Annotated in this window: 109 protein-coding genes and 1 tRNA gene (1 of these 110 running past the window's edge); 38 read left to right on the forward strand and 72 right to left on the reverse strand. The window is 37.3% G+C overall.

The genetic code is table 11. From position 1 onward, the window contains the following. Nucleotides 1-451 precede the first annotated feature (451 nt). Entirely contained in the window at nucleotides 452-1,477 is a 1,026-nt protein-coding gene (yiaK, locus tag U0R11_RS07750) for a 3-dehydro-L-gulonate 2-dehydrogenase (RefSeq protein WP_406751103.1), read from the forward strand. 9 nt (nucleotides 1,478-1,486) lie between these two features. On the opposite strand, the gene U0R11_RS07755 is transcribed toward yiaK, so the two are convergent. The 12 genes from U0R11_RS07755 to U0R11_RS07810 all read right to left on the reverse strand — a co-directional run bounded on the left by U0R11_RS07755 (nucleotide 1,487) and on the right by U0R11_RS07810 (nucleotide 13,698). Continuing rightward, on the reverse strand, nucleotides 1,487-2,602 hold the full coding sequence (locus U0R11_RS07755; RefSeq protein WP_406751105.1) for an AEC family transporter: 1,116 nt from the start codon (nucleotides 2,600-2,602) through the stop codon (nucleotides 1,487-1,489). Nucleotides 2,603-2,612: 10 nt separating this feature from the next. Further along, on the reverse strand, nucleotides 2,613-3,800 hold the full coding sequence (locus U0R11_RS07760) for a pyridoxal phosphate-dependent aminotransferase (protein WP_454892290.1): 1,188 nt from the start codon (nucleotides 3,798-3,800) through the stop codon (nucleotides 2,613-2,615). 641 nt (nucleotides 3,801-4,441) lie between these two features. Then, on the reverse strand, nucleotides 4,442-6,013 hold the full coding sequence (locus tag U0R11_RS07765; protein ID WP_406751107.1) for a TonB family protein: 1,572 nt from the start codon (nucleotides 6,011-6,013) through the stop codon (nucleotides 4,442-4,444). Next, nucleotides 6,003-6,374, reverse strand: coding sequence for a BlaI/MecI/CopY family transcriptional regulator (locus U0R11_RS07770; RefSeq protein ID WP_406751109.1), 372 nt, complete (start codon nucleotides 6,372-6,374; stop codon nucleotides 6,003-6,005). The genes U0R11_RS07765 and U0R11_RS07770 overlap by 11 nt, the downstream gene beginning before the upstream one ends. 174 nt (nucleotides 6,375-6,548) lie before the next feature. Further along, a complete protein-coding gene (locus U0R11_RS07775) occupies nucleotides 6,549-7,925 on the reverse strand; it encodes a Gfo/Idh/MocA family protein (protein WP_406751111.1) in 1,377 nt (458 codons plus the stop codon). After that, nucleotides 7,925-9,082: a Gfo/Idh/MocA family protein gene (locus tag U0R11_RS07780; protein WP_406751112.1), complete on the reverse strand. Its 1,158-nt coding sequence runs from the start codon at nucleotides 9,080-9,082 to the stop codon at nucleotides 7,925-7,927. Before U0R11_RS07780 ends, U0R11_RS07775 begins: the two co-directional genes overlap by 1 nt. 140 nt (nucleotides 9,083-9,222) lie before the next feature. Further along, nucleotides 9,223-9,636, reverse strand: a complete 414-nt coding sequence (locus U0R11_RS07785; protein WP_406751114.1) for an OsmC family protein — start codon at nucleotides 9,634-9,636, stop codon at nucleotides 9,223-9,225. 138 nt (nucleotides 9,637-9,774) lie between these two features. Further along, the gene (locus U0R11_RS07790; RefSeq protein WP_166373629.1) at nucleotides 9,775-10,083 is read right to left on the reverse strand and encodes a rhodanese-like domain-containing protein; all 309 of its coding nucleotides are present in this window, start codon (nucleotides 10,081-10,083) and stop codon (nucleotides 9,775-9,777) included. A 57-nt stretch (nucleotides 10,084-10,140) separates the two neighbouring features. Next, a complete protein-coding gene (locus U0R11_RS07795; RefSeq protein ID WP_406751116.1) occupies nucleotides 10,141-11,826 on the reverse strand; it encodes a PQQ-dependent sugar dehydrogenase in 1,686 nt (561 codons plus the stop codon). A 55-nt stretch (nucleotides 11,827-11,881) separates the two neighbouring features. Continuing rightward, entirely contained in the window at nucleotides 11,882-12,337 is a 456-nt protein-coding gene (locus tag U0R11_RS07800) for a hypothetical protein (protein ID WP_406751118.1), read from the reverse strand. Between the two features lie 2 nt (nucleotides 12,338-12,339). Next, complete coding sequence (locus U0R11_RS07805) at nucleotides 12,340-12,900, reverse strand: pyridoxamine 5'-phosphate oxidase family protein (RefSeq protein WP_406751120.1); 561 nt, start codon at nucleotides 12,898-12,900, stop codon at nucleotides 12,340-12,342. Between the two features lie 78 nt (nucleotides 12,901-12,978). Next, nucleotides 12,979-13,698 carry an NUDIX hydrolase gene (locus U0R11_RS07810; RefSeq protein ID WP_406751122.1) on the reverse strand — a complete coding sequence of 240 codons (720 nt, stop codon included), beginning with the start codon at nucleotides 13,696-13,698 and terminating at the stop codon, nucleotides 12,979-12,981. Nucleotides 13,699-13,893: 195 nt separating this feature from the next. Between U0R11_RS07810 and U0R11_RS07815 the strand changes: the two genes are divergently transcribed. Further along, nucleotides 13,894-15,504: a carboxylesterase/lipase family protein gene (locus tag U0R11_RS07815; RefSeq protein WP_406751124.1), complete on the forward strand. Its 1,611-nt coding sequence runs from the start codon at nucleotides 13,894-13,896 to the stop codon at nucleotides 15,502-15,504. Between the two features lie 123 nt (nucleotides 15,505-15,627). After that, nucleotides 15,628-16,413: a PhzF family phenazine biosynthesis protein gene (locus tag U0R11_RS07820; RefSeq protein ID WP_406751126.1), complete on the forward strand. Its 786-nt coding sequence runs from the start codon at nucleotides 15,628-15,630 to the stop codon at nucleotides 16,411-16,413. 10 nt (nucleotides 16,414-16,423) lie between these two features. Here U0R11_RS07820 and U0R11_RS07825 read toward each other — a convergent pair whose 3' ends face one another. From U0R11_RS07825 to U0R11_RS07845, 5 genes are all read right to left on the reverse strand, one after another. Further along, complete coding sequence (locus U0R11_RS07825) at nucleotides 16,424-17,284, reverse strand: ChaN family lipoprotein (protein WP_406751128.1); 861 nt, start codon at nucleotides 17,282-17,284, stop codon at nucleotides 16,424-16,426. 116 nt (nucleotides 17,285-17,400) lie between these two features. Next, nucleotides 17,401-17,937 (reverse strand): DUF2911 domain-containing protein, encoded by a 537-nt coding sequence (locus U0R11_RS07830; protein ID WP_406751130.1) that lies wholly within the window; start codon nucleotides 17,935-17,937, stop codon nucleotides 17,401-17,403. Nucleotides 17,938-17,944: 7 nt separating this feature from the next. Beyond that, nucleotides 17,945-18,871 carry an MBL fold metallo-hydrolase gene (locus U0R11_RS07835; protein ID WP_406751132.1) on the reverse strand — a complete coding sequence of 309 codons (927 nt, stop codon included), beginning with the start codon at nucleotides 18,869-18,871 and terminating at the stop codon, nucleotides 17,945-17,947. Between the two features lie 112 nt (nucleotides 18,872-18,983). After that, nucleotides 18,984-19,568: a TMEM175 family protein gene (locus U0R11_RS07840; protein ID WP_406751134.1), complete on the reverse strand. Its 585-nt coding sequence runs from the start codon at nucleotides 19,566-19,568 to the stop codon at nucleotides 18,984-18,986. 38 nt (nucleotides 19,569-19,606) lie between these two features. Then, complete coding sequence (locus tag U0R11_RS07845; protein WP_406751136.1) at nucleotides 19,607-20,482, reverse strand: DMT family transporter; 876 nt, start codon at nucleotides 20,480-20,482, stop codon at nucleotides 19,607-19,609. A gap of 188 nt (nucleotides 20,483-20,670) precedes the next feature. On the opposite strand from U0R11_RS07845, the gene U0R11_RS07850 reads away from it, so the two are divergent. Then, complete coding sequence (locus U0R11_RS07850; protein WP_406751138.1) at nucleotides 20,671-21,873, forward strand: multidrug effflux MFS transporter; 1,203 nt, start codon at nucleotides 20,671-20,673, stop codon at nucleotides 21,871-21,873. 25 nt (nucleotides 21,874-21,898) lie between these two features. Here the strand turns inward: U0R11_RS07850 and U0R11_RS07855 are convergent, their stop codons facing one another. Continuing rightward, nucleotides 21,899-22,579 (reverse strand): TetR/AcrR family transcriptional regulator, encoded by a 681-nt coding sequence (locus tag U0R11_RS07855; RefSeq protein ID WP_406751140.1) that lies wholly within the window; start codon nucleotides 22,577-22,579, stop codon nucleotides 21,899-21,901. A gap of 128 nt (nucleotides 22,580-22,707) precedes the next feature. Here U0R11_RS07855 and U0R11_RS07860 point away from each other — a divergent pair, with 128 nt between their 5' ends. Genes U0R11_RS07860 through U0R11_RS07870 form a run of 3 tightly spaced genes read left to right on the forward strand, consistent with a single transcriptional unit; the run spans nucleotide 22,708 to nucleotide 27,026 of the window. Beyond that, nucleotides 22,708-24,336, forward strand: coding sequence for a peptidase domain-containing ABC transporter (locus U0R11_RS07860; protein ID WP_406751142.1), 1,629 nt, complete (start codon nucleotides 22,708-22,710; stop codon nucleotides 24,334-24,336). Nucleotide 24,337: 1 nt separating this feature from the next. Then, nucleotides 24,338-25,651, forward strand: a complete 1,314-nt coding sequence (locus U0R11_RS07865; RefSeq protein ID WP_406751144.1) for an HlyD family secretion protein — start codon at nucleotides 24,338-24,340, stop codon at nucleotides 25,649-25,651. Next, nucleotides 25,641-27,026 (forward strand): TolC family protein, encoded by a 1,386-nt coding sequence (locus U0R11_RS07870; RefSeq protein WP_406751146.1) that lies wholly within the window; start codon nucleotides 25,641-25,643, stop codon nucleotides 27,024-27,026. Before U0R11_RS07865 ends, U0R11_RS07870 begins: the two co-directional genes overlap by 11 nt. A gap of 44 nt (nucleotides 27,027-27,070) precedes the next feature. Here the strand turns inward: U0R11_RS07870 and U0R11_RS07875 are convergent, their stop codons facing one another. The 7 genes from U0R11_RS07875 to U0R11_RS07905 form a co-directional block, all read right to left on the reverse strand. Then, complete coding sequence (locus U0R11_RS07875) at nucleotides 27,071-27,277, reverse strand: helix-turn-helix domain-containing protein (RefSeq protein WP_166229175.1); 207 nt, start codon at nucleotides 27,275-27,277, stop codon at nucleotides 27,071-27,073. A 2-nt stretch (nucleotides 27,278-27,279) separates the two neighbouring features. Continuing rightward, nucleotides 27,280-27,792, reverse strand: a complete 513-nt coding sequence (locus U0R11_RS07880; RefSeq protein WP_406751148.1) for a DUF2975 domain-containing protein — start codon at nucleotides 27,790-27,792, stop codon at nucleotides 27,280-27,282. A gap of 104 nt (nucleotides 27,793-27,896) precedes the next feature. Then, nucleotides 27,897-28,109, reverse strand: a complete 213-nt coding sequence (locus U0R11_RS07885; protein WP_406751150.1) for a toxin-antitoxin system YwqK family antitoxin — start codon at nucleotides 28,107-28,109, stop codon at nucleotides 27,897-27,899. 5 nt (nucleotides 28,110-28,114) lie between these two features. Continuing rightward, the gene (locus U0R11_RS07890) at nucleotides 28,115-29,245 is read right to left on the reverse strand and encodes a DUF1624 domain-containing protein (RefSeq protein ID WP_406751152.1); all 1,131 of its coding nucleotides are present in this window, start codon (nucleotides 29,243-29,245) and stop codon (nucleotides 28,115-28,117) included. Further along, nucleotides 29,242-29,538, reverse strand: a complete 297-nt coding sequence (locus U0R11_RS07895; RefSeq protein ID WP_406751154.1) for an antibiotic biosynthesis monooxygenase family protein — start codon at nucleotides 29,536-29,538, stop codon at nucleotides 29,242-29,244. The genes U0R11_RS07890 and U0R11_RS07895 overlap by 4 nt, the downstream gene beginning before the upstream one ends. A 12-nt stretch (nucleotides 29,539-29,550) precedes the next feature. Beyond that, nucleotides 29,551-30,141, reverse strand: a complete 591-nt coding sequence (locus U0R11_RS07900; RefSeq protein WP_166373610.1) for an O-methyltransferase — start codon at nucleotides 30,139-30,141, stop codon at nucleotides 29,551-29,553. Between the two features lie 23 nt (nucleotides 30,142-30,164). After that, nucleotides 30,165-30,524, reverse strand: coding sequence for a nuclear transport factor 2 family protein (locus U0R11_RS07905; protein WP_166373609.1), 360 nt, complete (start codon nucleotides 30,522-30,524; stop codon nucleotides 30,165-30,167). A 121-nt stretch (nucleotides 30,525-30,645) separates the two neighbouring features. Between U0R11_RS07905 and U0R11_RS07910 the strand changes: the two genes are divergently transcribed. Both U0R11_RS07910 and U0R11_RS07915 read left to right on the forward strand, forming a co-directional pair. Beyond that, the gene (locus U0R11_RS07910; RefSeq protein WP_406751157.1) at nucleotides 30,646-31,053 is read left to right on the forward strand and encodes an Rrf2 family transcriptional regulator; all 408 of its coding nucleotides are present in this window, start codon (nucleotides 30,646-30,648) and stop codon (nucleotides 31,051-31,053) included. A gap of 51 nt (nucleotides 31,054-31,104) precedes the next feature. Continuing rightward, complete coding sequence (locus U0R11_RS07915) at nucleotides 31,105-31,755, forward strand: NAD(P)-dependent oxidoreductase (protein WP_406751159.1); 651 nt, start codon at nucleotides 31,105-31,107, stop codon at nucleotides 31,753-31,755. A gap of 74 nt (nucleotides 31,756-31,829) precedes the next feature. Here the strand turns inward: U0R11_RS07915 and U0R11_RS07920 are convergent, their stop codons facing one another. The 5 genes from U0R11_RS07920 to U0R11_RS07940 form a co-directional block, all read right to left on the reverse strand. Further along, nucleotides 31,830-32,816, reverse strand: a complete 987-nt coding sequence (locus U0R11_RS07920) for an outer membrane beta-barrel protein (RefSeq protein ID WP_406751161.1) — start codon at nucleotides 32,814-32,816, stop codon at nucleotides 31,830-31,832. Further along, nucleotides 32,816-34,762 carry a KUP/HAK/KT family potassium transporter gene (locus tag U0R11_RS07925; RefSeq protein ID WP_406751162.1) on the reverse strand — a complete coding sequence of 649 codons (1,947 nt, stop codon included), beginning with the start codon at nucleotides 34,760-34,762 and terminating at the stop codon, nucleotides 32,816-32,818. Before U0R11_RS07925 ends, U0R11_RS07920 begins: the two co-directional genes overlap by 1 nt. An 88-nt stretch (nucleotides 34,763-34,850) precedes the next feature. Beyond that, on the reverse strand, nucleotides 34,851-35,531 hold the full coding sequence (locus tag U0R11_RS07930) for a response regulator (RefSeq protein ID WP_406751164.1): 681 nt from the start codon (nucleotides 35,529-35,531) through the stop codon (nucleotides 34,851-34,853). Beyond that, the gene (locus U0R11_RS07935) at nucleotides 35,524-36,585 is read right to left on the reverse strand and encodes a sensor histidine kinase (protein WP_406751166.1); all 1,062 of its coding nucleotides are present in this window, start codon (nucleotides 36,583-36,585) and stop codon (nucleotides 35,524-35,526) included. Before U0R11_RS07935 ends, U0R11_RS07930 begins: the two co-directional genes overlap by 8 nt. Nucleotides 36,586-36,693: 108 nt before the next feature. Beyond that, nucleotides 36,694-38,118 carry an adenosine deaminase gene (locus tag U0R11_RS07940; protein ID WP_406751168.1) on the reverse strand — a complete coding sequence of 475 codons (1,425 nt, stop codon included), beginning with the start codon at nucleotides 38,116-38,118 and terminating at the stop codon, nucleotides 36,694-36,696. A 108-nt stretch (nucleotides 38,119-38,226) separates the two neighbouring features. On the opposite strand from U0R11_RS07940, the gene U0R11_RS07945 reads away from it, so the two are divergent. Then, a complete protein-coding gene (locus U0R11_RS07945) occupies nucleotides 38,227-38,631 on the forward strand; it encodes a DUF1801 domain-containing protein (protein WP_406751170.1) in 405 nt (134 codons plus the stop codon). Here the strand turns inward: U0R11_RS07945 and U0R11_RS07950 are convergent. Then, nucleotides 38,628-39,263 carry a peptidoglycan DD-metalloendopeptidase family protein gene (locus U0R11_RS07950; protein ID WP_406751172.1) on the reverse strand — a complete coding sequence of 212 codons (636 nt, stop codon included), beginning with the start codon at nucleotides 39,261-39,263 and terminating at the stop codon, nucleotides 38,628-38,630. The genes U0R11_RS07945 and U0R11_RS07950 overlap by 4 nt on opposite strands. 35 nt (nucleotides 39,264-39,298) lie before the next feature. Continuing rightward, nucleotides 39,299-39,586 (reverse strand): hypothetical protein, encoded by a 288-nt coding sequence (locus tag U0R11_RS07955; protein WP_406751174.1) that lies wholly within the window; start codon nucleotides 39,584-39,586, stop codon nucleotides 39,299-39,301. Between the two features lie 220 nt (nucleotides 39,587-39,806). Between U0R11_RS07955 and U0R11_RS07960 the strand changes: the two genes are divergently transcribed. Further along, complete coding sequence (locus tag U0R11_RS07960) at nucleotides 39,807-40,919, forward strand: MBL fold metallo-hydrolase (RefSeq protein ID WP_406751176.1); 1,113 nt, start codon at nucleotides 39,807-39,809, stop codon at nucleotides 40,917-40,919. A 178-nt stretch (nucleotides 40,920-41,097) separates the two neighbouring features. Continuing rightward, nucleotides 41,098-42,345 (forward strand): hypothetical protein, encoded by a 1,248-nt coding sequence (locus U0R11_RS07965; protein ID WP_406751178.1) that lies wholly within the window; start codon nucleotides 41,098-41,100, stop codon nucleotides 42,343-42,345. A gap of 70 nt (nucleotides 42,346-42,415) precedes the next feature. Here the strand turns inward: U0R11_RS07965 and U0R11_RS07970 are convergent, their stop codons facing one another. Together U0R11_RS07970 and U0R11_RS07975 are read right to left on the reverse strand one after the other, a co-directional pair. Beyond that, the gene (locus U0R11_RS07970; RefSeq protein ID WP_406751180.1) at nucleotides 42,416-43,408 is read right to left on the reverse strand and encodes an amidohydrolase family protein; all 993 of its coding nucleotides are present in this window, start codon (nucleotides 43,406-43,408) and stop codon (nucleotides 42,416-42,418) included. A gap of 4 nt (nucleotides 43,409-43,412) precedes the next feature. Further along, the gene (locus U0R11_RS07975) at nucleotides 43,413-44,561 is read right to left on the reverse strand and encodes an esterase (protein ID WP_406751182.1); all 1,149 of its coding nucleotides are present in this window, start codon (nucleotides 44,559-44,561) and stop codon (nucleotides 43,413-43,415) included. A 195-nt stretch (nucleotides 44,562-44,756) separates the two neighbouring features. Between U0R11_RS07975 and U0R11_RS07980 the strand changes: the two genes are divergently transcribed. Next, entirely contained in the window at nucleotides 44,757-46,787 is a 2,031-nt protein-coding gene (locus U0R11_RS07980) for a glycoside hydrolase family 3 protein (RefSeq protein ID WP_406751183.1), read from the forward strand. Nucleotides 46,788-46,886: 99 nt separating this feature from the next. Beyond that, a complete protein-coding gene (locus U0R11_RS07985; protein ID WP_406751184.1) occupies nucleotides 46,887-47,525 on the forward strand; it encodes a DUF1801 domain-containing protein in 639 nt (212 codons plus the stop codon). 3 nt (nucleotides 47,526-47,528) lie between these two features. On the opposite strand, the gene U0R11_RS07990 is transcribed toward U0R11_RS07985, so the two are convergent. Then, nucleotides 47,529-48,455 carry a helix-turn-helix domain-containing protein gene (locus U0R11_RS07990; RefSeq protein ID WP_406751185.1) on the reverse strand — a complete coding sequence of 309 codons (927 nt, stop codon included), beginning with the start codon at nucleotides 48,453-48,455 and terminating at the stop codon, nucleotides 47,529-47,531. 91 nt (nucleotides 48,456-48,546) lie between these two features. Between U0R11_RS07990 and U0R11_RS07995 the strand changes: the two genes are divergently transcribed. Continuing rightward, nucleotides 48,547-49,314, forward strand: a complete 768-nt coding sequence (locus U0R11_RS07995; protein ID WP_406751186.1) for a hypothetical protein — start codon at nucleotides 48,547-48,549, stop codon at nucleotides 49,312-49,314. Nucleotides 49,315-49,367: 53 nt separating this feature from the next. After that, nucleotides 49,368-50,129 (forward strand): hypothetical protein, encoded by a 762-nt coding sequence (locus tag U0R11_RS08000; RefSeq protein WP_406751187.1) that lies wholly within the window; start codon nucleotides 49,368-49,370, stop codon nucleotides 50,127-50,129. Between the two features lie 63 nt (nucleotides 50,130-50,192). Here U0R11_RS08000 and U0R11_RS08005 read toward each other — a convergent pair whose 3' ends face one another. Genes U0R11_RS08005 through U0R11_RS08020 form a run of 4 tightly spaced genes read right to left on the reverse strand, consistent with a single transcriptional unit; the run spans nucleotide 50,193 to nucleotide 54,711 of the window. Beyond that, nucleotides 50,193-52,427, reverse strand: a complete 2,235-nt coding sequence (locus U0R11_RS08005; RefSeq protein WP_406751188.1) for a xanthine dehydrogenase family protein molybdopterin-binding subunit — start codon at nucleotides 52,425-52,427, stop codon at nucleotides 50,193-50,195. A 1-nt stretch (nucleotide 52,428) separates the two neighbouring features. Then, nucleotides 52,429-52,884, reverse strand: coding sequence for a (2Fe-2S)-binding protein (locus U0R11_RS08010; RefSeq protein WP_406751363.1), 456 nt, complete (start codon nucleotides 52,882-52,884; stop codon nucleotides 52,429-52,431). 51 nt (nucleotides 52,885-52,935) lie between these two features. Next, nucleotides 52,936-53,787, reverse strand: coding sequence for an aldo/keto reductase (locus U0R11_RS08015; protein WP_406751189.1), 852 nt, complete (start codon nucleotides 53,785-53,787; stop codon nucleotides 52,936-52,938). 9 nt (nucleotides 53,788-53,796) lie between these two features. Next, nucleotides 53,797-54,711, reverse strand: coding sequence for a helix-turn-helix domain-containing protein (locus U0R11_RS08020; RefSeq protein ID WP_406751190.1), 915 nt, complete (start codon nucleotides 54,709-54,711; stop codon nucleotides 53,797-53,799). 155 nt (nucleotides 54,712-54,866) lie between these two features. Between U0R11_RS08020 and U0R11_RS08025 the strand changes: the two genes are divergently transcribed. The 6 genes from U0R11_RS08025 (at nucleotide 54,867) to madM (ending at nucleotide 61,139) form a co-directional block, all read left to right on the forward strand. Beyond that, nucleotides 54,867-55,319 (forward strand): nuclear transport factor 2 family protein, encoded by a 453-nt coding sequence (locus U0R11_RS08025; protein ID WP_406751191.1) that lies wholly within the window; start codon nucleotides 54,867-54,869, stop codon nucleotides 55,317-55,319. 33 nt (nucleotides 55,320-55,352) lie between these two features. After that, on the forward strand, nucleotides 55,353-55,793 hold the full coding sequence (locus tag U0R11_RS08030) for a nuclear transport factor 2 family protein (RefSeq protein WP_406751192.1): 441 nt from the start codon (nucleotides 55,353-55,355) through the stop codon (nucleotides 55,791-55,793). A gap of 137 nt (nucleotides 55,794-55,930) precedes the next feature. Beyond that, nucleotides 55,931-58,156, forward strand: coding sequence for a xanthine dehydrogenase family protein molybdopterin-binding subunit (locus U0R11_RS08035; protein WP_406751193.1), 2,226 nt, complete (start codon nucleotides 55,931-55,933; stop codon nucleotides 58,154-58,156). Nucleotides 58,157-58,350: 194 nt separating this feature from the next. Then, nucleotides 58,351-59,925 (forward strand): carboxylesterase/lipase family protein, encoded by a 1,575-nt coding sequence (locus tag U0R11_RS08040; protein WP_406751194.1) that lies wholly within the window; start codon nucleotides 58,351-58,353, stop codon nucleotides 59,923-59,925. Between the two features lie 99 nt (nucleotides 59,926-60,024). Next, on the forward strand, nucleotides 60,025-60,387 hold the full coding sequence (gene madL / locus U0R11_RS08045) for a malonate transporter subunit MadL (RefSeq protein ID WP_406751195.1): 363 nt from the start codon (nucleotides 60,025-60,027) through the stop codon (nucleotides 60,385-60,387). Then, entirely contained in the window at nucleotides 60,384-61,139 is a 756-nt protein-coding gene (gene madM, locus U0R11_RS08050) for a malonate transporter subunit MadM (RefSeq protein ID WP_406751196.1), read from the forward strand. The genes madL and madM overlap by 4 nt, the downstream gene beginning before the upstream one ends. On the opposite strand, the gene U0R11_RS08055 is transcribed toward madM, so the two are convergent. The 3 genes from U0R11_RS08055 to U0R11_RS08065 form a co-directional block, all read right to left on the reverse strand. Then, nucleotides 61,129-62,607, reverse strand: a complete 1,479-nt coding sequence (locus U0R11_RS08055; RefSeq protein ID WP_406751197.1) for an acyl-CoA synthetase — start codon at nucleotides 62,605-62,607, stop codon at nucleotides 61,129-61,131. The genes madM and U0R11_RS08055 overlap by 11 nt on opposite strands. A gap of 138 nt (nucleotides 62,608-62,745) precedes the next feature. Next, nucleotides 62,746-63,501, reverse strand: a complete 756-nt coding sequence (locus U0R11_RS08060; RefSeq protein ID WP_406751198.1) for a DUF3050 domain-containing protein — start codon at nucleotides 63,499-63,501, stop codon at nucleotides 62,746-62,748. A 309-nt stretch (nucleotides 63,502-63,810) separates the two neighbouring features. After that, nucleotides 63,811-64,782 carry a sodium-dependent bicarbonate transport family permease gene (locus tag U0R11_RS08065; RefSeq protein ID WP_329958543.1) on the reverse strand — a complete coding sequence of 324 codons (972 nt, stop codon included), beginning with the start codon at nucleotides 64,780-64,782 and terminating at the stop codon, nucleotides 63,811-63,813. Nucleotides 64,783-65,045: 263 nt separating this feature from the next. On the opposite strand from U0R11_RS08065, the gene U0R11_RS08070 reads away from it, so the two are divergent. After that, on the forward strand, nucleotides 65,046-65,957 hold the full coding sequence (locus tag U0R11_RS08070; RefSeq protein WP_406751199.1) for a LysR family transcriptional regulator: 912 nt from the start codon (nucleotides 65,046-65,048) through the stop codon (nucleotides 65,955-65,957). A 315-nt stretch (nucleotides 65,958-66,272) separates the two neighbouring features. Here the strand turns inward: U0R11_RS08070 and U0R11_RS08075 are convergent, their stop codons facing one another. Together U0R11_RS08075 and U0R11_RS08080 are read right to left on the reverse strand one after the other, a co-directional pair. Beyond that, nucleotides 66,273-66,962, reverse strand: coding sequence for a CPBP family intramembrane glutamic endopeptidase (locus U0R11_RS08075; RefSeq protein WP_406751200.1), 690 nt, complete (start codon nucleotides 66,960-66,962; stop codon nucleotides 66,273-66,275). A gap of 141 nt (nucleotides 66,963-67,103) precedes the next feature. After that, nucleotides 67,104-67,397: a hypothetical protein gene (locus U0R11_RS08080; protein ID WP_406751201.1), complete on the reverse strand. Its 294-nt coding sequence runs from the start codon at nucleotides 67,395-67,397 to the stop codon at nucleotides 67,104-67,106. Between the two features lie 223 nt (nucleotides 67,398-67,620). On the opposite strand from U0R11_RS08080, the gene U0R11_RS08085 reads away from it, so the two are divergent. The 8 genes from U0R11_RS08085 (at nucleotide 67,621) to U0R11_RS08120 (ending at nucleotide 78,953) form a co-directional block, all read left to right on the forward strand. Next, nucleotides 67,621-68,517, forward strand: a complete 897-nt coding sequence (locus U0R11_RS08085; RefSeq protein ID WP_406751202.1) for a sugar phosphate isomerase/epimerase family protein — start codon at nucleotides 67,621-67,623, stop codon at nucleotides 68,515-68,517. Nucleotides 68,518-68,519: 2 nt separating this feature from the next. Next, nucleotides 68,520-70,217: a GMC oxidoreductase gene (locus U0R11_RS08090; protein WP_406751203.1), complete on the forward strand. Its 1,698-nt coding sequence runs from the start codon at nucleotides 68,520-68,522 to the stop codon at nucleotides 70,215-70,217. 475 nt (nucleotides 70,218-70,692) lie between these two features. Next, nucleotides 70,693-72,843: a TonB-dependent siderophore receptor gene (locus U0R11_RS08095; protein WP_406751204.1), complete on the forward strand. Its 2,151-nt coding sequence runs from the start codon at nucleotides 70,693-70,695 to the stop codon at nucleotides 72,841-72,843. 12 nt (nucleotides 72,844-72,855) lie between these two features. Continuing rightward, nucleotides 72,856-73,971, forward strand: a complete 1,116-nt coding sequence (locus U0R11_RS08100) for a PepSY-associated TM helix domain-containing protein (protein ID WP_406751205.1) — start codon at nucleotides 72,856-72,858, stop codon at nucleotides 73,969-73,971. A 359-nt stretch (nucleotides 73,972-74,330) separates the two neighbouring features. Next, a complete protein-coding gene (locus tag U0R11_RS08105; protein ID WP_406751206.1) occupies nucleotides 74,331-74,939 on the forward strand; it encodes a DUF2306 domain-containing protein in 609 nt (202 codons plus the stop codon). Nucleotides 74,940-75,375: 436 nt separating this feature from the next. Then, complete coding sequence (locus U0R11_RS08110) at nucleotides 75,376-76,533, forward strand: alpha/beta hydrolase-fold protein (RefSeq protein WP_406751207.1); 1,158 nt, start codon at nucleotides 75,376-75,378, stop codon at nucleotides 76,531-76,533. Between the two features lie 36 nt (nucleotides 76,534-76,569). After that, nucleotides 76,570-77,718, forward strand: coding sequence for an esterase (locus U0R11_RS08115; RefSeq protein ID WP_406751208.1), 1,149 nt, complete (start codon nucleotides 76,570-76,572; stop codon nucleotides 77,716-77,718). A 233-nt stretch (nucleotides 77,719-77,951) separates the two neighbouring features. Next, nucleotides 77,952-78,953, forward strand: a complete 1,002-nt coding sequence (locus tag U0R11_RS08120) for an NADP-dependent oxidoreductase (RefSeq protein ID WP_406751209.1) — start codon at nucleotides 77,952-77,954, stop codon at nucleotides 78,951-78,953. Between the two features lie 58 nt (nucleotides 78,954-79,011). On the opposite strand, the gene bla is transcribed toward U0R11_RS08120, so the two are convergent. The 3 genes from bla to U0R11_RS08135 form a co-directional block, all read right to left on the reverse strand. Then, on the reverse strand, nucleotides 79,012-79,767 hold the full coding sequence (bla, locus tag U0R11_RS08125) for a subclass B1 metallo-beta-lactamase (RefSeq protein ID WP_406751210.1): 756 nt from the start codon (nucleotides 79,765-79,767) through the stop codon (nucleotides 79,012-79,014). Nucleotides 79,768-79,904: 137 nt separating this feature from the next. Then, complete coding sequence (locus U0R11_RS08130) at nucleotides 79,905-80,645, reverse strand: GLPGLI family protein (RefSeq protein ID WP_406751211.1); 741 nt, start codon at nucleotides 80,643-80,645, stop codon at nucleotides 79,905-79,907. Nucleotides 80,646-80,648: 3 nt separating this feature from the next. Next, on the reverse strand, nucleotides 80,649-83,474 hold the full coding sequence (locus U0R11_RS08135; protein WP_406751212.1) for an outer membrane beta-barrel protein: 2,826 nt from the start codon (nucleotides 83,472-83,474) through the stop codon (nucleotides 80,649-80,651). Between the two features lie 441 nt (nucleotides 83,475-83,915). Between U0R11_RS08135 and U0R11_RS08140 the strand changes: the two genes are divergently transcribed. Then, nucleotides 83,916-84,509: a DUF7010 family protein gene (locus U0R11_RS08140; RefSeq protein ID WP_406751213.1), complete on the forward strand. Its 594-nt coding sequence runs from the start codon at nucleotides 83,916-83,918 to the stop codon at nucleotides 84,507-84,509. A gap of 311 nt (nucleotides 84,510-84,820) precedes the next feature. Then, entirely contained in the window at nucleotides 84,821-85,723 is a 903-nt protein-coding gene (locus U0R11_RS08145) for a cyclase family protein (RefSeq protein ID WP_406751214.1), read from the forward strand. A gap of 277 nt (nucleotides 85,724-86,000) precedes the next feature. On the opposite strand, the gene U0R11_RS08150 is transcribed toward U0R11_RS08145, so the two are convergent. The 6 genes from U0R11_RS08150 to U0R11_RS08175 form a co-directional block, all read right to left on the reverse strand. Next, the gene (locus U0R11_RS08150; RefSeq protein ID WP_406751215.1) at nucleotides 86,001-86,570 is read right to left on the reverse strand and encodes a carboxymuconolactone decarboxylase family protein; all 570 of its coding nucleotides are present in this window, start codon (nucleotides 86,568-86,570) and stop codon (nucleotides 86,001-86,003) included. Between the two features lie 7 nt (nucleotides 86,571-86,577). Then, a complete protein-coding gene (locus tag U0R11_RS08155; RefSeq protein ID WP_406751216.1) occupies nucleotides 86,578-87,123 on the reverse strand; it encodes a carboxymuconolactone decarboxylase family protein in 546 nt (181 codons plus the stop codon). 1 nt (nucleotide 87,124) lies between these two features. After that, nucleotides 87,125-87,670: a carboxymuconolactone decarboxylase family protein gene (locus U0R11_RS08160; protein WP_406751217.1), complete on the reverse strand. Its 546-nt coding sequence runs from the start codon at nucleotides 87,668-87,670 to the stop codon at nucleotides 87,125-87,127. A gap of 3 nt (nucleotides 87,671-87,673) precedes the next feature. Then, nucleotides 87,674-88,915: an MFS transporter gene (locus U0R11_RS08165; RefSeq protein WP_406751218.1), complete on the reverse strand. Its 1,242-nt coding sequence runs from the start codon at nucleotides 88,913-88,915 to the stop codon at nucleotides 87,674-87,676. Between the two features lie 2 nt (nucleotides 88,916-88,917). After that, nucleotides 88,918-91,689 (reverse strand): TonB-dependent receptor, encoded by a 2,772-nt coding sequence (locus U0R11_RS08170; protein WP_406751219.1) that lies wholly within the window; start codon nucleotides 91,687-91,689, stop codon nucleotides 88,918-88,920. A gap of 169 nt (nucleotides 91,690-91,858) precedes the next feature. Beyond that, nucleotides 91,859-92,338 (reverse strand): hypothetical protein, encoded by a 480-nt coding sequence (locus tag U0R11_RS08175; protein WP_406751220.1) that lies wholly within the window; start codon nucleotides 92,336-92,338, stop codon nucleotides 91,859-91,861. 149 nt (nucleotides 92,339-92,487) lie between these two features. On the opposite strand from U0R11_RS08175, the gene U0R11_RS08180 reads away from it, so the two are divergent. Further along, on the forward strand, nucleotides 92,488-93,633 hold the full coding sequence (locus tag U0R11_RS08180) for a DUF3179 domain-containing (seleno)protein (RefSeq protein WP_406751221.1): 1,146 nt from the start codon (nucleotides 92,488-92,490) through the stop codon (nucleotides 93,631-93,633). A 106-nt stretch (nucleotides 93,634-93,739) separates the two neighbouring features. On the opposite strand, the gene U0R11_RS08185 is transcribed toward U0R11_RS08180, so the two are convergent. From U0R11_RS08185 to U0R11_RS08230, 10 genes are all read right to left on the reverse strand, one after another. Next, entirely contained in the window at nucleotides 93,740-94,195 is a 456-nt protein-coding gene (locus tag U0R11_RS08185) for a DinB family protein (protein ID WP_406751222.1), read from the reverse strand. A gap of 175 nt (nucleotides 94,196-94,370) precedes the next feature. Further along, entirely contained in the window at nucleotides 94,371-94,553 is a 183-nt protein-coding gene (locus U0R11_RS08190) for a hypothetical protein (RefSeq protein ID WP_406751223.1), read from the reverse strand. Nucleotides 94,554-94,699: 146 nt separating this feature from the next. Then, nucleotides 94,700-95,326 (reverse strand): DUF3667 domain-containing protein, encoded by a 627-nt coding sequence (locus U0R11_RS08195; RefSeq protein WP_406751224.1) that lies wholly within the window; start codon nucleotides 95,324-95,326, stop codon nucleotides 94,700-94,702. 381 nt (nucleotides 95,327-95,707) lie between these two features. Next, on the reverse strand, nucleotides 95,708-96,166 hold the full coding sequence (locus U0R11_RS08200) for a hypothetical protein (RefSeq protein ID WP_406751225.1): 459 nt from the start codon (nucleotides 96,164-96,166) through the stop codon (nucleotides 95,708-95,710). A gap of 2 nt (nucleotides 96,167-96,168) precedes the next feature. Further along, nucleotides 96,169-96,363, reverse strand: a complete 195-nt coding sequence (locus U0R11_RS08205; protein WP_406751226.1) for a hypothetical protein — start codon at nucleotides 96,361-96,363, stop codon at nucleotides 96,169-96,171. 182 nt (nucleotides 96,364-96,545) lie between these two features. Then, nucleotides 96,546-96,788 carry a hypothetical protein gene (locus tag U0R11_RS08210; RefSeq protein ID WP_406751227.1) on the reverse strand — a complete coding sequence of 81 codons (243 nt, stop codon included), beginning with the start codon at nucleotides 96,786-96,788 and terminating at the stop codon, nucleotides 96,546-96,548. 67 nt (nucleotides 96,789-96,855) lie between these two features. Continuing rightward, a complete protein-coding gene (locus U0R11_RS08215) occupies nucleotides 96,856-97,671 on the reverse strand; it encodes a helix-turn-helix domain-containing protein (RefSeq protein ID WP_406751228.1) in 816 nt (271 codons plus the stop codon). 329 nt (nucleotides 97,672-98,000) lie between these two features. Beyond that, nucleotides 98,001-98,330, reverse strand: coding sequence for a HepT-like ribonuclease domain-containing protein (locus U0R11_RS08220; RefSeq protein ID WP_406751229.1), 330 nt, complete (start codon nucleotides 98,328-98,330; stop codon nucleotides 98,001-98,003). Then, a complete protein-coding gene (locus U0R11_RS08225) occupies nucleotides 98,317-98,631 on the reverse strand; it encodes a nucleotidyltransferase family protein (protein ID WP_406751230.1) in 315 nt (104 codons plus the stop codon). Before U0R11_RS08225 ends, U0R11_RS08220 begins: the two co-directional genes overlap by 14 nt. Before the next feature lie 149 nt (nucleotides 98,632-98,780). Beyond that, complete coding sequence (locus U0R11_RS08230; protein WP_406751231.1) at nucleotides 98,781-99,230, reverse strand: 5-fold beta-flower protein; 450 nt, start codon at nucleotides 99,228-99,230, stop codon at nucleotides 98,781-98,783. A 708-nt stretch (nucleotides 99,231-99,938) separates the two neighbouring features. Here U0R11_RS08230 and U0R11_RS08235 point away from each other — a divergent pair. The 3 genes from U0R11_RS08235 (at nucleotide 99,939) to U0R11_RS08245 (ending at nucleotide 103,722) form a co-directional block, all read left to right on the forward strand. After that, entirely contained in the window at nucleotides 99,939-100,799 is an 861-nt protein-coding gene (locus U0R11_RS08235; protein ID WP_269006890.1) for a DUF3347 domain-containing protein, read from the forward strand. Nucleotides 100,800-100,840: 41 nt separating this feature from the next. Next, nucleotides 100,841-103,096 (forward strand): multicopper oxidase family protein, encoded by a 2,256-nt coding sequence (locus tag U0R11_RS08240; protein ID WP_406751232.1) that lies wholly within the window; start codon nucleotides 100,841-100,843, stop codon nucleotides 103,094-103,096. Nucleotides 103,097-103,161: 65 nt separating this feature from the next. Next, nucleotides 103,162-103,722: a DUF2911 domain-containing protein gene (locus U0R11_RS08245; RefSeq protein WP_130895635.1), complete on the forward strand. Its 561-nt coding sequence runs from the start codon at nucleotides 103,162-103,164 to the stop codon at nucleotides 103,720-103,722. Nucleotides 103,723-104,129: 407 nt separating this feature from the next. Here the strand turns inward: U0R11_RS08245 and U0R11_RS08250 are convergent. The 4 genes from U0R11_RS08250 to U0R11_RS08265 all read right to left on the reverse strand — a co-directional run bounded on the left by U0R11_RS08250 (nucleotide 104,130) and on the right by U0R11_RS08265 (nucleotide 107,951). Next, nucleotides 104,130-104,203 (reverse strand) — tRNA-Asn (locus U0R11_RS08250). 85 nt (nucleotides 104,204-104,288) lie between these two features. Beyond that, complete coding sequence (locus U0R11_RS08255; RefSeq protein WP_406751233.1) at nucleotides 104,289-105,680, reverse strand: efflux RND transporter periplasmic adaptor subunit; 1,392 nt, start codon at nucleotides 105,678-105,680, stop codon at nucleotides 104,289-104,291. 20 nt (nucleotides 105,681-105,700) lie between these two features. Then, nucleotides 105,701-107,167, reverse strand: coding sequence for a TolC family protein (locus tag U0R11_RS08260; protein WP_406751234.1), 1,467 nt, complete (start codon nucleotides 107,165-107,167; stop codon nucleotides 105,701-105,703). 94 nt (nucleotides 107,168-107,261) lie between these two features. Beyond that, entirely contained in the window at nucleotides 107,262-107,951 is a 690-nt protein-coding gene (locus U0R11_RS08265) for a M15 family metallopeptidase (protein ID WP_406751235.1), read from the reverse strand. Nucleotides 107,952-108,023: 72 nt separating this feature from the next. On the opposite strand from U0R11_RS08265, the gene U0R11_RS08270 reads away from it, so the two are divergent. Continuing rightward, the gene (locus U0R11_RS08270) at nucleotides 108,024-109,259 is read left to right on the forward strand and encodes a nucleoside recognition domain-containing protein (RefSeq protein ID WP_406751236.1); all 1,236 of its coding nucleotides are present in this window, start codon (nucleotides 108,024-108,026) and stop codon (nucleotides 109,257-109,259) included. A gap of 1 nt (nucleotide 109,260) precedes the next feature. Here U0R11_RS08270 and U0R11_RS08275 read toward each other — a convergent pair whose 3' ends face one another. The 5 genes from U0R11_RS08275 to U0R11_RS08295 all read right to left on the reverse strand — a co-directional run. Then, a complete protein-coding gene (locus U0R11_RS08275; RefSeq protein WP_406751237.1) occupies nucleotides 109,261-110,670 on the reverse strand; it encodes a capsule assembly Wzi family protein in 1,410 nt (469 codons plus the stop codon). Between the two features lie 103 nt (nucleotides 110,671-110,773). Beyond that, entirely contained in the window at nucleotides 110,774-111,259 is a 486-nt protein-coding gene (locus tag U0R11_RS08280) for a UpxY family transcription antiterminator (protein WP_406751238.1), read from the reverse strand. 9 nt (nucleotides 111,260-111,268) lie between these two features. After that, nucleotides 111,269-112,522 carry a nucleotide sugar dehydrogenase gene (locus tag U0R11_RS08285; protein WP_406751239.1) on the reverse strand — a complete coding sequence of 418 codons (1,254 nt, stop codon included), beginning with the start codon at nucleotides 112,520-112,522 and terminating at the stop codon, nucleotides 111,269-111,271. Nucleotides 112,523-112,525: 3 nt separating this feature from the next. Then, nucleotides 112,526-113,602, reverse strand: a complete 1,077-nt coding sequence (gmd, locus tag U0R11_RS08290) for a GDP-mannose 4,6-dehydratase (RefSeq protein ID WP_406751240.1) — start codon at nucleotides 113,600-113,602, stop codon at nucleotides 112,526-112,528. Nucleotides 113,603-113,732: 130 nt separating this feature from the next. After that, on the reverse strand, nucleotides 113,733-115,343 hold the 3' portion of the coding sequence (locus U0R11_RS08295; RefSeq protein ID WP_406751241.1) for an AMP-dependent synthetase/ligase. 162 nt of this gene lie beyond the right edge of the window; 1,611 of the gene's 1,773 nt are visible here — the last part of the coding sequence; its start codon lies beyond the right edge, outside the window; it ends in the stop codon at nucleotides 113,733-113,735.

A 115,343-nucleotide genomic window follows, 5' to 3' on the forward strand; every position in this document is an offset into this window, starting at 1 on the left:
GGTGGCTGAGGTTCTCGAAGCCACCATAATTTATATTTTAAGCAATGAAATAAAAATACATTTTGACCAATTAGAAAAAAGATACAACAACATTAATTACTGTGCTTCCACAGTGGCTTCGAGAACCAAAGCCACCTTTTCAATCAGTATATTCACTCACCAATTATGTTGGCTTCGAGGCCTCATTATACGGTGGCTTCGAGAACCTCAGCCACCGTGTGTAAAAAAGAAATAAACTGTTTCGGTGGTTGAAGTTCTCTCTCGATGGTGGCTGAGGTTCTCGAAGCCACCATAATTTATATTTTAAGCAATGAAATAAAAATACATTTTGACCAATTAGAAAAAAGATACAACAACATTAATTACTGTGCTTCCACAGTGGCTTCGAGAACCTCAGCCACCTTCACTATTACCACATCTTTCTTTATCTTTAACCTTCAAACTATTTACAATGAAAAGAATTGCCTTTGACGTCATGGTCGAGACCATAAAACAAGCATTTTTATTGGCAGGATTACCGGAAGAAAAAGCCATAATTTGTGCTAAAACACATGCAGAGACTAGTCGGGATGGGGTATATTCCCATGGTTTAAACCGAGTAGAACGATTTTTAGATTTTGTTTCCAAAGGCTGGGTGGATGTACATGCAGAACCTACTTTAGATGTGAATCTTGGCTCCATAGAAATTTACAATGGAAATATGGGTATAGGCATTACCAACTCCATCTTCGCGATGGATAGGGCAATGGATATTGCGCAGCAATATGGATTGGGCCTTGTTGCTTTAAATAATACCACCCACTGGATGCGAGGAGGATCCTATGGCTGGCAAGCTGCTGATAAGGGCTATATGGCCATCTGCTGGACCAATACCGAGTCCTGCATGCCCGCCTGGGGTGCCACTTCAGGTGGGATAGGGAATAATCCCTTCATTATGGCCATTCCGCGACAAGGTGGTCATGTGGTTTTTGACATGGCTATGTCGCAATATTCCTATGGAAAATTAGAAACGACTCGCTTAAAAAATGAAAAACTCCCATTCCCTGGTGGGTTTGATCAGGAAGGAAAACTAACGGATGATCCTGCTCCGATTGAAGCCACACGTAGAATTTTACCTACTGGATATTGGAAGGGTTCCGGATTGGCTATCATGTTGGATCTATTTTCTGCCATTCTTTCCAAAGGTAGAACCACAGCAGATATAGATTTGGTAGGGAAAGGGGCTTGCGGAGGATGTTCCCAAGTATTCATTGCGATTGACCCCTTAAAAATCAATGATCAAGCTTTTTTAGATGAAGCCCTAGAACACACCATCACTCAATTAAGGAATTCTACTCCAGTAACAGCAGAAGGAGAAGTGAATTATCCTGGGGAAAGATCTCTTAAAACGAGAGCAGAAAATATGCAATGGGGGATTCCAGTGGATGATGGCGTTTGGAATAAGGTGCTAGGATTTAGTCAAGCTAAAATGCCCTAAGCCTTACCTCTAATGAGCTTCTTTCAAATTCCTAAGGGATGATTTAACCTTTTTGAAAACTTTTAAATGTGGTAACATACCTACTCCTAACAGCGTTATGGAAAGTAGAATTAGGTTACTCGTTTCTGCAAAAATTTGGCCTGACGCTAAAACCCCAATCACCAAAATGGTGGATAATGGAAGTGAAATAGCTAAGGTCAATAAGGCTAGATTGGCATCAAATGTTTTTCGATAGTCGGGTATTTCATGCGAATCCTCTTTATGATGTATCGCAGCAATATGGGCAAATGGCCAAAAACTACATGCGCTTAATGGAACCACCACCGATAATAAAATCATGTTGGGATCATGGATTCCACATAAGTAAATGACCAATAAGCTAAAAAGGAGACTAAGGCCCGCTCGGAAAAATAAAATAGAAAGTATCATTCGAATCTCTTTCCCTTCCTTGAATTCTACGGCCATTCCAATATAAATCAATACCAAAGGACCCATCAAAGTACTGGCTCGGGAGAAGATTTCTTGGATGACCAAAGGTAAAGTACCCATATGGAAACCCATGGAAAGAAAAACGATGGCCAATAACATGATCACATTAATAGGTTCTTTGATCAAACTCCATAAAAAATCTTTCATGCCTTTTCTATTTCTGATGGTTCCTTCTTGCTGAATGGCCATGTGCATTTTCAAAGAAATGTAATACAGAAAATTGAGCGCAAAAAACTTATTTCCTACATCCGCCATGGCTGCCAATGCCAAGGATTCCCCTCCCAAAAATTCGGAAATAAAGGGGAAGCTCGACAATCCTGGAGCCAATGAAGGAAGCAACATGGTTAAAGTGCGACTTGAGGGGGTACCTTTATCAATCCCAAAAAACGTTAAAAAATAAGGCGCAGATAGAAAAATAAAGAAATTAAAACAGACTAAAATAATAGGATAGATAAGCAAGCTTAAACTTATCTTGATTCCCATAAGCGCTATAAATACCGTAGCAGGAAGAGCCACCGAAAGAATGACTTCTTTTAAGCCCTGAATTTCGGATTTGTTTTTAATTTTCCTCCGCAAAGCTACGCCTAAACCAATTAGGAGTATAAGCGTCAAGGTCTTTTCAATAGCATCAATCATAACACAAATTTTAAGCTAACTCTTTCAATGATGTTACGAAGTACTCCATCTCGGCCATCGTTCCTATGCTGACGCGACAATATGGCTTATTTAAGATCTCAAATGATCGGACCATGACCCCTTTGCTGGCCATTTTACTCAAAAAGGTCTTCCCATCCATTTTAATAGGGAAAATCACAAAATTGGTATAGGATGGAATGTAGTTATAACCTAATGCACTAAGCTCTTGATATAAATAGTTTTTACATTGCGTATTGAGGCGCTTCGTCATGGCTTGGAACTCCTTATCTTGTAAACTAGCGATAGCTCCCAAGACAGAAGTATGGCAAATTCCCATACCACCGCGAGTGATTTTTTCTATTTTATTTAGGAATTCTGGTTGTGCAACGGCATAGCCTACACGCAAGCCTGCCATTCCCATGATCTTGGAAAAGGTTCTAGCTATGATGACATTTTTCTTTTGTGCCAATAAGGAAACCATACTGGCCGTATCGCCTTCCGCAAGTTCTAGATATGCTTCATCGATGAAAACAGGAACTTTAGCCGAAACCCTTGAGCAAAAGTCCATCAGTTCATTCGCCGCCATAATGGAACCCACGGGATTATTGGGATTACAGATGTATACCATTTTAGTATTAGAATCAATGGCGGCTTCCATGGCTTTAAGGTCATGGGTCCAATCCGACTTACAAGGAATCGCTTTCCAAGTAGCACCAACTGCCTCGGCAACTCGGATAAGCGACATGTAGGTAGGATCAGCGGAGACAATATTTCCTCCTTTAGCAAATAAAACGATGGCTACTTTTTCTAATAAATCGGAAGAACCAGGTCCCATCATGATATGTTCTTTCGTCACTCCTTCTTTTTTTGCCAACATATCCACCAAAGTGGCTAATTCCTTCCAAGAATAGCGATTGCCCCCTGAAACCGACTCGGCTACAGCTTTTCGGGCACTTTCTGGGGGACCGTATGGATTTTCGTTGGCATTTAAACGAGCTATCATAGCTGGCACATTAGGTCGCTCATCCAACATGTACTCGCGCATTAATGGACTGTAATACAATCGATTTTCCGAATCTAAAGGAAAAGAGCTATGGGAAAAGGCTCCCAAACTCAAATGGGGGGCAAGTGCTATTCCGCCCATGGCGGCTAGTCCAGACTTTAAGACATTTCTTCTGCTAAAGGATGTTTTCATCATGATTGATAGGTATATAGATGCGCTGAAATTCTAAAACATTGACTCATTTCTGAGCTTTCATCTTACATACAGGAGAAAACTATCCAAAACTCTAAGCTGAGCTTTTGGCAAATTTGTTTGTCAAATTCTCTCAAAGAGATTACACTAGGCATCTTCCATGTGAGAATAGATATACGCCCAAGATGATTAGTAATGGGCGTATAAATTGTATTTATTGATGAATTATGTTGAAATGTAGCAGGATTATCGAAATCTTCCATCGTTTTTGGAATATTTTTTAAATAATAACCCCAAATACACAAAAATATGCCAATATTTATCCAAAAAATGTAATAAATAGCCGATAAATAGAAAAAAATAAAAATTACGTGATCGAAATACTACGTTTTAAATTCAGATAAAAATGAAATAAAATTGATTTTTAAATACAAACTAGTTTAAAAATTGAGCATTTGTTGAAATTAAATTTACAAAATGCAAAATATAGGTTACAAATTTGTATGATTATTTATGGTATTTTTCCTATGTGAATTTGATTCACCCATGTAAGTTTAATCAGAAAAAAGATGCAAGGTTAGCTTAAACGGTAATAGCCTGATGAAAATCACCGGCTATTACGAATGCTGGAAATCAATTTGCTTTTACTTCCCGATGGTGAAAGCAATCGGTTGGACGAATTTAGATGTGATATTGGCATCATGATTCTTGGCTGGAATCCATTTACCTGAATCTTTAATGACGCGAAGGGCCTCTTCGGCTAAACCATAGCCAGGGGATCTTAATACACTGATATCGGAAATAGTTCCATCGGCAGCCACCGTAAATTGAACATAGGCGATTCCGGAAATATTCGCTTTTTTAGCTTCTTCAGGATAATTAATATGAGTGGATAAATAGGCCTGAAACGCATTGGGCCCGCCTGGAAATGTGGCAGGCTCCTCCACGATCGTATGGAGATTTTGATTGATAGAAATATTGGTGTTTGCATTTTTCTTGGTTGAGATTTCCACCACACCATTAATCCCATCTTTTCCATATTTTTCATTGGCCATAGCTCCCTTCAAGACATTGATGGATTGAATATCATTGGGGTTCATTTTATTAACGGCCAAGGATCGATCAATCTTTCCATCAACGACATACAATGGATTGACTGGAGGAACGGGTGGCACGCCAGGAGCTGCGGGAATTGCTCTTATCGACAAGGGTGGCGGTGGAGGAGGGGGCAAATCCTTATTGTTCAATTTTTTGCCTTTCATCGGTTTGCTAGGGGCATTTTTGGTGAAGCTAATCCCAATTTTACTATTGGTCAGTTCTTCTTTTTTCTCTTGAGCCGTCACTTGGATGGAGAAAATAACGATAGCTAATACCGCCAATGGTAGCGCTAATACCTTTCTCAGGTAGGCGTATGGCGTGTTTTTGGATGTTGTTAACATGATAATTCTTCGTTTAATGGATGAATAATAAAAGGAGTGTCCGGGGTTTAAAAAGTGATTTCCATAATGCGATTGTAAAATCATTTGAGCAAAAGCATTCACGTTATTGCTTCCAACAGCTTCTCGGTCAGCAATAAATTCATGGATGTTTTGTAATTCTTTATGTATGAGCCAATAAAATGGATTGATCCAACAAATCGATGTGATAATTTGGCAGATAACCCGATCAATGGTATGTTTTTGTTGAATGTGCGTTAATTCATGCTTAAAAATGGCTTGGCCATTGGGTTCAGAAATGGAAATGGATTTTTTCCAAAAAAGGAATTGAAGAAATGAAAACGGAGCATCCTCTTCATCAGTCTCAATGAACTGAAATCCGTCCATGGCAATGCTTGGATTTCTTCTTTTCATCTGATAAATCTTAGCAATTTGATAAAAGAAGTAGCTTAATAAGCCTATCGAAATCAAATAAAAAGTCCAGATTCCATACTCCAGCCAAGGTAAATTCAACCAGGAGAATCGCTCAGGAGTGGCGCTAGCTGAGGCCGCTATGAAGTAAATAGCCTGTCCTGCTCCAGTAATTTCCTTTTCTTCTACGGAAAAAAAAGAGAACTGGAGGGTCGGAATGACCAAGCTCATGAACATACTAGCCAATAAATAGAATCGATTGTAGGTATGGAATCGAGTATTCCGAAGTACCAACATATAGTAGCCATAGAATATGCCTGATATCAGGCTACTTTTCAACAGATAGACTAATAGGGCATTACTCATCATCGCTTTTAGATTTTAATTGGCTCAGTAATAATTCCAAATCTTCAATGGACATCTGTTTTTTATCGACTAGAAAGGATACCACGTTCGTGTAAGATCCTTCGAAAAATGATTCTGTCAAACCCGCAATTCGCTGACCAGAATATTCCTGCTTCGTGACTTTAGCAAAATAGAGGTTGTTACGATTGGGGTTGTTAATCCCTACAAATTCCTTTTCTACCAATATTTTCAACAAGGTTGCAATGGTATTGGAATGGGGCTTGGGCTCGGGTAGATTCTCAATGATATCTTTGAGAAATCCGCCCTCAGGTAGTGTCCAAATTACTTGCATAATTTGCTCTTCTGCTTGGGTTAATTTTTTCATAGCTGTCCGTTTTGTTGGACCAAATGTATAACTAATTTTTTAGTTATAAAATATTTGTAACTATTTTTTTAGTTAAAAATTCAAAATGCTACGAACATAATTATGTGAAATAAAAAACGCCCCTAAATTTCGGGGCGTTTTTATTCATTCTATGGGACCTCAAATCCTATTTAACTAAAATTTTATACGGTCAGTACCATATGGTGCTCGTTGAGTACGACTTAAATAACGATTCGCTTCAGCATCATTGATAAATTGCTCTTTTTTAGCATCCCAATTCAGCTTGCGTGGTATTTTCATGGCCACATGTGTAATTAAACAAACCGTACAGGCTCTATGACCAATCTCAATAGGGGAAATAGGCTCTTTTCTGCTTTCTATGCAATCTAGCCAGTTGCCATGTTGTTCGTCTGAATGGTATAAATGAATCTCTTTCTCTCCAATCACCGATTCCAAAATCGCTGGATTAGAGGCATCAATGGCCTTAGCTCTTACTTTAGATGTAGGATCACTCGGGGTTGCCGAATAGTCTCCTCTGGAAACAAATATCCAACCCTCTGTTCCTTCATATCGAATACCATTCGGGAAGCCTCCGCTGGTATACATGGTTATGCCATTGGCATATTCTGCCTTTGCCATAAAGTCGCCATGTACGTTCCAAACCCCCGATTTAGGGAATTCGGCTACTGCCTCCACTGAAATAGGACCTGTTAATTCCGTGTCCATACCCCAAGCGGCAGAATCATAATGATGTTGCCCCCAACCAGTGATCATGCCCGCGCCAAACTGTTCCATACGTAACCAACCTGGTCTATCGTATCCCACTTGAGGGTGCACGCTTAATTCCGTATAGGGGATATAGGGAGTGGACCCTAACCACATATCATAATTGAAGCCTTTGGGTACAGGCATAGCTTGTACTACAGGGCCACCTGGATCTCCTGGAAGTCCCACTTTAACCGTATGTAATTTACCGATCCGACCATTTCTAACTAATTCTGCGGCTCGTCTGAATTGGCTACTGGAACGTTGCTGGGTTCCAACTTGTAAAATTCTACCTGTTTTTTTGATAAGCTCAGCTAATTGACGCCCTTCTTTGATGGTTAAAGAAGTGGGTTTTTGTAGGTAAATATCCTTGCCAGCTAAGGCTGCTTCCATGGCGGGTTGCGCATGCCAAAAGTCCGGCGTACTGATCATGACCGCATCTATGTCCTTATTCAATAACATTTCACGGTAATCATCATACATCTTTACGTCGATGTAATTGCTTTGACCCGTTTTCTTGGTATAATATTCTTCAACTAACTTTTTGGTGTCTACCGTACGATTTCTATCCAAATCACAAACGGCCATAATTCGAGCCTTTTCATATCTCCAAGTACTCGGTAAATCATGGGTACGAGCAATTCGCCCACAACCGATTTGGCCAATGTTGATTTTATTACTTGGTGCGTCTTTCCCTCCCAATACGTGGGCAGGAACGATGGTTGGAAAGCCAAATGTGCCCACAGCACCTAGGGCGATGTTGTTGATAAATTTTCTCCTTTTCATTATTTCGCAGATATTTTAGTAGCTTGTTTTTGAGCGATAAGCGCTAGTTCGGTGGCTAAGAAACAGTGGTCTTGGGTCATTGCCGTTTCTGTACGATTTAACACGTCATTCACGAGTAACTCTCCATGTGGAAGCTCTACATTCTTGCAGTCGATGTACAATGTTTCTTTTTGCGTCACTAAATACAAATGACTACCTGTACCGTGCGGTGAAGCGATATCCGTATTTTTCCGAACTTCCATATACCCTTCTGTTCCTAAAATGGTGAGTCTTCCGTCACCCCAAGTATTTAGTCCATCTGGCGTAAACCAATCCACCCGGATATAAGCTGAACCTCCATTTCCGCGTAACATCAAATCGCCAAAATCTTCAAAATTGGGATATTGTGGGTATTTGTGATTGGCTACTTGAGAAGCTACCACTTGTCCTTCCGTGGATTTAGTAAAATGTAAAAACTGATCTACCTGATGTGAGCCAATGTCCGTGATGATCCCTCCGTAATATTTCTTATCAAAAAACCAGGAGGGTCTAGAAGGAATACTCATGCGGTGAGGGCCCGTTCCTAAAGTCTGTACTACTTTCCCAATAATCCCTGTTTGAGCTAATTGACTAGCCTTTTCGGTCGCTTTATTTTCAAATCGCTCCGAATAAGAAATGGAATATATTCTTTTAGTTTCTTTTTGAACCTTACGTACTTCTGCCAATTGGTCTAAGCTAGTAATACCTGGCTTGTCCACCATATAATCCTTGCCCGACTTCATGACCCGAATCCCCAAAGGCGCTCTTTCAACAGGAGTAATGGAACTTAGGACCAATTGAATGGAAGGATCTCCTAAAATCTCCGCTTCACTTTTTACCAATTTAGCCGTAGGATATTTTTTAGCAAAATCCTTGATGAGATCTGGTTCTTTCGCATAATAAGAGACAAATTCCCCTCCTCCACGAATGATGGAATTGGCCATAGTATAAATATGACCATGATTGATTCCGATAACACCAAATTTTAAACGTGGTGCAATAATCTTTTCTTGAACCTTAGGAACAAACAAGGACGTGCCATCTTTGATGGGAGAATGGATGGCTGGCATAAAGGCTAGACTAGATAATAAGCTGGCATCTTGTAAAAATTTCCTGCGGTTGGAAGCATTTTCTCTCATGGGATAAATTCCGGTTTTGTGATACTATTTCTAAAAGTAATAATATTTGTTTTCTTACTGATATGATCTCTCTTTTTACTAAGAAGGATAAAAAAAAGGCTTAACATGTTAAGCCTTTTAAATACCTGAAGTATGTTGGATTAAACTGTCAAAGTTGAGTCCACCACAATCGTTGTTTTTAGTAATCGAGAAATAGGACAATTAGCCTCTGCATCTTTTACTTGTGCTAAAAAAGTATCTTGGTCAATACCTGGTACGGTAGCCTTTAATATTAATCGAGATTCAATGATCGTCCCTTCTTCCATTTTAATTTCTCCTTGCACATCCAATACTTTAGGAGGAAACCCTGCACCCGTTAGATTAAAACTTAGCTTCATGGCAAAGCAGCCCGCATGGGCAGCGGCTACCAATTCTTCGGGATTGGTCCCTATCCCATCCTCAAATCGAGTGTTGAAGGAATACTGGGTATGACTTAATACGCCACTTTGAGTAGTAAGTACACCTTTACCTTCTTTACCCGTTCCTTGCCAAACGGCATTTGCTTTTCTTATCATGACAATTTTATTTAAGTTTTGAGACAATCAATATTTTCCAATATTAAACTATTTCTCTTAAAATTAGTCCATACAAGAACCGCTTATTTCAGGAAATCTTTGAAAGAAGTTTAGCGTTCAAAAAGAAGATGAATGCATTTAAGCCAAAAGGCTTTTTTCAAACCATTCATTTGTTCCTCCTGCTAAAAACGTAGCTTGAAAACCCAAGGAAATTAATTGTTGAGCAGCCTGCTCTGACCTCCCTCCACCCTTTCCACAGATTGTCACCAAAAGAGCTTGGTTGGCATGTAATGGTAACCCTTGGGGGATTCCTTCTCCAGGTACATGAATGGCATTAGGAATATGTCTTGCTTCAAATTCCTCTTTGCTTCGAATATCCAAGAGCAAGATAGCTTCTTGTTGTTGTAATTTCTCAATCAATTGGTCAATGGAAATCGATGGTGTCATATCCAATTATTTTTTCTCAAAGAAATGAATTACTTCTATAAACCTTCGTGATGTTTATCACTTGGAAGGGACAATTTGGTATAAATTACCGTCAGCTTTGGTGATGATATAGATTTCCCCTTGTGCGTCTTGACCAAATCGCAAATCCACTTTGTTGGCCTTGACTAAGTCTTTCAACGTAAAGGGCAAACCATCCATTTGTAATTTCAATTCACGGATGCGCGTTTGGGTTCCCTCTTTGATTTCTGAAATAGGAATGTAGAAAATTCGGCCACGAACAATTTCCCCAAAAATGTATTTTCCACGTAAACTTGGGATGGCTTTCCCTGTATATTCAAAACCTCCCATAATCGCATTTCCCTCATCGTGGTCGAATTGGGCAATAGGATAAGTATAACCAAATCGAACATCATTTTTAGGAAGTGGAAATACGGTATTGGTACTTAGGGTAGAATCAATGGCAAATGTTCCTTCTCTCAATGGCCAGCCATAATTCTTCCCTGCCTTCAAGAGGTATAAGGATTCAATGTGTCTCTGACCAATATTCGAAACGATGATTCTCCCATCTTTCAACCAAGAAATTCGATTCGGATTGCGGAAACCTTGTGCAAATACTTCATCCAGGCCTTTCTTTCCCACAAATGGATTAGATGCGGGAATGCCGTATTTCCCATTCTGGCTATTTCTACCTAAAGGGTCGATTCGAAGAACTTTCCCCCAAGCATGCTCAGGATTATTGGGAATAAAACCTCTTCTTTGTTCCAAAGCCCCTCCATCGCCCAATCCGATGTATAGTAGACCAAAATCTGGATCTCCCAATTTGGCATAAGGGTTGAAGCTTATTTCTTGCATGCCATGTACTTGATCAATAACATTAACCCGCATGACTTCTCTTGCCCTCCCTTTTAACACCTTAGCGTGAGGATCATCCAAGGTCCATTCCGTGATTATCCATTGTAATTTTACTCGAAGGCTGTCTCCATAGGTAAAGTCTGATGGACCATTGATTTCAGGCTCTGTATGCGTGGTATAAAAAAGCTTATTTTGAGCAAAAAGAGGATGAAAAGCAAAGCTCCCAAGCCCCGTAGCAAAACCTGGTTTATTCGTGAAATTAGGAAAATGTTGGCTGATGTCTAAAAACTCAGTCAACTGGTCTTTATCATCTAATAAATAGATTTTACCCTGTAAATCGGAAATGATTCGCTCCTTACTCATCGGGTGAAAAGTCATTTTATTAATGCGAGCATTTACTTGAGGAGTATAAGTAAAGGGGAATTTCAGGATTTTCTTGAGGTAAATGGTTTCACCTGAATATTGAATTCCAGCTTTAATGGGATTTTCTAAACCTATTTTTTCTTTTTTCCCGAGACTCTTAGGACTTGGTTTCTCTAAAATAAAGGCAATCACATCTTGCAGATCTTTGGGATCTAAGTGACTGAAACTCGGCATGTAGGATTTGAATTTTTTGTACTTGTCTTGCGCTCTGGCCACATTGGCATCAATTAACGCTTTGGGATTATTGATGAAATCCAACAGGTATTGTTTATCCACAATTCCCTTTAGTCCTCCTAATTGCGGACCAATTCCATCATCTCTAAAGTTATGGCAATTCGCACAATGTAGTTCAAAGACTTGGGCTCCCCGATTTACATTTTGGGAATGCCCAGAAAAGGAAATAACGAAAAAGATAAGTAATCTAGCTGCCAAACGAATAGAAGCTAGAGGCTCATTAAGAATTTTCATAGGTCAAATTAAGCCCAAGGAGGCTTTTCCATGTAAAGAAAAGAATTTGAAATTATTACTGCATCCTTGCCTTTCCTTCTTTCGACATGATATGCTCGGGATTCCTTTTTAAGGTTTTAATGAAATGAACATTTCTAAAACGCAAGGCACTCCAGTCTTCGTCGATAGCGATTTGGCTTACGGGTTCAAAGCCCATTTCTCCCATGGGTTCCCAGCCTTGATCTCGGTTAAAATCACAGGTGTATTTCTTAGAACTTCCTTTGGGATAACACATCCAAAGAATGGCATCTCCTACTATTTTATCTCGACAAGCTTCAGCAAATTCTTGGATTTTTATTTTTTGAGTAACAAATACCAAAGCATAGTTAATTTGATTTACCTGATCGATGGATGTTACGAGTAGTGTGCCATCAGGTAAATGGCTTATTGATTGCTGAAAACTAGCTGGCGCATGCAGCATGAGAATTTCCTTTTGCTCTTTCAATGCCAGTTTCTTCCATAGTGGATTCATTATCATGACTTTTTTTGGATACTTAAATCTGTCGGTAATCCATCTAAACTCGTCATATTTTTCTCCACCATATATTGTTCCAATTTCTCAGAACCCATTTGATTGGCCCAAGTAAAGTGAATATCGCGTTCTCCTTGATATTCATACATAGGCACACCGTATCCACAAGAGGTTTGAACTAAATCTATTTTACCAACGATGATTTGCCGAGTACTCGGATAAATGGTAAAATGTGGAGCATATTCCTCCCAAAGTGGAGAATTGGGCAAAACGACAAAGCCTTTTCCGTATAAACGTAAGATGTTGGGGGTTTTGTCGAAAGAGCAAAACATGAAGGTTATTCTACCATTTTCTAAGGTATGAGCGGAGGTTTCATTTCCTGAACTTATGATATCCATGTAAGCAACGGTATGGTCGTCAACGACCCGAAAAGCTTCTAGTCCCTTGGGAGAAACATTCACTCGACCATCCCCTTGAAGCGGCGCTGTTCCCACAAAAAAAAGATGCTGCTGCTCCATGAATTCTCGATGAGCGCTGGAAATACTGTCATAAAATTTGCCCATGATTAGCTATTTGATTAGAACAAATATAAAATTAAATTTCTTGTCCCAAGGAACCGTTGATCAAAGAAGCTAGAGGTTTTAAGTCCTTGGTTTTAGTCGATACAAATAAGGCGCTTTGCTTTTAGCTCCCGTATATTTTTTGTCTAATCGCTCTAATATCTGCAAATCCAGCATTTTCTTCTGGAAATTATTCGCTGGAAAAGGTTTGTCGTAAACTGTTTCATATAATTCCTGAACATTTTTCATGGTAAATGTTTCTGGTAAAAGATTATTGAAAAGCAGCTTTTTATCTAAATTTTCTCGGAGTACCTGAAGGCCTTTGTGGGCCATTTCTTGATGGTCAAAAATCATGTTAGGAAGCTCTTTGATATCATACCAATCACAACTTTCATCCAAATCAATTTTTTGAGGGATGACTTTTTCAAAGTCAACCAAGGCATAATATCCTATACTGACAATGCGCATTTTTTGATTGTTCTCATTGATAGGGGGTTCCACATCGGGATAAAGGTCTCCAGCGATGCCAGAGAACAATTGAAAGTCTTCATCGGAGATTCGGTTAGCTCGACCGAAAGTTCCAAATTCTTCTAAATACAGATCTTGTATACCCGTCCTTTCAAATAGGATTCTTTTGGCAGCATCTTCGATGTCCTCTTCTTGTAAGATAAAGCCACCAGGTAAGGCATAAATTTCCTTCGCTAATTTAAGCTTGCTTAAAATGAGCTTGAGTTTTTTATGATGAAAGCCAAAAATGACACAATCCAAGGTCAGCTGGGCAATATGTTTGCTAAATTTCAATGAAGGTCGATTAAATAGTACCCTAATTTATAGACAAATTTCTAGAAGAAAGTGTTTTTATTAAAGTCATTTTCTAAAAAATAGAAAATCAAATTATTTTATTACATTTGGTTAAATTATCAAAATGATACAAAGGTGTCAACCTTGTAGCATTGGAAAGAAAACCGAAATTCTCTATCATTTAAATCTATAAAAATGAAAAAAACTAGTTTAGTATTAGGTCTATTCCTTCTGGGAGGAGTTTCACTACAAGCTCAAGTAACCACTGGGCAGAATGTAGCCGTGGTATCAACAGATGCCGGTAAAGTGCGCGGATATGTACATGGAGGTATTTATGCCTACAAAGGTATTCCTTATGCGGAGGCAGGTAGATTTGAGACTGCCCACAAGCCCAAGCCATGGAACGGAGTACGTAGTTCTACTAGCTATGGTCCAGTAGCACATTTATTAACTCCAACCACTCAAGTGGCCGACGAATCAGAATTTGTGTACAATCACTCATGGGGTTACCCAAATGAAGACTGCATGCGCGTGAATGTTTGGACGCCTGGAATCAATGATGGGAAGAAAAGACCCGTTTTATTTTGGATTCACGGTGGAGGTTTTACCTCCGGTTCTTCTCAAGAATTACCTTCATATGATGGCGAGAATTTAGCTAAAAAAGGAGATGTCGTAGTTGTCTCCATCAATCACCGATTGAACATATTGGGGTATTTGGATTTATCGGCCTATGGAGATAAATACAAAACATCCGCTAATAACTCCATTTTGGACATGAAAGTAGCCCTAGACTGGGTGAAAGCGAATATCAGTCAATTCGGAGGAGATCCAAATAATGTAACCATTTTTGGACAATCAGGCGGAGGAGCCAAAGTGAATACCATGATGGCTATGCCATCAGCCAAGGGATTATTCCACAAGGCGATCAATCAAAGTGGCGCCTTTGCCTCGAATATGCCGGATAAATCCGTAACTCAGTCCATTACCAAGGAAGTATTAAATGCATTGCATTTAGATGAATCTAAGGTCGATAGTTTACAAAAAGTACCTTTCCCTAGCCTAGCAGCTGCTGGTCAAAAAGCATTACAAGTTGTGGCGGCAAAATTAAGAGCCGCAGGAAAACCAGTAGGTGGTTTTGGTTTAAGTTGGGGACCAAGCATTGATGCCAATATATTACCATTCCAACCGATGTCGGTGGAGGCTATGGAATTATCTAAAAATGTGCCGTTGATGATCGGAACCGTGAAAAACGAATTCATGCCAACGCTATTTTCTGGGATAAGTCACGATGCATCCATGGCTGATGTGGAAGCCTATATACAAAAGACTTTTGGGGCTAAGGCGGAGGCTTATAAAGCTGCTGTTAAAAAAGCATATCCTGCAGATACTAAGCCAACGGATTTAATGGATGTAGACACACGATTCAGACCCGGTGCCGTTGATCAAGCGAATATTAAATCTTCGGTTGCAGGTGGTGCTTCTGTGTATATGTATTTATTCACTTGGCAGTCGCCTGTCTTTGACGGAAAATACAAGGCCATTCACTGCGTTGAACTTCCTTTCTGTTTCAATAACATTGCTCGCTGTGAAGAAATGACGGGGGGTACTAAAGAGGCTTATACTTTGGCCGACAAAATGAGTCAGGCTTGGATCAACTTTGCACGTTTAGGAAATCCAAATCACAAAGGACTACCTACGTGGCCTACCTATAATACATCAAATACCTCAACCATGCACTTCGATAATTCTTGTGTCGTTAAACCACAATTGGATAAGGAATTATTTGACCTTGTCAAAGCGAATTAATTCATTTTAAATCCAACAGGAGAGCCCCGAATATTCGGGGCTTTTTTGTTTCTGTCAAATTGGGATGAATGGGAATTTAAATCCCTCATAGATGTATAATTTTGAGGAATAAATAAAACGCCCATGAAATTGACCTTATTCCAAATAGATGCTTTTACCAATCAATTGTTTTCAGGAAACCCTGCGGCAATATGTCCATTAAAAGAATGGTTAGAGGATGATAAAATGCAAAAAATTGCGGCAGAAAATAATTTAGCCGAGACTGCTTTTTTTGTAAAAAATGGGGAACAATATGATATTCGGTGGTTCACCCCTACGGTAGAAGTGGATTTATGTGGGCATGCCACCTTAGCTGCAGCATTTGTTTTGTATCATCAATTGGGAAAAGTGGCCCCCGAAATTGTATTTTATTCGCACCGTAGTGGTCATTTGCGGGTGGCTAAAGAAGGTGATATGTTGACTTTAAATTTTCCAGTAGATCAAATTCATGAAATTGATTTTGATTGGGGAATGTTCAAAGGCCTAGCTATCCCAGCTAAAGAAGTGCTAAAAGGTAAAACTGATTATCTCTTTGTCTATGAGAATGAGCGCCAAGTAGCGGACATGAAACCTGATTTTTTTGAAATTGCCAAACTAAAAGCCAGAGGAATCATCATCACGGCTCCAGGCGATGAGGTTGATTTTGTTTCTCGATTTTTTGGTCCTCAATCTGGTATAGATGAAGATCCGGTAACAGGTTCTGCCCATACTACATTGATTCCATATTGGTCAAATAAATTGAATAAAAGCCAATTAACAGCCAAACAACTTTCCGCTCGAGGAGGAAATTTAGCTTGTGAATTATTGGGTGATCGCGTGAATATTAGTGGGGAATGTGTCTTGTATATGGTGGGTGAAATCTACGTGTAAAAGAGCTTCTTTAATAGGTCGTAGTCATATCTTCTTCCACACAAATGATGTAATCTGCAATCTTCCTATTTTCTTGGGTCAATAGCTTAATTTCTTTCTGGCTAACTGTGGCTATGGTGGCAATTTTAATAGTGGGTTTAGCCAATTTTAAATACCATGAAATCCCCTCATAGTTTTCCGAATGATAGGATCCATTGACATGAATAAATAGCTGATTTTCCACCCAATTTTTCAAGATAAAATGGGCCATCGTGGCATCCTTCAATGCTTGAGCTTTGGGCATATTAGGTGTAGCATGTCCTGGCATCATCGTGATCATTTTTTGATAGCCTGGGAGATTAGCATCGTAAGCAATTGGCAGCGGAGCCATCCAAGATTTCTCTTCCGCTGATAATGGATTCAATGCCTCAAATCCTCCTTTAGAAACCATGCTAGCATATTTCCTAGGAACATTACTAGCTATAAAATTCACTTGATTTTTTTTGGCAAAATTCACCAATGGTGCATAATCCGTTTTATAATTTTTCCAAAGTCGCGCAGAAGAATCTAGCGCTTTTGCTGAGATTTTTCCACTTATATATGCCGACAAAGCGCCTTGATTATCCTGTTCAAACATCTCGGCGCCCAAAACTAGTTTCCGCTGCGAAAAACACGATTGAATAATCTCTAGTTCTAGCCAATGACTAATGGGATTATTGTGTAATTCTCCAATCAAAACTACATCTTGTTGACATAATTGCTTGATCATTTTTTCGTAGGAAACTTCCTTACCTTTTGCGTTGAATAATCGGTAAGCGGGTTTATCAATGGCCAATAGCTGGGCAGGAATCAATAGAAAAAATAATAAGCAAATGCGAAGTACCTGATTCATGACGTTTGGAGCTGTTGATGTAACACAAATTAGGATAAAATCTCAACTAATCTAGAAATTCAACAAACAAAAAGCGGTCATTGCTGACCGCTTTTACGTAGAACAAGAGTAGTCATTTATTTAATCGGTATTAATAAGCTTACATTTTCCCATCCAAAGGCAATTCCTGCAGGTACTACTTTGTATTCCAAGGCTTCCTTGAAATCGGACTTAGCTGTTTTCACCGTGATGGTAAAAGCATCCTTTTCTGGGTTACGGGTTGTTTCTCCACCACGTTTAATGCCCCATTGGCCTACTTCGGTATTGAAAATAACTTGCCAGTCACCTTCTGCTGGTAACATATAGATACTGTATTTTCCTTTAGCCAAGGTGTTTCCAGCAATATTCACATCCGCATCTGTTTCAATGATGGTTGCGGAGTTTGCACCTGCTCTCCAGACTTTTCCATAAGGCACTAATTCTCCCCAAATTTTTCTCCCTTTTACAGATGGACTACTATAAACAACTGATACATTGGCCTTACCAAATATACCAGTAACCGTAACTTTAGGGCTTTGTGGAGGACGGGGAGCATCTTGCCCAAATGAGCTGATTGAAACCAATAAAAGCACTAATGCTGCCAATAAAGGCTTAAAAAATGTGTTGATTTTCATAAAATGTTTATTGTTTAGTATTCTTTTCTGTTAATTCTTCGTAAGTCATTTGAAAATTATTCTTAAGGAAATCCCCATTCATTCCTTGAACTCCATTCACAGCGGTTAGCTTCATTACTTCCTCTTTGCTTTTACCGCTTTTTATTTCAGCCGAAACATGTATAACTAATTTCTCCAAATAGTCCGTCAAGACTAATAAATCTTCTTTTTTACAGGTAATCTCTGTCGGATTAAATGCATGTCCATAGGTGAAAATCGTGTCCTTGTCGAACTGCTTTTGAATCTTATCATTCACATGAATCCAATTTGCTACACTAGCTCCCGCACTTCGATCAATGATAGGATAACGCTTATTCCCAAATAAATCCCCCAAATGAACCACATTGGCATTTTCAAAATGGATGGCAACATCTCCATCGGTATGGGCAGGACCAAAATAATGTGCTTTGATTCTTTCTTTTCCAATTTTTGCCGTCCAAGTATCTTTAAACGTTTCTGTTGGATAATATTGCTTTCCCTCTGTTTTTGCTTTGGTAGCAGCAGCTATCTGGTTTTTCAATGAGTTCTCGTGGGCCACCACGCGATTGACTAATCCTTTAAATGCTATATTGCCACTCGTATGATCCCCATGGTGATGCGTATTCATTAAGAGTTGGATTTTCTGATCAGACTGTTTTTTCAATTCATCGATCATATGCTGAGATTGGTCTGGAAACTGTGTATCCACCACCACATAACCATCTTTGGTCTTCAACACAGCTATGGTGCCTCCTCTTTCACTAAACAGTGAAATGCCCCCACGTAATTCTTTCCAAGTAAAGGCTGGTCCTTGATAAAAAGACCCTTGGGCTAATAACGATTGTTTTGAACCCAATAACATAGAAAACAACAAGGTGCTAGCAGAGCCTTGTACAAACTGTCGACGATTTATCATTTTTAAGAAGTTTAATTTCAAATGTAAAATAGGAAATCAAAAGCTTATCTAAATTGAGACCAACACGTGAAGTCCTCTTACGAAAACATGAATTTCATATTTTCCTTTAGTATTAGGGCCGTTTTTGATTCAATCTGTTTTCAATTCTCTGGTCAGGCAAAATCCATAATAAGGCAATGGAATAAAAGATTAAGAGACTAATAATGGGATAAAAAAAGGCAAGAATGATTCCTGAAAAATAGCCCGTTGTAGAGATTCGTTCTTTCCACCGATTGGCTAAAGCCTGTCCAATATTAGACTCCTCACCTTCATGTTTAATGGCCGACTTTTCTAAAAACAAAAAGGATAATGCGCACATCAAAAGGACAAAGCCATATAAGGCTACTGTATTTGCGGCAAATTGATTTTCTCCCATCCAACCCGTAACAAAAGGTAATAGTGATAGCCAAAAAAGTAAACCTAAATTGGCTAATAAAACTTTGCCGTTTACTTTCTCAATGGCCTGAAACAAGTGATGGTGGTTATTCCAGTAAATGCCTACATAAATAAAGCTAAATAGGTAAGATAGAAATTTGGGTAATAGTGATGTTAGGGTCTCAAAATCAGATCCATGCGGCACTTTTAACTCCAAGACCATGATGGTAATGATGATAGCCAACACGCCATCACTAAATGCTTCTAATCGATTGGTAGTCACAGGAATGCTATTTTTTGATAAGGTATAAAAAAATCGAACTAGTTTGATGAAACACGTGGCTGTTTTTTGCCTACATACAATCCGACGATAACAATGAGGGTTCCGATAAGCGTAAAGATAGTAATGGATTCCCCACTAAATAAATAGGCATAAATGTACCCAAAAACAGGACAAAGAAACATCCATAAAGAGGCAGATATAGGATCTTGATCTATTAAATAAAACCATAACCACAATGCTCCCATAGAAACGGGAAAAATTAACCAAGCTACTGAAAATAAGAAGCGAAGATCAAAGTTGGCGATAGAAACATCGGAATAATAGGTGGTAAATGGTAATAAGAAAAGCCCTCCTATCAGAACTTGCCAGCCATTAATCACAAAAGAATGTAATTGCCATTCTGTTCGGACATAATATACCGTGGCTGCAGAAACCGTGATTATCCCTCCTATTAAAATCAATAAGCCCTTCCACACGCTGGGATCTAACTTAAGCTGTGGATAGGATGCAAGTAGTATCCCACTTAAGCCCAGCATTAAACTACCCATTTCTTTTCCCTGGGGTTTTCTTTGTAACAAAAGGGCCGACAATAAAGTAATGAATAAGGGATTGGTAGCGGTTGCTAAACTCCCAATACCTGGACTTAGAAATTTAAGAGCTAAAACAAATGCCCCTAAATAGATGGTTGAATTTAAAAGCCCAAAAAAGGCTAATTGCCCCAACTCTTTTCTACTGGGTTGAATTCTGCGATTGGATTGAAATAAAAATGAAATGCTTAACATGAAAATTCCTGCTAGAATTAAGCGGACATTGGCTAGAATCAATGGATGTACTGACAGAATTCCCAATTTGGTGGCAACAGCTGCAGACGACCATAGCATGGCAAATAATAGTCCGAAAGCAATGTTTTTCATGAAATCTATTTCTATTCAATGATGAGAAAGAACCCCCTTTCAAAATCTGTACTGTGTTGAATTGAAAGAATTCCATACTACAGCACATAAACAAAGGAAATGAATCTTCTTTTAAAATAAACTATTGAAAACCATATTTTGGGATTAATTTTGCAACCCGTTCCTAAAATTGAAAATACCTATTCCACATGTCCAAACAATACAATCGAACAAAAATCATTTTAATTCTCGGAATATTATCAGCGATAGGTCCCTTGTCGATTGACATGTATTTGCCTGCCTTCAAAAACATGGCTGAGGCTTTGCATTGTTCGCAAGAGCAAATGGGGTATACGTTGTCAAGTTTCTTCTTTGGTATTTGCTTAGGACAATTAGTCAATGGCCCACTATTAGATCATTTTGGTCGAAAAAATGTCTTATACATTGGCCTAAGTGCTTATGTGATTAGCTCCTTTGGATCCGCTTTTTCTACTACGGTAGAGCAGTTGGTTGTTTGGCGTTTCTTTCAGGCTATCGGAGGAAGCATTGGGATGGTGGCACCTAATGCCATTATTCGTGAAACATTTAAAGAAGCCGAAAGACCTAAAATACTTTCTTTGATGATGCTTATTTTAGGGGTATCCCCCATATTAGCTCCATCTTTAGGGAGTTTACTTTTAACGATCACCAATTGGAATATCATCTTCGTTTTATTGGGGATTATCACACTTTTGATCTTGTTTTTAATCAGAAGTTGGTTACCAGAAAAAATCAACAAACACCCGAAGGGAAAGTTTAAAATGGGTAGCATTCTTACTTCCTATTTGGCCTTAATACCAGAAAAACAATTTTTAACTTTTGCTATTTCTGGGGCTATTGGATCGGGATGTATCTTCACCTTTGTATCCGGAGCACCACTTACTTTTTTGAATTTTTACCATGCCGATGAAAAGCAATTTGGATGGATATTTGCCATGGTTGCCTCAGGAATTATTGGGGCTAGCCAGTTTAATCATTGGGTATTAAAACGCTACAGTAGTCAACAAGTTTTGTCCTTCGTTTTACCCTTGCAGTTAGTAATAGGAATTGTTTTAGCGCTGCTTTCTAAATTTGGATTGATCAATATTCAAATCAATATCCTGTTGCTATTCTTGATTTTGGCTTGTCAGGGATTAGTTTTTCCTAACATCATAAGTTTAGCTTTACAACCATTTCATGAAGGTGCAGGTGCGGCTTCGGCCATGATGGGTGCCATGCAAATGGCCTGGGGATCTATCTGCGCTACCATTCTGGGATTACTTTTTGATGGAACACCTTTTACCATGGCTATTATCATGGTCTTCTGTGCCCTAACCGCCAATTTCATCCTATTTGTGATTGGGAAGAATTACTTTAAACCGGTGGTTGAATAAGAACGCCATGGTTTAATGCCTGTATTTATTTTTGATCTTTTAAAATAGTAAATAACAAATCCTTCAAGTATTTTTCCACAAAAACTTGTTTGTTTTCATGGCTACAATCTGTCAATTTTGGTAAATACATACTAAAAAATAATTGGGAATGAGATGTCTCTATCAGAGTACTACTCAAGGAATGTGGATATAAATACTGAGCATCATAGGCTTGAATTAATCGGGAAATACGCTCACACAAATCCTTGTAAGGTTTAAAAACTTCGTGCTGATTGATTTCTTTGACCTCTTTAACTAAATACACTTTACTACTCTCAGCGATGACAATTTGATGTAAATAATTCTTATTGTAATCCGACTGCCCAGCGCTTTCTGGCAATTCTCTGGTTAAGAGTTCAACCAATTTTTCTAATTTTGATTTAGGGCTAATGACCGGTTCCAATTGAAATACGACTAAGTATTCCATGTAAGACCAATACCAATTTAGGATATATAACAGGAGGCGATGTTTATTTTCAAAATATCGATATACCGTGGCTTCTGTCGTATTCATTTCCATGGCCAACTTTTTGAAGGTAAAATGTTCAAAGCCCAATTGAAAAATTAAATCAATGGAATGTTTCACTATTTGCTTCCCTAGTTCAGTGCCTTCTGGGTCGCGTAAATAGATTTTATCATTTACCTTGAAACTTAATGAATAGTCCATGTTCCTTAAAATATTGCACAAACATATATGATAGAAAAACTATCTCAAAACAATTTTTGATTTTATTTGTAATAGTATTACTATTATTTTAAAAAGTATTTTTAGTTTTGTAGAAGAAATAAACAACTATGACAAAAAAGAACCCGATTGATCGAATAAGCAAACTGGTAATGGACCACAAAAAAGAGGTCACTTCCATTTATTTATTTTCTATTGTAAGTGGTTTGGTCAACTTAAGTCTACCCCTGGGCGTCCAATCCATCATTGGATTAGTCATGGGTGCCACCATGGTTACATCCATTTATGTCTTGATATTTTTTATTGTATTGGGTGTCTTTTTGGTTGGCTTACTTCAAATCAATCAAATGAAAATCATTGAAGCCATTCAGCAGCGAATTTTTGCACAATATTCCTTTGACTTTGCCGACAAGATTCCCAAAATGGATTTGATGAAAAATGATCAATATTTCATTCCTGAAAAAGTGTCTCGCTTCTTTGATATCGTCAATATTCAAAAGGGTTTTGCCAAGTTGTTGTTAGATATTCCCATGGCCAGTGTACAGATTCTATTTGGTACTATTTTATTGTCTTTATACCATCCATTTTTCATCGTATTTAGCCTTGTGCTATTAATCATGCTGGTATTCATTCTGTATGTCACAAGTCAAGTGGGGATTCAAACAAGTATTGAGGAGTCCAATCACAAGTATGACGTAGCTAGCTTCTTTAGTGAGATTGGAAGAACATTAAAATCGTTTAAATTCAGTCAAGGATTCTCGTTAAACTTCAAAAAAACAGATGCGAACGTGAGCCAATATTTATTAGCCAGAACAAAACACTTCCATGTTTTACTATTTCAATATAGAACATTGGTCACCTTTAAAGTGGTCTTGACCCTCATTACACTTTCCTTGGGTTCCTATTTGCTAATCAACCAACAGTTAAACTTAGGAGAATTCATTGCCGCGGAAATTGTGATTTTGATGGTCATTGGCGCTGTGGAAAAGCTCATTACAAGTTTAGATAGCGCATATGACGTCATCACAGGATTAGAGAAAATAGCGAGTGTCACAGAAAGTCCGATGGAGACCTCAGGCCAACTAGAACTTGTTTCTAAACAAGGTTTAGAAATAGAACTAAAACAACTGACTTTCCAATTTGAACCAGGAAAAAATATTTTAGAAAATCTCTCTTTACATATTACACCAGGAGAAAAAGTTGCCATTCAAGGCTCGGAAGGTGCGGGTAAATCCATGCTCTTAAGATTACTAACAGGTAATTATCAACGCTTCCAAGGATCGATATTGATTAACCACATTCCGGTTCAAAATTACAGTTTATCTAGCCTAAGAAAACATACTGGAATACTCTTGCATGGACAAGAAATTTTTGGTGGAACCGTATGGGAAAATATCAGTTTGGGCCAAGAAAATATAAGTCCAGATATGATCATGGAGACTGCCAAGAAATTAGGTTTTGAGAATTTCATATCTCATTTTCCTAGGGGATTTGATCATATCATAGAACCCATTGGTAAAAAAACACCCCAGACTATTATCAAAAAAATACTCTTACTACGTGCTATCAGCGGTGACAAAAAATTATTGCTTTTGGAAGAGCCTTGGAATGGTTTAGACCTCCCTAGTGCCCAGCAATTGAAATCCTATTTACTACATTCTGATAATCAAGCAACCACGATCATTGTTTCAAATGACCCGGAATATGTAAATGCTTCCAATCAACAAATCAATCTGTAACATGGAAAATTTCAAGTCATTTAATTTAATTTACCAGCAAGGGAAAAGTTCAGAAATCCGATTCTGGATGATGGGACTTTTGCTCCTTACCGTGGGTATTATCTTTCTTCCTTGGACTCAGAATATTCAAACCAAAGGAAACATTACTAGTTTGTATCAAGAGCAGAAACCTCAAAAAATTTATAGCCCAATTGCAGGGAAAATAACCAATTGGTGGGTGAAAGAAGGAGACTTGGTTCAGCAAGGAGATACCTTGGTAAAAATAAGTGAGATTAAAGAAGATTACTTAGACCCGAATCTAATTGGCCGTACACAAGATCAATTAAACGCCAAAAAAAATTCACTGGATTATTACATCCAAAAGGTTCAAGCTACGGAGGCTCAAATTGCTAATTTAAAACAGTCTAAAAGCCTCAAGAAAAGCCAATTAACCAACAAGTTGATTCAACTCCAGCAAAAAATCACCGCGGAGAAAGCAGAACTAGCCGCTAGTACCAATGAACAAAACTTGGCAAAAGATCAGTTAGAAAGATACCAGCAGATGTATAAAGAGGGTTTGATTTCACAAACCCAATTTCAACAAAGAAATCAGGTTGCTCAGAATGCAGTAGCCAAGAAAATCATGTCGGAAAACAAAGTGAATCAGACGATTCAAGACCTAAATAACACTCAAATAGAATTCAAAAGTGTGGATCAAGAATATGACGAAAAAATCAATAAAGCAGACAGTGAGCGTTTGCAAAGTTTAGGACAAATAGAAGTTAATAAAGGAGAAGTAGCCAAATTAGCGAATCAGGTTACGAATTATTCCATTCGAAATGGCATGTATTATATTTTGGCTCCACAAGGTGGACAAGTGGTGCAATCGAAAAAAACGGGTATTGGTGAAATCATCAAAGACGGAGAAGAGCTTTTGAGCATCGTCCCTCAAAATGAAAATTATGCCGTGGAGGTATTTGTTAGACCCATGGATTTGCCCCTTATCTCGCCTGGTCAATCCATTCGATTCATATTTGATGGTTTTCCGGCAATCATTTTCTCAGGTGGATGGCCAGAACAAAGTTTCGGTACGTTTGCTGGAAAAGTCTTGTTTGTGGAAAATGCCATCAATGCCAATGGCCTATTTCGGGTTATTGTTCAAGAAGATGCTCGATTTAAAAAATGGCCTAAACAAATCAAAATTGGTGCGGGTGTGAAAGGAATTATTTTACTTAAAGACGTCCCACTTTGGTATGAATTATGGAGAAATATCAATGGATTTCCGCCAGATTTTTACCAAGCTAAAAATGAAAAAAATAAGGCATATGAAAAATAAAATCCTCTGGCTTTTATTACTATCACATGTGACTTGGGCGCAAAATAAAACCTTGCATCCCGAGGCATATCTGAAAATTGTGGAAACATTCCATCCTGTGGCTCGTCAAGCTCAGATTGGGATCAAAAAGTCCGATGCACAAATCCTGCAAGCGAGAGGAGCGTTTGATCCTATTTTGCGTCATTATATCGCTAGTAAAACCTTAGATGGCACCAACTATTACCAATACAACGCTCCCGAATTAAGCATTCCTACTTGGTATGGAATAGAAGTCAATTCCGGGATTGAAAACTTGCAGGGAAACCGACTAGACCCTAGTCAAACGACAGGACAAACCAGCTATATAGGTATCCAAATTCCTTTGGCGAAAAACTTATTGATGGATAAACGAAGAGCGGCATTGCAACAAGCCAAATTGATGAATCAAATGGCTTTTGCAGAACAGAGAGTATTGTTAAATCAATTGTTTTTAGATGCCATGGAAGCCTATTGGCATTGGTTAAAATGCTTTCAAGTCGTGAAAATTACAGGCCAAAATCTAGAGGCTGCTAAGCGGCGCGTGGATCTTGTAAAAAGAAGTGTCGAGTTAGGTGATCGGCCCGCTGTAGATACCTTGGAAGCTAGTACGCAACTCATGTACATGGAAAACCAAAACTTAGCAAAAACATTGGATTATGAAAATGCGACATTACTATTATCCGCATTTTTGTGGCAAGAAAACAATGTGCCTTCCAACCTGCCCAAAGAAGTTATTCCAGCCGAAGTATGGGCCGACTATAGCCTATTTTCCAACTTTGATTTAAGCCTGAATTCAATCCTGGAGAAAGTCGATGCATTCCATCCCGAACTACAAGCTTATCAATTTAAAATTGCTGGACTAACAGTGGAAAAAAAGTTAAAATTTCAAAGCTTACTGCCCAAAATTGATCTTGAATACAATCACTTAATGAAAGAGAAATCTAGTGGCTATTCTGGTGCATTATTGGCCAATAATTATCGCTTTGGAATTAAGTTTGAGTTGCCTTTACGTCTTTCTTCTGGAAGAGGAGAATACCAAAACGCTAAACTTAAAATTGAAGAGGAAACAATCCTTCTTTCTCAGAAAAAACAACAGATTCAAATAAAAATCAATAGCTATTTCAATCAATTTCAGAACCTCAAAAAACAGATTCAAACACAGGAAAAGGCTGTGATCTTGTATGTTTCCTTAACCAAAGCTGAAGAATCTAAGTTTTCTCAAGGTGAATCATCTTTGTTTTTAATTAATAGTCGGGAAATAAAAGCCTTAGAAGCTGCCGAAAAATTGCTGGACTTAAAAGCATATTTATTCAAAACAGTCTATGCTTTACAAGCCAGTGCAGGTTTACTGATATAAAAAAAGGCAAGGAAATTCCTTGCCTTTACCATAATCAAATACGTCTACGAAGCTTGGTATTCTAAAATATCCGCAGGCTGACATTCCAAAGCTTCACATATCGCTTCCAAGGTACTAAAGCGAATGGCTTTTGCCTTTCCGGTCTTTAAAATAGATAAATTGGATAAGGTCAAATCTACTTTCTCCGACAATTCGTTGAGAGACATTTTTCTTTTTGCCATCATGACATCTAGGTTTACGACAATAGGCATAGTTATACAGTTAAATCGTTTTCCGCTTGAATTTCAACCCCTTTTTTGAATATCTGAGCAAATAAGAAAATTAGGCCAGAAAGAAAAAGTGCCTCGCCTCCATTCCAATCCATTTTAGGTAATTCCATACTCTCTTGGTAAATCGTAGCTCCTAAGGATATTAGCCAAAGATAGACAATCATCAAACTGATTTTTTCCATTAGATGAGCAACTTCCATTTGAAATGGACTTGTAAGGTTAATCTTAGATAAGGTTTTAATAACCAAATGGGCTATGTAAGCCTTTAAACCTAAAAGACCAGCCGTAATTCCTACAAATAAGGAATAGTGTACAAAACTCCCATTCATCAAATCATACAAGTTTAATCCCTGATACAAATCTTTGGCAACCTGTTGATTAAATAAACTCAAGATATAAGTGAAAATGATGGCTCCGCATTTAATCGAAATGCCAATGTAAGCAATCCATGAAAGGACATTCATGATGGCTAAAATACTCGCTGTTTTCGTTTTCATCAATTGTTATGTTTAATTGTTAAGCAAATTTTAACAATTATTTATTGATAAACAATAAAATTAGAATGTTTTTCAATAAATTTTTATTGATGTATAGCGAATGTCTATTTTTTAATTTGGGTAATCTTATACACTTTTCCTGTTTTATCATAGGTAATCCATTGTCCAGATTGCTCCCCTTCTGTAAAATATCCTGAGCGTAATTTCGTGCCATCTTTACGAAACCATTCCCAATATCCTGTGGAGACACCATTGATTTGCTGACCCTTTGCCCACAAAGAACCGTCTCGATGATATAGGCGAAATTCTTCTTCCATTATTTTCAGCTTAATTGATTCATTTTTCTTTTCTGCTGCCATTGATAATAAAATCGACAGAGCGGAAAATAAAGTAAGGCAACAGCAATCCACAGCATGTAGACTTGGCTAAGGCTCAAACCAATGAATGATTTGGGTCGACTTAATTGAAATCCAAATTCTAAATCAGGCAGAGAAAAGCCTTGATTGAAAATTAATACGAACAAAATCAGGTGAAGTATAAACCAATGACTAACAAAGAAGAATAGCGGTACTCGTCCAAAAGTACTAATCATTTCTATTCCTTTTTTTCCCACAAATTGACTTCCACTCAACAATAAAAACATGATCCCTAAAGTCAACATCGTGAAACTAATACTCGGTGGATATTTAGCAACATTAAAAAACGACATTACTTGTTTTGTCCATGATCCGTCTATTTGCCAAGGTGAATCACCGCCCAGATTAACATAACGAACAAATAAAAAAAGGAGACATAAGCTAAGACCCAATCTAGCAAATTCTGCATGCCTTTTCTCCAAAAAATAATGCCCCATGGAATATCCCAATAAACTTATTCCCAGCCAAGAAATAGGAGGATAACCTACAACCAAAAAGGTCCCATTGGGTAAAGGAAAGGCATTGGGACTAATTAAAAATGAAAACGGTTTTAAAAACGTAGGTTGGGCCACAAATAACAGCTGTTGTACTAAGATGATACATATAGCCAATATGAAAATTTGCTTCGAAGAATACCGAGAAATAGGCCCGATAATCACCATGGAAAAACCAATAGCGCTCAGCACATCCACCAGCACCAGCCCAAAACGGATATCAAAAAATAAGCCAAAATTTACTACTGTTAGATCCAATAAGATTAGCCATGCTCCTCTACGCATCATGTGCTGACTGAACTGCTTTTTATTCGCTGATCTTTGACCTAATAAAAAGGCCGAACTTCCCGCCAGAAAAACGAAAATTGGTGCGCAAAGATGCGTGATGATCCGGGTATAAAATATGGAAGGAGTGGTCACGGATAAATCGGTTGGGGATTGATCAATGGAGTGAACATGAAACAAATCCCTAACATGATCCAGCAGCATGAGAATCACAACAATACCCCTTAAAAAATCGATGGTTTCAATTCTTTTTATCATACCAAACTTACTTCTTGATAATGCTCCACAACTGGAAATGGCTCATAATAATGATGCAACAATTCTTTCCAATGTACATATTGAGGAGATTGTCGAAAGCCAATCGTGTGATCTTCTAATTTCTCCCAATGAACCCATAATATATATTTATTTTCTTGTTCCATACATTTCAGTAAGGAATGAGCATGGTATCCTGAAATAGAACGAATGTATTGACTCGCCGTCTTGAAGTCTGATTCAAATAAGGCTTCTTGTCCATTTTTAACCTTTAATACTGCCACTTCTACAATCATCTCAAAATTATATTATTGATTATTTAAACTCTTTACTCCAATAATCAAACCTGTGGACCAAGCAAGTTTGGTCATCGTTAAGTCTTTCCTTGTTTCCAATTCATTGATCAAATTTTCTGCTTTTTCACCGTGACCTTCCGGCCAATTAGGCTGCTCGATCATGTCATCAATAATATATATTCCACCAGGATCCAACATGTTCAACACCTCATTTAACAATAAGTATTTGCCATGCCAAGTATCCGCAAAAATAAAATCATATTCATTGGTTAGATGACTCAGTACCCAATCTGCGCCATCTGAATTAACCAATTCTAATCTTGAGTCAGAACCTAAATATTCTCTAGCAATAGATAAAAAAGCTTCATCATTGTCTATGGAAGTCAAAGTCGATTTCTGATCCATTCCATCCAAAATCCAGGAAGTAGACAAACCTGTTCCTGTTCCCAATTCAAGAAATCTAGATGCTGGTTTAGAAGCAGCCAATGTCCGTAGCAGAGAACCCGTCAATACATCTGATGCCATACTAAAACCCGATAAGTGGGTTTTTTCTTGAATACCTAGATATTTCGGTGGTAAATTAATCTGTTTAGTTTCATCCATAGATTTTAATTGCAGTTTAACATTTATTTACACTCGTTGTCAGCTTGTTGATTCATAAAGGACAACTTGTCCCAATAGCCTCTTTGATAAACGATTTGACCGTTTTCTATCCAAAAAAATCCACAGCCTCGTAAACCTTTAGGATCCTTCCATTCTAAGATGCCTACATTTCCATCTTGAAATATATTCTCTACTAAACAAACCATGTCAAATTGCTCAAATTCCCTCTGAAACATCTCACGAATGGCTTCTCTTCCTTGTACAATTCCATTGGGAGTTTGATGATTGATACAATCTTCCGAATACAAAGCGGCTAGTTTATCCGCATCGTATTGGTTAAAGAGGTCAACCCATCTTTGGAGAATTTCTGTTGGTTGTGTCATCTTGGAAAGTCAAATTATAGCCCTTTCAAGGTTATCAATTTTACCTGAATTAAAAATAAAATGCTTAAAAATTGGTGGGATTAATTAAAATTTCTAATATTGTAACCTTATTTATTACAGTATGATTTCAGGTAAGTTTGCTATTTCGTTGCATATTTTAACGTTGTTGACCAAATTTCCGAACGAATATTTGTCGTCTGATTTTATAGCTGGCAGTTTAAACTTACACCCTGTTCTGGTTAGAAAAGAAATTGTTAATCTGAAAAACAACCAGCTAGTGATTAGTAAAGAAGGGAAAAATGGAGGGACTATGTTAGCAAAATCGGCTTCTCAAATTACCTTAGATCAAGTATTAAAAATTACCTTGGAAAAGGTTTCATTTGGATATTCCAAAAATCACCCTAACCCAAATTGCCCGGTTGGGGAAAAAATGAATAACAAATTAGACATGCTATATACTACCCTAAATAATCAAATTACTGGCCAATTGATGACCATCACTTTGGAGCAGTTCTCTAATGATTTCTAAGTTTTTTTATTCATTACTGTAACTTTTTTTATTACATTAAATTTTATTATCATGAAAATCGCTCTTATCGGATCAACCGGATTTGTAGGTAAAGCCCTACTACAAGAATTAGTAAATCGACAACACGAAGTGCTTGCCATTGCTAGAAACCCCCAACTCTCCCTGGAGCATCCGCTCATTACTTGGAAACAGGTTGATATTTCGCAAGTAGACGAACTAGCGCAAGCTTTATATGGAGTTGATGCTGTCATTAATAGTTTCAATGCTGGTTGGACGAATCCTAACTTGTATCACGACTTCTTGGAAGGTTCTAAGAAAATTCAAGAAGCGGTGAAAGCATCAGGAGTGAATCGTTTTATCACCATCGGTGGTGCAGGAAGTTTATACATTGCTCCAGGATTACAATTAGTTGATACCCCTGAATTTCCTCAAGAATATTATGCTGGGGCCACTGCAGCCAGGGATTATTTAACCTATCTAAAAAATGAAAAAGAATTAGATTGGGCCTTTATTAGCCCAGCTATTGAGATGCATCCTGGAATTACATCTGGCAGAACAGGCCAATATCGATTAGGTTTAGAGAATCCAGTATTTGATTCCAATCAACGCAGCATCTTATCAGTAGAAGATTTAGCAGTAGTCATAGTGGATGAAGTGGAACAAGCTAAACACCATCAAGTTAGGTTTACAGCTGCCTATTAAAATAAGTCTTGGATTCAGTAAAGCAATACTTGAATCCAAGATTTAATTACTCAAGTCAAAGCAATTTTTAAATTTTATTTCCCTAAAACCACCCCAAATATATATTCTGGAGAATGTAAGTTGGATACTCCGGTCGACGAATGATATATCTTCCATTCTGACCGAAGTAACATCTTAGGAAATAGTTTATAATCTGCCCCTAATGAAGCTGATTGCATATAAGTACCCTGAGCCATAGAGATCGCATCAGGATCTGAAAATTGCTCCCATCGGCTTGTCAATTTCCAATGCCCACCAAGCTGAGCTTGTACCATCAAAGCCTCCCCATGCCAAAATTCATTTTGGTAACCTAGGTCTGAGATGAGCACGGTCTTGATCTTGTTCGACAAAGGAATAACCAGGTAAAAATCGTGAAATAACCGAAGTCCATTCCCCTCATTTCCTATAAATCCACTGGAATTCCAAGTCCAAGATTTGGAAGAAATAAATTGTATTTGTGTACCCAAGGCTGGTCTAAATTCATGTATATGTTGCCAACCTCTAAGTCCTAATAAACCAAACGTCCATGCAGTATTTGGTTTAAAATAAAGACTCAGACCTGATTCATAATAGGGTGAATATTCGGCTACTAAACTACGAGAAAGTGTCCAATTCTGTGAATTTTTAGCCGATTCAAATCCAATATGTGAAGGAAAAACCCCAGCCATGATGCTCCATTCAGGGTGAAGCCTATAGGACACATTTAACTCATATACATTTTTCCAAAAACTGGGTTCATTCGCTAAATTTCTTCTGGCATAGGTTCCTATCATTCCAGAAATTTGTGCACTTAAAGGCCCCTTTGTCCATGAAACTCCCAAGATTCCTAGGTTCAAATCCAGCTGATTTGCTCGACCATGATTGTAAAAAAAGGGATCTCTTTCATGAGCTAATTTATCTGCGGGATCGAGCAAATAGTATCCCTCTGCATAGGCTGATAATTGAAGGGATTTTTGGCTAAGGCTATCTTCTTGGCCAAAAATCCCGAATGAAATACTAAGAAATAGGACTAGTTTTTTCACTAGATTCGTTTTAATTCCATTTGCTCCATCGATTGATAAACTAGGGGAACATATTCAATTTCAACATCTGACTTATCTAATCCAAATGCCTGCTCGTCTCTTTGTCCCATTCTTTTTAATTTAAAATAAGAATTTAACAATAACCCTTCTTTCAAAGTAAATTCATTTTCCACAGATAAAAATTTCTCTATTATCACAAATTTAAAATCCGGCTCCGCATTGTACTTCGTTGACCCATCTGGACGAATATGTAAATTTAACTCCTTATTTTTTACTAAATCTTGGACAATTTTCTTAAAATAAAATTCTGTTTTGGGTTGAATCCGGAAGCCAATGTTCAAATTGATTTTTATTACTTTATCGTCGACTAATTCATGAACAGAATAGGAAAGCGTATAAGGCTCTTCGGTACGGTCAATATGCAAAAACCAATAGACATCTGCCCGCTTAGGTCTTTTTGAAAAGATGGATTTGATAATTTTATCTTCTATATCTTGACGATTATTGGCCTTCGTCATATAAATTAAATGCGTAGAAAATTTTGGAATAAGCTCATCTTCACTTAAATCTTTAATTTGTTGAACGTACTTACCTAAGTCAATGAATTTTGTAAATCGATTGTTTATTTTTCTAGCATAGTACCAAATATACATGGTTAAGAAAATAAATAATTCAAAAAACAAAAACATCCATCGCTCTTTAATTTTAGCCACATTAGCGATAAAAAAGGAAAGTTCAATCATCGCAAATAAGGCCATCAATGCATAGACATAAACCCTTTTCCAATGCAGTTTATATAGTAAAAAATAACTCAACAAATAGGTCGTCATCATCATGGCTACGGTAATAGAAAAGCCGTAAGCCGCTTCCATATGACTGGAGGATTGAAAATATAATATCATCAAAATACATCCTACCCATAAAATAGAATTAACACTAGGAATAAATATTTGGCCTTTCAATTCAGTAGGCTGGCGAACGGTAACTCTCGGCCAAAAATTCAAATTGACTGCCTCATTAATCATGGTAAAACTCCCACTAATGAGTGCTTGGGAAGCAATGATCGTAGCCATAGTAGCAATGCCTACACCTCCTAATAAAAACCAAGAGGGCATCAATTCATAAAATGGATTCCGACCATTCAATACTTGTTGTCCTTGATGCAAAATCCAAGCCGCCTGTCCTAAATAATTAGTAATTAAACATATCTTGACAAAGGCCCAGGTGATTCGGATATTTTTAACCCCACAATGACCAAGGTCCGAATATAACGCTTCTGCCCCAGTTGTTGCTAAAAAAACAGCCCCCAATAACCAGAAACCCTGGGGATATTGAGTTAATAATTGATACGCATAAAATGGATTTAGCGCATGTAAAACAGTTGGATGCAGAAGCACTTGACTAATGCCCAGGACAAATAACATACTAAACCAAATAACCATAATGGGTCCAAAGGTTCCACCCACTTTCTGCGTACCGAATCGTTGAACAAAGAACAAAACAGATAAGATAACGATGACAATAGGCACAGTAGGAATCGATTCAAAACCTGGTACCATGACCAGCCCTTCTACAGCAGATGCTACTGAAATGGGAGGTGTAATAATCCCATCAGCCAACAAGGTTGTTGCCCCTAAAATGGTAGGAATAACTAAGTTTTTGCCATGTTGCCTGACTAAGGCATACAAAGAAAAAATCCCTCCTTCTCCTTGATTATCTGCTTGTAAGGTCAACCAAATATATTTGACACTCGTTTGAAAAACCAGCGTCCAAAAAACACAGGATATTCCACCATATACCAAGGTTTCCTCTATAGGCCTCTCTCCTATGATGGCTTTAAAAACATACAAGGGACTGGTTCCAATATCCCCATAAATAATGCCCAGCGCCACCAATAAGGAGGTGGCAGTCACTTTCTTTGATACTAAATGATAGTTCTTTTCCATGTCTGATTTTTATCTGGCGCAAAGGTTGCAATTGCCTCATCAAGCCAGCATAAAAATTACATGCATTCGTATAAAGAAAATATAAAAATTAAGCTTGGAAACGATATCCAATTCCATTTTCCGTCACAATATGAATGGGGCAATTGGGATTATCTTCAATTTTCTTTCTTAATGCCCCCACATAAACCCGTAAATATTGAGTCTCCAATTGAGCGCCTACACCCCAGATTTCCTTTAGAATTTGTTGGTGTGTTAAAACTCGACCCTCATTTTTTGCGAAGAAAACAAATAAATTAAACTCCGTTTGCGTTAGCTTGACAATTTGATCTTTTTTCAAAAGCACACGCGAATTTAAATCCAATTGCAAGTCTTGAAATGTCCAATTTGTCTTCAAAATATCCGTGGCATTTCTACGAATGGCTGATCGAATTCTAGCTAATAATTCTCCCGTACGAAATGGTTTAGATAAATAATCCATTGCCCCCGCATCCAAAGCTTTCACGATATCCAATTCCGAATTTTGAACCGATAACATAATAATGGATTTCGTATACCAATCCTTCAGTTGAACCAACACTTCTTGGCCATGCATGTCGGGTAAACCCAAATCCAATACAATCACATCGGGTAAATAACTAGCTGCCAAGGCCAGGCCCTCTTTTCCAGAAAATGCTTGAATAACTTGATAATCATGGCTTTCCAGCACGATTTTAAGAAGCTTTTGAATAGCCATTTCATCATCAATTAATAACACAACATGCTTATTCATTTTTCAAATAATTTACATAAGAGGTCCTAGCTGGAATTCGAATGATAAATTCACATCCAGGATTTAAATTTCTTAACCTGATTGTTCCTCCACTGGCCTCAACATAGCCTTTCACAATGGATAAGCCTAGACCCGTCCCCCCCGGAATAGTATGTGGGAGCCGATAAAATTTATCAAATACCAAGGGAATTAAGTCTTCAGGAAATCCTGGTCCTTCATCTGAAATTTTAATTTCAAGCTGCTCATTCTCCATGGCTATTCGTAAAAAAATAGGCACAGAATTCGCCGTATACTGTAAGGCATTTCTCAACAAATTTCCTGCGATTTGATCCATAATCCCTACATCCAAAAGAAAAAGAGGCAAGTCGTTTACCACTTTTAATGCTATTTTTCTATGTTGGGCATCTAAAGAAAACTTATTGATTAATTGATGACCCCATTCTGTCATATCTACCCAATCCAAGGATAGTTTTAAATTACCTGATTCTAGGCGACTCATATTTAATAAATTTTCTACCTGTTGATTTAACCGAAGACTGGCTGTTTCAATGCCATGAAATAACTCCGCCTTTTGCTCCAAGGAAAGCATTTTATCTTCGTCTTTTAAGGTATCCACCGTTCCCAATATCGTAGCTATGGGTGTTCTTAATTCATGAGAAAGCGAATTCAATAATGTATTGTATAATCCTATTGTTAATTCCTTTTCCTCCTTATCGCGCGCTTTTGCTTCAGCTTGACGGATTTTAACGTTTAATAATCCATTGACCAAAGCGATAAAAAAATACAGTAAAAACAACAATAAGTCTTCTGAGTAAGTAATATGAAAAGTAAAGCGAGGGGGAATAAACCAAAAATTCCAAATTAATGCACTTAAAGTAGCTGCCACTAATACAGGAACTACATCAAAAAACATGGCAATTAATGATGTGACCATCAATAGCACAAAGGCAATTGCTCGATAACCCATGAAATGGGTTGAAAAAAAACACAAAATCGCCGTAAAAAAAACCACTCCTACGGCAATAAAAATCTGGTTGGTATGGCTGAACTTCATAGCAACAAAGCTAAATATTTACACATAAAGATGATATAAAAATTTACGCACCAACTAGCTCAAAAATTTCCTTCATTGAATTCAAATATTGCCTTATTTTTAACAAAACTAATGAGGTATTTTCGCTTCAAATTGCTTAAATCTATTCATGACATCTTGTCGTAATTTCTGTTTGAGTAAAGGCTCTTTGATAAAGCTATAATCGATACTATTCAATACCATTTGCTTGATATCGGAATAACTGAAAAATGGATATGATTTTGCCAACAAGACATATTGCTCGGTTAAACTACTCCGTAAAACGCCCGCATCATCGGTACTTATTAAAAGTGGAACTTGAAAATCCCGATAGAGCTTAATGGGATGTTTGTCTTCCTTAATTTTTAATATGAAGCGGTTGGACACCAGATTTATTTCTACCGGAATTTTTTGTTGGCTCATATGGCGTAATAGTTCATAACTATTTTTCTCATAAGGCATATCCACGCCGTGTCCTATCCGATGCGCTTTTGCCGTATAAACAGCATCACCTATATGCCAAGTTAAATTTTCTGGAGCGACTTGCCCCAAAGCCAATTCTCCTGCATGCAAAGAATACTTCACCTTAGGGAATTTCTGATGGCAAAACTGAAACATCAACATATGCAATCGGTAATCTTTCATGGACGTTTCTCCATGTTCAGGTGCCACCATATTTACTCCAACGATCAAGTCATTGGTATTAGCGGACATAAAGCTGATGACAATGTCCTTAAATAAATCTACTGGATTCTTAAATCTCAACACATATTTTTGATACCGCATGGTAAAGCGTTCATCGTCTATTTTTAGACTATCATGCAAATGCTGGATGAAACTATTATTCCAAATAACCGCTTGATTCATCGCCTCTTTTTGCATCAATTTTGCATATAATTTCTCTAAGGAATTCATTACAGCCTCCTCGTTTGACTGATTGGCTAAGCTGCGTAATTCCGAATCATAAGAAGATAAGTCCTGAATAGAAACATGTGAATAAACGGGAGAAAACATGGTTTCAATGTAGCTGACATTTTCAGCTAAAGCGCGATTTTTAAGCTCCAACATGCCTGGAGCATACTCTTCATTAAGGACGGGCAAATATTTATCAAAAGACTCAAAAAACAATTGATCGGATGGATAAAATGCAGGATCATAATCCTTCACTGACCATCGACGAATTATATCATTTTTCATTCCATCCAAACGACCCTCAGAGGCTAAGCTCGATAAGCGTTTCCAAGTCCCTTTGTTTGTTGGATTTTTGGCCATGGCCATCGTTTCCATGTTCAAATAATAGTCCAATTGTATCGCTTTTTCTACTAAAGGTTCCGCATAAATGGAGCCGCTAAAATGATGATGTAAATCTCCACCCTTCGGCATTTGTGCTATAAAAGCCGTCAGTTCTGCTTCATTATTTCTAATTTTCTGAAAATAGTAAGCCGCCTTCCCCTCTTGTGACCAGAGTCCCAACGGTAACAAATTAAAAAAAGCTAGAGCTAGGATATATTTCATGATTTTTTGTTGAATCTTGATAGGTATTTAAAATTACAGGTAATTGAATACATTTGAACTAGAAATGAATTGAAAAAAATGATCTTCATTGTTTAAAAATCCCCCAACATGGACCCAGCCATTCAAGCATTTAATCAGAACCTTTCTTTACAAGAGGCCGAAATAGGTGATTTCTTAGCGCAATATATTTCAGAACATCTTCCAGAAGCAACATGTAAAATTTGGCATGCCATTCCAGTCTGGTTTATCCATGATAACCCCATTGTAGGCTATAGTTCCCTAAAAAGAGGGATTCAACTATTATTTTGGAGTGGCTTATCTTTTGAGGAAAATCAATTGGAAGTAGTGGGTAAGTTTAAAGCGGCTGGTATCTATTTTAAAAACGTTCAAGATATCCCCATACAAGATCTCAAACGGTGGCTTCAAAAATCAAAAACGATACAGTGGGACTATAAAAATATCGTCAAACGAAAAGGGAAATTAGAAAAGCTGGAAATCAATCCTGCCTCCTAACAAAAAACAAATCTTGCCGGGTCTGGACAATTTTGAGCATAAAAAGCTAGGTCTCTTTGTGAACAAACGCCTGGGTAATCTCCCACAAAACCTTGTAAGTCACGAATCAATTGGAAATGCAGATGAGGAGGCCAACCGCCATTTTCAAAAGAATTACCCAAATGCGCCATTTTTTGACCTCGGCGCATTTTCTGTCCAGGAGCTAACCCAATCAAATCTTGACTAGAAAGGTGTCCGTATAAACTATAAATCCTTTCCCCTCGGATTTGATGAGCTAAAATGATCGTGGGGCCATAGTTTCCCGACCCTTCATTCACCTGAAAACTATGGATGATGCCATCCATCGGAACAAACACTTCCGTACCTGCCTCTGCCCAAATATCTATTCCTAAATGAATATTTCGATAATCTTGCTGGCCCGTAGCAAAATTCTCATGTGATTCATACATCTTTCGATGTTCTAAATAACCCCCAAGACCATACCTTTTCGAGCCCATCGAATCCTGAATGAACCGACTAAATTTGGCCATATCTTGATAAATTTCTGGCTTAAAATTTGGGTTTTGAACACTTAAATCTAAGATCTGAGTAGTAGAATCAGAAAGCGGAGGAATGAATAAATCTTGAATCATGGAATTGATTTTAACTTGGATAAGAGATAAACCATTTACATGGATTGCAAGATCTGTTCAATCTTAGACATCAGCTCCCCTACTCCTAAACTCGCCCATAAAATAAACAATCCCAATAGGGTTTTTATCCCATTATTGATTCCAAAACCAGTCAGGCGATGAATGAATGCCTGAATAGGCGGATAATATACCAAAGAAAGTAGGATAATAAAACCTCCAAAAACGGGGTCATTTCCTGAAAAAACATTGACTAAACCAATGAGCGTAAATACTATGCCAATGACCCAATTGACTGTTGTTCCGAATTTCGTTGAATTTTCCATGTATTCCTTTTTAAACAAGATGAATGCCAATACCTTTGGCCATTTTCCCTAAAATAAGCGCTTAATTTCCTATTGCCAAAATTGTACGATGATTCGTATCTCCATGATATCTTGGATTTATAAACTCCCTACATCGTGCTTATAAAAGGACTCATAAAATTTTGATTCTAACAGGGTATGTACAATGATGACTCAAAAACGGTAAATTGCTTTTCAAATTATGAAAAGAAGACGTATGCTAGGCTTTCTAGGAATTTTAACAAGCATCTCAGTAGGTTCTTGGATTGCTTTCAATAAATCGGTATTAGGTACTAACCCGAAAGGGAAAAGGCTGCAACGCATAAAAAAATCTCCAAACTATAAAGACGGAGAATTTCAAAACTTATCTTATACGCCCACATTTGCCGAAGAAAATAATAAAATAGGTTCTATGTTTCGGGTAATGACGAGTAAAAACATCCGAACAAAACCAAGCGTTGCACTGCCTACTGTAAAAACTGATTTGAAACAAATAAGTCCCAACACCGACTATATGATTTGGTTCGGACACTCCTCCTATTTACTCCAAATAGAAGGAAAAACCATATTGATCGATCCTGTTTTGAGCGGTTATGCAGCCCCTTTTTCTTGGTTAAATGCATCATTTAAAGGAACCGATCCTTATACGGCAGAAAGCTTACCCAACATTGATTATTTATTCATTAGCCATGATCATTATGACCATTTGGACTATGAAACGATTAAAAAAATCCAAAGTAAAGTCAAGCAAGTAGTTTGTGGTTTAGGTGTTGGAGAGCATTTGGAATATTGGGGTTATTCTCCCGACATCATTCACGAATTGGATTGGAATGAATCCATTGAATTGGAAAATGATTGGAAATTAACAGCTACTACGGCTCGTCATTTTTCAGGTAGAGGCTTACAAAGAAATAAAACCCTCTGGGTCTCTTTTGTTTTAAAAACAAGCCAACATAATCTTTTCCTCGGTGGGGATAGTGGCTATGACACCCACTTTAAGGCCATTGGCGATCAGTATGGTCCATTTGATTTGGCCCTCTTGGAACAAGGTCAATATAATACAGCATGGAAATACATACACCTAATGCCTGAGGAAATATTTACCGTTGCCCAAGAATTACAGGCTAAAAGAATCTTTGCTGGACACAACTCCAAATTTAAATTAAGTATTCATCCTTGGGACGAACCCTTACAATTACTCTGGGAAAATAGTAAAAAGCAGAATATCCCAGTAATTACTCCCAAAATTGGCGAGCGGGTAGATTTGAAAGAAGAAAATCCCACTTTCTCTGCTTGGTGGGAAGGAATTGTATAAAGTCATATTACCGTTTAATTCAATAAATCGGCCATTGAGCAAAAAATAGTATGACTAGTTAGGCGTAACGTAGTTATTGCCCTGCGAAGCATAAGCAACAAAATCCCAGGGCCTTGAGCCCATGTGGAAGCTATCATCTTGAAAATTTCCTTTCAGAACCCAATTTACCTCTGTTACCATGAAAAGCGAGATCCTACAAAACTTGAACAATCCAGAACAACTGGAAAAATTATACCGATCCAATTCTGCCTTATTTAAAAAAGAATTCAATGCCTTGTGGCCGGAATATCCTGAAGAGACTAGTTTACAATGTTGGAATCAGCGGTTAAATTATGCGGCAGAACCTCTTACGCTAGGCACCAAAAACGAATTAGTATTAATCGCTCTGTTAGGCATTTGTGCTGCTCTAATCTCTCAGATTCCTAATTTATTCGGATTAGATCAAGATACCTTTTTCCAAAGAAATATATCCTTTGTGGTTTTCCCTTTTTTGAGCGCCTATTTCATTTGGAAACAACAAGTACCCATTTTTAAAATCATGCTACCCCTAGGTATTTGCCTCTTTTCTGTCATTTATATCAACCTCCTTCCCCGAACATCTCCATCTGATTCCATCCTATTAGCATGTATTCATGTCCCTTTGGTTTTGTGGTCCATTTGGGGATATACGTATGTGGGAGAAGGACTTATTTCCAACACACAAAAAAGAATTGAATTTTTGAGGTTACATGGTGATTTATTAGTGATGTGCGCCATCATATTGCTTTCAGGAGGATTATTCACGGCCATTTCCTTAGGGCTATTTGAAATAATTGGTTTGGATATCAAAGAGTTTTATGGGAAATATGTCATCGTCAGTGGACTTTCTGCCACACCCATTTTGGGCAATTATTTGATCCAAAAAAACCCAGCTTTAGTCAAAAATGTTTCTCCCATTATCGCCAAAATCTTTACCCCAGTGGTATTTGTTTTCTTGTTGATTTATTTAATTGCCATGGTGTATACAGGAAAGAACCCCTATACGAATCGTGAATTTTTATTCATCTTCAATGGTCTTCTGTTGGGCGTGATGGCACTCATTTTATTTTCTGTTGCAGAGACTGAAAAAAATGAAAATCTCCGCTACCAAAATGGGCTATTATTAGGTTTATCTGCCTTAACCATCGTGGTCAATGGCATTGCTCTTTCCGCCATTAGTTTCCGCATCATCGAATGGGGAATTACACCGAATAGAATTGCAGTATTAGGTAGTAATTTGTTGATTTTTATTCACTTACTGCTCGTAGCAAACTCTTTACGGAAAACGAGTCAAGGAAAAGCTGATTTCACCCTAGTGGCTAAAAGTATTGCCCAATACCTACCCATTTACTCCATTTGGGCAGCCATTGTTTGCTTTGTTTTCCCACTTATTTTTCAGTTTAAATAAGAATGATTCATTCATAAAAAAGGGCGTCTGTTAAGATGCCCATTTTTGTTTCTCTGTAAATACTTTTTGTTTATTGATACTTAGCAGGATCTAAGCGGAAAAAACGAACCGCATTATTGAAAAATATATCTCTTTTCTGTTCAAAAGAAAGGTAATTGGCATTTTCAATGACTCCTAAGGATGTCTCCAACAATTTTGGCCAAACCATTAAATCTGTACCATACATGATTCGTTTCCCAAAACCGGCTTGTACCAATCTCCGTAAATACAGGTGTATTTCTTCCAAAGGATAGCTCCAAATCATACCTGCTAAATCCACATATACATGGGAATTGGCGCCCATCAAGGCTATCATTTCATCAATCATCGGATAGCCGGCATGCATCACCCAAACTTTCAGTTTAGGATGTCTGGCTAGTAAATCTTCCAACAATAAGGGATTCCCCATGGAAGCTCGGTATTTGGGAGAAGTCAAATTAGCCATCCCATTTCCTCCTGTTCCCATGTGAATGGCAACGGGCACATTTAGTCGCTCAGCTACTTCAAAATACTTATCCACCGATGGGTCGCTAGGCGATAATCCTTGGTATTGTAAACCCACTTCCCCAACCACTTTATAAAAACCCGTTTTCAAGGAATCTTCAAAAGCTTGCACACTAATACCACTGGCCGAACTAAAACCAATGGATGGAATTACTCGGTCTGGAGCTGCCGCTTTTTTCCAATTACGAATTACCTGAGGATCACCTGAAGCCACAATGGTCATGTTCAGGCGTTTCATGGTTTGCATTAACTCATCTTGAAATTCTTGGTCGGATTTGGCAGCCTTCAACATGATGGCTCCATCCGCACTTAAAAATTTAGGCGTCGGTTCATTCGGATCTGTTCCCGGCATGTTGCTTAAAAACCAAGGCGACATATCCGAGGCAAAGTTGGCATTGACTTTCATGGCATGCACATGCACATCTATGATGGGTAAATGCTTGGCAGAAGCTGTTTGTGCTAGGCCATTTTGAGCCATTAAAACAACACAAGCTAGCGTTAATAATACAGATTTTTTCATGTGTTTAATTTTTAAAAAGTATTGGAGCAAATTCAACTAAATTATGACGCCATGTGATAAAGGTATGACCCGCGTCGTAGGTATTTGTTTGGTATTTGATGCCATATTTATCAAACACGGCATTCACGCCCAAACCGTTTTTGTAGGCAATATCCCTTTCGCCTCCCATGGCAATCCAAAATAGTTTTAAGCGGTTAATTTCTGGGTTTTTCAAATGTTGAACGTATTTCTCTTCCAACATTTTCAGTTGAGCTGGGAAATATCCTGTACTTAATGGCAACACATAGCCAAATTTCTCAGGAGCAAAAAGCGCCATATTCAGTGCTTGCAATCCACCCATGGAAAGACCCACATAAGCTGTATGATTACGGTCAGTCAGAACAGTATATTTTTCATTCACCAAAGGCATGATTTCCTCAAACATTTGTTTGTAATAAGGATCTTCCTCAATCCCTGGATTCATATAAAAGCCAGAACTGGGATGTCCCATGGGCATGACCACCACCATGGCTTGGCATTTACCTGCAGCCAGCAGGTTATCCATGATAAAATTTGCCCGCCCAGCCGTTGACCAAGATGCATCATTATCGCCTCCTCCATGCTGTAAATACAAAACAGGTAGTTTTACTTTCATCTTCTCATAACCAGGCGGAGTATATACATGGAAACGTGTAGGCTTACCCGTTACCTTGGACTGAAACCAGACTTTCTCTAGCTTCCCATGTGGAACAGCTTGAATGGCAGCATAAGCCGATTCCTTGCCTTTGATTTCCATCATATTGGAATAACCATTTTCTCCTTCTTTCAAGAAGGTATTCTTAGGGTCCAAAGTTTTCACCCCATCTACCGTAAAATCATAGGTATAAAAATCGGGTGCAATAGCCTCCGTTGTAGTGTAAGACCAAACACCTAGTTCATTTTTACTCAAATTTTTAGCCCCAAATTCTTTCGAAAAATCACCAGAAACAATCACTTGACTAGCCTTAGGTGCATAAATCCGAAAGATAACTTGTCCAGAGGCTAAAGCTTCTACCGACTTAAGCGTGTCATTGGGCGTTGGCGCTGGCCTCGAAGGTTGAGCCAAAATAGGTAGGCCACATATGAGCAAACCTAAACTTAGTATCCATTTCTTCATCGTAACATGATTTTTCATTTGGTATTTTTCCGATATTTTTATTTACAATATTCCTATATTGTATCTATTTGCTACAATATAGGAATCCTCATTGAATTATTTCTCCCGACTTATCTTAATTTGATGAATGGCGAAACGATTATCTAAAGAATTTACAAAATAACTCATTAGATACCAGTTAATTCATGCTTTTAGTCCATATAGCCCATTCATATGTCAAACAAATTCCCCCAAAAACAAGTAATAGCAAGTCTATTAACTGTTTTGTCTTTTACCAATATCCTTGCTCAGCAGAAAACAGCTCAACCTAATTTAGGTAGTCGAAATGTAGAAATCCTACGCATTCAAAATCTGTCTTTCAAAGACCTGAATAAAAACAAAAAGCTAGATCGTTACGAGGATTGGCGATTACCTATTTCGGAAAGAATTAAGGATTTAGTTTCACAAATGACCTTAGAGGAAAAGGTGGGGTTTATGTTGATTAGTACCACACGCATGGGTGGCGACAATGTTTTTGGAGGAGCACCAGCCGCAGGAACAGCTACACCCATCAACGATGGTTTCAATGAAGAAGATTTGATTCAAAACACCAATATGTTTACCCGAAAGCCCCTAAGTGCGCCAAATATGGCTGCAGCTGGAACCACCAAAGGGGTACGTCAACTTCACTTGCGGCACTTTATTTTAAGGGCTAATGCCGCGCCTGAAATCATGGCAAAATGGTCCAACAATCTCCAAGCCTTGTGTGAGGATACACGACTAGGAATACCCGCTATTGTGGCTTCTAATCCAAGAAATCATGTAACTACCGATGCATCCGTAGGTTTAAGTGTAGGAGTAACCGCATTTTCTAAATGGCCAGGGGAATTAGGTTTGGCTGCCATGAGAGACTTTGCATTAACACGTCAATTTGCAGAGATCGCTTCCAAAGAATGGCGCGCTGTTGGCCTAAGAAAAGGATATATGTACATGGCCGACTTAGCCACGGAACCCCGTTGGCAGCGTGTAGAAGGAACCTTTGGTGAGGATGCTGATTTAACCTCGCGCATGATTCAAGAAATCATCGTAGGTTTTCAAGGTAAAAAATTAGGGGCTCAATCCGTGGCCATGACCACCAAACACTTCCCTGGAGGCGGCCCTCAAGTAGATGGACAAGATTCTCATTTTGATTGGGGAAAATTTGCCCATTATCCTGGAGGCATGTTTGATTACCATGTAAAACCATTTAAAGCGGCCATTGCAGCAGGTACTTCAGCGATCATGCCCTACTATTCTGCCCCTATAGGTAAAGAGTTTGAGGAAGTAGGTTTCTCATTTAATAAAGCGATGATCAACGATTTACTTCAAGAGAAATTGGGCTTTCATGGCATCATCAATTCGGATACTGGGCCCATTGAAATGATGCCCTGGGGAGTAGAAAATTTGAGTATAACAGAACGCTACCAAAAAGCTTTAAATGCCGGCGTGGATGTATTTTCAGGAGCAGCGAATCCCAGCACTTTACTAGAAACAGTAAAGAAAGGTATGGTATCTGAAGAAAGAATCAATCAATCGGTAGCCAAATTATTAAAAGAAAAGTTTGAACTCGGTTTATTTGAAAACCCTTATGTAGATGTAGAAGAAGCCAAGCAGATTATTGGAAATAAAGCCTCCACTGATTTGGCCAATTTGGCCCTGCGTAAATCCATTGTTTTACTTCGAAATGAGGAACAAGTTTTACCCGTAAAAAAGAAGACCAAGGTGTACTTTGAAACCTATTTCAACACAGGAAGAAATGCTGATATCATCAAAGTGGCTAAGCCTCAATATCCCGATGTGGAATTTGTATCCAATAAAGAAGAAGCCGATGTTATTTTAGTTTGGTTAATCCCCAATGGTGGAGGATTGTTTAGTTCGCAGGGTACTAAAATTGATTTGAGATTATCGGATAATCGAATCGATGTGAATCATGTCAATGAATTAATTAACAGCAAACCGACCATCGTGGCAATCAATTATACAAATCCCTGGGTCATTGAAGAAATAGACAAAGGGAAAACAAAATCCATCTTAGCTACTTTTGGTACTACGCAAGAAGCCTTATTGGACATTGTGACAGGCAAATACAATCCTACTGGAAAAATGCCATTTACTACTCCGATCAACATGAAAGCGGTTGAGGAAAATAAATCGGATGTACCTGGCTACATGGAAGGACCAAATTACGGATTATTCCCATTTGGGCATGGATTATCCTATAAATAAGTCGGTGACTCTTGATTGACATTCTCTGTACTTTCAAATAATGAATGACAGAATCGGACTTTTCGGATATTCCTTTTACTTTTAGAAAAAAGGTGAATGATGAATCCAAAAGTAGATGCATTTTTGGTAAAACTAGAAAAATGGCAAGCGGAATTAAGCTTACTAAGAAGTTTGTTATTGGAAATGGGCTTAGAAGAAGATTTGAAATGGAGTTCCCCTTGCTATTCCTATGAAAAATCGAATTTAGTAATACTACAAGGTTTCAAGGAATACTTCGCCATCATGTTTTTTAAGGGAGTTCTCCTAAAAGATACTGGCAAAATATTTAGCAAACCTGGTGAAAATACGCAGTCGAGCCGACATATTAGATTCACCCATCTGGACGATATCCTTTCCAAAGAAACCTTGATAAAAGCTTATATTCAAGAAGCGATTGAAGTAGAAAAATCGGGAGCTAAAGTGACCTTAAAAAAAATTGAGGAATATGCCGTTCCAGAGGAATTTCAAAACGCCTTGGAAGAGGATGAGGCACTTAAAACAGCTTTTGCACGATTAACACCTGGTCGACAAAGAATGTATTTGATGCATTTTGCCGAAGCGAAACAAGAAGCCACTAGAATCTCTCGAATTGAAAAAAACAAAAGTCGCATCCTGATGGGTAAAGGATTAAGCGATTGTATTTGTGGCCTTTCCCAAAAAATGCCTACTTGTGATGGTTCGCACAAACATGCGAGGTAAAATTCATCGATTCAAATTTCGCCGATATTCATTCGGTGTTAAGCCCATTTTATTCTTAAAAAATCGGGTAAAATGTGGCGCATAAGTAAAGCCTAATTGATCAGAAATTTCACTAATATTTTTCTCAAAATCATGCAATAATTCTTTCGCCTGATTGATCATCATTTGATGCATAATTTCAATTGGCGTTTGTTGTGTTTCTTTCTTAATAATATCTCCTAAATAATTAGCCGATAAATGCAATTTATCCGCAAAATAATTGACCGTTGGTAATCCATAATCAGCTGATTTTCTGGAGATTAAAAATTCTCTCACCAAATCTGAAAATTTATCAGAAATGAGTTGATGCAAGGGCTGTCTACTGGTGAATTGCCTTTGATAATATCGACTACAATAATCCAATAATAATTCAATATGGGTAACAATTAATTTCTTATTTAAATGGTCTAATTCAGGATTAATTTCTCGACTAATTTTAGCCAATATTTCCACTACATTTTTCCTTTCTTCTTCGTCTACATGTAAGGCTTCATTATGTTCGTATGAAAAAAAGGAATATGCATGAATTTGCTTCTGTAATGAAGTTCCTCGAATTAATTCTTCATCAAATACCAGACATAAACCTTGGGGTACAGTCAAGCTTCCTACTTTGTCTACTTTATAAATCTGATTGGGAGCAAAAAACAAGAGCGTGCCAGCATCGTAGTCATATTGGCTAATGCCATATTTCAAATCCCCACAATGTATATCTTTCAACATGATGCAATAAAATCCCATACGCATCCATTCGCGGCATTTTGGACTAGATTTTGAAAAATCGATGATGCTTATCCATGGATTTATGGTAGAATGCTCATTGTACTTATTAAATGAATCCACCGAGTCCAAATTCCTGATGGCAATTTCTGTATCCTTGATCTTTTCTTCCATAAGGTTAAAATGGTAAGCATTTCCGTAAAATGTATAATCCTACACCTAAGGAAATAGGCTAATTTTACAATTTAAAGCAAATTTAATAGAAATGAAAAAAGCAGGCATATATCTGATCTGTTTATTCTTGACACCATCGCTACATACTTTTTCACAAGAGTTACAACATCAAAAAACCACCCAAATTAATGGTTCCGTTGGGATCACGAACAATGGTATTTCGATTGTCCCTTCCTTTTCTTTGGAAAGACCCGCTACAGTATTCAATATGTCTATTTCCAAAGGAAGGTTCAGTTTTGATCCAGAAATGGCTTTTTCATTAGATGCAAAACCCTGGTATTCCCTATTTTGGTTTCGATATAAGCTAAGCCCTAATCAATCAAAATTCAATATGAACGTAGGGACACATTTGGGCCTCAATTTTGTAAGTTTGCCCATTCCCAGCACGAAAGATTCTCTACAAATTCAAAAAACAGATCGATATTTTGTATTAGAATTATTTCCTCGTTACCAAGTAGCTAAGCATCTAAACATGGGTATCTACTTTCTAAGATCAAATGGTATCAATGCTGGCACATTACATACGCTACATTTTGTCACCTTATATACCGACATATCCCAAATTCAATTGAGTAAAAAAGCAACCTTGGGCATTACTCCGCAATTGTATTACCTCAATATCGATGGTAACGATGGCTATTATTTAACCACGGAAATAAGCCTCGCTTTGCAAAATTTTCCCATCATTTTTAAATCTACCATGAACAAAACCTTTGAATCCCAAGTAGAAGGATCCAAGCCCTTTTTATGGAACATTAAACTAGTATATCCTTTAAAAGGGGGTAAAATAAGCCCCTAATTTCATTTTAGTAAAAAAATATAGACCTTTGTATTTCTCTTTAATTCATCCCCATGAAATTTAAAACCACGCTCTTGCTAGTATTCCTAGTAGGTGTTAACCATTTATTCGCTCAAACGGATACGACCAAAGTACCTTCTTTTTTTTCTGGTCAAATTACCGCCACCAATAATGGCGTGTCTTTAATACCCTCTTTTTCTTTAGGTAAACCGGCTGTATTATTTGATTTATCCATTGGTAAAGGTCGCTTGAGCTTTGATCCGATGTTCCGCTTTGGAATGGATGGTAAACCCTGGGCATTTATATTTTGGTGGCGCTATAAAGCTATCCAACAAAAAAACTTTAAAATGAGTGTAGGCGCACATCCAGCCTTTGTTTTTCGTTCAGAAGAAGCGAATATTAATGGTGTTAATACCAGCTATTTAAAAGCACAACGATTCTTTGCTTGGGAGGCAACTCCTACCTTATCCGTTCACAAAAATATAGCTTTTGGAATTAGTTATTTAGGTTCAACTGGACTGACAAAAGATGTGATCCAGAGCACGACTTTTGTGGCATTTAAAACTGTTTTCTCCAATCTTTCTTTGCATAAAAACTGGCAAGCAACTATTATTCCTCAGTTTTTCTACCTTAAAATGGATGATTTGGATGGAACTTACCTGAGTGGTTCATTGATTCTTTCTAAGAAAAAAAGCCCTTTTACTTTAACGACTATTTTTAGCAAAAAACTTCGTTCTGCTTTAGCGGGTGATGACTTGCTTTGGAGCGTTGGATTAAACTACAACTTTAACCACCAGTTTAGACGCATTAACTAAGCTCAATCATAAAAAAATCAGCACACCAAACGATGTGCTGATTGAAATTTTCTGATTCTTTACTTACGATAACTGATTCCCAAAAGGCTGCTTGTACAATCGCTTACCTGTTGCCTTGTAAATTGCATTTGCCATGGCTCCAAAAATAGGTGGGAAAGGCGGCTCTCCTAGTCCTGTTGGGTCCGTTTCGCTGGCCACAAAATGCACATCGATTTTCTTTGGTGCCTCATTGTGACGAATCATGCGATACGTATCAAAATTCTTTTGATCTGTCCGGCCATCAGTTAAACTTAAGTTGCCAAACAAGGCATTTCCAATACCATCAATAGCCGCACCTTCAGCCATATTTTTGGCACCTTCTGGGTTCACCACTACTCCACAATCCACTGCAGAAGTTACTTGGTCTACAATGACTTGGCCATCTTTCACTCGAAGGTCAATCACCTGAGCTGCATAAGAATTGTGGCAGAAATACGACGACACGCCACGCTTTTTGCTGGCATTTTCTGGCTTGCCCCATCCCGATTTATCGCGTACTAACTCCAACACGCCCATATAGCGAGCCGCATCATAATCATTGTTTTTCCCTACGGGATTGTCTTTAGCTCTTTGCAATAATTCCAAACGGAATGCGATTGGATCCTTGCCCATATACTCGGAAACCTCATCTAAAAACGACTGCTCAGCCGCTGCATTGAAGTTCGAGCGAGGTGCACGAAATGCACCAATGGTAATGTTGGAAGGAATCGACCAGCTTTCAGCCATATAATTATCTAATGCCCCCGCTGGAAAACGATTCGCGTGTAAAGGCGATTCAGGAATGCCTCCACCCTTAATGTGTATCGCTGTTAAACGCTTATTTTCATCAAAAGCCGCGCGATAGGTCAATTGGTAAGTTGGGCGATAAATACCTCCGCTCACATCGTCTTCTCGACTGTAAACCAATTTAATTGGAGCATTGGCTTGTTTGGAAATCAAAGCTGCCTCCACCATGTAATGTCCATATGCCCTACGACCAAATCCTCCTCCCATGCGGGCCAATTGTATTTCTACGTTTTCTTTAGGAATTCCCAAGCGAGTCGCGATGGTATTTGCAATGAAATCAGGGCCCTGAATCGGTGCCACAAACCTCACTTTATTTCCTTGAAAATGAGCAAAAGTGTTCGTCGGCTCCATGATATTATGGGCCAAAAAAGGTGCAGTATAGGTCCGTTCAATCACATGCTTTGCTGCCTCAAAAGCCTTCTCTGGTTCACCATCCTTACGCTCCACGCGGCCTGGCTTTTTATCCATGGCCAACATATCTGCATAATGCTTTGTGGTACTCTCCAGGCCTCCAGGAACAACAGTCTCTCGATTGTTCATAATCTCCTTCGTATCTGGTGCATTTTCCCAAACCACATTCAGCTTTTTGCGGGCATTCATCACATCCCAAGTAGTTTTACCCACCACCGCTATGACCTCATTGAAGGAACGTGTATCAAACATGGCCAATTTTTGAGTGGGCTCATATACTTGAATCGTGAATACATCCACAATACCTGGCATTTTCTTAGCTGCCGTAGCATCAAAAGATTTTAAGCGCATGCCAAAAGCGGGTGGTCGCTCTGTCATGGCGATGAGCATTCCAGCTTCTTTATAATCCATGCCAAATAATGGTTGACCATGAACAATCTTAGGCCCTTCCACATTTTTCTGTGGAGTACCTAATAGCCTAAATCCTTTATTTGCTTTTAATACGATATCCTTGGGTACCTGTAATTTGGATGCCGCAGTAGAGAATGAACCATAGCTTCCGGATTTACCACTAGCGGCATGTTTCACTTGCCCTTTGGATGTGGTTAATTCCGAAACTGGCACATTCCAGGCTTGGCTAGCTGCCGTCAAAATCATTTGTCGGGCCGATGCCCCTGCCGTACGTAAAAGCTTCCAAGCCGAGCGGATCGACTGGCTACCTCCGGTAAATTGACGGTTGAAAAGTGCCGGATTATAAATGGCTTGTTCTACTACAATGCTTTTAAAATCAACGTCCAATTCCTCTGCAATCAGCATTGGTAATGAGGTCATGACATTCTGTCCAAACTCAGGATTGGGAGAGAAAATCTTAATGATATTTTCAGGTGTAATTTTAATATAACTTGTCAGTTCTTGCCAAGTAGCTTCTACATTCAATGCTACCAATGTGGCCTCGGGTTTGGCACTAGCCAACCAAGAAATCCCTAACATCAATCCTCCTCCTGAAAGCGAAGAGACTTTTAAAAACGAGCGTCTGCTGTACGTGTTATCTGTCTTTTTCATGTTACTTTGAGGCTGCTTGTAGGATGGCTTTTTTAATACGCGTATAGGTTCCGCAACGACAAATATTTCCCGACATAAAATTGTCGATATCTTCCTCGCTAGGACGTGGATTGCTTTTTAATAAAGCTGCCGCACTCATGATTTGACCAGATTGGCAATAACCACACTGCGCAACGTCAACATCCAACCATGCCTTTTGAACTGGATGATCTCCCTTTTCAGCAAGTCCTTCAATGGTCGTGATATTCTGATTGGCCAAAGCTGAAATAGGCAACTGACATGAACGTACTGCGATACCATTTAAATGTACCGTACACGCTCCACAGGAACCCACCCCACAACCATATTTGGTTCCTTTTAAGTCTAATACATCTCGAAGTACCCATAAAAGAGGCATGTTTTCATCTGCCTCTATCGTGTGGGATTTCTTGTTAATCCGTAAGGTGAATTTCTTTATCATGGTTTGATATTTATAAAAAGGTGTACAAATGTATTCAAATCAAACAATTCAATGTTCTATATTCCTTGTTCCCAACCACTTAACCATGGCTGGGTCTCGGTGATCAAAAAAGCAACTCGTTTTGGTATCCAATGTATGAATCATTTCCATTTCTCGTTCAGTCAGACTGAAATCAAAAATTTGAAAATTCTCCATCATGCGATGGCGGTTAACGGTTTTAGGGATGACGACTATTCCTCGTTGTATAAGCCAGCGCAAAATAACTTGGGCGATGGATTTTCCATGGGCTTGTGCAATGGACGATAGTAGCGGATTTTCAAACATCCCATTTTCCCCTTCGGCAAAAGGTCCCCAAGATTGTATTTTAATTAGATGCTCTTGAAGAAATTGTTGGTTTGAAATCTGTTGATGAAATGGATGTGTTTCTACCTGATTGATGGCTGGAATAATCTCTGTATGATTCAGTAAATCTGCGATCCGATCAGGCTGAAAATTACTAACACCTATCGCACGGATTCGCCCCTCATGGTATAACTTTTCCAAGGCACGCCATTCTCCAAATACATCGCCATAAGGCTGATGAATTAAGTATAAATCGAGGTAATCAAGCTGCAGTTTTTGCATGGATGTATCAAAGGCCGCTAAAGTACCTTCATATCCATTTCCTTGAATCCAAAGTTTGGTCGTAATAAATACATCTTGACGGAGTATTCCTGATGATTTTATAGCTAAACCCACGGCTGCTTCATTTCCATAGGAAGCCGCTGTGTCGATGGAGCGATACCCCAATCCTAAAGCTTCGCTGACACATTTTTCACAAGTGAATGCATCGGCGATTTGGAATACTCCAAAACCCAAGATGGGCATTGTTACTCCATTATTTAATTCAACATACTCCATATAAAATACTTAATTCAGATGGCGGTATTGTAAAGGGGTGTTTCCTACGTGTTGCTTAAATACCCGAGTAAAATGTTGTGGATATTTGAACCCTAAATCATGGGCTATTTCATTGATGGATTTTTCTCCATCAAAAATCCGCTCTTTAGCGACATCAATGAGCTTGTTTTGAATCAAATCCTTAACTGATTTTCCTGTTTCTTTTTTAATTAAATCACCGAAATAATTGGGAGATAAATGCAATGCATCCGCAAAATAAGCTACGGAAGGTAAACCCAAATTTTGAGGCTTTTCCGACAAGAAATAAGTATTTAACAACTCTTCAAACTTGGCTAAAACACCTAGATTGACATGTTCTCTTGAAATAAATTGGCGATCATAAAAACGCTCACAATAATTCAAAAACAATTCAATATTGGCAGTAATCAATTTTTTGCTATGCTTATCTATGGCTTGATTTAATTCAAATTCAATCTTGGACAGACAATCCAATACAACTTGTCTTTCCGCATCCGAAATGTGCAATGCTTCGTTGGATTGATAACTAAAAAAATGATACATCGGTAATGCTTTGGCAAGAGCCGTTCCATGAATTAAATCAGGGTGAAAAACCAGTCCATAACCTTTAGGCTGGTAAGGTTCTGAGGGGGGCTCAAATTCAGAAACTTGACCTGGAGCAAAAAAAACTAAGGTTCCGGCTTGGTAATCATAGGTATGTCGGCCGTACACAATATCACCACATTTGACATCTTTCAAATAAATACAATACAAACCGTATTGAAATTTGACACGATTTACGGATTGGCCCCAATCGCGTACACTTGCCTTAGAAAAATCAATGACACTCACTAAAGGGTGGAGTGTGGTATGATTATTCGCTGCATTGTACTCACTAATTTGATTAAGGACTACTACTTTTTCCATGAGTTTCAAATTTTGTTCCAAATGTAAGTATTTCACTTGTAGCTGATTCCGCTAATCTGTAGAATGAGTAAAAATGGTAGAAAATAGAGTAGTTTATCTACCTAGGTAAAAAATATTAATTAGACATTTGTTTAAAATCGTAGCTCCTAAATCACATGAAATCGACTATCCTAACTTTCGTTTTTGCCTTATTTTTCATTCAGATGGGTGTGGCCCAACAAAGTAGTGAAGAGCAAACTCTAATTAAACTTTCCAATGATAAATGGCAATGGATGTCTGACAAAGATGTCACTAAATTAGACGCCTTATTTGATGCTAAATCCAAATTTGTTCACATGAGTGGTACTTGGAAAAAAGAGGAAGAACTTGATATCATCAAAACAGGTAGAATTTGGTATAAAAAAGCTACTGTTAAAGATACAGCCGTTGAACTTTTTGGTAATACTGCCATTGTATGGAATCGGATAACCTTAGATGCGGTAGTGAGAGAGCAAGTTGCCGTAACTGAATTTACAGTAACAGAAGTTTATCAAAAAAATGGTCAAGGTTGGAAACTGCTAGCATTGACATTTAGTAGTGTTCGGGATACGCATCAAATCAAACAATAAGCTCATTTACCACTTAATTTTAAATCAAATAACATGAAAAATACCCTGTTTTCTTTACTATTTATCCTAACTGCTAGTGTAGGAATGTTGGCTCAAACTTCACCTGCCGACCAAGAGATTATCCAACTATCCAAAGACAAATGGCAATGGATGGCGGATAAAGATGCCAATAAATTGAGTCAACTATTCCATGAAAAATCTGTTTTTGTTCACATGGGTGGAAGCTGGGGAAAAGATAGAGAGGTGAACATCATTAAAGGCGGGATGATACATTATAAAAAAGCTGATATACATTCAGTGTCGGTAAATATCATTGATTCCACTGCCATTTTATTGAACCGAATAACTTTACTAGCTGCAGTTGGAGGAAATGAAGTGACCAATCCTTTTGAAGTAACAGAAGTATATGTGAAACAAAACGGTGCTTGGAAATTAGGGTCTCTTTCCTTCACCAAGCTGAATACCACGAATTAAACTTTCATTATTCTGATTTGAACAATCTAGAAATAGCCGAGCTATTACATGCATTTCTTAAAAATAAAGGTTTGAATTAAGCGTTAATCACAAGATTACATTACCTTGGATTCTTAAGAATTTACCCAATTATTATCATGAAAAAACTAAACCGTAGATCCTTTATACAATCTGCCGCTTTAAGTGGCGGTGGGTTCATGTTAAGTTTTAGCTATTTTTCCAGTTTTGCCTCCACTAATAAAACCTTAAAAGCTGATCCGGGAACTCAACATGAAATCAACGGTTTTGTAAAAATCACCTCAGACAATATCATCCAAATCATGTCGCCCAATCCAGAAGGTGGTCAAGGGGTAAAAACCTCCATGCCCATGATTGTAGCGGAAGAGTTGGATGTAGATTGGAAACAGGTACAAGTGATTCAAGCGGATTTAGATACCAAACATTTTACCAGACAATACATCGGAGGTAGTCAAGCTATTCATCAAGGATGGATGCCCCTCCGACAAGCAGGTGCTACGGCCCGTAGGATGTTAATGGAAGCCGCAGCCAAACAATGGCAAGTTCCCTTGGAAGAATTAAGTACTTCTCTTGGCATTTTACATCATAAAAAAAGTGGTAAATCTGCCAAATATGGAGATTTCGCAAGTCTTGCTGCCCAAATCAAAGTTCCTCAAAATACACCATTAAAATCGGTCAAAGATTTTTCCATCATAGGGAAATCCAAACCAAATGTAGACTTAAAAAAGATTGTCACTGGTCAGCCTTTATTCGGTATTGATACCCAAGTAAAAGGTATGCTCTATGCCATGATTGTTCATCCTCCCGCCTTCGGTTTGGAGCTAAAATCAATCAACGATTCCGAGGCTCGTAAAATGCCTGGCATCAAGGATATTTTCCCCATCCAAGTATTTAAAGATGGCTATGAAAAATCCTTTTTTGATACCATTAGCTTCAACCAAGTGGTAGCCATTGTAGGTCATTCTACTTGGGAAGTTATGCAAGCCAAAAAAGCCTTGCAAGTGGAATGGCAGGAAACTAAAAGCTATACTCAAAACAGAAATATGCTAGGCCGAAAAACGGTCGAAAATATTCCGGCTGGACTAGAAAATACGAGCCAACATATCGCACAAATGGCGGCTAAAAAAGAACAAATTGCCACGGTCAGACGGAAAGATGGAGATGTGGAAACGGCCTTTAAACAGGCAGCAAAAATCATAGAAAAAACCTATTATGGGCCATATTTAGCTCATAATTGCATGGAACCCATGAACTTTTTTGCCGACGTAAAAGCTGACTCAGCGAATTTATCTGGGCCACTTCAAAAACCTGAATTAACCGAACAATCTTTATCTGCTCGAATAGGTTTACCTCTGGATAAAATCAATGTCAAAATGACTCGTTTAGGCGGGGGATTTGGCAAACGCTCTTATGCGCATTGGATGATTGAAGCTGCGCTTATATCTCAAAAAGTGCAAGCCCCCATTAAATTGCAATATACCCGAGAAGACGATATGACTTCAGGGGTATATCGTTCTACCTACTCCGCTACTTACAGGGCCGGTTTAGATGCACAAAATAACCTGATTGCTTTCCATGTAAAAGCAGGAGGAATTCCCGAATCTCCACTATATCCTAACCGCTTTCCAGCGGGTGCCGTCGATCATTATTTAGCCGAAGAATGGACCATAGATTCCAACATTACGGTGGGTTCTTTCCGAGCACCGCGCTCCAATTTTATGGCGGCAGCCGAACAATCCTTTTTGGATGAAGTAGCCGAGCTAGCAGGAAAAGATCCCATCGATTTTCGTTTGGAATTACTCCAGCGAGCAGCCGAAAAGCCGGTTGGCAAAAACAATGAATACGAGCCTGAAAGATATGCAGGAGTATTGAAATTAGTCCAAGAAAAATCAGATTGGAAAAACATTAAATCCACCAAGAAAGTAGGGGTTTCTGCTTATTTCTGCCATGATTCCTATGCTGCCAATGTCATAGAGTTGGAAATGAAAGATGGAATGCCTGTCATTCAAAAAGTTCATTCTGCCATCGATTGTGGGATTGTTATAAATCCAACTGGGGCCAGGAATATGGTGGAAGGAGGAGTAGTGGATGGAATTGGTACAGCTCTATTTGGAAAAATGACATTGGAACAAGGTGTACCACAACATAAAAACTTTGATACCTACCGCATGATACGCATGAATGAGGCTCCCAAAGCCATGAATATCCATTTTGTGAAAAATGAAATAGATCCCAGTGGCATGGGAGAACCGGCGTATCCACCTGTCTTTGCTGCATTAGCCAATGCCTTGTATAAAGCCACAGGTAAGCGTCATTACAGTCAACCCTTTATAGATAATATATAAGAGCTAAGTTTTCATGTGTTTAATTCCTTGTTGACAAAGAGAATTCCAAGAACTCTCTCTACAAGTGGAATATAAATTAACACCAGAATGAAAAAGTCTTTTACCTTTAATGCATGAATGGCTAATTGGGAATTTCTCATTTCATTATTCAATTAGAAAACCAATTACAATAAGTCACCAAAAGGACCATACACATGAAAAAACCTGTACTACTTTCCTTCATTTTCCTGCTTTCTTATTTCTTTGGAATACAATCCACATTAGCCAATGAACCTGTCAGTATCAACGTAAAAATAGCCTCAGGTATCATCCAAGGGAAAACAGAAAAAAGTGGCATCAAATCATTTAAAGGAATTCCTTTTGCGGCACCGCCTATTGGCAACTTACGCTGGAAAGCTCCCCAACCTGTAGCCACTTGGGAAGGCGTAAAATCGTGTCAGGCTTTTGGCCCCAGTGCTATACAAGCTCCACCTGCCCCCTTTTATATGTGGTCAGAAGAATTTCTGATTCCCAAAGAGCCCATCAGTGAAGATTGCTTATACCTCAATGTTTGGACTGGTGCCCAAAAAACGAGTGATAAAAAACCGGTGATGGTTTGGATACATGGTGGTGGCTTTTCATCAGGCGGAGGCTCTGTTCCCATTTATGATGGTGAAAAATTGGCGGCCCAAGGGGTTGTATATGTGAGCATCAACTACCGTGTGGGTATTTTTGGCTTTTTTGCTCATCCAGAATTAAGTAAAGAATCTCCCTTGCATGCATCCGGTAATTATGGATTACTAGATCAAATCGCAGCTTTGAAATGGGTAAAAAACAACATTGCTCAATTTGGCGGGGATCCCAATAATGTGACCATTGCAGGTCAATCGGCTGGCTCGATGGCTGTGGTTAGTTTGGTGGCTTCTCCATTAGCGAAAGGGCTCTTTCATAAAGCCATTGCTGAAAGTGGCGCTGGCCTACTACCCAGAAATCCTTTGGTATCCAAACAAGCTTTAGTAGGGCTTAATGAAGCGGAAGAACAAGGTAAAAAATCCATGGAAAACATAGGTTTGCAAAACTTAGTACAAATGAGAGATATGCCGGCTGAAGAATTACGAAAAAAAGTTTCCAGTAGAAGTGGGATTATTGTAGATGGATATTTTATGCCAGAAAGCATCGAGCGGATTTTTAACGAGAAAAAACAGAATAAAGTCCATTTACTTACGGGCTGGAATGAAGACGAAGGACTATTGATGGGTCCTCCCAAAAAGGCGGATGCTTTTAAAGCGGATATTGAAAAACAATATGGCCAATATGCCTCAGATTTGTTAAGCCATTATCCTGCCACCAATGACTCAGTAGCCTTGCTTTCACAGAACAGATTGGCTAGAGATTTGATATTTGGGGCTCCCAACTATATCTTAGCAAATCTGCACAGCAACCATGGAAATCCTGTCTATGTGTATCGATTTACCCGCGTTGTCCCTGCTTATGGAGAATATAAAAAGTTCAAAGCTTTTCATACAGGAGAAGTGCCCTATGCCTTGAATACGCTTCATTTGGTCAATCGACCTTGGGAAAAAGAAGATTTAGCATTGGCGAATACCATGTCTTCCTATTGGGTCAACTTTGCTAAGTTTGGAAACCCTAATGCCAAAGGATTACCTATATGGCCAGCTTTTAATGCTACTTCTTTGGAGATTATTAAATTAGATAAGCAGGTAGAAAAAATGAAAATTCCAGACCATGCCAGCTTAAACTTCTTTTATCAACGTATCTATTTAAACTAAACCGCTACATATCGGAATGTCGTTATTAAAATAAGCTCAAACATTTAGTATACGGTCAACAAGGAATTTCTTATATTCGTTTTTTTAGCCCGCAAATTTATGCTCATTTATGGATTAGGTTTACTTGCCTTTAGTTATTTAGCAGGTCAATTATTTGGAGATTTTTTAGGTGAAATGATTGGTGTTCAAGCCAATGTAGGCGGTGTGGGATTTGCCATGTTGCTACTGGTTCTTTTACATAACTATTTTCAAAAAAAACAATGGGTCAAATCCAATTTTGATGAAGGAATTGGATTTTGGAGCAATATGTACATCCCCGTTATCGTGGCCATGTCGGCCAGTCAAAATGCCCTACTCGCATTTAATCACGGCATACTCCCTATTGTCGCAGGAACCCTCATTGTCATCATTGGCTTTGCCTTAGTTCCTCTTATTTCGAGCATAAAAACCACACATTCATGAATATCATTTCCTTTTTTGAGAAAAATGGTATGATTACTAGTTTTCTCTTCATCGCTATCATTATGTTGATAGCTGATCAAATTTCCACCAGGCTTTTACGTAAAAAAATACCCGGTTCTGCCATTGCCATTTTATTGGGTTTACTGTTGGCCTATTATGGAGGGATGATAACAGGTGGAGAAAAAGGAATTGCCGATTTTCCGCTTTTCAATGGTTTTAAATTAGTAGGAGGTTCCATGTTCAGGGATTTCTGCATTGTTTCCACAGCTTTGGGCGTAAGCTTTCCTGTCATGATACAAGCTGGAAAAGCCGGCATCATTTCATTGATATTGGGTTTGTCTCTTTCTTTTATCGTGGGAGTTTGTGTGGGCTTAGCTTTTGGATATCACGATGCCGAAAGCCTCGCGACCATTGGGGCAGGAACATTAACGTTCATTGTAGGTCCTGTAACAGGTTCAGCTTTAGGAGCTAGTTCAGATGTAATCGCATTAAGTGTGGCTACAGGAGTAGTCAAAGCCATTGTAGTAACCGTGTTTACCCCCTTGGTCGCGACTAAAATTAAACTAGACAATCCACATGCAGCTATGGTTTTTGGAGGACTCATGGGAACCACGAGTGGAGTGGCAGCAGGTTTAGCCGCCACAGACCAAAAGCTCGTACCTTACGGAGCATTAACCGCTACTTTTTATACGGGTTTAGGGTGTCTACTTTGTCCAAGCGTCTTTTATTTAGCCTTAAAAGCTATGATATAAACAATACTTTCAAGTCGTTTTTGGTCACCTTACCCATCGCATTTCTTGGCAATTCAGAAAGGAATACATACTTTCTAGGAACTCGATAGGCCGGCATTTTACTTCGCATAAAAGTATTCAATTCATCTGTACTACTATTGGATTTCAAAACCACCGCTGCTGCAACAATTTCTCCCCATTCTTCATCTGGTAAACCGACTACAGAACAATCTTCTACACTGGGGTGAGTTCTTAGTACTTCTTCAATCTCCAAAGCGGATAATTTATATCCTCCCGATTTAATGATATCGGTGGAATTTCTTCCCAAAATTCGATAATAACCATCCGTTAATTCGGCCACATCCCCGGTTTTGAACCAGCCATCTTCCGTAAATGCTTCTTGACTCGCTTTTTCTTTTCCCCAATATTCCTTGAAAACCGTTGGCCCTTTAATTTGGATTTCGCCAGGCTGACCTTCCACCATTCTATTTTCCTCATCAACCAATCTAACTTGAACACTCGGTAATGGCATACCTACATGCCCAGCCCGTCGCTCTCCTTGATAAGGATTACTAATAGCCATGCCAATTTCTGTCATTCCGTACCTTTCCAATAAGCGCTGCCCACTTAAAACTTCCCATTTTTCCATCACAGAAACAGGCAAAGCCGCTGAACCCGATATCATGAGACGAAAAGCTTGCATACACGTTTTTAGTTCATTTCGTTCACGGTCGGTCAGTGATTCCAAATAAGCAATAAGCTTAAAATAGATGGTAGGTACCGCCATGAATACGTTCAATGCCCCTTGCTTAAATCGAGTAAAGATTTCCTCAGGCGAGAATTGTGGCAAAAATTGAACTTTTCCTCCTACGTACAAGGTGGCAGATATCACATTAATAATCCCATGAATATGGTGCAAAGGCAAAACACAAAGCGTGTGATCATTGGCCGTGTAATTCCATGCTTCTACCAAGGATTTAATTTGACTTTCTATACCATGATGTGTACTTAACACCCCTTTAGGAAGGCTAGTGGTGCCACTAGTATACAATATCATAGCTCCCCGATCCACCACCACTTCAGGTAATGGGGTTTGATCTAATTGGGGCATTTCTTCCCAAATAAGCAATCGAACACCCGCCTCCTGGCAATAGTCGGAGAGCAATGAGGTAAAACTAGCTGAGCAGATGAAGGTCTTCGCTCCTGTATCTTGAAGGATGTATTTGATGGAATCCAAAGGATGGGCTAACGCTACGGGGACTGCAATACCTCCTGCCAACCAAATCCCCCACTGAGAAGATACATAGGCAAATCCTGGCTCCACCATATAGGCCACAGGGGACTCATCTAAGTCCGATTGATCCCGCAATAGTGCACTAGCAATTTGTTCTGATCGATCAATCAGCGTGGAATACGTGTAGGTGGAAGTGCCAGATAAAAGAGCGACTGAATCTCCAAATGTTCGAGCATTCTGTTGAAAATATAACATAGTTTATACGGGATAATTCATATACAATGTATTGAATCAAAAAGATTCAATAGACTTAAAATTAGGACAAATTATCCAATAAATCTTGCACGCTCACAAAGTGATAGGTAAAATAATGATCTGAAATTAGTGATTCAATTAGAAGAATGCGTCCCACAATAAATAACGAATTTCAAGCGCCTTTTTGGAAGCCTGTAAAACTTCCTCCCATTTATTTTCATCATTCCCACATAATTGACTAACCATATCCATGGCCAAATGGCTATGATGATCGCCATCTACTTCAATATGCCTTTCTATGTAATATCGAAAGGTAGATACCTGCTCTGGAACTTCGGTATATAAGCGCTCCAATAATTGATGAAACATCGAAGGAATTAAATCTTCACGTCCAAAGGTAAAAACCCCTGCCTTCACGTGAATGGGAGCATGCAAAGCTATATCAAACGTATATTCCAAAAATGATTGTACATGTGGATGTAAGCTTATTTCTTGAATCGCATCTTGAATATTCGTCCCCTCACGTACTTTTTCAATGAATAAATCAATGGATACTGTGGAAGCCCCCATTTGAATCATGGCTTTCTGATAGAGTTCAAAATGACTAATCCTGTTTCCTTGTTCATCAACATCCGACTCCTCTCCCAAAACTATTTCATTGATGAAGTATCGAGTATCTGCCGAACCCACAGGAATCCAAGGAAGCTGTACTGAAGTTAAACCGATTTGCAGTGATTTCAACAAACTCATAAAATCCCAAACGGCAAATACATGTATTTGGGTAAATTTTTGTAATCCCGCTAAGTCGCTAATTTTAGCGTAAATAGGGTGGGATAAAAGTTTATTTCTTTCTCCTTCAAGTTCACTTGTAAGGCGTAATAGTTGATTTTCCATATGGGAGAAAACGCCTTTCTTGTCAAAATTGTTTGAACAAATGAGTCCTGATTTTTAAGGATTACAGTAATTACAATACATAGAATCTTCCCATTATTTAGATACGGGATAAATATTTACTTCCTCAAAAAAAAAAATTGACATCGATTATTGAAAAGCCGAGAATTGCACCACACGAACAAGTTGAATTGACATTGTTCATGAATTTAATGAGTGACATTATTTATCTCTTCCGAAAATTGCAAATTGTTTTTGATGCTTGGTTGCAAACGAATAATACTAAATGTTCACAAGTCCCTTGGAAATACATCAATGTATCAATTGGAAAAATATGGGCATTCCAATCGTAATATTAAAAGGGAAAGTCACCCCCAAAGCCATGGGGATGTAAATTCCAGGATCCGCTTTCGGTGCTACCATCCGCATGGCTGCAGGAACAGCAATATAGGACGCACTAGCGGCTAAAATCGCAAAAATCAATCGATTCCCTTGATTATCCGTGACGAATTGACTGATATAAGCTACCATGGAGCCATTAAACAAGGGAAGAAGTATAGCAAAGAATAAAACAAAATAACCCTGCTGTCTAAATGCTGCAATCCGACTAGCCGCAACCATACCCATATCCAGCAAAAAGATGGCTAAAAATCCCTTAAAAATATCGGAAGTGAAGTGTTTAATACCAGCTGTTTGATTCGAATCTGAAACAAAGCCAATCAATAAACTGCCTAAAATCATCAATACGCTTCCGTTCGTTAAAGAATGATGTATGGTTTTCTTCCATTGAAACTTCTCCCTTTGTTCTAGCTGTGATTCCGAAGGAAATAAACTCATCAATAGCAAGCCCATAATAATAGCTGGAAATTCCATGGAAGCCATTACGGCTACCATTTCTCCTCCAAACTTCATCTGATTCATTTCCAGAAAAGCCACAGCACTCACAAATGTCACGGCACTTACAGAACCATACGAAGCAGCTATCGCTCCAGCATTATACGAGTTCAGTTTTGTTCTTAGTATAAAAAATGCATACACTGGAATTATGCTGGCCAAACATAAACCAAAGACAAGGCTTTTGACTATTTCTCCTGTGATTCCAGTAGCCGCCAATTCCGTTCCGCCATTAAAACCGATGGAAAACAAAAGATAAAGAGCTATAAAACTTTTGGATGCCGCAGGTACTTCCAAATCACTTTTTAGAAATTTGGCAAGCATCCCTAAAATAAAAAAGAGTAAGGTGGGATTCGTTAGATTAAATACGAGTAGTTCAAAATTGATCATCAAATGGTGAGTTAAGCTTGTTCTTGTAAAATTCTAAGTAAATTCAATTCCATAATAATCGCAGTTGTTATGCCTATTTTGTCCCATAAAGGATCTGATCCAGATTTAATAAGATAAAGTAGAATGACAATGGAAATGAGATGAATTAGTATGGAAGATGATTTTTTGATATTCATGCGCGTTTTTTTAAATCGGACGCAAAGTAAATACCAAAAATTCATTAATATTATTTAAATTTAGAATGAAATACATAAATAAGATTTATGAATTATACGTTAAATCAACTTCAAATTTTCCTTAAAGTGGCTCAAACGAAGAGCATCACTAAAGCATCCGAAGAGTTAAATCTTACCCAACCCGCTGTTTCGATTCAGATAAAAAATTTCCAAGCTCAATTCGAATATCCCCTAGTAGAAATCGTAGGTAAAAAGCTTTATTTGACTGATTTCGGAAAAGAAATAGCCATATCTGCAGAAGAAATCATAGAACAAGTAATTGCCATCAATGATAAAATGAAGGCATTTAAAGGGCAACTTTACGGTCGTTTAAAAATCTCCGTTGTTTCCACAGGGAAATATGTAATCCCTTACTTTTTAACTGATTTTTTGAAAGCAAATCCTGGAGTGGAATTATCCATGGATGTAAGTAACAGAGGAAAAGTCATGGAAAGTCTTGAAAAAAATGAAGTAGATTTTAGTTTAGTTTCTCTCCCTATTGAAGGGAAAAACTATGAGTACATGGAATTACTCAAGAATGAATTATACTTAGTAGGGAATCGCGATTTTATTTCACAAAATCCTGAATTTAATCCTTCCCATTTTCCCTCTAATCTCCCCTTTATATATCGAGAATTAGGGTCTGGCACCCGAAAAATAATGGAAACTTATTTACAGAATCAAGAGATTCAGTCAGTCAAAAAAATTGAATTAATGTCAAATGAAGCCGTAAAACAAGCCGTCATAGCAGGCCTGGGCTATTCCATCATGCCCATTATAGGAATAAAGAATGAATTGCAAAATGGTTCATTAGTCATTATTCCACAAAAAGGATTACCTATAACTACTCAATGGAAATTGGTTTGGAATATAAGAAAAAAGCACTCCCCTGTAAGTGATGCATTTTTGCAATTTGTCGCGAAAAATAAAGAACAGATTTCTAAAAAGTATTTTACATAAAGAAAGCCAGACACAAAGTGCTTGGCTTTAAAAATTATTTTTTCATTAAATAAACCACCACTTTCATTTATTTCATTGAGCGACAGTTAATTGTGCCACAATATAGGGACGGCTTTTAACAGTAAAAAATTAAAATTCGTTAAGTATATCATTAAAAAAATTTATACATTTTCTTGAAATTATGATGTTCTGATGATTGGCCTTGGATGAAAACATATTCATATATTTAGCGGAATAATTGATTTCAAAGCATCTAAAATAACAGAATGAGCTTAAAAATTGGACAGTAAATCAGCACATTTAAATAGACGATCTTCAATCATCATTCCTCTTTTTTGTACTTAGCTTTAAATAATAAAAAACAGGAATAGGTAAAATAGAAATTTGGTATAAAAAATATACCCATGACCACATATTTCCTATTTTTTGTCCCCCGCGGATAAGCAATAATTGATCTTCTGATTGTCCCTGAGAAAACACGATATTAGATACAACATTCCATCCTAGATGTAGTCCAATAGCCAACCACATGGATCTTGAATAAGCAAAAGAAAAAGCAAATATGGCTCCTGCAAATCCTGTCAAAATAAACACATAAGCCATTTGAAGAATATTCCCCAAAGCCCCAAATGTAAACCAATGATAGATTCCGAAAGCAACAGAAGATATTAAACAGGCTTTATAAATCCCCAACTTGCTAATTGCGATATACAACAACGCTCCTCTAAAAATCAGTTCTTCATAGACCACCGAATTAAACATCCATAAGAGTCGTTCAAAAAAATTACTAGAAGTAAAATTAGGGTTAATGCCAATGCTGGATTTAGAGATATAAACCAACATATACAATCCAAAACCTGCTACCAGAGTAGAACAAATTAGTCCAAAGATTAGATCAAAAAATCGCTGTGAAGAGGGCAATATTCCCAAGGCATTAAGATGGCTTTTGTCAAAAAACCAAAGCAATATCCAAGAAAGGAGCAACTCAACAAATAATCCGGCCATAGTCTCTTTTTCTATCAATTGTGAATTTACCCTCCCAAACAAAACTCCCAAATCACATATACAAATAGCGAATAATCTTGCTTAGTAAGTTTTCTTTTAGCTTAGAAAGGAGAACACGGCATTCTTTCTAATTTTAATGACTCATTTAGTTAAAAAAAGCTCCAACAGCTTCTCCCACTCTTCCTCTAAAGTCACATCCGGTCGATTTTTCTTGGCTCTTCCATACCAATAATCGGCATTCCACAAGTCCCCTTCTTTACGATGTAAATAGGCATGCACCCAAGCAGAATCTCGGTCGTTTAATTGATCTACTTGCGCATGCGCGCTGTCCCAATCCCCTTTGGCATCATACCAAAGACTCTTCAAGATAGGACCAAGATTAGAAGGAGGAGATGAATGCTGCAAAGATTCTTTAAATGATTGTAGGATGTTCATAGAATGATAATGCTGTTTTACTTTTCAAATGTAAAACAAATAAGCGAATCTAAGCAGATGGCATCGATACCTTCCAAGTAGTAATTCCGCAATAAAATGGGTTTAAATCAACAATATCATGGATGTAAATTTGTAAAAGATGTCAATAATTACTGTTAAAGCAATTTGGTGAAATTAAATAAAGATAATTTTATTACATTCATTATCATATCAAGATTAACATATGAAAAACCGGCGTGAATTTTTAAAACAAAGCTCAGGGCTCTTTGGCCTAGCAGCCTTGCATGTAAGCAAAGCACCTAAAGCACGCTTATCTTTTTCAACGTTAGGATGTCCATCTTGGGATTTTTCACAAGTGGTTCAACGGGCTGCAGAATATAAGTATTCAGGAATTGAAATAAGGGGAATAAAAGGAGATTTAGACCTTCCAGCTAATCCCCTATTTTCCCCTACAACTATTTCTTCCACTAGGAGGCGAGTAAGAGATGCTGGTTTGAAAATTGTTAATTTAGGTTCATCAGCCAATATGCATTTTTTAGACCCCAAAAAAAGGCAAAGCAATATGGATGAGGCAAAAAAATACATTGAGCTTGCAAGCCGTTTATCCTGCCCCTTTATTCGGGTATTTCCCAATGACCTACCTAAAGATCAGCCAGAAAAAGAAACCGTTAATGCCATCATTCAATCATTGATTGACTTAGGGGATTTTGCTACATCATCTGGGGTAAAAGTACTTTTGGAGTCTCACGGAAAGATTATAAAAAGTGACATGCTCCTACATATCATGCAAGAAACAAACCATGCTCATGTAGGTCTGGTTTGGGACTTCTTTAATATGTGGTCAATTACGAAAGAGCCCCCTGCTCAGGTATATGCCCTATTGAAAAAGTATATTTTACACACACACATAAAAGATGCAATTGTATCCGATGCAGGCGAAAAATACACGCTCATAGGAGAAGGAAACGCACCCCTTAGCGAAGCCCTTCATGCGCTAAAGGCAGGAGGATATTCTGGCTATTATAGCTTTGAATGGGAAAAACTTTGGCATCCTGAAATACAGGAGCCAGAAATTGCCATTCCACATTTTTCTAAAAAAATTTCAACATATTGGCAGTAAAAATGAGTTTGAAGGATAAAAATACGTTTGATGCCATCGTCATTGGTTCTGGCATAAGTGGTGGATGGTCTGCCAAAGAACTCACAGAAAAAGGCCTGAAAACTCTCCTATTAGATCGAGGTAGAGATGTAAAACATGTGACAGATTATCCAACCGCCATGCATCATCCATGGGATTTTCCACATGGAGGCCAAGTTCCATTAGAGGTTAAAAAAGAATACAAAATTGCCAGTAAAAATTTTATTTTCACCGAAGCCACTTCTCATTTTTTAACGAAAGACGAAGAACAGGCTTACATTCAAGAAAAGCCCTATGATTGGATTCGAGCTTATCATGTGGGTGGCAGATCGCTTTTATGGGGCCGACATACGCAGCGTTGGAGTGATTTTGATTTTACCGGTCCAGCTCGAGATGGATTTGCTGTCGACTGGCCTATTCGTTATCAAGATATCGCTCCTTGGTACAGTTATGTGGAGAAATTTGTGGGAATTTCTGGCAACAAAGACGGTTTGGAAACCTTACCTGATGGTGATTTTATAAAGCCTTATGACTTATCCTGTGTTGAAAAGCATTTTGGGCAAGTAGTAAAAAATACGTATCCTGATCGGCATGTCATTATTGCGCGCACTGCCAATTTAAGTCAAGCTGACAAAATCCACCTATCAGTAGGTAGAAGCCAATGCCAAAACCGAACACTTTGCGAACGAGGATGCCCCTATGGAGGATATTTTAGTAGCAATTCTGCCACTTTACCTGCGGCATATAATACAGGAAATTTAACCCTAAAAACACACGCTATTGCTCATTCCATCATTTTTGATGAGAATAAAAACAAAGCCATTGGCGTTCGAGTGGTCAATGCATTAACTCATGAAATGGAAGAATTTATTGCTTCTATCATTTTTGTGAACGCTTCTCCATTAGCGACTAATTTAATTTTGTTGAATTCCACTTCTTCTCGATTCCCCAATGGACTAGGCAATGATTCTGGAATATTGGGTACACACATGGCTTTTCATAGTTATCGAGGTAGAATTACGGCAGAATATGATGGGGATTTGGCTTATAAAACAGCGGGTAAAAGACCCACTTCTGGATATATCCCACGATTTAGAAATGTGTATAAACAAGAAACTGATTTCTTGAGAGGTTATGCCAGTAATCTATCGGCCAGCAGAATCGTGGAAAACGCCCATGATCTTGTTGGAGAATCGTTAAAACAATCCTTACTAACTCAAAAACTTGGAAATTGGCAAATCAACGTGGGAATGATGGGGGAAACTATTCCCAAGGCACATTCTACCGTTCGCTTAGATAAACAATTAAAAGATAAATATGGGATACCCCAACTAAGAGTTTCGGTGGCATATGACAATAATGATGAGAAGATGTTAAAGGATTTTCATGAGCAATTTACTGACATGTATGAAGCTGCAGGATTCAAAAATATACTGGCCATAGACACGAAACGCTTACCTGGAAATGAAAATCATGAAATGGGAGGAGTGCGCATGGGAAAAGATCCCAATACCTCTATGTTAAATGCTTTTAACCAAATGCATCTTTGTAAAAATGTATTTGTCACCGATGGATCTTGTATGACATCAACCTCCACTCAAAATCCATCCCTCACTTACATGGCACTTACCGCTAGGGCTGTCGATTATGCAATACGTGAAAAAAAGAGGCGGAATTTATAGTGAATTTATTTAATCGCGGCTTTAAGGAATTTTAAAAAATATCAACTTCCCAAAACCGTGCATCCACTAAATTTATCCGTTTTTAGTCAAGAAAATTTTAGCATTGGGGGATAGTATAAGATTAGGACCAAAGCTCAAATTAATTTTTTGTTTCTAGCATTTTGCTTATTCTTATTCATGCTTGTATCATTTTGATTGGAGAAACCTCTCCCTTCGTATTTAACTTCCCTTTAATCTCCAAAACTTCCATTAGGTTGTTTGGAAAAATTTAAAACCATTCAAATGGGGATGGTTTCAGTTGAAATATAGGCTCCAATACCCCCTTGGACACCCTTTTTACTGAGGTTAAAATCTATAATCGCTTTCCATTCATGGGTTAATCAAGTCATTATTTAGAATTATTTTAAATAAGGCCTTGCATTGGGGGCTTCCTTCCCTATATTTGTCCTTATTTAGAATTAGTCCAAATAAAAACATGAAAAAATACACCCTATTTCCATTGATGCTAATGAGCATCACAACATTTGCTCAAAAAATTCAAAGTGACACCACTTTTGTCAAAGAATTGTCGGAGGTTACAGTAACTGCATACCGAAATGATTATAAGATTGATTCCAGTGTAGCTGTATCTAAAATGCCTTTGAAAAACTTGCAAAACCCGCAAGTTTATAATACCATCTCTAAAAATTTATTGAAAGACCAACTCGTCACCAATCTACATGATGCCTTAAAAAATGCAACAGGTATTACCCGATTATGGGAAAGCACAGGAAGAGGTGGTGATGGTGCTGAGTTTTATAGCATGAGGGGCTTTGCACTGCAACCTACTATGATGAATGGTATGCCCAATATTTCAAACGGAACAGTTGATCCTGCTAATATTGAAAGTATTGAAGTGATTAAAGGGCCATCGGGCACCTTGTATGGTGGTAGTTTGATTGCTTATGGAGGATTGATCAATATTGTAACCAAAAGGCCTTATGAAAGACTAGGAGGAGAGGTAGGATATATATCTGGAAGTTACGGACTGAACCGCTTTACGGCCGATATCAATATCCCACTTGGTGATAAAATATTCACACGTTTAAATGTGGCTAATCAATATGAAAAAAGCTTCCAAGATGCGGGCTTCAATAAAGCATTTTACTTGGCCCCAAGTATAAAAATAAACGCGAGCAAAAAATTGACTTTCCTTTTCAATACTGAATTTAAAAATGCAGAGGCTACCAATACCCCGATGATTTTCCTGAACAGATACGCTGCATTATCCTTCAAGGCTATGGATCTATTTGAAAAAAGTTACGAGAAATCATATACATCAAATAGCCTAAGCATGAAAAACCCAAGTTTCAGCATTCTGTCGCAGGCTTTATATAAACTTTCCAATAACTGGACCTCACAAACGATTCTATCAAGAAGTCATACCAAAACCAACGGCTATTACCAGTACCTATGGGATTCTTCGAATGGAAATGAATTTACCCGCTTTATTTCAAAACGTGATGGAGAAACCAATACCTTGGATATACAACAAAATTTTGTTGGCAATTTTACCCTAGGTGATTTCAAAAACAACTTGTTAGTAGGAATAGATTACCTAAGCAGCCAAGTTGAAAATTACAGCACTGGCTGGGTTGCCAATGGTGTAGTATCCTTAGTTAACCAAACCGATAACGGCAAATTAACGACCCAAGGAACGGATCAATTATTGATTAATTCGGCAGAAGGGAATTCCATCGCTGAAACTAAAATTTTGAGTGCTTATGTTTCTGATGTAATCCAATTCACACCGAAATTCTCGACGATGTTGAGCTTGCGTTTAGACAATTTCCAAGGAAATCCATCCATCTGGAGTTCAGATCAATTAACATCTCAAACCACTTTCTCTCCCAAATTTGGGATTGTTTACCAGCCAATACTAAATAAAGTTTCCATTTTTGGTAATTACATGAATGGATTTAAGAATCTGAGTCCTGTAGAAGTCGCTGATGTAAATGGCAATAATCCCACCCTTAAAATTCTTACTCCTGAACATGCCAATCAATGGGAGGTAGGAGTCAAAACGAATTTGTACAAAGACAAAATTGCGCTAACTGCTAGTTATTACAATATCCTGGTTTCCAATAAGTCCATGTCTGACCCCAATAATATAAATAACACCATTCAAGGAGGTGAGGTTGAGAGCAAAGGTTTTGAACTGAGTATGGTAACTAGCCCAATTGAAGGTCTAAGTATCATTACTGGCTATAGCCATAATGAAAATGAAGTGAAAAAAGATACGCCAAACGGTGGGTATTTAGGCTTGAGAACAGAAGAGGCCGGACCTGCCAATCTATTTAATTTTTGGGCTATTTATCGGGTTCAAAAATCAACATTAAAAGGATTAAGCTTCGGCTTAGGTGCTAATTATGCCAGTGAATTCAACACCTTAAACCGTGCTAATATTGGTAGTTTTACCTTACCAAGCTATACCATTTTCAATGCCTCATTTGCTTATACAATCAACCAGTATAGTATCAATTTGAAAGTAGATAACCTGGCCAATACGAAGTATTATGCCGGATGGAGCACGGTTACTCCTCAGCGTTTGAGATCTGTTTCTCTTGGATTCAATTATAAATTCTAATTCATTTAAGAGGTGATCAAAAAATATTTGCGCAAATTCCACCTTTGGCTCGGTTTAATAACCGGGCTATTGGTATTTATCATATCCATAACGGGTTGCTTGTATGCTTTTCAAAAAGAAATTCAGGATTTTACTGACGAATATCGATTTGTGTTAAAAGAAAACAAAAGGATTCTGCTACCAAGTGAAATTCAACAAATTGCTCATAAAGAACTGCCTGATAAAAATGTACACTCGATTAAATATTACAAAGACAATCATTCGATAGAGGTAACATTCTACCATCGAGATCCTTTCTACTATTACATCATGTACATCAATCCCTATACTGGAATGGTGTTGCATACGCAAAATATGGAAGAGGGTTTTTTTCCCTTCATACTAAAAGGTCATATGTATTTATGGCTACCACAAGAAGTGGGGAGGGTGGTCGTGTTACTAGTTACACTACTATTTTCCATCATCGTATTAAGTGGATTTATATTATGGCTTCCTAAAAACTGGCACATACTCAAAAAGCGGATTTGGTTCAAATGGAAAGAAAGTACAAAATGGAAAAGAAAAAATTGGGATATTCATGGTATCATAGGCTTTTACTCCCTCTCCTTTTCACTTATGTTTATCATAACGGGGTTGGTTTGGGTTATGCCAAATTTTGCCATTTGGTATCATAAAGCCTTTGGCGGGGAAAAAAGCATGGTTTATGAAGAGCCTATATCTCGACATATGACTCCTGTCACAAAGCAGCCATTAGATGCTATATTTCATCAATATTACTCTTCTGGAGCTCATTTCGCGCACATTGAATTGCATCCTCCTGAGACCGAAAATTCTAGTATTTCGGTGGTGATAAATCCAAGTTATGAAACTTACTGGAAGGCTGATTATGTCTATTATAATCAGTTTTCACTTAAAGAGATTCGGGTAAATCATATTTGGGGGCACTATCGAGATGCCTATGCTGCGGACAAACTATTGCGCTTAAATTATGATATACATGTAGGTTCGGCATTAGGTTTAACTGGAAAGATACTTGCCTGTATCATGAGTTTACTGATTGCATCTTTACCTGTTTCAGGTGGCTTAATTTGGTATGGTAGATGGCGAAAAAAATCTCCTAATAGGTAATTTCCTCATTTTTAGACTCCCCAAAATGGTAAACCTAAAGAAGTGGATAAAACATTTCTTTCCATAAGAAATCTCTATTCCCCCAATTTTAAAATCCCCTATGTTTACTTCATCAGGGATAAAAAATCTGTACCATGATCCCAATTACCTCACATTATTTAATCGTAAAATTAGATTCATTTGAAGGATGAATAGGATGTAATTCCGTATATTTTCAAGATTATAATTAGTTCTCTGCGCAAGTGTTGAACTACGCTAATATTTAGTATTACATAAATCTAAACTCGATCAAAAAGGGGCTAGCGCTCATTAAATAGTTGATTCAAAAAATTAGTACGTAATTTCAATGTCAAGACCTCATGAATAAAGTAGTTAAATCTCTCATCTATATTTCTTCTGCATTAATTGGGATATATGCTTTTTTCGCATACGCTTTTCTTGAACTAGGAAACGCTGTTCACCCATCCATGAAAGTCAACTTTAATGCGCATGCACTTGGGATATATGCTCATATATTCCCATCCATTATAGCATTAATTTTAGGCCCTTTTCAATTCAATGAAAAATTTCGAATGAATCATATTCATGTACATCGAAAACTAGGTAAAGTCTATTTACTGTGTGTCTTCCTGGGTGGTTTTTCTGGATTATATATGGCACAATTTTCCTTTGGGGGAATGATTTCACATGTAGGGTTTTTCCTATTGGCCATTTTATGGATAACTTCTGGATTTTATGCCTATTCTTCCATTGTTCGTAAAAAGATTCAAGCACATAAAGACTGGATGGTCGTCAACTTTTCACTTACTTTTGCTGCCGTCACATTACGAATTGGACTTGGAATTGGCTTTGCCATTGGTTTGCCTTTTGAATTATTCTATCCCTATTTAGCTTGGTTTTGTTGGGTTCCAAACCTCCTTATTGCTTTGATGATAATAAAAAAAGACTCCGCACTCCAAATCACTTGATTATAATTAGGGGAAGCCCTCAAAAATGAGGGCTTCCCCTTTAATTTTACTTTCAAATCTTCCTTTATTTCGTAGGTAAGATCATATTAATATCTGTCCATAAGTTAATTTCCTTCATCCATAGCATCAATTCAAATTTCTCTTGGGGTTTGCATGAGAGAAGTCCATCATTGGGTCGCTATTTTTTCTTCCAATTTCAAGAAATCTCTATAGCTGCATTTTTAAGTAATTCGCGATTGCTTTTAAAATGCTCTTAAACCTATGAGAACTAATTTTTTGACTGCGCTAAACGCATTTTTAAAAAAGATCTACCCTTCTGATTTCATGAAAGAATTCCCTCTAAATACATGAATGGAGACCCTTACTCCAAAATAATTCGTAAATTAAAAATTATATTTCCTCTATTAATAGTCATAAATCCAAATAACCATACCTCATGAAAACAAAAGTCCGATTTATTACCATGTATTCTGTTGGCCTTATTAGTTTCTTGTCTATATCTGTTTTTACCTCACAGGGACAAGAAATGGCAAATGTCAGAAGAGCCGTTATCGTCTCTCCAGAAATTGGAGAAAAAACGGTCACATTTCGCATTTCTGCTCCCAAAGCAAAATTGGTCAGGCTTTATGGCTCATGGATGAAAAGCTTTGATTCTTCTACGAACATGCTGAAAGACTCGGTGGGAACTTGGACCGTGAAAATTCCAACTCCTTCTCCAGAGTTATATACCTATCATTTCATTGTAGATGGCATGACTGTCAATGATGTAAATAACATCTTTTTACAGCGTGATGGCGTTCGGTATTTAAGTGTTTTATTAGTTCCGGGAAAGACTACGAGCAATTATTTTGAGGCAAATCAACGAGGAAATTTGAAAAAAGTATGGTATGATTCTCCCACCATTGGTAGTAATAGACACATGTATGTGTATACTCCCTATGGTTATGAAACATCCAATCAAAACTATCCAGTCCTTTATTTACTACATGGCGGTGGCGGAGATGAAGATGCATGGAGTACGATGGGAAGGGCTGTTCAAATACTAGATAATTTAATTGAAAAGAAATTAGCCGTTCCTATGATTTGTGTCATGCCTAATGGGAATCCTGGCCAGAAGGCGGCCAAAACGTTGTTATTGGATGAAAAATTATATGATCGAAATGACCCCGCTTTTCAAAATTTATACATTACTAGTATAGTAAAAGACATCATTCCTTATGTAGAAAAGAATTACAGAGCTATTCCTAACGCCGATTCAAGGGCAGTAGCTGGACTCTCCATGGGTGGAGCTCATACCATCAGTGTTAGTAATGAATTCCCAGGAACTTTCAATTACATCTGTCCACTTAGTATTGGTGTTCGAACTATTACACCAGAATTTGAATCTAAACTTCAAGGAGTAAAAAAAGCCGGTTATAAATTGTATTGGTTTGCTTGTGGAAATGAAGATTTCCTTTGGGAAATAGCGAAAACAACCGAGGCCTCTCTAAGCAAAAATGGAGTAGAACATACCTTTTTTGTTTCCCCTGGTGGGCATACTTGGTCTAATTGGAGAATCTATTTAAATACATTTGGTCCATTACTTTTCAAATAAATTGAATCCAACTGGACACATTTAAACATCGAAAACATGAACAAGAAATACATACTTTCATTTCTATTATTATTCCTCGTTATCGCTTCTTATGCACAAGAGCTAGCCAATTTTGCTGGACAAAAACCCATCATTTCACCAGAAATAAAAGAGCAAGAGGTGATTTTTAGGATTTCAAATCCATATGCAGATACGGTTAAATTATATGGCTCTTGGATGGAAAAACCTTCCCAATCGGTATTAATGAAAAAAGATAAGTTGGGCCTTTGGTCTACCAGTATTCCCAAACCAAAATCAGAATTATATACCTACCATTTTATCGTCGATGGCCTACCGGTAACAGATGCCACCAACATTCTCATGCAACGTGATGGTACTCGGTATTTAAGTGTATTGCTCATTCCTGGGGATTTGGCAGCTAATTACTTTGAAGCCAATTCCAGAGGTAATTTGTCGCAAGTTTGGTATGATTCTCCTACTATAGGGGTTAACCGAAGAATGTTTGTGTATACTCCTTTCGGATATGAATCCAACAAAGAGAAATATCCCGTGCTTTACTTATTACACGGTGCTGGAGGTGATGAAGATGCCTGGAATACCATGGGGCGCACTTGTCAAATTATGGATAATTTGATCGAAAAAGGGTTGGCAAAGCCAATGATAGTCGTCATGCCCAATGGGAATCCGGGTCAACAAGCCGCCAAAACTTCCATGTTACCCGAAAAAACCTTTGATCGTAACGATCCAAAAATTGCGGACTTGTATGTGAATAGCATAGTAAAAGACATCGTTCCCTACATCGAAACGAATTATAAAGTCATCGCCAACCCAAAATCTAGAGCCATAGCAGGACTTTCTATGGGTGCTGGCCATACGATCCGAGTTAGCAATTTAAATCCTGGTTTCTTTAGTTACATCTGTCCATTAAGTAATGGAATTAGAATAGCGGATGAGAAAGCGAAGGCTGACTACAATCTTCAATTTCAAAATTTGAAAAAAGCGGGTTACAAACTGTACTTCTTGGCCTGTGGCGACAGCGACTTCTTAATTGAGCCCGCTAGATTATTAGATAAAACCTTAACAGAAAATGAACTTAAACATACCTTTTTTGTGAATCCTGGAGGACATACGTGGTCTAATTGGAGAATCTATCTAAATACATTTGCTCCTCAGCTATTCAAATAAATACACACACCTAATCTACACACACATGTGGATTAGGTGTTTACACCGTATGTGGGGAAAACTTTTAATATCATTTAGAATACGTTCTCCATCTAGATGTTTCTGAGTGATTATTTGATATTTTACAAGAAAGAAATTTTCAATTGCACATGGTAATTACATCGAAAAACCACGAAGAATCATTTAAATTATTAAACCTAAAAGTGCAGAAATAGATCCCAAAAAATATTACCATGAAAGCCTACACGATAAATCGCTACAGCAAAGAAGATAAACTTCAATTGGCTGAAGTTCCTCAGCCTAAAGCGAAAAACCACGAAGTGTTAATTCAAATACATGCATCAAGTATTAATCCCTTAGATTTTAAACTTAAACATGGGGAATTTAAACTATTCATGCCTTACCAATTTCCATTGATCTTAGGCCATGATTTTGCAGGAACCATTATTGAAATCGGCCCCCAAGTCAGTCTTTTCAAAGTCGGTGATGAAGTTTTTGGCCGTCCAGCCGATTATCACATTGGAACTTTTGCTGAATATATTTCAGTCCATGAAAATGATATAGCTTTAAAACCCAAAGGCATTTCTTTTGAAGAAGCAGCTTCTTTTCCCTTGGTAGCTTTAACCGCTTGGCAAGCAATCATTGAAAAGGCCCATCTAAAAAAAGGACAGAAAATCTTTATCCAAGCCGGGTCGGGTGGTGTAGGAACCTTTGCCATTCAATTGGCAAAACATATGGGAGCCATGGTGGCTACAAGCACCAGTGTCGCTAATTTTGACTTAGTGAAAAGTTTAGGGGCAGATGTTGTGATTGATTATAAAACACAAGATTTCGAAACGATCCTCCAAGACTACGATGTGGTTTTGAACAGCCAAGACAATAAAACACTTGAAAAATCGCTACGAATATTAAAACCAGGAGGAAAAGTCATTTCCATTTCAGGACCACCCGATCCGGCTTATGCAAAAGAATTCAATCTATCCTGGATATTTAAACTGATTATGTTTTTTTTGAGCAACAAAATCAGAAATCAGGCAAAGAAACTACAGGTTGATTATTCCTTTCTATTCATGAAAGCTAATGGCCAACAATTGGCAGAAATGGGAAATTTGATTGAGTCAGGAGTCATACGTCCTGTGGTAGATCAAGTTTTTTCATTTGACCAAGTAAATGAAGCAATGGAGTATGTTTCCAGTGGGCGTACAAAAGGAAAAGTGGTGGTGAAAGTCCTTTAACCTTCTAGATTGAGTCACATAAGATTGACGTGACCGTGTCAAAAGCTATTACTTGCAACTACGGTGTTTTAAATAATTGAATGGTGTAATCCAGAAGTTCTCTTCCGCCTGTTTTACCATGCCCCGGAATAACGAGTCGAACATCAGGATAAGTCTGTTTTATTTTCTCCACCGTACTTGACCAATCACCCACATTAGCATCACCCAAATACCCTTTTGTGGCTTCTAATTCTTTTATTAAACAACCCCCAAAGAGTATTTTTTCCTTGGGAAAGTACCCTACCACATTATCCTTGGTATGTCCTTCTCCAAAAAATGTTACCGTGGCAAATGTATTTCCAAACTTCAAATTTTGGGAATCTTTAAATCCATTTTGAGGAGAAATAACTTGGTTTGCTTTTGTTAATTCTATCGTACTAAAATTCCCATAGGAAGGAATTTTTTTCTCATGAAAAGATGCTAATCCCCCCAAACAATCGTCATGAAAATGGGTGGGGATAATGGCAATTATGTTACATTGAAGTTTTTCCTTGATGTATTGAATTAAGGCATCAGCCGATTTGTTATTGGTTGGAGTATCGAATACCACCACTTCTTTGGAATCCCTTATGACCAAGCCGTTACAAGGAACTTTTCCGAAATCATTCGTTTGTAGAAAAGATGTATGTACAAATGCATTCTCAGAAATTTGAATAATCCACAAATCTTCTGAATGATATACTTCAATAGGCTCAAATGATTCTGAAGTCACAGGGCTTTGCGCATACAAATTTCCACAGAACAATAAAGTCAAAGCAAGAAGTACTTTTTTCATCAATATAATGCCACTAAAATTAACGTATTCTTAAAAATTAAAGATACACTTTTTACAAATCTTAAAAGTTAAATGGCTTTTACAAATCATTCCACGCTTTCACACTCCTATTCATTTAATACTAATAAAATTCCACATTAATACCTCAAGCCCCAATATGGATTTCGTAAGCCTTTGATGGATTCTTTAATGAAATCAGCAATGATTTTATTGTATTCCGCATCCGAGATTTTCTTACCTTTTATTTTCTTCAAATTGAACTCGTTTGTTAATTTTTTAAATTCGATTTTGCTGGCAATAATGGTCACGTCTCCGTCATTAATATCCAATTCCAAGATTAAACCTGGAAGGCCAAAATAGCGTTCTGGGCCCGCTTGAACAGGAATGTCTTGCGCAAACCAAGCCGTAATTGTTTGCTTTTTCACGGTATCTACCGTCACCGCTTTCATACAAATATAGCCCGCCACTTCTTTAATTTGATTCAAGATTTTCCAATTGGGGGCATGCAATGAGTCATCCACCACATAGGTCTTTCCAAGTAAATCAAGGTAGTCCGTAGAATGTTCAGTAGCAAAATTCTTCGTTAAGAAAAAAGTCTCTTTTCGGCCAGACCACCCCTGCTCAGCATTTTCCTCTCCTTGCATATACAAGCTTTGGTTTTCATTAAATGCCAAGGTCATTTTTTGTTTCCAGCCTTCATCTGAGCTTCCCCATGTCAACTTAACTCGATCCTTTTCCTCAGCACTTAAATATGTTAAGCGAGTCACAATATTGGCCCAAAAAGTCGTCCGTTCGTAATGAACCATTCCTTCCTTTTTTCCTTCTTGAGAGAAGGATGAAAAAGAAATCAATATCAATAAAAATCCTATTTGCTTCATCTTTTATCTTTTACGAATGGGGGAGCTTAATCCACGCATATTGTAGGTATAACTCAACATAACATATTGGGATAGCGTTTGGGTTTTCTCAAAACTCACAAAGTTTTGAAAAGCAAATTGATTCACCCCCAGATTCTTTTTAAATACATCGTACACGGTCAATCGAATTTCTGATTTTTGTGCCTTCCCAAAATATTTGAATACAGAAACGTTCAAAATAGGCATTTCTTGGTACAAACTTCTTGTCTTATTTTCATACACTTTGTAATCTAAATTATAAGACAAGAAGGTGTTCTTGCCAAAATTAACTGTTAATTCAGACCCAAACTGATTATTGCGAATGGTTTGCTCTGGCAAAGCTGATTTATCGTAGCTTGTATTGTTCAAACCGAATCTAGCATTCATATAAAACGTGATTCGATCATTCGGGGTAAAAGAAATACGTGCCCCCAAACTACCTGCATTGGTATTTGTATTAGACAAAACATCATTCAAAAAGAGTGGGTTTTTTGCCAAATTAAAATCCGCGTTAATATTCATTGTACTCACTGTTTTTTTCAAGGGAAAACCGAATCCAAAATAGCCAACATAACTGTCTCCACCAGAAATGTTCAAAGGCTTTGTCAAAACAACACCACTCGAATTGATACTTTGACTATAGACCACTTGATTTACATTATAATTATATGAAAGATTCGTATATAGATTTAAAAAATTTGCTGCATCAAATAAATTAAAACCAGAACTCAATGAGTGATTAATGCTTGGTAATAAATTCGGATTACCTACTCGTAAAAACAAGGGATTGCTATTGTCTACAATGGGCTGTAAATCCCTAATACCCGGTTCTTGAACAGATTTATCATATGAGAAAAATAAATAGCGATTATTCTTTAATTCTAAGTCAAGCCCTACCTTAGGAATCCATGCAAAATAATTTAAATCTATATTGGCTAAATTCGGGGCAGAAGCAGATTTTCTAAAATCCCCACTAAGGTTAAACTGTTGCGCTGCTAAACCTACGGTTATATTCACCCCGTCCTTTGAATAGCGCAGGCTAGAACCTAATCGATTATAAGTTAAATTATTGTCATAATATCGGCTTAAACTGTCATTTCTAATGTCTATCCCATTGGTACCTCGATCTGCAAGATCTCGGTTTAAACGGTTACTTTGAAAACTTGTATTAAAAAAAGATTCCCAATAAAATGCCTTCGACAAAGGCTCTACAAAAAAGAGACTTGACTTAATTTGTGTCTTATTTGAGAAGTTGTTTGTCAATTGATCAATTGCCTGAATCGAATCCCGCAATGTTGTTGCATGTAAAAATTGGCTAATTGATTTTTGAGTAGACGACCCATCAGAATTAGCCAAGTTATACCCAGCACTTGCTGAAAAACTTCGTCCACTTTTAGCAAATTTATGTCGAAATATCGCCGTATTTTGTAATGAAAAAGACTGTTGTTCACTTCCATTTACCAATTTTGTTTGGCGTGGATTAAGATTATTTTGAACCAATAATTGTTGAAAAATTCGGCTGTTTTGATCTGCGTTTCCAAACGATAATTTACCATTACTTATTAAAATAAGTGTATTCAACGTATCGATTGATTTCTCGTATCGCATACTCATCCGATGATTTCCAGAAAACGTTCTCTGGCTGGATGTATCTGCGGAATTTTGTGTTTTATCTTGAAAAAAGCGTTGGGTACTCGAGATTTTATCTATGAAACGTTCGGATTGATTGAAGTAGTAATTCGAACTGAATTTGGTCTTTTTGGTATCATAATTGTAATTGGCTCCACCCGAATAATTCTTTGAAAAACCATCCCGTCTGCCGCCAATGGGAATCCCCATTTGATCGTCTCCATCATCAAAAGAAAAGTAACGTCCGTTACCCGAAAACCCAAAATCTGCCTCATTTCCCCAAGAAAAAGCTTGACTGCCTCTGAAATCCTGGTAATCATCAAAAGACATTCCCGTTTGATTCGTGTTATTACCTAATCCAATCAAAGACAGTTGGTTTTTTGCATCAAATTTATTGTAATTTCCCTTTACCTCATTTCTTCCTTCCGTAGCAATACCTCCTGTAATTTTGCCAAATCCCCCCTTTTTATGGCTTTCCTTTAACTCTAGGTTAATCGTTTTCTCCTTTTTCCCATCGTCAATGCCCGTCACTTTAGCCGCCTCTGTTTTTCCATTAAATACCTGAACCTTTTGAATCGCATCCGCAGCTATATTTTTAGTCGCCAACTTCGGATCAGATCCGAAAAAACTTCGCCCATCTACCGTCACTTTTTTCACACTTTGGCCTTGTGCCCGGATACTTCCATCTGCCTCAATCTCCATTCCTGGAAGCTTTCTTAACAAGTCTTCAACTGTTGCCCCTGGTGGCACTTTAAAAGAGGCCGCATTATATTCAATTGTATCTCCCCGAATACTCAAAGGTGCTTTCGCTGTCCTGACTACCACTTCAAACAATTCCTTGGAAATGGGCTTCATTATCAAAGCCCCTAAATCAATCATCGCTTCTTGGTCCGGCTTCACATCTACTTGCAAGGGAACATAACTCACATAAGAGGCTTTCAATATATAAGGCTGGCGCTTTACACTCTTGAATTCAAAAATTCCTTGGTCGTTTGCACGACCAAAATTCACCAAGGAGGAGTCTTTGGGTAGCAACAACATCACCGTTGCCTGCGACAAAGGATGACCACTAGTATCTACTAATTTTCCATGAACTTGGATGCGATTTTGACCAATTGCAACAAAACTGAGTAGTAAAAAGACAATAGATGCGAATGATTTATACATGTAGATTTTAGGCATATGCTAAAAATACGTATTTAAAAAAATATCAAAATGCATTAAATGATGAATGGTTAGCAACAAACTGATATTCCAAATTTCATTTCCTGATTTGATAAATATACATTTACTACTTTGCAAAAGGCGTAGTAAAACTTCCCAAGGTCTAATATGATAAACTAAATGTGTATTGACTATTTCCGTAAATCATACCTTGAATAGCATAAACTCCAGAACAGAAATGTAGATTCCATAATTTGAGATGGTCAAACTCCTACAATAAATAATTTGATTCAACGATTATAATAAAAAAGCAATTGACTAAAATTGTAGCTTAGTGGGGATAAGATTCTTTTTACTCAACAAACCTACGCGGTTTTAATCCACGAATCACAAGCGATTAGTCGTAAAAAACCCCTTAAAAATACGTATAATTTAAAACAACATAAGCTCTGTAATAGCATGATAGAAAAATTATCTAACAAATTTGAAGCTAAAGATGACACATTCAAAAAAGCTCAATATGATATGTGTCAAGCTTATGCAAATGGATCTATTGGTGTCATCGTTTCGGGACTCATTTGGCTTATTACTTCATTTATATCACATCAATATTCACCAAGTAAAGCCATTGGGACACTCTTTTTCGGAGGTATGTTCATTTTTCCTTTAAGCATGCTCCTTTGTAAGTCCATTGGACTAAGTGGGACACATACAAAAGGAAATCCCTTGGGGAACTTAGCCATGGAAGGAACAATCTTGATGATGATGTGCTTACCACTTGCATTGGGACTTTCTATACAACAAAAAGAATGGTTTTTTCAGGCAATGCTATTAATTATTGGTGGTAGATATTTAACCTTTGCCACAATCTATGGCAAAAAGGTTTATTGGATTTTGGGTACTCTTTTAGGAATTTCGGCCCTCATATTATTTAAATTAAAAGTTCAATCTTTGGGCTCTCTGCTGACAGGCTCTTGTATTGAAATTTCTTTTGGACTTTTTATGTTGATATCATTTCGTCGTGACAACAAAAAAAGCCAGCAATTCTACTAATTTTCGCATATGCTCCACCATATTTTGATAGAATATAAAACTATAAAAAGTTAAATTTCTTGCAATGCTTCAGGACGTTAACCTAAGATTTTAACTTCCTTCCTATTAATATAAGTACATGGCAACGGACGGCTTTTTAGTATTCTGTATCTCCCTCAAATCATTCTTACTTCGTATTTAGAATGCACAATATACCACATCTTAAAGATTCCTTATTGGGGATTAACTTGCGAAATATTGCAATGGATTTGACAATCTATAGCAGTAATTCCAAACAAACGACTATGAAATAATTGCTCAAAAAACGACAAATGGATAAGAGAGTAAAATTTGACTTCGAGATATACTTTACGAATGGAGGAAGCATCAAAGGCGAGGATTTTCGGCTTGATATATTGGGCGACAATATCTCAGACAAAGAACTTTCGGACTATATTATAGAAGATTTAAGACTTCTAATGGTAGGAGAAGCCAAAATCTTGAATAAAAAAATATTGATTGAGCCTCATAAAAGAAAACCCATTAATCCGAAAATAGATATTGACTTATTCATTGATTTAAGCCACACCATAAAACATGGACTTGTAACCTATAAAGGATTACCAGCACCCATTATTTGCGATTATTTAAGCAGAGAGAATTCAAAACAATTTTACGCAGAAGGAACAACTTTTCAAATTGGTAAAATTGAAATGGTCACAAATACAGGTACATATATTGATTGTCCATTTCATAGGTTTGAAAATGGAAAAGATCTTTCGGAAGTTGAATTAGCTAGTTTTACAGACCTTGATGCCATTGTTATTCACATTCCTTTCACCGAAACATTAGAAATAACAAAAGACCATTTAAAAAGCTACGAAATCAGAAATAGAGCTGTTCTAATTCATACTGGTTGGGACAGTAATTGGAATACCGAAAAATATTATGAAAATCATCCCTATTTGACAGAAGATGCAGCGATATACCTAAAAGATTGTAGCGTTAAATTGGTTGGCATTGATTCTCATAATATTGACAATACATCAGGAAAAACAAGACCTGTTCACACGACACTTTTAGGAGCAGAAATTTTAATTGTCGAACATCTTTGTAATCTTAATCTATTACCTCAATACGATTTTACATTTAGTGCGATTCCGCCCAAATTTAAAGGCGTTGGTACATTTCCTGTTAGAGCAATGGCTAAGCTGAAAAAAAATCTAGCGAAATGAAATCGTTCTTTAGTTTAACTTTTAATACCGTGAAGAAACCCAATGCGACTACATTTATAAACATGGATTATAAAAGAAAAAGCCATCATGACTGATGGCTTTCCTGTTTGTTCCCTTACCAGGAGAAATGTTGCAGCCATCTATATCGGTAAAACTATCTAAATTGGTCTAACAGTAACTTTTTGTAAGGTTCGTTGATTTTCTCAATATATAAAATAAATAAGCTCCGAGGGAGGCCCTCGGAGCTTATACTAACCAAATCATTAATTTAAAAAATCTACCTATTATTCCCTTTTAAATGATCGTACCCTTGTGGTAATCGTGTATAACCATGATGTACAATTCTATCGGCTAACACACCATAATATTCTTCGTTTTCAGGAAGCGATGTTCCTAAACCATCCACATACCGATTATACAAACAAAATAAAGCGGCAATCAATACCGTATCATGAATCTCTATATCAGTGGCTCCAGCCACTTTTGCGCGCGTAATTGAATCCACTGTAACCGACTTCCCGCTTTCGCGTGTTTGTTTCGCAATAGTTAATAATGCCTTCATCTTTTCACTTACAGGGGCTGTTTCTATATCGGTCTTTACACAAGCCGCAGTTTCTGATTCTCCCGCTAATAAATCAGCTGCAGCAGTATGTGCTGTAGTACAAAAAACACATTGATTTCCATGTGAAACGACCGTAGCAATAAGTTCTCGTTCTGCCTCTGATAATGATGACGGACCTCTCAATAATACCTGTGTAAGATCGCGAATAGGTTGTGAGGTATCTTTACTATATTCCAATAATCCTGTAATCCCTGGTAGGTGGCTCTCTAATTTAATATATGGCATCGCTTTTCTATTTATAAACACTTGCTGTATAACCTTCTTCTGCACGCTGTGGTGCTCTATTAATGTAAAACTGTCGATCTTCGGGAGCCAAAGTCGCTAGTCCATCCACATATCGATTAAACATACAGAAAGATGCTGCAATTAATACAGTATCATGAATCTCCAAATCTGAAGCACCTTCTATTTTCGCTAATTCAATTTGATCATGGGAGACATGCTTTCCTCCTTTTTGAACACTTCCTGCAATGGTTAATAATGCCTTCATTTTAGCGGTGATGTTCTGATTTATAAAGTCTTTCTTTATTGCATCTATTTCTTCTATGTTACATCCCAAATAGTGGCCAGCTATTGCTCCATGTACATTTTGACAAAAAAAACAATCATTTAAATATGAGACATAGGTTCCTATAAGCTCTCTTTCTCCTCTAGTTAAGGAATTGTCCCCTCTTAATAATACTTCAGCAAGTGCATTTAAAGGCTTTTCTGTCAAAGGACTAAATGCCATCAATCCACGAATTCCTGGAAGCTCATTTCCTAAATCTATATGTGCCATCTTATGAATTATTAGGGGGTAATACGTATCCTTGAACCATCCGTTTTCCCATTTCTTTATACTCTTCTGAATTTGTAGGTGTTAGGCTAGCTAATCCATCAACATACCGATTAAACATGCTGAAAGAAGCTGCGATCAATACGGTATCATGAATCTCCTTATCCGTTGCGCCTAGTCCACGAGCTACATCAATATCATCTTGCTTTACTTCTTTCCCCAAAATCTGAACCTTCCCTGCAATTTGGAGTAAGGACTTTAATTTAGGACTGATATTTGATGCGTCTAAATCATTCAACACATCATCAACAGTTGCGTCGCCTTCTCCGTATAAACATCTGGCTGCAGCAGCATGACTGCTACTACAAAAAACACATTCATTCCGCCTTGAAACATAGGCAGCCATTAATTCCCGCTCTGCTTGAGTTAAGGTCGAATCACCGCGAAGCAATACCTCTGCTAACGCATACAAATGCTGACCTGTTTCAGGCCTGAACATGACCAAAGATCTAATCCCCGGTACTCCGTCTGGTACGTTAATATGTGCCATATTTTATTTCAAATTTGTAGATGATTTATCATCCTTAACAACAAAAAGTGTTACTAATAATCCCAAAACAAAAACAAGTGAAAAAAGGAAAATGGCGTTCCCATAACCCCCTAAACCTGTTACCAAAACTCCAATAAATAATACGGCAGAACCTGTAAATAATCTTCCAACATTAAAACAGAATCCCGTGGCTGTTGCTCTAATTGCCGTAGGAAAAAGCTGTGGAATGTAAGAAGAAAGAACCCCTTGGCTAGCCCCAAAAAACAAGGCCATAATAACAATTTCAACATATACGATATTTGTAACAGTAGAATTAGTCTTAAAAAGAACAAATGACATTACGGTGCAAACAGTAAAACAAGATAACATTGACTTCCGTAAACCAATTAACTTCACTAACCATCCTGATAAGAACCCTCCTGCTAATCCTCCCATACCTAAAAACATCATGCTTAATCCTCTTTCTTTAGGTGCATCATATACCATTAAACTTTGAATCCAGGTAGGCATCCAAGAAAAAATAGCCCACAGTCCAATTAACATGGATCCAAATAATAAAGAGCCTATTATTACTTCTTTTCGATTTTCTTGAGCAAATACGTTATTCAAAGCGAATACTGACGCCTTTTGTTTTTGCAATAACCATTCCTCTGATTCTTTTATAATAAACAATCCAAGAACAGCCATTAATAAGGGTATTAATCCAATTAAAAATCCTTGATGCCAATCTGGCAAAACAACATTAATTGCACCTGCAGCAAAAATACCAATCGGAAAAGCAATGGATAAAATTCCTAACATGACCGCATTGTTTTTCTTTGGCCATATTTCACTAATAAATGTAGTAGCTACCACCATCTCACCACCTACACCAAAACCACTCATAACACGACAAAGAACCAAGCCCTCCCAAGATGTCATCAAACCTGTCAAAATCGTAAATACACCATATCCTGCAATAGAATAAACTAATGCCTTTCTCCTTCCAATCCGATCACTTATTACGCCCCAAGTAAAGCCTCCAATGGCCCAACCAAAAATGAAGAACGCATTAATAACGCCACTAATGTTGTTCAATTGATTTGGGGCTATATCTCCCTGTAAGTCTTTAATGACCACAGGGAGGTAAACCGATATTAGGGTGGAAACGGAGCCCCCTAGTACATTACTTATAAAGCATAGGACGAATACCACTGCCAAATAATTGGTGTATTTACTTGTTTTCGACATCTCTAAATTCTTCATTGTTATTTTAATGGATTATCGTAAACCAAAGAGATGTAATAAATACCACCAATAGCTGGAGAGCCATAAGATTGCGAAACGTGATTATTAAACAAATTGCTAGCACCTAATTTAATCGTAACATTTTGTTTTGGCAGTTTCTTATTAATCTGAACGTCAACTAATGAATACGCAGGGATTGTACCTGGTCTGTTTCCATTAAAAGTACCATACCAATCAAATTGACTTTGCCAGTGCAGATTTACGTTGAATCCATAATTGCTGCCCCCAATATTTGCATTACCAAAATTCAAATTCGTGCTATATTCAGGTGTATTAAATTGAGCAATATTATTTACGTTTGCGCTACCTAAATTAAAATTTGAGTTAGTTAAGTTTCCTCCTAAAACATAGCCTTTATCTAGTAAATAGGTTAGACCTAAACTGAATCCTTGTGCAGAAACCTCATCAGATGCATTCGTATATAATTGGTATGCATTTACTGATCTAGCCGCCACTTGGTACGCAGCTCCAATATTGGGTTTTCCATCTGATCCTAAAACAGGTGCAGCAGGTTGAATAACTACCGTATTTAAGATAAAATCGGTGTACCAGCTTTGGTAATAGTTAAGGTCTATTAATAGTTTTCCATTTACAACCCCTTTATAGCCTAATTCAAATGCCTTTTGTTGCTCTGGTTTAATATAGGCTACATTTGCTTTAACCAATAAATCCTTATTAGCCGCAATAGCAACTGGAGGAGAAGTTCCTGCACCAATTGCCGCTCCTACCGCATTTCCAAATGCATTTACTGAATTAGCCATGTAACTGTTTTCATAAACATTCATCCCTGCACTATTATTTGGTGCACCACCCAAAATCGTAATTGGCCCTACATTCAACTTAATAAACTGGTCAACAGGTGTTGGATTACGGAAACCGGTTTGATAAGATGCTCTAAAGTTATGTAATGGTGTTACAGAATAAACCCCTGAAAAACGAGGTGTGGAATTCCCTTGGAAGTTTTCATTCTTATCATAACGAAGTGATGCGGCTAGTTTTAATTTTTCATTAAACAACTTTTTGCTTGCTTGCACAAAACTACCCCACTCTAAAATACTAATTGGATTCTTTGCATCATCGAATAAACTTCCATTTGTAAACATGCTGTATTGACGAACACTACCACCTACTAATAAGTCAACAAACTTGATGTCTTTGCTCAAATCATATTGTCCATCTGCATGATAAAACTTACTAGCACTAAATACGCCTGCTCCACTTAATCCATAATTGTGTATTGAAGCATCTTTCGCCGCTTCAAAGGCCATAGTTCCTGGTGCTAATCTACCTCTATCTGCAAAGGCACGAGCCGCACTATTATCGTTTGCAGAAACACTATTTACAGTACCCTTAAACGCTGCTTCATAACGAGTAAACCACATAGCATCAGCATTTGCAGGAGAAACAACTTGTCCATTTAAATCCTGAACCCATGTACGGTTAATGAATTGTCCTAATGAGCGCGTATTATATGAATCATTTGAGTTTTCTTGAACGGAGTATCCACGAATGAAGAAATTACTTCCACGAAGTTCTAAACGATGAGTTTGAAGTGTAAAGTTATTTAAATCAAAACGACTACTTCCTGTATAACTAGCTGTGCCTTGTCCAAAATTATATTGATAGACAGCCTCCAGATTTTTGCTGATTTTATATTGCAACGCACCATTAAGTTTGAAGCTATATACACCATAATTCATTAAATCCTTTTCTTCGTATCCTGTACGATTAACTACTCCTACTCCAGCAATATTTTTAGTCACCTCATCGCCATAAATATTTAATGCATCTCTAGCCGGATTATTTGGTCCACGATTTGCTCCTGGAATAGAGGCATTAACATCCGTATAATTATTCGCATACCAATCTGTACCCGCCAAATAAGACACATTAACCTTAAATGCAATCTTATCATTAAATGATTTAGCAAAACGAAAAGCAAAATCATTTAGTCCTTTAGGATCTGAAAAAACCTCCCCAACATGATTTAAACCACTTTTGATTGAAAAAGATAAGCCTTGATATTTAAATGCATCCTTTGTTTTAATAGATAATAACCCATTAAATGCCACAGGTCCATAAAGCGCAGAAGCTGCACCTGGAATCACCTCAGCTGATTCAACATCTAAATCAGATGCACCAAATTGATTACCCACTGCAAAATTTAATCCCGGAGTTTGATTATCTACCCCATCCACCAATTGTAAAAAACGCGAATTTCCAGTCGTATTAAAACCACGTGTATTAATCTGCTTGTATGTGATACTGCTTGTAACTGCTTCAAGTCCTTTTAAATTAACTAAACCATCATAAAACGTAAATGACGGATTTTCTTTAATCGCTTTATTGCTCATTTTTTCAATACTTACCGGAGATTCTAATATATTTTGATTTACCCTGGTGGCTGAGCTTACTACCTCAGTAAGAAGTATTGATTTAAACGCCAAAACAATACTAATCGATTGGTTTTCTGAACTAATAGGTACTTCAACAACGCCATACCCGACTGCTGATATTGTAATCGTAAATGGAATTTTTACATTACTAACCGCTAACTCAAATTCCCCTTTTGCATTAGTGCTTACTCCTGTAGAGGATCCCTTCACGCGAATGCTAGCACCAGGGATGCGCTCATTCGACTCAGAAGATGTAACGATACCCGAAATTTTAACCTTTTGGGCAAATAATTGAACTGTAGAAAATAAGAATAGTATGAATAAAAACTTTTTCATTGTATAAAATCTGTTTAAACGCTTAATAAAAGTCGATTAAATAGACATGATTATGCCCTAGAAATTAAAGAGCACGATTCATGCGAATCGAATTAATAATCCGAAACTGAAAATCGACAAAGAGAATATTACAAGACTGTAAATGCCTTACAAAATCAAGAAAAGAAAATTAAGCGTGCCTAGGAGGCGAGAAAAAGTCAGACGAAATGTCTTGAGTAGGTAAGATAGAATGGATGGAATTAGGTCTTTCAACCGGCCATTCAATGATATAAAATACCCATGAAGAAACTTGAGCACAATATTCCTTGACTAAGATATTAATAAGTTTTGTTTTAGCAGGAGCGGATCCTGGTTCGTCTTTCAAATGCTCATTTACCTTTTCAGCGAAATCCAAAAAGTTGTCCCGCGCATTCTTGTCCTTCACCATCACCGTAACCAATGTATCATTGACGACTTTTCTCTCCTTCATCTCATAGAATTCATCTCCTTGTCGCACTGACCCTGAAACCTCTTCAGCAGAAGTCCAATCCGTTTGATACGGTAGATTGATCGGGATTTTTACAACGACTGTTTCTGTGGATGAGTCAATAATAGATGATTCATTCGATAAATACTGCAATGCAAAGCCCCCTGCCTGATAAAGCAGCACACCAAATAGCACTATTGCAAGTATTTTTTTCATTTCTCTACTAAATTAATGAGTTTTATATGACTCTTCCAAATTTAATTTAGAATTTTAGATTCATTAAAAATTCTACTTTTGATCATAAATTGATTCTGAAAAGCCAAAATACTAACATGACTATGAAATTTCTTTTCTTTATTGGCATCGTCGGAATCATCTTATTTGAGATTTTAAATGTGTTCTTTATTATGCCTATGCCTGGATCACAGAGCATAAATAGTATTGAACTTGCATTTTTTCTTTACACAAATCGATGGATATTTCGTTTTGGCTTTCTCATTTTAAGTGTTGCAGGGGCATATCACACATTCGTTTTCAACAAGATGATATTCTTTTTTGCACTAGCAATCAGTATTACAACCTTCTATGTATTAAATTTTGTCATGGCGGCTGATGCAATGTTTTATCAACCTAAGAGTCTTCTACTCGTTGAAGCCAAAAGCAATAAAATCCCGCTCGATCGGCTGATCATTGGTGTTAATATAGAAGGCGAATCAAAAGCATATCCTATTTCACTCATTGGCTATCATCACCAAGTTCGAGATAAAGTGGGAGATAAAGAGATCATGGTTACTTACTGTACAGTATGTAGAACAGGACGAGTATTTGAGCCAAAAGTGAATGGGAAATTGGAGGTATTTCGATTAGTTGGCATGGATCACTTTAATGCCATGTTTGAGGATAAAACTACAAAAAGTTGGTGGAGACAAGCGAATGGAGAAGCATTAATAGGGCCATTAAAGGGTACATTATTGCCAGAAATCCAAGCGCAACAAATGTCCCTCGCTATGTGGTTAAAGCTTTATCCCAATTCTAAAATCATGCAACCTGACCCAGAATTTAAAGAAAATTATGATTCTACAGGTAAATACGAGACAGGAAAATCCAAAAAGGAATTGACAGGAACAGATTCTCTATCTTGGAAAAGAAAATCATGGGTGGTAGGAATTGAAATTGCGCACAAGAGCATTGCAATCGATTGGAATCGATTAAAAAAAGAGCGCATAATACAACTGGAGCTAGCAAATAAACCCATCTTACTCGTGTTAGCAAACGACAACAGGAGCTTTTTCGCTTTTGAAAGACCTAACAAACAAAGTAGCTTTGTCTTTAAAGGGAATAAGCTATTTGAAAACAACCAAGTTTATAATTTAAAGGGACAAGCTCTCTCTTCGAATTTGACACTTAAACCCATTGCTGCTCATCAGGAGTTTTGGCACAGCTGGGAAACGTTTCATCCAAATACCGCCAAGTATTAAGATAAAACACAGCATTCGAACTAAAGTATTATAGAGAGTGCATGTATGTTTAATTACAAATGAGCTAGGTATACCAAAATGTTTGTAAAAATTCCACCCCTATAAACTAAATCAGTTTCTTAATGGACAATGATACACCAAAATGCATAGCATCATGTACAGAAAAGAAATTTATAGCATCATTTATATTATTTAATTCAAACCCGTATGATGTAGTATAAGTTTTAAAATTGTCAAACAATTTAGTATTCATGTCTTTTTCCAATTCGTCCATTAAAGTAAGTGAAAGAACTTTTAATTGTTGTATTTCATCATTTCCAATGAAGCTTTCTGGCTTAGTTCCTTTCTTATATTTATCAATAAATTCCTGTCCAATTTTTGGCAATACACCTGAAAGAACGTAACAAAGTATTTGTTGGCTAGCTACAATATGCCCCAAGTTCCATGCTATATTGTTATTAAAGCCATCAGGAATTTTGTTTAGTTCATCAATAGACAATGGCTCAATTAAATTTAAAAAATTATGTCTTGTTTGCTTGATTAAGTTGAGTTGATAGGTCATTTTTCTAACAGAAATTTTATTAAATATAATAAAAAAGATGCAACACTCTTAACTCTCTGATAGACTAAGAAAAAGCCATCATCTCTGATGGATTTCCCGTTTGCTCCCTTATTAGGAGAAATGTTGCAGCCTAAATTGTCTTTAATGAATTGCTTACTTTCCGAAAAGTAAAATATCACAATGCTTCATTACGCTGAAAAGCAAAAGTCAAAAATACTTTCCCACTAGGTAATATGTTCTCCTCCGTCTCTATTGCTTGAAGACCAAAATTACTCATGGCATTCGAAACAATGGATTTTTTGGGGTGATACTTAATAAGGTAATTTGAGTGAGCCGATTTAACATCTGCAACTTCCATCCGGTATTAATGTGTTTCAAGTGATTTTCTAAATAATCCAAGGAAGCCTTATTCCAAAGGGTATTTGACTGATTGATAATTTCAATTTTACCCATTTTTTGACCGTTTTGATAGAACATAAAATAGGGCTAATAGCTCTACATTTTTCATACAAATAACATGAATATTAACATGTTAATAACTGTCATGTAGAAATAGGCTAGCAAAGACCTTCCAAAAGACATTTTATCAAAAAATTGACAATAACACCAATACATCAACAAAAAGTCGACCATCTGTGAAATTGACATATAAATCATCACATATTTAATGTCTAAATCATTCGATAGATACATAAATGGTATTACCAATATCGCCACTAATAAAACTAATCCGCGATAATATGTATTTAAAACCAAATGTTCTGCAAAATTAAACCCTTGCCTTTGGAAAGCCCAGAAAGAGGCAATTGATGTAGTGACAATTAAAACGATTGTCGTGTAAGTCAAATGCTTTAATGTCCATTCTATCATGGACACATACATTCTGAGTACAGAATCCATTGATTGACTATCAACTGAAATAAAAAATAAGTTTTTACTTAGTAATCCATAGACCGTTGCAATGATAATTACAAAAGAAAATGGTTTAAAATGAGATGCTCGTTTTCCATTGATATAATCTTTAATTGCATATCCAGGACGGAAAAGCAATTGTTTGATGGTGTAAAAAATACCTTGATCAAAATGCAAAAAACCATGCTGCAAATCATGCCAAATAAAGTGCATACTCATACGATGGGTATTAGAATCTTGTCCACAATTAGAACAAAATTTTCCATTTAGTTCTTGTTGACAATTCTTACACCTTTTATTTGTAATGTTCATGAAAACTAATTTCTGAAAAAATTTGCGACAAAAAATGGCGAATCAACGAATTGTTCGATTCATTTTGATTTTGATCCAAGCATACTCTACCCAAAGTATCCCATTAGGGGTTTTCATCATGTCCCATATTTACTAACAAAGAAAAGGCCCATTAGCTTAACCAACAAAGTTGACAAATGGAAGAAATTAGTATAAATTATAAACAAAAAATTCACCATTTCTGATGACTTTCTTGTTTGCTCCCTCTCCAGATGGAAGTTGCCACCAAATCCTTCAAAAAAACAGTCCTTATAATTTAGAAAGATTTTCCAAATCATTTAAATCTTTAGCTCTTCCACTCATTTTCTTATTCCTTTTTAGGTCATTTATATGAATTACTTTCATTGGAATTTCTTCAAACACGGTATTCAACGCATTATTATAAATTTCTTGAAAAGTAAACCCAGAGATTTCTTTCAACATCTCAATACACACAGGAGGTCGTCCAAATGTATACACATTAATTTGGGATTGATGTAGAAAGGAATCTTCGGTCATGTCAAAAAGAGGCATTTGAAATTGTTCAAATGCTTGAGCCAATTTATGGTAATTACTTTTTGAAACTTCTACAAATATATCTAGATCTCCTGTTGTTCTAGGGAATCCATGATAGATAACAGAATATCCTCCAACTAGGACATACTTGACTTCATTTTTATTCAAAGCCAATAAAAAATCTTGAAAATCTGGATTAAAAATATTCCCCATGGCTAATTTTTGCGCATTGAAAAAGCCGCTTTGTTCATTTTAGGAGGATTCCCTAAAGCATAATTAAAAGAAACACTATTTAAATAGGCAAAAACCTTAGCAATTTCTTCCTTACTCATTCCTAAATAATGCATAACCTCATCCTTCTGTTCAAAAAGGTTGCCAGAAGTGCTATATGTCCTATCTAATTTTGGCATAATCAAATATACTATGAATTTTTAAACCTTCAATCAAACCGAAATTCAACAAAAAGTTCACCATTTCTTATGACTTTCCTATTTGTCCCTTACTAGGTAGAATGTTGCAGCCGTTTTCATTGTTTAAGCTTGCGATTATCAGGAAATTAAAGGGTTGAACCTCGTGTCAAATTGCTGGAAGTTTACTTGTCATTCAAGCCAATACCAAATCCAAACATTGCTGCGACCAAGGCCAGGTGAATAATCAAAACTGCCTTTTGCCAAGTCGGTCTGTCATTCCACTTTTGTTCTATGTCAAAAGGGTCAAAAGCTAATCCAATACCAAGTGAGGAAGCTGCTTGCAAATAATCTCTAGAAAAAAATGCCTGAAAAAGACCTAGGAGTAAAAATCCTATGTAAAGAAATTTGTTAAATGATGTTTTCATTGAGATGCCGTTTAATTTATTTCAAAATTAAATCATAGCCAAAACTCAAAATTGTACTTTTAAGACACTACTTAATTTCCCATATAATCTTATCGCCATCCACTTTACTTGTTGACTTAAAAAAGTCTTTCGGGTTATGGTTTGTAATTTTCCGAAACTCCTTAATTAAATAAGACTGATCATAATAACCTTCTTCATAGGTTATTTCAGTTAAGTTTTTTATTTGGGTACTATTAAGTTTGTTGGTTAATGTGCTTCTGAATCTATAAATTCTACGATATTCCACAGGACTACAACCCATATGTTTTTGGAATTGTCTTTGAAAGGTTTTGAGATTAAGTCCTGCCTTATTTGCAATATCAGAAATGGAAATTTGCTCATTACTATTTTCTAATAATTTTAACGAATTTTCGATACTGGATACTTCTTGATTGTCACAAAATTGAGAAAGCAAAAATGATTCAATTTTACTAATATCATCGTCACTTGAAAATAAATTTTCTCCAAATTTACCCCAGACATCATTCTTTAATTCTTGAGAAAATTTAGGTGCCAATGAAAGGTAATTATCTTTGAAAAATCGATTCAATCCTACAGGTTTGAATACAATAGAAATTTCCTTTAATTGCCCTTTGTATTCTAAAAATACGGGTTTTACGTATTTACCAAGTATTTCAATATGTACTCCCACATCGGTGTTTTCCGAAATTTGAAGAGACCAATTTTGTCTATGAACAGATGCTCCCTTGAAAAATGAAAGCCCTGTATTGAAATGAGGGAATGCTACATAACTAAAAACGGAATTGAACTTGCCTTCATAAATATAGAAGCATTCAATATACTTTGATAGAATTGGAGAAGTAGGCGCAATGGTCTTTATCACAAAAAAGAGAGATTTGAACTAAAGTTAATTAAAGAAAAAAGAAAAAGATACAAAACCCACTAGTGACCTCGAACCACTCTATCAAAAATTAAATACTTCATTATAAGTCGTTAAACCACATTTCCACTCACAAAAAGGTATTTTTCCACTCAAAATTATGGTTTAGGGTTATAAATTTACGAAAAACAAGATGTTGAAATTGAAAAAGATGCAACTACAAAAAATGTCTCTTTACAGAAAGTTAAGATGGTTTTTAAACAAAAAAAGAGGTCGAAATGACCTCCTTTTTAATCTAGCTCCCTTACTAGGAGGAATGTTACAGCCGTTTTCTATTTTAATTCCTTCAAAAAATAATCTAAATCCCGAATTTTGGTTTGAATAATGTCCCAAATAATATCGTAATCGATACCGAAGTAATTATGGATTAATTTATCCCTTGTTCCTGCAATCTTTTTCCACTCAATATGATTGTTCGTTAACTTAAATTCATCATCCAATTTTTTTGTCTCCTCGCCAATAATTTCAAGGCTACGGACAACTGCGCGACAAAGTACATCATCATTGATAACTTCTTCCTTAGATTTCTGTTCTGTATGCTGTAGGATAAATGTAGTTTCGACCAAGATATGTCGAATCAATTCTAAATTAGAGGCGGACATGTTGAACCTCCTCTAATATGTGGGGACCTATAAATTTACTCAAAGATTGGGTGGTAACTAATTCCACTTTCCGCCCTAATAATTCCTCCAAAAAGAAGGAAAGATCCATAAAATTATCGAAACTCTTTTTTGATGGCTCAAAGTCAACTAAGAAATCAATATCACTTTCTTCAGTGTAGCTTTCCTTGATGAAAGACCCAAATATTCCCAAACGGTTAACTCCATACGATTTTATCTCAGCTCCATGTTGAAATAGCGCATCCAATAACTCTTGTTTCGTATGAATTTTCTCGACTTGCATCTGAGGAAAATTAGGAATTAAAATTTACTTAACACAAAAAAAGTCACCATTTCTGATGACTTTCTTGTTTGCTCCCTTAATAGGTGGAATGTTGCAGCCGAAATTGTCAAAAATACTCCTCAAATAGTCTTTAACTTATTCTATTTTCATTAATGCTTGGAATGTGTTTTCATATCCATTTGGTTTTGGAAACAGTGTAAAGCACAGGCAACTCCTTTTAATGATTTGTGAACATTTCCGATAACCGCCCCTTTGGCATCTTTAATATTACAAGTTTCTTTATCGAAATCCTCAATGGTAAAAATGATATTCCCTTTTTCATCAAAATAGGTTTTCCCGTCTTTCCCCATTTTTCCCATCATTTTCCCATTTTCGTCCTTTAAAACTCCATTAGCTCCAAGAAACCCTAATTTTTTTCCCTTCGAATCACTAATAATTTTATCTTTTGATACGGTACCGGTTTTTACACCGTCAAAATAAATATCTCCCTTGGCATTTAAAATCAAGTGGCCTTTGCTGTCTCTTGGCTGTTGGGCTAAAGCTGAAAACGTGCTTAACAATACGAATGCAATGGAAAAAATAAACGATGACTTTTTCATGATTTGTTTATTTAGATCGTTAAAATCAAATGTAACCATATAAATATTGTTGAATTAATTTCGATATATGACATTCATCACCTTTTCATTCATTATAAAAGCAGACAATATCGTTAATTATGAAATAAAACAGCACTTTATTTAATTTGAATGAAGTATTATGAAATATTGGATTTTGGAAAAATTAAATATTAGAATTTAGAACAAATTCGTACTTTTAAGCGTTTTAAAATTTATGCTGCAAAAATTCCAAATACTGCTCATAATTACAATTCTTGGCTGTCTTACGACACCCGTAAAATCCTATGCATGTGGAACAAAGCACACTAAAGAAGAAAAATCATGTTGTTTGAAAGAAAAACCTGAGAAATCTAATAAAGATAATTGTTGCGGAAAACACAAAATGACCGGACAAAATGAAGGGAACAGTTGTGGAGGGAATTGTGATAATTCTACGTGCAGTTGCCCATCACCTTTCTCCACATTGGTAATACCTGATTTTTTAGTAAAATTTAATATCAATACATTCACAGCTCGCAATTCAGTAAAATCGTTTTATAACCAAACTTACCATTCATCAGGTTTTGGTTACATTTGGACACCCCCCAATATAGGTTAATTTATTACCTTGACAGCCATTGGTCTGTCTTATCGGAAGCAAAGTATTGCTTTAAAAATCAATTGTTTTTTACGTAAAATTATTAAAAAATGAAATCAATAAAATTATTGATGGCAATAACATTATTGCTATCCATCTCGACATGTTTTGCAGAAATTAAAAATGCCAAGGTAGAAACTGTTCACATTTATGGAAATTGTTCTATCTGTAAAAAGACCATCGAATCGGCGGCCAATGTAAAGGATATTGTTCAGGTGGAATGGAATAAGGATACAAAAATGGCCTTCCTAACCTATGATGAAAAGAAAACAAATCAGGATGAAATTCTAAAACGAATTGGTTTGGCAGGTTATGATAGCGACAAATTTCTCGCTCCTGACAATGTTTATGCTAAACTTGAAATTTGTTGCCAATATGAACGGACAGGAAAAGTTGTTGCAAAAGTTGAAGAATTAAAAGCTGTAAGTCTTGATGTGGAAGAAAAAGTTGTCATGCCAATTTTAGTAACAAAAACACAAGGAGTGCAACTAAAAGAGGTCTTCGATTCTTATTTTGCAGTGAAAGATGCTTTGGTAAAAACGGATGGTAGCTTGGCAGCCACCAAAGCTGTTTTGCTGTTAAATTCTATAAACGCAGTTAAAATGGAAAATTTAACGAAAGAAGAACATGTAGAATGGATGAAAGTGATGAAAGATTTGATTTTTGATGCGGAACATATTTCGGAGACCAAAGATGCCAGCCATCAAAGAGACCACTTTACATCTCTATCTAAAAACATGTATTCGGTGATGAAAGTCTCAAAACAAGAGACACCAACATATTATCAATTTTGTCCAATGGCTAATAAAGGAAAAGGTGCAAATTGGTTGAGTAAGGAGAATATCGTTAAAAACCCCTATTATGGTTCTAAAATGTTGGGATGTGGTAAAACTGTTGAAACAATAAATTAATGAGCCACTTTATTAAAAATATGGCTCTTAGTCAATGTAACATGAAATTAAACTCTTTAATCGTTTTTTTTAAAACGAATACTTTAATTACAGTTTTTGTGCTTTTTTCAACAACTGTTTTCGCCCAAAAAGTTGTTCGCTATGACCTTTACGTAAAAGACACTTTAGTGCATTTTGCTGGCAAAGAAAAAAGAGCGATTGCAGTTAATGGTCAAATACCAATGCCAACCTTAACATTTACCGAAGGTGATACGGCTGAAATACACGTTCATAACCTACTTAAGGAGGAAACCTCTTTACATTGGCACGGGCTATTTTTACCCAATAAAGAAGATGGGGTTCCCAACCTTACACAAATGCCCATTCGGCCAAATACAACCCATATCTATCGTTTCCCAATCATTCAAAATGGTACCCACTGGTATCACTCACACTCAGGGTTGCAGGAACAAATAGGAATGTATGGGAATTTTGTCATGTTAAAAAGACCGAACGACGACTCTTTTAGGAAAGGAATCGATGACTTACCAACGCTTCCTATTGTACTGAGTGAGTGGACCAATCTCAAACCCGAGAATATTCACAGGATGCTTCATAATGCCAATGATTATCCCGCATTGAGAAAAAACTCCGTTCAAAGTTATGGGGAAGCAATATCAGCAGGTCATTTTAAAACTAAGTTGCTAAGTGAATGGAAGCGGATGTTAGCGATGGATGTTAGCGATGTCTATTATGAAAAAATATTCATGAATGGTAAACCAAGTTCTGAGCTTAAAAGTATCTCAGGAAATGAGTTGAAAGGTGGAGACAAGGTCAGACTAAGAATTTCAAATGGGGGTGCATCATCCTATTTTTGGCTGACTTATGCCGGGGGTAAAATTACAGTAGTAGCAAATGATGGGAACGATGTGGAACCGGTTGAAGTTGATAGATTAATTATTGCGGTTTCAGAAACCTATGATATTATTGTTACTATTCCAGCAGATAAGACTGCCTATGAATTCTTAGCAACGACTGAAGACCGGACTAATTCAGCATCCATTTATATTGGAAATGGAATTAAACAGTTGAAATCACCTTTACCCCGATTAAAGTATTTTGAAGGGATGAAGATGATGAATGACATGATGAAGATGAATGGCGAATTGGATGATATGGGTATGGCCATGAGTTTAAATCAAATGGATATGAATGTGGTGATGTATCCTGAAATAACTGGCGATGCTAAGCCAAAACAAGATGACAATGACCCCAATCGTTATAATGCCAATGCACTGGGAGACATTGTTACCCTGAATTATGCCATGCTGAAGTCCCCTAGCATAACAGCATTGCCCAAGGATGCTCCAGTAAAAGAATTGTACTTTAAACTCTCCGGTAATATGAATCGATATGTTTGGAGTTTAGACAATAGGGTCGTTTCAGAAGCCGATAAAATCCTTATCAAAAAAGGAGAAAATGTTAGAATTATTCTCTACAATGGTTCCATGATGCGCCATCCGATGCACCTACATGGGCATGATTTTAGGTTACTTAACGGTCAAGGACAAAATGCTCCTTTAAAAAACATTGTGGATGTTATGCCGATGGAGACGGATACATTAGAATTTAACGCCAATGTTGAAGGTGATTGGTTTTTCCATTGTCATATTTTGTACCATATGATGAGCGGAATGGGTAGGGTATTAAGTTATGAAAATCAGATGCCCAATCCATTGATTCCTAATCCAAAACTAGCGCAACGGAAACTGTTTGCAGACGACCGCAAGTTTCATTTTATGGCTGAGAATGATTTTGCAACCAACGGTAATGATGGAATGGCCATGTTACAAAATACGAGGTGGAGCATTGGTTCAGAATGGCGATTGGGCCATCATGATTTTCACGGATATGAGGTAGAAACACATATTGGTAGATATGTTGGGAAAATGCAGTGGTTAATGCCATTTATTGGCTTTGATTGGCGTTATAGAAAGTTTGGAATAGATGAACAGGAAACAAATCTATTTGGGCAATCAAATAGTAAGGACCTAAGAAGTCTTGTTACAGTCGGCGTAAATTACACGTTGCCATTACTCATTGTTGGACAAGCTGAAATCTATCAGGATGGAAATATTCGTTTTCAACTTATGAGAGAAGATATGCCTATTACCAAACGACTTAGAGTGAGTTTTATGCTTAACACCGATAAGGAATACATGGCAGGTTTTCGTTACATCGTAAACAAAAACATGGGCATTACATCACATTATGATAGTGATATGGGATTGGGTGCTGGAATAACTTTTTCTTACTAAAAACTTTTTAATTGTCTATTGAGAGAATTCAAAATGATAATTTAACTTCAATAAAAAACAAAATCATGAAAAAAAACATTGTTTTAAACCTCTTGTTGACATTACCTATTGGCGTTTTTGCCCAACACCAAAACCATCAACCCAAAGTCGATACCAGTCAAACAGCAGTCAAGCCCAAAAGTCCAAAAATGACGGCAATGGCAATGGTAGGCACAAATCATGTACATATAGAATACGGTTCACCGAGTGTGAGAGGGCGGAATATTTGGAATGGTTTAGTTGCCTTCAATCAAGTATGGTCATCGGGAGCTCACAAAGCTACTTGGATAGATTTTGGTCATGATATAATGGTTGAAGGTAAAGTTATTACAAAAGGTAAATATGGATTTTTTACTATTCCTGATAGAGAAACGTGGACTTTGATTTTGAGTAAAACGTGGGATATGCACTTATCGGACGATTATAAAGAAGAAAATGACATCATCCGAATTAAGGTAAAACCCTTCAAAAGCGATAAATTAGTTGAAGCCCTTACGTATGAAGTAATGCCGACCAATGCTAACGAAGGCAAAATAAAATTGAGCTGGGAGTATTTGAGCGTTGAGTTTCCGTTTAAAAATAAGTAAATGATTTTGGGGGAAGAAATGAGCGAAATCAACTAATTTAACCCGTATTGCTATGAATAGTCTTGGTCAGAAAGCACCCAAGGGCTATGGCTGATTAACTAATCCAAAATTCATCTATTAGGAGATTTGCGGGATAAATCATTAATTTTTATCATTGGAAAGCGACATTTACTTCCTCCAATTTACAAGATGATTTCTCTCTTTAAAAAGTTGAAACCGGATTGACTAAAACCAACTCTTGGCACATTCTTGGCACAATTTGAAAACCACAGGTATAACTCTCAACTAAAATAGTCAAAAAACACTAAGCCCTCTACTGGGCTTGAACCAAGAAAATCGATGAATAAAGGAAATAGAGATAGAGTTTAAACGAAAAAAGTCACCATTTCTGATGACTTTCTTGTTTGCTCCCTCTCCTGGGCTCGAACCAGGGACCCCATGATTAACAGTCATGTGCTCTAACCAACTGAGCTAAGAAGGAATTTGTATCCTTTTGGGACTGCAAAAATAGGTGTCATTATGCATATATGCAATAAGGCCACCTATTTTTTTCTTAAAATCTTACATTATTTCTTTTCCTCTGCTTTGGCATCCTTCTTTTTCACCAATTCTCCCTCTTTCAAATTCTTAGCTACCGTAGCATATGGACCCGAAATAATCTCCTGTCCTTCTTTTAATCCAGAAATAATCTCAATATTATCAAAATCAGAAATACCTGTCTTCACTTCAACCATTTTCGCTTTTCCTTTTTCACTAATAAACACGACCTCTTTAATCTTCTCCTTACGCTTTTTGGTCTGTTGAGCAGATTCCTCCTTCGCTGGCTCTGCAGCACCTTCTGGGGCCTCTTTGCCGTCTTTTTGAGCTACATTTCCTCCTAATTCACGTGTGGTTACTGCCGATAATGGAACCGTCAAAATATTATCCTTACGATTCGTTAAAATCTCTACCGAGGCCGTCATACCGGGCTTTAATGGATATGATAATTTACCTTTAATCAAATCACGATATGACTCTCTCAATACGCGAATTTTTACCTCAAATTCCGTTACCGCATCTGTAGTCACTGATGTAGCTGTACCCGACTGATTCGCAGAACTAGCTATTTCATAAACAACCCCTTTAAACTTGCGCTCCGATGACGTAAAAGCATCCACATCAATAATTACCGTATCTCCTAAGCTAACCCGAGTAATGTCATTTTCATTCACATTTACGCGCACTTCCATGTTATTCAAATTAGCAATTCGTAACATTTCTGTACCTGCCATTTGAGATGTTCCAACGACACGCTCTCCCAATTCAACATTCAACTTAGAAATAATACCACTCTGCGGGGCATAAATAGTCGTCTTCGTTAAGTTCGTTGTAGCTTCTTTCAAAGCCGCCTCTGAACTCTTCACATTAAAGCTCGATGCCTTCACATTGGCTTTAGCCGACTCAAGATCTTGTTTAGCTACCATGTAGGCCGACTGGAACTGGTCAAAATCGGCATCTGAAATAACCTTGTCGTTGTGCAATTTTAAATTACGGTCATAATCAATCTTCGATTTGCTCAAGCGGGCTTCACTCTGCGCCAAAACTGCCTTACTTTGTTCCATGCTAGCTTTCATGGCATTCAACTGTGCCTCCGCACGAGCCAATAAGGATACATAGTTATCTGGACGAATTTTCAATAATACTTGTCCTGCTACCACAGAATCCCCTTCGGCTATATTCAAAGCAACAATCTCTCCTGAAACATCGGGCGAAACTTTAACTTCTACCTCAGGTTGTATTTTACCTGATGCTGATACTTTTTCTACAATGGATTCTCTTTTTGCTTTACCAAATTCTACCACCGTCGGATCCACTTTACCAATCCATCCTTGCTGCTTAGCAATAAATAAACCTATAAATATCACCGCTACTCCTCCTCCGATAAACAACCAAGTCCGCTTGCTATTGTTCTTTGCCATCTCTTTAAAATTATTGAAAATTAAAATGTTAAATTTTTACCTTGATAATAGTCCAAAATCTTTGTTCTAAATACAAAATCGTATTTCGATTGTACTAGAGTAAGCTTGGCTTTATCCAAGTTTGTTTTTTGTAAATTATAACTCACGAAATCAATTGTACCTGCACTAAACTTACTTTCAGAAGCTCTAAAAGACTCTTCTAATGCCGATACTTGAGTAACCCCAGCTTCGTATTTCTTTGCTGAATTCAGCATATTAACATAAGCTTGCTCGATATTTTGACGTAATGTCAAACGGGCTTTATTCGCCTCTATCTCGGAATTGACCTTTTGTAAGTTCGCTTGAGATACTCGAGTTCTATTCTGGTATCTTGTAAATATTGGGATACTCAAATTCAAGGAAATGACTTTATTTTGAGTATTATTTAATTGATCAAAATATCCAACGGTAGAACCTTCTCCATATCTTGGTTGGGTAGTAGTAAGAGGATAGTTTGTCCCGCCAACATTTACATTACCTAAAGTAACTTCTTGAGTACCCAAAACCTGTACCGATTTTAAGGCATTGGATTGATTTGCTGACCAGCTACCGCTTAAACTTAAGGTTGGCAAACGAAAGGCTTTGGCTACATCTACGCTTTTCGCAGCTCCCTGAACCCGAAAATCTGCTGCACGAACCAAAGGCTGGGCATCCACCGCTTTGGCATATATATCAGCAATGCTAAGCTCATAAGCAGACGAGTTAGGAACAGGAACTTGAATACGCTCCAATTCAAATTGACTAATAGCTGAATCATTCAATAGTTGCAACAATGTCAACTTGTTAATATCTAATGCACTTTGAAAACTTACTACATTGGATTCCTCATTGGCTAATTGAGCTTTTAAATCTAGCAAGGTGGAAATTGCTACGGAACCCGCATTGACTAATTTCTGCGTTCTTTCAATTTGTAATTTCGTGATATCCGTTTGCGTTTTAGAGATCGCTAATTGATCTTCTGCATTTAAAATAGACAAATAAGAAAGCACCACTTGCAAAGAAATATTCTCCCGAATGGACTGCAAATCTTCTTGGGTTGCCTTTAAGGTAAATTCTGTTTGTAAAATATTATTTTTAAGCTGTCCTCCGTTGAATAATAATACATTGGCATTTAGACCTAAGTTATTATAATTGATATTCCTTGAATCATATCCATTGGTATATGGGTTAATACTACGTCCAAAACTTGCCGACTGGTTGATGTTTCCAGATAAAGAAGGCAATTGGTTGTATTTCGCTTGTTGAAACAGAAGCTCTGCATTTTGCATGCTAATTTGATATGATTTAACATTCAAATTATGTTGTAATGCAATCTCGACAGCTTGATTTAACTTAAGCTTCACTAAGGTACCATTTCCTTGAATTGCGGTTTGTCCCAGGGATGAAAATCCAATGGTAAAAAGCAAAGCAAAAAGGTATACAGTTGTTGGGAATGATTTCCGATACATAGCTAATGAAAAGTATTTGACACAATGTTACTATTTTTAGATGGGGAGATGGGGACATTTTGGATAAACGGCAAGCCAAAAGGATAAATCCCACTTATTGAACTACTTGAAATTTTTTCTTGGCTTCTGCCCGAGAAAAAGCATTGAAATGCCACCATTCATATTCGATCGGAATAAAACCCGCTTTTTGCATCACTTTCCGAAGTAATAATCTGTTCTGGTATACTCCCTTACTTAGAATTCCCTTCGCCAACAACTCCTTTTCTGCTTTCGGGTAGGCCTCTTTCCCAAAGTAATCAAAAGGTGTTCCCATATCCAATGCATTCCCTTGCTCATCGGCTATCGTCAAATCCACCGCACTTCCATAATTGTGTATCGAATGTTCTTGTGGCGATGCCACATAGTTTCTGCGAATGTTGGGTGGATATTGAGGTAGCGCATTCCAAAGGTCCCATTGTTTAGATAAAGGCCTAGCGGCATCATAAATCAACAAATGGAAGCCCGGCTTTTCTTTTTCCAAGAATGATTGCGCTTGAGCTAGTTTTTTGACTGTTTCTTTTTGCAAAAATGCTTTTGTTAAGCAGCCATACACATTTTGATGCATGAAATTGTCTATGGTCGCATATTTCAATTGGACCAATACTTGTTTTATCTCAGATTGTACTTCCACCAATCCTTGACGACGCATATTTTCCTCGAACAAACATGGCTTTTGCTGCGCTATCAGCGGATGTAGCGTCAAACTAAGGATAAATACCAATAGGAAGGAAAAAGAATAGGTCATAAAAATCAAGAAATTCCCTAAATTTAGCCAAATTTTAAATAGGCAGAGCTCGCTTTCTGCAAACCTTACTTTATGGCATTAAATTGGATTTGGTTTCTGTTTTTTGGAATAGCCTTTGTGGTGGCAATAATTCAATTTTTGTTTTTTGGAAATGCCGAAATATTTAAAATACTCGTAGACGGAATGTTTGATTCCGCAGAAATGGCTGTTATGAAAATCGCTCTACCGCTGGCTGGAGTCATGACATTCTTCATGGGAATTTTACAAATAGGAGAGAAAGCTGGGGCCATACAGTTTCTAGCCAAACGAATCAGGCCCTTTTTTACTCGCTTATTTCCGGAAATACCTGCCGACCATCCCGTTCATGGACAAATGATCATGAACTTTTCGGCCAATTTATTGGGTTTAGACAATGCTGCTACGCCATTCGGATTGAAAGCAATGCAGGGTTTACAAGATATCAATCCAACGAAAGAAACCGCGTCTAATGCACAAATCATGTTTCTTACCCTACATAGCGCAGGTCCTGTATTAATCCCATTGAGCATTATGGCACAAAGAGCCATCTATGGGGCACAAGACGCTTCAGATGTCTTTATTCCCTGTTTAATGGCCACTTATGCCGCTACATTAGTGGGATTAATGTTTGTTGCTTTTAAACAAAAAATAAATTTATTGGAGCCCGTGCTATTCGCTTGGATTGTTGGGCTTACACTATTCTTTGGCGGAATTTTAGCCTATTTCAGTTCATTAAGCAAAGAGCAAATTGAAATTCAATCTAAAATTTTTAGTAATGGCTTATTGTTCACACTAATCCTCAGTTTTATCGTAGCGGCTTTTTGGAAGAAAATCGACATTTTTTCCACTTTTGTAGAAGGTGCCAAAGGAGGATTTGAAACGTCCGTAAAAATTATACCTTATTTAGTGGGTATGCTGGTAGCTATCAGCTGTTTGCGTAATTCTGGTACCTTAGATTTCATCGTAGAAGGAATGAAATGGATGGTAAATCAATCTGGCTTAGATACTCGATTTATAGATGCTATGCCTACAGCCTTATTACATCCTGTAAGTGGTAGTGGTTCAAGAGCCATGATGATTGATACCATGAAGACTTTTGGTGCTGATTCTTTTGTAGGAAGACTAGCTTGTGTATTCCAAGGTTCGGCCGAAACAATTCTGTATGTGATTGCCTTGTATTTTGGCTCCGTTCAAGTTAAAAATATCCGATACACACTTTGGGCAGGATTAACAGCTGATTTAGCTGGAATTATTACTGCGATATTTGTAAGTTATTTATTCTTTGGATAGATTAATCCAAGGGAAAACTAATAGCAATATTTCCTCCCAAAGTTGGCTGAGTTAAGTTTCCTTTTTCTATCCCTAGATTGGCTTTTAATATCGCTTCAGGAAATCCAGTTATATGAATGGGTGCATACCATAAAATACCTCCAGAGTACTGCTTTTTTACGGGAATGTATTCATTTCCAAACCAGCCAATAGCATTGGATAAACTGGCTCTTATTTGAATTTTATTTTCCCCAAAAGCAAATTCCCCAGCAGCATAAAAAGCTTCTACACGATTATTATCAAAATAAATCTGATTGGTAGGATTCAAGTCTGACTCAGAATCTAGTGTCAATAAGGGCGAACCTATTCCTTTACCAAAATAGGTCCAACCATTTTGATAAACTCCATTATTCAAGTAATTATCAAATCCCCTTAAGTTGCTAGCATCATTAAATTCTTTACCTCCTTGTGAAGTGGTATTTAAATATTCAAAAACCAATTTAATGAGCCCTTGATCTGCTTTTCGGGTTATAGCAATTCCATGAAGACCATCTGTAATATTGTTTCCGTAATACAAAGATCCATCTTCATAAATACTTTGTCGATAAAAGAAGATTTTTGCTTGATTTAACTCCACTTCCATCCCAATATCCACCGTACCCAAATGGTTTCCAGAACGGTTAAAGCCATCATTATAACCATAGGTTGCTGTATCTCCTTTAACGGCATTCGATCGACCCGTTACAACCGAGACATATGTTCTAAAATCAGAAGGAACGATACCATTTTTCCCAGATACATTATATGGATCTGCATATTTTAATTTCCCTCCCCACTGTACTTGATGGTTAAAACCGGCATAAAATTTTACTGGCCAAGTTGGCTTTCCAAATCGACCATAAAAAGATTTTTGATGTAAATAAAAATCCCTTACATCTTCTCTTGAATTTTCAAACCAGCCATGTGAATAGTTTCCTTTGAATGCCAATACTCCTTTAAGAAACCCCGGTGACCAATATTCTTTCACTTGTAATTCTACTTTGGGTATGGGCAAAGCATTCCCCGACCAAATATAAGATCCCGAACTAAGTGTTGAATCTACTAATCCTTGTATTTGTTTCTGTCGGCCAGCAAGCAATTCAAAAATCCCTAATTTTCCTTTCACATACATTTCAGGGAAAAATACATCTGCTTTATTTTCACCTAAATTCACTTGAGAAGAGAAACCATAGGCCCAATCAGCCTGTTTCTTAGGACGATAATCCACATGATGAGAAATACCAGCAAAACCATAAGATCCAGAAGCAGGGACAAGACCATACTGGTTAGCACGTAACCAAAGAGGATTATACACGCCTCCTACTGTCCCTCCCATGCCAATAGAAAAATCAGACTTGATTTCTCGTTGAGCCCAAAGAGAATTTGAACACATGAAAAAACAAATGATTACAAAACCTTTCTTTACAATCATCCGTTTTAATTGATTCATATGGCTCATTTGACTCATCAATTCAAAGATAGTTGAAAATTTGAAATTACTGACTTTGATTTATGTAAGCGACAAGTTCAAATCCAAGACTTTCTATTCTAAGTCGGACTTCGTGCTTATTTTTAAACCCAACAACCTCTGCTTTTTGACCTGCCAATGCGCCTGAATCCAAGGTTACAAAATCTCCAATATTGACCAAATTTCCCAATGCTTCCACTTCGGAATGCTCTGATAAAAAATGTTGAATAGATACAATTTCGGAATCTTGAATGACAGCAGGTTTGTGTAACCAATACACAAAATTGACTACCCCATTTACTTGACGGACCTGACTACTTTGCAAGGCTAGATCTATATCGACAAATATATACGACTTAAATAAAGGTTCTTCTACCCATTTTTTTCGATCAGACCACTGCTTCTGTTTTTTAGTCAATGGACAATAACACGTAATCCCCTGTTCTTTCAGTCGCAAAGCGACTTTCTTCTCAACACGTGATTTTGTATATAAAGCATACCAGGCCATAGTCATGTTAACTAATTATAAACGAGCATCCACTAAAGCACGATCTAATACCGCTTTAATATCAAATAATATTCCCGAAGGCGCCTTGAGTTTACTATAATCTAAACTTAAAAACTCATCATGGGCTACCGTTAATACTATTGCCTGGTAATTATCGGACAAAGTTGAAACAAGGTTAATTCCGTGTTCATTCTTTACCTCTTCAGCATTAGCCCATGGATCAAATACATCCACGTCCATCCCAAAATCTGTCAATTCACGGTATATATCAACCACTCTCGAATTTCTAATATCTGGACAATTTTCCTTAAATGTAATTCCTAGCATTAAGGTTTTTGCTCCTTCAATCTTGTGTCCTTTACGAATTAATAATTTGACTAATTTATTCGCCACAAAAATTCCCATGTTATCATTTACCCTTCTTCCTGATAAAATTACTTGTGGATAATATCCCAAACTCTCCGATTTGTGTAACAAATAATAAGGATCCACTCCTATGCAATGACCCCCAACTAACCCGGGTTTAAAATTTAAGAAATTCCATTTTGTTCCGGCAGCTTCTAATACTTCTGTTGTATCAATTCCCATTTTATCAAATATCAAAGCTAGCTCATTGACAAAAGAAATATTGACATCTCTCTGTGCATTTTCTATCGCTTTACTTGCCTCGGCTACTTTAATGGATGACGCTTTATGCGTACCAGCTATAATAATAGAACGGTATAATGCATCTACTTGATTAGCTATTTCTGGTGTAGAGCCAGATGTTACCTTCTTAATTTTTGTCAGTGTATTAATCTTATCTCCCGGATTTATGCGCTCTGGAGAATATCCACAATAAAAGTCTTTATTGAATGTTAAACCAGAATATTTTTCCAAAACGGGAACACAATCCTCTTCTGTACAGCCGGGATAAACTGTTGATTCATATATGACAATGTCCCCTTTTTTAAGATGGCGACCTATCATTTCAGAAGCCTTAATTAAAGGACTCAAGTCTGGTTTTTTAAAATGGTCGATAGGTGTTGGGACCGTAACAATAAATATTTGGTAATTGGATAAATCACTTTCAAGAGACGAAAAGGTCAATTGGGTAGAAGATTGTAATTGTCCTTCTGACACCTCATGAGTTCTATCTATTCCTCTTTGTAATTCGTTTATTCGCTCTAAATCTATATCAAAACCAAGCGTTGGATATAATTTCCCAAACTCAACTGCAAGAGGGAAGCCTACGTATCCTAATCCAATAATGGCAATGCTTTGATTCATCGATTATTTAGAAAACAATTGAATATCAGAACTCATCATATCTTTAACCAATGCTGGCAAATCATATTTTAATTTCCAACCTAATTTTGTTTGGGCTTTCGTAGGATCTCCTATTAATAACTCTACTTCGGTAGGCCTAAAATACCGTGGGTCAATAGCAAGCACCTCTTTTCCTAGTTCAACTTGATATAATGGATGATGGCAAGCTTTTACTAAAGCCACTTCTTCAATTCCAGTCCCCTTAAACTCCAATTCTATTCCCACTTCGTTAAATGCCATGATCACAAAATCGCGAACGGAAGTCGTTATTCCTGTTGCTATCACAAAGTCTTCTGGTTGCTCTTGTTGCAAAATCAACCACATGGCTTCTACATAATCTTTCGCATGACCCCAATCTCGTTTAGCATCTAAATTTCCTAAATAGATTTTGTCTTGTTGACCTAGGGCTATTTGAGATACCCCTCGAGTTATCTTACGTGTAACAAAAGTTTCTCCTCGTAAAGGAGATTCATGGTTAAATAAAATACCATTTACGGCAAACATTTGATACGCTTCCCGATAATTCACCGTAATCCAATATCCATAAATTTTAGCTACGGCATAGGGAGAACGAGGATAAAATGGCGTTTTTTCAGATTGTGGAACTTCTTGGACCAAACCATAAAGTTCCGATGTGGATGCCTGATAAATCTTTGTTTTCTGCGTCAATCCTAATAATCGAACCGCTTCCAATATGCGCAAAGTGCCTAATCCATCTACTTGAGCTGTGTATTCAGGTTCATCAAATGACACCTTTACGTGTGACATTGCTCCTAAATTATAAATCTCATCGGGTTGTACTTCTTGAATGATTCGAATGATATTGGTGGAATCGCTCAAATCTCCATAATGTAAATGAAAATTAGAGGAGTTCACATGAGGATCTTGGTAAAGGTGATCGATCCTTTGTGTATTAATCATGGAGCTTCTTCGCTTTATTCCATGAACACGATAACCCTTTCCTAATAAAAGCTCTGCCAAATACGCGCCATCCTGTCCTGTGATGCCCGTTATTAAAGCCACTTTTTGTGCTTGCGACATATAAGTTTGATTCAATAATTAAAAAAGAAAGGACCCCAAGTTCCTTTCTAAAAACCTTTAACACATAAAATTACTAAAATTTCCGTGTGCTATGGCTTATTTATTCATAGGAATCTGGGAAATATCGATTCTAATCATAAAGTCCTAGAATCAGTTTTTCATATCTCGATACAATTACCTTGCGTTTTAATTTCAAGGTAGGTGTTAATTCCCCATCAGAAATTGTGAATAATCTAGGTAATAAGACAAATTTCTTGACTTGTTCGTATCGAGCCACGGAAGCCATGGTCATTAAAACCTCCTCATTCATTTTTTCGATTACTTTAGGATGTGCAATCATCTCTTCGGGCGTACTAAGTGCAAGATCCTGTTGTTTACACCAAACTTGAAGTGCATTAAATTCAGGTATGATGAGTGCCGAAGGAAATTTTTGCCCTTCTCCCACCACCATGCATTGTTCGATAAACGTCGATTCCTTTAGTTTATTTTCAACCAATTGAGGAGCTACGTATTTGCCGCCAGAGGTTTTAAAAATCTCTTTTTTTCGATCTGTGATTTTCAAATATTTCCCATCCACCAATTCTCCAATATCTCCTGTATGAAACCACCCCTCAGGGTCAATTGCCTCAGCTGTAGCTGTTGGATTATTGTAATAACCTGGCATAACGGAATCTCCTTTAACACATATTTCACCATCTTCCGCAATTTTCAATTGGACACAATCCAATAAGGTTCCTACACAGCCTACTTTAAAATCAGGAGGTGAAATTTTGGAAACAGAAATCACAGGAGAAGTCTCTGTTAAACCATATCCTTCGGCAATAGGAATACCCGCTGCCCAAAAAATTCGGCTTAAGCGAGGCTGAAGTGCTGCAGACCCCGAAGTAATGGCACGAATGTTTCCTCCCAGTGCTTCCTGCCATTTACTGAATATCAATTTCCTAAATATGGACAATTTAATACCGTCCAAAAATCCTAATTTTTCCATAGGATCGTATTTTAAGCCAAAGTCAATGGCAGCAAAAAATAACTTCCTCTTAATCCCTGTTAACTCATTTCCTTTAGCCAAGACTTTATCATATACTTTTTCCAAAAGACGAGGAACGGTAGCAAACATCGCAGGTTTTACTTCTTTGATATTTTCAGCCACCGTATCTAAATTTTCTGCATAATAAATGGATACTCCATAAAAAACATACAAATAAATATTTGTGCGCTCATAAATATGGCACATAGGCAGAAAACTCAAAACTTTATCTCGTGAATTGATTTGAAAAAAATCTCCACGGTCCAAAGCCTTCACATTACTTATGATATTATGATGTGTCAACATGACACCTTTAGGTCTGCCTGTTGTTCCGGACGTATAAATTAAAGTAAGTAAATCATGGGCTTGAATAGATGCCTTAATGGGCTCTAAGACACTAGCATCTTTTCCTTGACCCAATTCCTTTACTTCTGTCCATAAGTTGGCTCCAGCTATGGGCTCAAAAGTATAAATGGATTTAATCTTGGTATTTGCTTTAGCTGCTTCTTTGGCTTTAAAGTATAGTTCTTCATTTTCTGCAAAAATGAATTCCACTCCTGAATCCTCAAAAATGAAAGCATAATCTTCAACAGTAATGGTGGGATATAGGGGGACTGTCACCGCACCAAGTACTTGAACCGCAAAATCAACGAAATTCCATTCTGGTCTGTTGGTAGAAATGATAGCAATTTTATCACCTGGCTTAACTCCCAA

It is taken from the genome of Aquirufa salirivi, from assembly GCF_045310485.1.
GTDB lineage: Bacteria > Bacteroidota > Bacteroidia > Cytophagales > Spirosomataceae > Aquirufa > Aquirufa salirivi.

What these genes read in the sequence shown, in the direction of transcription:
- U0R11_RS07845 (WP_406751136.1), bottom strand. Translation starts at nt 20,482, where the DNA reads ATGAAAAACATTGCTTTCGGACTATTATTTGCCATGCTATGGTCGTCT.
- U0R11_RS08020 (WP_406751190.1), bottom strand. Translation starts at nt 54,711, where the DNA reads ATGGAAAAAGTAGTAGTCCTTAATCAAATTAGTGAGTACAATGCAGCG.
- U0R11_RS08160 (WP_406751217.1), bottom strand. Translation starts at nt 87,670, where the DNA reads ATGGCACATATTAACGTACCAGACGGAGTACCGGGGATTAGATCTTTG.
- U0R11_RS07780 (WP_406751112.1), bottom strand. Translation starts at nt 9,082, where the DNA reads ATGAGAGAAAATGCTTCCAACCGCAGGAAATTTTTACAAGATGCCAGC.
- U0R11_RS08275 (WP_406751237.1), bottom strand. Translation starts at nt 110,670, where the DNA reads ATGTGTTCAAATTCTCTTTGGGCTCAACGAGAAATCAAGTCTGATTTT.
- U0R11_RS07835 (WP_406751132.1), bottom strand. Translation starts at nt 18,871, where the DNA reads ATGATAAATCGTCGACAGTTTGTACAAGGCTCTGCTAGCACCTTGTTG.
- U0R11_RS07855 (WP_406751140.1), bottom strand. Translation starts at nt 22,579, where the DNA reads ATGGACTATTCATTAAGTTTCAAGGTAAATGATAAAATCTATTTACGC.
- U0R11_RS07865 (WP_406751144.1), top strand. Translation starts at nt 24,338, where the DNA reads ATGGAAAATTTCAAGTCATTTAATTTAATTTACCAGCAAGGGAAAAGT.
- U0R11_RS08105 (WP_406751206.1), top strand. Translation starts at nt 74,331, where the DNA reads ATGAATAAAGTAGTTAAATCTCTCATCTATATTTCTTCTGCATTAATT.
- U0R11_RS08040 (WP_406751194.1), top strand. Translation starts at nt 58,351, where the DNA reads ATGAAAAAACCTGTACTACTTTCCTTCATTTTCCTGCTTTCTTATTTC.
- U0R11_RS07960 (WP_406751176.1), top strand. Translation starts at nt 39,807, where the DNA reads ATGAAAAGAAGACGTATGCTAGGCTTTCTAGGAATTTTAACAAGCATC.
- U0R11_RS08090 (WP_406751203.1), top strand. Translation starts at nt 68,520, where the DNA reads ATGAGTTTGAAGGATAAAAATACGTTTGATGCCATCGTCATTGGTTCT.
- U0R11_RS07875 (WP_166229175.1), bottom strand. Translation starts at nt 27,277, where the DNA reads ATGCCTATTGTCGTAAACCTAGATGTCATGATGGCAAAAAGAAAAATG.
- U0R11_RS08185 (WP_406751222.1), bottom strand. Translation starts at nt 94,195, where the DNA reads ATGACCTATCAACTCAACTTAATCAAGCAAACAAGACATAATTTTTTA.
- U0R11_RS08260 (WP_406751234.1), bottom strand. Translation starts at nt 107,167, where the DNA reads ATGTATCGGAAATCATTCCCAACAACTGTATACCTTTTTGCTTTGCTT.
- U0R11_RS08000 (WP_406751187.1), top strand. Translation starts at nt 49,368, where the DNA reads ATGAAATTTAAAACCACGCTCTTGCTAGTATTCCTAGTAGGTGTTAAC.
- U0R11_RS07995 (WP_406751186.1), top strand. Translation starts at nt 48,547, where the DNA reads ATGAAAAAAGCAGGCATATATCTGATCTGTTTATTCTTGACACCATCG.
- U0R11_RS08195 (WP_406751224.1), bottom strand. Translation starts at nt 95,326, where the DNA reads ATGAGTATGCACTTTATTTGGCATGATTTGCAGCATGGTTTTTTGCAT.
- U0R11_RS08135 (WP_406751212.1), bottom strand. Translation starts at nt 83,474, where the DNA reads ATGCCTAAAATCTACATGTATAAATCATTCGCATCTATTGTCTTTTTA.
- U0R11_RS07965 (WP_406751178.1), top strand. Translation starts at nt 41,098, where the DNA reads ATGAAAAGCGAGATCCTACAAAACTTGAACAATCCAGAACAACTGGAA.
- U0R11_RS07765 (WP_406751107.1), bottom strand. Translation starts at nt 6,013, where the DNA reads ATGATGAGTAATGCCCTATTAGTCTATCTGTTGAAAAGTAGCCTGATA.
- U0R11_RS07970 (WP_406751180.1), bottom strand. Translation starts at nt 43,408, where the DNA reads ATGAAAAAATCTGTATTATTAACGCTAGCTTGTGTTGTTTTAATGGCT.
- U0R11_RS08030 (WP_406751192.1), top strand. Translation starts at nt 55,353, where the DNA reads ATGAAAAATACCCTGTTTTCTTTACTATTTATCCTAACTGCTAGTGTA.
- U0R11_RS08255 (WP_406751233.1), bottom strand. Translation starts at nt 105,680, where the DNA reads ATGGCAAAGAACAATAGCAAGCGGACTTGGTTGTTTATCGGAGGAGGA.
- U0R11_RS07935 (WP_406751166.1), bottom strand. Translation starts at nt 36,585, where the DNA reads ATGAAGTTCAGCCATACCAACCAGATTTTTATTGCCGTAGGAGTGGTT.
- U0R11_RS08110 (WP_406751207.1), top strand. Translation starts at nt 75,376, where the DNA reads ATGAAAACAAAAGTCCGATTTATTACCATGTATTCTGTTGGCCTTATT.
- U0R11_RS08270 (WP_406751236.1), top strand. Translation starts at nt 108,024, where the DNA reads ATGGCATTAAATTGGATTTGGTTTCTGTTTTTTGGAATAGCCTTTGTG.
- U0R11_RS08155 (WP_406751216.1), bottom strand. Translation starts at nt 87,123, where the DNA reads ATGGCACATATAGATTTAGGAAATGAGCTTCCAGGAATTCGTGGATTG.
- U0R11_RS07755 (WP_406751105.1), bottom strand. Translation starts at nt 2,602, where the DNA reads ATGATTGATGCTATTGAAAAGACCTTGACGCTTATACTCCTAATTGGT.
- U0R11_RS08080 (WP_406751201.1), bottom strand. Translation starts at nt 67,397, where the DNA reads ATGAACATCCTACAATCATTTAAAGAATCTTTGCAGCATTCATCTCCT.
- U0R11_RS07870 (WP_406751146.1), top strand. Translation starts at nt 25,641, where the DNA reads ATGAAAAATAAAATCCTCTGGCTTTTATTACTATCACATGTGACTTGG.
- U0R11_RS07990 (WP_406751185.1), bottom strand. Translation starts at nt 48,455, where the DNA reads ATGGAAGAAAAGATCAAGGATACAGAAATTGCCATCAGGAATTTGGAC.
- U0R11_RS07890 (WP_406751152.1), bottom strand. Translation starts at nt 29,245, where the DNA reads ATGATAAAAAGAATTGAAACCATCGATTTTTTAAGGGGTATTGTTGTG.
- U0R11_RS07985 (WP_406751184.1), top strand. Translation starts at nt 46,887, where the DNA reads ATGAATCCAAAAGTAGATGCATTTTTGGTAAAACTAGAAAAATGGCAA.
- U0R11_RS08265 (WP_406751235.1), bottom strand. Translation starts at nt 107,951, where the DNA reads ATGACCTATTCTTTTTCCTTCCTATTGGTATTTATCCTTAGTTTGACG.
- U0R11_RS07910 (WP_406751157.1), top strand. Translation starts at nt 30,646, where the DNA reads ATGATTTCAGGTAAGTTTGCTATTTCGTTGCATATTTTAACGTTGTTG.
- U0R11_RS07830 (WP_406751130.1), bottom strand. Translation starts at nt 17,937, where the DNA reads ATGAAAATCAACACATTTTTTAAGCCTTTATTGGCAGCATTAGTGCTT.
- U0R11_RS07775 (WP_406751111.1), bottom strand. Translation starts at nt 7,925, where the DNA reads ATGAAAAGGAGAAAATTTATCAACAACATCGCCCTAGGTGCTGTGGGC.
- yiaK (WP_406751103.1), top strand. Translation starts at nt 452, where the DNA reads ATGAAAAGAATTGCCTTTGACGTCATGGTCGAGACCATAAAACAAGCA.
- U0R11_RS07925 (WP_406751162.1), bottom strand. Translation starts at nt 34,762, where the DNA reads ATGGAAAAGAACTATCATTTAGTATCAAAGAAAGTGACTGCCACCTCC.
- U0R11_RS08130 (WP_406751211.1), bottom strand. Translation starts at nt 80,645, where the DNA reads ATGAAGCAAATAGGATTTTTATTGATATTGATTTCTTTTTCATCCTTC.
- U0R11_RS07760 (WP_454892290.1), bottom strand. Translation starts at nt 3,800, where the DNA reads ATGATGAAAACATCCTTTAGCAGAAGAAATGTCTTAAAGTCTGGACTA.
- U0R11_RS08095 (WP_406751204.1), top strand. Translation starts at nt 70,693, where the DNA reads ATGAAAAAATACACCCTATTTCCATTGATGCTAATGAGCATCACAACA.
- U0R11_RS07975 (WP_406751182.1), bottom strand. Translation starts at nt 44,561, where the DNA reads ATGAAAAATCATGTTACGATGAAGAAATGGATACTAAGTTTAGGTTTG.
- U0R11_RS08075 (WP_406751200.1), bottom strand. Translation starts at nt 66,962, where the DNA reads ATGGCCGGATTATTTGTTGAGTTGCTCCTTTCTTGGATATTGCTTTGG.
- U0R11_RS08145 (WP_406751214.1), top strand. Translation starts at nt 84,821, where the DNA reads ATGGATAAGAGAGTAAAATTTGACTTCGAGATATACTTTACGAATGGA.
- U0R11_RS08235 (WP_269006890.1), top strand. Translation starts at nt 99,939, where the DNA reads ATGAAATCAATAAAATTATTGATGGCAATAACATTATTGCTATCCATC.
- U0R11_RS07895 (WP_406751154.1), bottom strand. Translation starts at nt 29,538, where the DNA reads ATGATTGTAGAAGTGGCAGTATTAAAGGTTAAAAATGGACAAGAAGCC.
- U0R11_RS08025 (WP_406751191.1), top strand. Translation starts at nt 54,867, where the DNA reads ATGAAATCGACTATCCTAACTTTCGTTTTTGCCTTATTTTTCATTCAG.
- madL (WP_406751195.1), top strand. Translation starts at nt 60,025, where the DNA reads ATGCTCATTTATGGATTAGGTTTACTTGCCTTTAGTTATTTAGCAGGT.
- U0R11_RS08190 (WP_406751223.1), bottom strand. Translation starts at nt 94,553, where the DNA reads ATGGAAGTTGCAGATGTTAAATCGGCTCACTCAAATTACCTTATTAAG.
- U0R11_RS07800 (WP_406751118.1), bottom strand. Translation starts at nt 12,337, where the DNA reads ATGAATCCACTATGGAAGAAACTGGCATTGAAAGAGCAAAAGGAAATT.
- U0R11_RS08280 (WP_406751238.1), bottom strand. Translation starts at nt 111,259, where the DNA reads ATGACTATGGCCTGGTATGCTTTATATACAAAATCACGTGTTGAGAAG.
- U0R11_RS08035 (WP_406751193.1), top strand. Translation starts at nt 55,931, where the DNA reads ATGAAAAAACTAAACCGTAGATCCTTTATACAATCTGCCGCTTTAAGT.
- U0R11_RS08140 (WP_406751213.1), top strand. Translation starts at nt 83,916, where the DNA reads ATGATAGAAAAATTATCTAACAAATTTGAAGCTAAAGATGACACATTC.
- U0R11_RS07815 (WP_406751124.1), top strand. Translation starts at nt 13,894, where the DNA reads ATGAAAAAAACTAGTTTAGTATTAGGTCTATTCCTTCTGGGAGGAGTT.
- U0R11_RS07795 (WP_406751116.1), bottom strand. Translation starts at nt 11,826, where the DNA reads ATGAAAATTCTTAATGAGCCTCTAGCTTCTATTCGTTTGGCAGCTAGA.
- bla (WP_406751210.1), bottom strand. Translation starts at nt 79,767, where the DNA reads ATGAAAAAAGTACTTCTTGCTTTGACTTTATTGTTCTGTGGAAATTTG.
- gmd (WP_406751240.1), bottom strand. Translation starts at nt 113,602, where the DNA reads ATGTCGCAAGCACAAAAAGTGGCTTTAATAACGGGCATCACAGGACAG.
- U0R11_RS08165 (WP_406751218.1), bottom strand. Translation starts at nt 88,915, where the DNA reads ATGAAGAATTTAGAGATGTCGAAAACAAGTAAATACACCAATTATTTG.
- U0R11_RS08120 (WP_406751209.1), top strand. Translation starts at nt 77,952, where the DNA reads ATGAAAGCCTACACGATAAATCGCTACAGCAAAGAAGATAAACTTCAA.
- U0R11_RS08005 (WP_406751188.1), bottom strand. Translation starts at nt 52,427, where the DNA reads ATGAAAAAGACAGATAACACGTACAGCAGACGCTCGTTTTTAAAAGTC.
- U0R11_RS08285 (WP_406751239.1), bottom strand. Translation starts at nt 112,522, where the DNA reads ATGAATCAAAGCATTGCCATTATTGGATTAGGATACGTAGGCTTCCCT.
- U0R11_RS08150 (WP_406751215.1), bottom strand. Translation starts at nt 86,570, where the DNA reads ATGCCATATATTAAATTAGAGAGCCACCTACCAGGGATTACAGGATTA.
- U0R11_RS08180 (WP_406751221.1), top strand. Translation starts at nt 92,488, where the DNA reads ATGACTATGAAATTTCTTTTCTTTATTGGCATCGTCGGAATCATCTTA.
- U0R11_RS07950 (WP_406751172.1), bottom strand. Translation starts at nt 39,263, where the DNA reads ATGATTCAAGATTTATTCATTCCTCCGCTTTCTGATTCTACTACTCAG.
- U0R11_RS07955 (WP_406751174.1), bottom strand. Translation starts at nt 39,586, where the DNA reads ATGGAAAATTCAACGAAATTCGGAACAACAGTCAATTGGGTCATTGGC.
- U0R11_RS07880 (WP_406751148.1), bottom strand. Translation starts at nt 27,792, where the DNA reads ATGAAAACGAAAACAGCGAGTATTTTAGCCATCATGAATGTCCTTTCA.
- U0R11_RS08240 (WP_406751232.1), top strand. Translation starts at nt 100,841, where the DNA reads ATGAAATTAAACTCTTTAATCGTTTTTTTTAAAACGAATACTTTAATT.
- U0R11_RS08210 (WP_406751227.1), bottom strand. Translation starts at nt 96,788, where the DNA reads ATGAAAACATCATTTAACAAATTTCTTTACATAGGATTTTTACTCCTA.
- U0R11_RS08065 (WP_329958543.1), bottom strand. Translation starts at nt 64,782, where the DNA reads ATGATCAATTTTGAACTACTCGTATTTAATCTAACGAATCCCACCTTA.
- U0R11_RS07825 (WP_406751128.1), bottom strand. Translation starts at nt 17,284, where the DNA reads ATGAATCAGGTACTTCGCATTTGCTTATTATTTTTTCTATTGATTCCT.
- U0R11_RS07770 (WP_406751109.1), bottom strand. Translation starts at nt 6,374, where the DNA reads ATGAAAAAATTAACCCAAGCAGAAGAGCAAATTATGCAAGTAATTTGG.
- U0R11_RS08205 (WP_406751226.1), bottom strand. Translation starts at nt 96,363, where the DNA reads ATGCCAAAATTAGATAGGACATATAGCACTTCTGGCAACCTTTTTGAA.
- U0R11_RS08085 (WP_406751202.1), top strand. Translation starts at nt 67,621, where the DNA reads ATGAAAAACCGGCGTGAATTTTTAAAACAAAGCTCAGGGCTCTTTGGC.
- U0R11_RS07945 (WP_406751170.1), top strand. Translation starts at nt 38,227, where the DNA reads ATGGACCCAGCCATTCAAGCATTTAATCAGAACCTTTCTTTACAAGAG.
- U0R11_RS08220 (WP_406751229.1), bottom strand. Translation starts at nt 98,330, where the DNA reads ATGTCCGCCTCTAATTTAGAATTGATTCGACATATCTTGGTCGAAACT.
- U0R11_RS07850 (WP_406751138.1), top strand. Translation starts at nt 20,671, where the DNA reads ATGTCCAAACAATACAATCGAACAAAAATCATTTTAATTCTCGGAATA.
- U0R11_RS08070 (WP_406751199.1), top strand. Translation starts at nt 65,046, where the DNA reads ATGAATTATACGTTAAATCAACTTCAAATTTTCCTTAAAGTGGCTCAA.
- U0R11_RS08015 (WP_406751189.1), bottom strand. Translation starts at nt 53,787, where the DNA reads ATGGAGTATGTTGAATTAAATAATGGAGTAACAATGCCCATCTTGGGT.
- U0R11_RS08245 (WP_130895635.1), top strand. Translation starts at nt 103,162, where the DNA reads ATGAAAAAAAACATTGTTTTAAACCTCTTGTTGACATTACCTATTGGC.
- U0R11_RS07940 (WP_406751168.1), bottom strand. Translation starts at nt 38,118, where the DNA reads ATGAAATATATCCTAGCTCTAGCTTTTTTTAATTTGTTACCGTTGGGA.
- U0R11_RS07905 (WP_166373609.1), bottom strand. Translation starts at nt 30,524, where the DNA reads ATGACACAACCAACAGAAATTCTCCAAAGATGGGTTGACCTCTTTAAC.
- U0R11_RS07785 (WP_406751114.1), bottom strand. Translation starts at nt 9,636, where the DNA reads ATGATAAGAAAAGCAAATGCCGTTTGGCAAGGAACGGGTAAAGAAGGT.
- U0R11_RS08170 (WP_406751219.1), bottom strand. Translation starts at nt 91,689, where the DNA reads ATGAAAAAGTTTTTATTCATACTATTCTTATTTTCTACAGTTCAATTA.
- U0R11_RS08115 (WP_406751208.1), top strand. Translation starts at nt 76,570, where the DNA reads ATGAACAAGAAATACATACTTTCATTTCTATTATTATTCCTCGTTATC.
- U0R11_RS07915 (WP_406751159.1), top strand. Translation starts at nt 31,105, where the DNA reads ATGAAAATCGCTCTTATCGGATCAACCGGATTTGTAGGTAAAGCCCTA.
- U0R11_RS07885 (WP_406751150.1), bottom strand. Translation starts at nt 28,109, where the DNA reads ATGGAAGAAGAATTTCGCCTATATCATCGAGACGGTTCTTTGTGGGCA.
- madM (WP_406751196.1), top strand. Translation starts at nt 60,384, where the DNA reads ATGAATATCATTTCCTTTTTTGAGAAAAATGGTATGATTACTAGTTTT.
- U0R11_RS07805 (WP_406751120.1), bottom strand. Translation starts at nt 12,900, where the DNA reads ATGGGCAAATTTTATGACAGTATTTCCAGCGCTCATCGAGAATTCATG.
- U0R11_RS08225 (WP_406751230.1), bottom strand. Translation starts at nt 98,631, where the DNA reads ATGCAAGTCGAGAAAATTCATACGAAACAAGAGTTATTGGATGCGCTA.
- U0R11_RS07930 (WP_406751164.1), bottom strand. Translation starts at nt 35,531, where the DNA reads ATGAATAAGCATGTTGTGTTATTAATTGATGATGAAATGGCTATTCAA.
- U0R11_RS07790 (WP_166373629.1), bottom strand. Translation starts at nt 10,083, where the DNA reads ATGACACCATCGATTTCCATTGACCAATTGATTGAGAAATTACAACAA.
- U0R11_RS07820 (WP_406751126.1), top strand. Translation starts at nt 15,628, where the DNA reads ATGAAATTGACCTTATTCCAAATAGATGCTTTTACCAATCAATTGTTT.
- U0R11_RS07860 (WP_406751142.1), top strand. Translation starts at nt 22,708, where the DNA reads ATGACAAAAAAGAACCCGATTGATCGAATAAGCAAACTGGTAATGGAC.
- U0R11_RS08200 (WP_406751225.1), bottom strand. Translation starts at nt 96,166, where the DNA reads ATGGGGAATATTTTTAATCCAGATTTTCAAGATTTTTTATTGGCTTTG.
- U0R11_RS07900 (WP_166373610.1), bottom strand. Translation starts at nt 30,141, where the DNA reads ATGGATGAAACTAAACAGATTAATTTACCACCGAAATATCTAGGTATT.
- U0R11_RS08055 (WP_406751197.1), bottom strand. Translation starts at nt 62,607, where the DNA reads ATGTTATATTTTCAACAGAATGCTCGAACATTTGGAGATTCAGTCGCT.
- U0R11_RS07980 (WP_406751183.1), top strand. Translation starts at nt 44,757, where the DNA reads ATGTCAAACAAATTCCCCCAAAAACAAGTAATAGCAAGTCTATTAACT.
- U0R11_RS08230 (WP_406751231.1), bottom strand. Translation starts at nt 99,230, where the DNA reads ATGAAAAAGTCATCGTTTATTTTTTCCATTGCATTCGTATTGTTAAGC.
- U0R11_RS08060 (WP_406751198.1), bottom strand. Translation starts at nt 63,501, where the DNA reads ATGGAAAATCAACTATTACGCCTTACAAGTGAACTTGAAGGAGAAAGA.